The sequence below is a fragment of the Saccharothrix syringae genome (genome assembly GCF_009498035.1).
In the GTDB taxonomy this organism is placed as follows: domain Bacteria; phylum Actinomycetota; class Actinomycetes; order Mycobacteriales; family Pseudonocardiaceae; genus Actinosynnema; species Actinosynnema syringae.
In genome coordinates, this window is record NZ_CP034550.1 from 740265 (window position 1) to 853325 (window position 113061).

Sequence of the window (113061 nt, forward strand, 5' to 3'; positions counted from 1 at the left end):
GACCTGGCCTCGCAGAACACCGTGTACGACGCGGAGACCTTCCGGGAGCGCGCCCGGGACCAGTTGCTGCTGGTGGAGCTGGCGCGCAAGTACGTGGACCGGATGGAGGTCACGTTCGACTACTTCTTCGCCGAGGACAACAAGGACGCGGTGGCCAAGGCCAAGCAGGTCGCGGCGGACCCGCGGAAGATGGCCGAGTTCGTCTCGGCGGCGCCGCGCAGCGAGCAGGGGCAGTCCCTGGGCAAGCGCGGCCAGGTGGTGCGCTCGGCCGAGTCGCCGCAGTCGGTGCAGTCGCCGCTGTTCGGGGTCGCGCCGGGCACGGTCGTGGCGTTCCCGCCGGACCCGGGCAGCGCCCAGTGGATCGTCGCGTACGTGACCGACCGCAAGACCGACGTGCGCTCGTCGGGCGAGTCGTCCACCGAGCAGCTCACGCCGCAGCTGCTGGAGCAGATCGGCCTGCGCCTGGTCCACGCGCTCGCCGGCAACCCCGAGATCCGGGTCAACCCGCGCTACGGCGTGTGGGACTCCACCGCGATCTCGCTGGCGCCGTCGGAGGGCGAGCTGTCCGGCTACCAGGCCACCGCCCGCCAGACCGACTCGTGACCGTCGTCCTCGTCGGCGCCGCCCAGGTGCTGCCCGCCGCCGCGCTGCCCGCCCTGCGGAGCGCGGCGGCGGTGTACGCGGGGAAGGGCGTGGACGCCGAGCTGCTCGGGGCCCGCCCCGCCCGGGAGTGGGAGCACACCGGCGAACCGGTCGTGCTGGTGACCACCGACCTGCGCGAGCCCGTGGCCCAGGTGTTCCTCGGCCGGGGCTCGGAGGTCTTCGCCGCGCCCGGTGCGCGCCTGCTGGACGCGGTCGCCGTGATGGACCGGCTGCGCTCGCCGGGCGGCTGCCCGTGGGACGCGGAGCAGGACCACAAGTCGCTGCGGCAGTACCTGGTCGAGGAGACCTACGAGCTGCTGGAGGCCATCGAGGACGGCGACCGGGAGGCGATGCGCGAGGAGCTGGGCGACGTGCTGCTCCAGGTGCTCTTCCACGCCCGGATCGCGGCCGAGGACCCCGACGACCCGTTCACGATCGACGAGGTGGCCGCCGACCTGGTGACCAAGCTGGTCGGCCGGCACCCGCACGTGTTCGCCGGCGGCGACCCGGACGTGCGCGACGCCACCACCCAGCAGCACCGCTGGGAGGAGCTGAAGCAGGTCGAGAAGCAGCGCGAGTCCAGCCTCGACGGCGTGGCCACCGGCCAGCCCGCGATCGCCCTGGCGGCCAAGCTCGTCCAGCGCGCCACCCGCGCCGGCCTGCCCGTCGACCTCCTCCCCGAGGGCGACGACACCGGCACCACCCTCTTCGCCGTGACCGCCGTCTCCAAGCTGTCCGGCGAGGACCCCGAGACCGAACTGCGCGCCGTGGCCCGCGCCTTCGCCTCCCGCGTGCGCACCGCCGAGCGCTCCGCCCGCGCCACCGGCCTGACCACCCTCACCCCCACCGACTGGCACACCCACTGGCCCACCCCCTAACCCTCCCCCCGCGCGTGTCATGCGCTCAAGCCGGGCGTGTCATGCGCTCGGACCCGGCGTGTCATGCGCTCAGCACCCCCGAACTCCACGCTCGCGCCAGCCGGGCGAACGTGGAAATCGGGGGTCGCGAGTGTTCGACACGAGGGTTCTGAACGTTCGACTCGCGGGTGCCGAGCGCATGACACGCGAGGTCTGAGCGCATGACACGCCGGTGTTGGGGGCATGACACGCCGGGGGGTGGGGGAGGTGCGGGGTGGGGGTGGCGCCGATCATCGGGGCGCTAACGTCGAGAGGGTGACCGAACCCGCCTACCTCCGCTTCCCTCACCTGCACGGCGAACTCGTCGCGTTCGTGGCCGAGGACGACGTGTGGCTCGCCCCGATCGCCGGCGGCCGGGCCTGGCGGGTGACCGCCGACCAGGTGCCGGTGTCCTCCCCGCGCTTCGACCCGACCGGCACGCGGCTGGCCTGGACCAGCAGGCGGGACGGTGCGCCCGAGGTGCACCTGGCGCCGGTCGGGGGCGGCGCGGCCACCCGGCTCACCTACTGGGGCTCCTGGACCACCGGGGTGCGCGGCTGGACGTCGGGCGGCGAGGTCGTCGCGGTCACCTCCGCCGGCCAGGCGACCGCCAACCGGCAGTGGGCCCACGCCCTGCCCACCGACGGCGGCCCGGCGCGCCGGCTGCCGTTCGGCTGGGTCGACGACGTCTCGTTCGGCCCGGCGGGCCAGGTCGTCGTCACCTCCGTCTACGGCCGCGACCCCGCCTGGTGGAAGCGCTACCGCGGCGGCGCGGCGGGCAAGCTGTGGGTCGACGCCACCGGCGACGGCGAGTTCACCCGCATCCTGCCCGAACTCACCTCCTCGCTGACCTCGCCGCTGTGGATCGGCGACCGGATCGCCTTCCTGTCCGACCACGAGGGCGTCGGCAGCCTCTACTCCGTCACACCGACGGGTGAAGACCTGCGCCGCCACACCGAGCAGGAGTTCTACGCGCGCCTCGCCACCACCGACGGCCGGCGGGTCGTCTGGCAGCACGCGGGCGAGCTGTGGCTCCTCGACGACCTCGACGGCGCCGCGCCCCGCCGGCTGGACATCGCCCTCGGCGGCCCCCGCACCGCCCGCCGCCCCCGCCACGTCACACCGCACCCCGACGACTTCGACCCGGACCGCACCGGCCGGGCGAGCGTGGTCGAGGTGCGCGGCACCGTGCACTGGGTGACCCACCGCGACGGCCCGGTCCGGGCGCTGGCCGAGCAGCCGGGCGTGCGAGCCCGCCTGCCGCGCGTGGTCGGCGACGGCGTCGTGTGGGTCACCGACGCCGACGGCGAGGAGAGCCTGGAGTTCGCCCCGGTCGGCGGCGTCGAGCCGGGCAACGAACCGCGCCGGGTGGCCGTCGGCAGGCTCGGCCGGGTGCTGGAGCTGGCCGTCTCCCCGGACGGCCGCCGGCTCGCGGTCGCCACGCACGACGGCAGGCTGCTGCTGGTCGAGGTCGAGTCCGGCGAGGTGCGCGAGGTCCTGTCGGGGGCGAACCCGCACGTCAGCGACCTGGCCTTCGCCCCGGACTCGAACTGGCTGGCCTGGTCCCACCCCGGCCCGCGCCCGCTCCAGCACATCCGGATGACCAACACCACCGACCTGTCGGTCGTGGACGTCACGCCGCTGCGCTTCTCCGACTTCTCGCCCGCGTTCACCGAGGACGGCCGGTACCTGGCGTTCCTGTCGGTCCGCAGCTTCGACCCGGTCTACGACGCGCACGTGTTCGACCTGTCCTTCCCCACCGGCTGCCGCCCCTACCTGGTGCCGCTCGCGGCGACCACGCCGTCGCCGTTCGACCCGCTGCGCCTGGGCCGCCCGGTCGGCGACGACCCGGCCGACAAGGACAAGGAGAAGGACGACGAGAACCCGATCACCGTGGTCGACCTGGACGGGTTGGCCGACCGCGTGGTGACCGTGCCCGTCGCCGCCGCCCGCTACGCCGGCCTCACCGCGGCCAAGGGCGGCCTGCTGTGGCTGCGCTCGTCGGTGCGCGGCGTGCTGGGCGACGGCCTGGCCGACGGCGGCCACCCGCCGCGCGCCGTGCTGGAGCGGTTCGACCTGGCCAAGTCGCGCACCGACGTGCTGGTCGACGGCGTGGACGCGTTCGCGGTGACCGGCGACGGCCAGCGGATGGTCGTCCAGGACGGCGACGACCTGCGGGTCGTGCCCGCCGACCGGAAGGTCGACGCGGAGGACACCGACTCGGTGGACGTGGACCTGTCCCGGGTGCGGGTGGTGGTCGACCGGGCGGCCGAGTGGCGGCAGGCGTACGCCGAGGCCGGCCGGCTCATGCGGGACAACTTCTGGCGCACCGACATGGGCGGCGTGGACTGGGCGGGCGTGCTGGAGCGCTACCGGCCCCTGGTGGACCGGCTCGGCAGCTACGCCGACCTGGTCGACCTGCTGTGGGAGGTGCAGGGCGAGCTGGGCACGTCCCACGCCTACGTCATCCCCTCCGGCAGCCCGCGCGGGCGGACCGTCGGCCTGCTCGGCGCCGACCTGGAGCGGGACGAGCACGGCGCGTGGCGCGTGCTGCGGGTCATCCCCGGCGAGACGTCGGACCCGGCGGCGCGGTCGCCGCTGGCCGCGCCCGGGGTCGCGGTGCGCGCCGGTGACGCGGTCGTGGCCGTGGACGGGCGGCAGGTCGACCCGGTGACCGGCCCCGCGCCGCTGCTGGTGGGCACGGCGGGCAAGCCGGTGGAGCTGACCGTGCGGCCGGGCGGCGGCGGCGAGCCGCGGCGCGTCGTGGTGGTGCCGCTGGCGGACGACGAGCCGCTGCGCTACCACGCGTGGGTGGCCGACCGGCGGGCCCGCGTGCACGAGCTGTCCGGCGGGCGCGTCGGGTACCTGCACGTGCCGGACATGACCGGCGCCGGCTGGGCGCAGCTGCACCGCGACCTGCGGGTGGAGCTGGCCCGCGAGGCGGTCGTGCTGGACGTGCGCGAGAACGGCGGCGGGCACACCTCCGAGCTGGTCGTGGAGAAGCTGGGGCGCCGGATCATCGGCTGGTCGGTGGCCCGCGGGTACACCACGGCCGACAGCTACCCCGGTGACGCGCCGCGCGGGCCCGTGGTGGCCATCGCGGACGAGTTCGCCGGGTCGGACGGCGACATCGTGAACGTGGCGATCAAGGAGATGGGCATCGGGCCGGTGGTCGGCACCCGCACGTGGGGCGGGGTGATCGGCATCGACATGAGGTACTCGCTGGTCGACGGGACGCTGGTGACCCAGCCCCGGTACGCGACGTGGTTCGCCGGGCCGGGGTGGGGCGTGGAGAACCACGGCGTCGACCCGGACGTGGAGGTGGTGGTGACGCCGCAGGACCGGGTGGCCGGGCGCGACCCGCAGCTCGACACCGCGGTCCGGCTGGCCCTGGAGGCGCTGGAGGTGCGCCCGGCCGCGGTCCCGCCCGAGCTGCCGCCGCTCACCTGATCGAGATCACCTGGGCGTGTGATCTCGCGGTGGTTGCGACCGCCGGTCCTTACCCGATCATGAGTAGCACGCGAGATCGGGGTCGGGGGTTCGGTGAGTCATCGTTTGTCGCCGCGTTCGGGGCGCGGGTGCTTCTTGGCGGTGGTGGTGCTGCCGCTCGCGGCGGCAGGCGGGGTCGCGGCGCTGGTGCTGGCGTTCCGGCAGCCCGACCCGGCGGCCGACCGGGCGGGCGGCGAGGTGGTCGTGACGGCGCGGCCGACGCAGGTGAGCGCGCGGGCCGGCGTGCCGCCCGCACCGCTGACGCAGGCGGTCCTGTCCGAGGTGACGGGCGCGGTGACGGGCGCGCAGCCGGACCGCCGGGAGGTCCGCACCGGCGAGTGGCCGCCGACCCGCGGCCGGTGGCCCGGCGTGCTGCCCCGGTGGGGCGAGCCGTTCCGGCCGGACGGGTCGCCGCGCCCGGGGGGCGCCCCGCCGGTCCACGACGTGCTGCCGCCGATCGGCGAGGTGCTGCCGCCGGCGCCGGTGACCACGACGGTGGGCGGCGCGGTGCCGGACCCCACGTCGGCGGACCCCACGCAGGCGCCGACCACGCCGCCGGACCGGCCCACCTCCGCGCCGGTCGGGTCGACCGCGCCCGGCACGCCGACGACCGAGCCCGGGACGGTGCCCGGCAACCCGCCCGGCGGCCCTTCCGGCAACCCGACGGGCGGCCCTTCCGGCACCGCGCCGGGGACGACACCCGGCACCCCACCCGGGACCACGCCGGGGACGACGGCACCCACCGGTCGACCCGAGCCCGGCCGCGCGGTGCGGCCGGGCTGAGGTTCCGGGCCCGGAGTGCCGGGCCTTGGAGTGCTGGGCCTTGAGTTCCGGGTCCGAGGTCCCGGGTCCGGCGTGCCGGGTCCGAGGTTCCGGGGTCGGAGTGCCGGGCCCGGAGCCCCGGGCCGGTTCCCGCGGTCCCGATCAGCCGCCGGATCGGCCCTCGAACAGGGTGTCGCCCCAGAACCCGCCCTCGCGCACCCCCGGCGGCACGGCGAAGTGCCCCGAACCGGTGTGCTCCAGGTACTCCATCATCCTGTCCTTGGTCGACAGCGCCATCTGCATGGGCACGAACTGCCTGCCGGTGTCCCGGTTGAAGCAGACGAAGAACAGCCCCGCGTCGAGGTGCCCCAGCCCGTCGGTCCCGTCCGTGAAGTTGTACCCCCGGCGCAGGATCCGCACGCCGCCCAGGTGCTCGGCGGAGGCCAGCCGCACGTGCGCGTCCTCCTTGACCAGGTACTCGCCGCCCGCGCCCTTCACGTGCAGGTCGACCGGGTCGAACTCGGCGAGCTGCCCGAGCGGCGCCCCGGTGCCCTTGGCCCGCCCGACGACCGCCTCCTGCTCGGCCAGCGACGTGCGGTCCCAGACCTCGACGTGCATCCGGATCCGCCGCGCCACCAGGTAGGTGCCGCCGACCAGCCAGTCCGGGCCGTCGCCGGGGGCGACCCACACGTGCTCGCGCAGCGCGTCGGCGTCCTCGGCCTTGATGTTGTTCGTGCCGTCCTTGAAGCCGAACAGGTTGCGCGGCGTGCTCTGGGACGTGGAGGTGGAGGAGGTGCGGCCGAACCCGAGCTGCGACCACCGCACCCGCACCCGCCCGAACCCGATGCGCACCAGGTTGCGGATGGCGTGCACGGCCACCTGCGGGTCGTTCGCGCACGCCTGGAGGCACAGGTCGCCGCCGCACCGCCGCTCGTCGAGGTCGTCGGACGGGAACCGGGGCAGCTCGACCAGCTTCGGCGGCCTGCGGTCGGCCAGGCCGAACCGGTGGTCGAACAGCGACGGGCCGAAGCCGAGGGTGAGGGTCAGCGCGGACGCGGGCAGGTCGAGCGCCTCGCCGGTGTCCTCGGGCGGTGCCTGGGGGCTGCCGCCGACCGCGCCGCCCTCGGCGGCCTCCTGCCCGGCGGTCATCCGGCGGGCCGCCGCGGTCCACTCCCGCAGCAGGTCGACCAGCTCGGCGCGGTCGTCGGTGGTCACGTCGAGCGCGACGAAGTGCATCCGGTCCTGCGCGGGCGTGGTGATGCCCGCCTGGTGCTCGCCGTGGAACGGCACGGCCTCGGCGCCGGTCGGCCGCACCCGCTCGGACGACGCCGCCCCGCCGACCAGCGCGCCGGCCGCCGCGCCCGCGCCCGCCAGGGCCGCGCCGGCCCCGGCGAACCCGAGGAGCCTGCGCCGGGGCAGGCCGCCGGTCACCGCGACACCACCTCGGCGACGCGGCTGATCGGCTCGCCGAGCGCGTCCACGGCCGCCGACAGCGCCTGCACGTCCGACTCGCCCAGCGCGGTGTAGAGCCGGAAGCCGTCGCCGTCGCGGTAGGTCTCCAGCAGGTCGTCGAGCGCCTTGAACTTCTGGTCCACGGTCGCCGCCAGCGCCGCGTCCCGCTCCTCGATCACCGGCCGCAGCGCGGCGACGGCGGCCTGCGAGCCGTCGACGTTGGCGCGGAAGTCCCACAGGTCGGTGTGCGAGTAGCGGTCCTCCTCGCCGGTGATCTTGCCGGTGGCGACCTCGTCCAGCAGCTCCTTGGCGCCGTTGGCCAGCTGCAGCGGGGTCAGCTCGACGGCCTTGGCCTTCGCGACGACCTCCTTGACGTCGGTGAGCAGCCGGTCGGCGATCGAGGCGGTGTCGGCCTGCGGGCCGGCCTGCCAGAGGTCCTTCTCCAGGCGGTGGAAGCCGGTGAACTCCACGCCCTCCTCGATGACGTCCTCGCGGCCGTCGACCTTCGGGTCGAGGTCGCCGAAGCTCTCCGCGACGGGCTCGATGCGCTCCCAGTAGGTGCGCGCGACCGGGTAGAGCGCCTTGGCCCGCTCCACGTCACCGGCCTTGACCGCGTCGACGAACTCGGTGGTCTTGGCCAGCAGGCCGTCGGCCTGGGAGTTGACGTACCGCTGGTAGCCCTTGGTGGCCTCGGCGAGCGCGGCGTCGGCGTCGGCGGACTTCCTCGCCTCGCCGTCGACGGTGAACGCGCCGCGGATGCCGTCGCCCTTCATGCCCGGCTTGCACGCGGTCTGGAGCTCGCCCGCCTCGGTGACCTCCACGATCAGCCGCCGGGTGAGGCCGGGCCCGATGTTCTCGACCTCGCCGAGGATGCGGTCGCCGGGGGCGTAGAGGTAGAACTCGGTGACCTTGGTGCCCTTGTTGGTGACCTCGAAGGTGACGTTGCCGGTCTTCGCGCTGGTGCGGGCGACCTTGCAGGCGTCGTCGGTGGCCTCGACGGCGATCGGGCCGTCGGCACCCGCGGTGGTCTCCGGTCCGCCGCACGCGGCGAGCAGGAGCAGCGACGCGGCGGTGAGCGCACGGGCGGTCGTGGGCACGGGTGGTTCTCCGGTTTCAGCTACGCGCGCCGGCGGCGGCGCGGGTTCTCGGGCGGATCAGGAACAGCGGCAGGACGACCAGCACGTAGGCGCTCCAGGCGGCGGCCTGGAGGACCGTGGTGCGCTGGGAGTAGTTGAAGATCCCCTTGAGCAGCGCGCCGTACCAGGAGTCCTCCGGGACGGTGTCACCCAGGTCGAAGGCCAGCACGTCGAGGCCGGGCAGGATGGCCGCCTCCTGGAGGTCGTGCAGGCCGTAGGCGAGCACGCCCGCCGCCACGAACACCAGCAGCGCGCCGGTCCAGGTGAAGAACGCGCCGAGGTCGAACCGGATCGCGCCCCGGTAGAGCAGGTACGCGAGTGCGACGGCCACGCCGATGCCGACCAGGAAGCCGATCAGCGGCTGCACCGTGCTGCCCGCGGCCTGGACGCTGGAGTAGAAGAACACGGCGGTCTCCAGCCCCTCGCGCCCGACCGCGAGGAACGCCAGCACGACCACCGCCAGGGGGCCGACCTCCAGGGCCCGGTCGAGCTTGCCGCGCAGGTCGGCGGCGATGGTGCGGGCGGTGGCGCGCATCCAGAAGACCATGCCGGTCACGAACGCCACGGCCAGCAGCGACATCCCGCCGCCGAACGCCTCCTGCTGCTCGAAGGTCATGGTGGCCGCGGTGAACGAGACGACCGCGCCGAACACGACCGACAGCGCGACGGCCGCGGCCACGCCCAGCCAGACCTGCGGCAGCCGCGACCGGCGGTCGGTCCTGACCAGGAAGGCGACCAGGATGCTGACGACCAGGGCGGCTTCCAGGCCCTCGCGCAACCCGATCAGCCCGTTGCTGAGCAGCACGGCGGCTCCCCGGGAAGAAGTTAGATGAGGCTCACCGAATTTAGGCAAGGCTGGGCTCTCTCGTCCAGCACACAAACGAGGTCAAATGTGGTAATGGGGACAAGAGCCCCAAATTGCTCCGTGATCCAGCCCTCGGCGGCACGTAGCCTGGGTTCGTGGTAGTCCCGCCCCCGTCGAAGACGAAGCCCGGGCCGCGCGCCCGCGGTCGCGCCGGCGAAGTCGTCGGGCGCCTGTTCCTGGTGCTGCTCCTGCTCGCCGTCGCGGCCGGCGGCGCCTGGGCGCTGGGCCGGTTCAACCGCCCCGGCCCGCGCGAGGCCGCCGACCCGCCGTTCCCGGTGCCGTTCCTGGAGGTCGAGCCGGGTGCCGCCGCACCGGGTTCGGGCGGCCGGGTGCCCGCGGCCGGCCCGGCCACCGCGGACCCCCTGGTGGAGTGGGCGTCCTCCCTGGCGGCGGAGATCGACGTCCCGGCCCGCGCGCTGCGCGCCTACGCCACCGCCGACCTGGCCATGCGCGCCCAGCAGCCGGGGTGCCGGATCTCCTGGGCGACCCTGGCGGGCATCGGCCGCGTCGAGTCCTTCCACGGCACCATCGGCGGCCTGGAGCTCGGCGAGGACGGCCGCCCGTCCCGCCCGATCATCGGCATCCCGCTCGACGGCTCGCCGGGGGTCAAGGCGATCCCCGACTCCGACGGCGGCCGGCTGGACGAGGACACGCGGTGGGACCGGGCCGTGGGGCCGATGCAGTTCATCCCCACCACGTGGGCGCGCTACGCGGTCCGCGCCAACGGCGACGGAAACAGCCCGGACCCGCAGAACATCGACGACGCCGCCCTGGCCGCCGCCCGGTACCTGTGCTCGGGCGGGCGCGACCTGGGCACCGGCGCAGGCTGGTGGGCGGCCGTGCTGGACTACAACGCCTCGACCGAGTACGGGCAGAAGGTGTTCAGCGGGGCCGAGGCGTACGCCCGCGCGAGCACCGGGACCTGACCGCGGGCACCGGGCCGACCGCGGGCACCGGCACCGGACGCCGCCGAAGAGCCCTCAGCGGTCCCGCTCGACCGCCAACCGGGCGCTCAGCTCGCCCAACGCCTCCTGGTACTCCGGCGTCGGGTTCATCGCCGCCGCCATCCGGAACTGCGCCAGCGCCTCCGGCAACCGGCTCTGCCGCTGCAGCGTCCGCCCCAGCGCGAACCGCGCGTAGTGGTCGCTCGGGTCGAGCTCCAGCACCTTGCGGAAAGCCGCCTCGGCCCGCTTGAGCTGCGCCGACCCCAGGTACGCCCGGCCCGCGAGCAGCTGCACACCAGCCTGCTCCGGTGCCGCTTCGAGCACGACGGCCAGCTCGCGCAACGCCTCCAGCGGTCGGCGTTGCGCGAGCAGCGCCTCGGCCCGGCGGAACGCCTCGAAGGTGCCGTCTGTCATGGTCCGATCAACGCTACCCGCGCACCCGCCCGGCGTACGACAGCCGACCGGATGACGGGAAACGCGTCTCACCCGAGCAGAGCGTGGTGGAGCCGGTCCAGCACCGGCCGGATCGAGCCGGGTTCCTCCACGTGGGCGTTGTGACCCACCCCGGCCAGCACCATTCCACCCGGCTGGGCCGCCAGCAGGTCCCCGGGCGGGCACATGGGGTCGTCCTCGCCCGCCGCGAGCAGCACCGGGCAGCGGGCCGCGGCGAGCAGCCCGTCCACATCCGGGGCGCCCACCCCGAACGCCGCCGGGTCGAGCGCCGCCCGCCACCCGTCGGGCGTCTCGACCACCCCGTCCTCCAGCGGCACGCCGGCCAGCTTCGCCGCCCACCCCGAAGCTTCGGCCCGCGTCGGGAACACCCTCGGCGGCTTCGCGGCGAGCCCGGCGGCGCGGGCCAGTTCACCCTCCGTCCACCGCAGCTTCACCCCGAGCCCGGCGGCGGCGCGCACGTCCACGCCGAACCACCCGCTCGCCAGCGCCAGGGCGACCACCCCGCCGAGGGAGTGCCCGAGCACGGCGACCGGCCCGGCGGGCACCACCGACGCCACCGCGGCCGCCAGCGAGCCGAACGAGTACCGGCCCAGCGGCGCCGACCGCCCGTGCCCCGGCAGGTCCACGACCAGCCACGACCCGGGCCACGACCCGACCGCGCCGCGCCACGCCGAACCGGTCGCGCCCAGCCCGTGCAGCAGCACCAGCAGGGGGCCCTCGCCACCCCGGGAAACGTGAACCAAGGCTTAACCTCCCCTGAACGCGGCCGTCACGGCGGAGCCGCGGCCGTCCCACACCTTGCACCAACTAGGCTCGTCACCGATACAGAAGATGGTCTGACGAGGGAGCGCACGTGGCGGTCATCGAGCAGGTCGGCGCCCGCGAGATCCTGGACTCGCGAGGCAACCCCACCGTCGAGGTAGAGGTGGCGCTGGACGACGGCACGCTGGAGCGCGCCGCGGTGCCGTCGGGTGCCTCGACCGGTGAGCACGAGGCGGTGGAGCTGAGGGACGGCGACGCCAAGCGCTACCTGGGCAAGGGCGTCGAGCGGGCGGTCGCCGCCGTGCTCGACGAGATCGGCCCGGAGCTGGTCGGCATCGAGGCCGTCGAGCAGCGGGTGGTGGACCAGAAGCTGGTCGACCTCGACGGCACCCCGGACAAGTCCCGCCTGGGCGCGAACGCCATCCTGGGCGTGTCGCTGGCCGTGGCGAAGGCGGCGGCCGAGTCCAGCGGCCTGGAGCTGTTCCGCTACATCGGCGGCCCGAACGCGCACGTCCTGCCGGTGCCGATGCTGAACATCCTCAACGGCGGCGCGCACGCCGACACCGAGGTGGACATCCAGGAGTTCATGATCGCGCCGATCGGCGCGGAGAGCTTCCGCGAGGCCCTGCGCTGGGGCGCCGAGGTCTACCACTCGCTGAAGTCGGTGCTGAAGTCCAAGGGCCTGGGCACCGGCCTGGGCGACGAGGGCGGCTTCGCGCCCGCCCTGTCGAGCAACCGCGACGCGCTGGACCTGATCCTCCAGGCGATCGAGAAGGCCGGCTACGCGCCCGGCCGCGACATCGCGCTGGCCCTGGACGTGGCGGCCACCGAGTTCTTCTCCGACGGCGCCTACACCTTCGAGAAGAACAAGCGCAGCGCCGAGCAGATGACCGGCTACTACACCGAGCTGGTCAACGCCTACCCGCTGGTGTCGATCGAGGACCCGCTGTCCGAGGACGACTGGGACGGCTGGGTGCAGCTGACCGCCGAGCTGGGCGAGAAGGTCCAGATCGTCGGCGACGACCTGTTCGTGACCAACCCGGAGCGGCTGGAGGAGGGCATCTCCCGCCGCGCGGCCAACGCGCTGCTGGTGAAGGTCAACCAGATCGGCACGCTGTCGGAGACGCTGGACGCGGTGGCCCTGGCCACCTCCTACGGCTACAAGTCGATGATGTCCCACCGGTCCGGCGAGACCGAGGACACCACCATCGCCGACCTCGCGGTGGCCGTCGGCGCGGGCCAGATCAAGACCGGCGCCCCCGCCCGCGGCGAGCGCACCGCGAAGTACAACCAGCTCCTGCGCATCGAGGAGGCCCTGGGCGACGCCGCGCGCTACGCCGGCGACCTGGCCTTCCCGCGGTTCACGCCGGAGGGCTGATGACACCCCGGGACCGGGACCCCCGCCGCGGCCGCGACGCCGCGCGGGGGGCCCGGCCTGCCCGGAAGCGGGCCCGCGCGGGCGTGCCGGCCGAGGGCGGGTCGACGGCGCGGCCGCAGCAGCGGCGGCCGCAGTCCAGGGCCCGGACCAGGGCGGGCGCCGGCACGGGCGGCGCGTTCGGCATGACCGGCACGCGCCGCGCGGCGCTGCTGGCCATGGTCGTGTGCGCGCTGGCGCTGAGCATCGCGGTGCCCCTGCGGACCTACCTGGCCCAGCGCGAGGAGCTGCGCGAGGTCAACGCCTCGCAGGAGACGCTGCGCGCCGAGGTGGCGCGGTTGGAGCAGCGCAAGCGGGAGCTGGCCGACCCGGCGCACGTGGAGGCCGAGGCGCGGCGCAGGCTGCACTACGTGCGGCCCGGTGAGACGCCCTACGTGGTGCAGCTGCCCGGCGACGCGGAGCGCGAACTGGAAGAGCGGCGACCGGCGACCGAGCCGGCCGAGGACAAGGCGTGGTACGAGCAGTTGTGGGATTCGGTGGCGGCGCGATGACGCAGGTGAGCGACGAGGACCGGGCGGCGGTCGCGGCCCAGCTGGGGCGCACCCCGCGCGGCATGCGGGCGGTCGCCGCGCGGTGCCCGGGCGGGCACCCGGCGGTCGTGCGGACCAACCCCCGGCTGGAGGACGGCACGCCGTTCCCGACCCTGTACTACCTGACCTGCCCGCGGCTGACGTCGCTGGTCAGCAGGCTGGAGAGCGCCGGGGTGATGAGGGAGATGACCGACCGGCTGGCCGTGGACGAGGAGCTGGCCGGGCGCTACCTGCGGGCCCACGAGCTGTACCTGGCCGAGCGGGACGCGATCGAACCGCTCGGCACCACCGTCACCGCGGGGGGCATGCCGGGGCGGGTCAAGTGCCTGCACGTGCACGTGGCGCACTCGCTGGCCGCCGGCCGCGGCGTCAACCCGTTCGGCGACGAGGCCCTGGACCTGCTGGCCGACGAGTGGCCGGCCGGGGATTGCGCGTCAAAGGTGAAAAACTGACCGTAGGGGCAGTTCTCCGGACACAAAGCCGGCCCACGGCCGTGACACCGCCGTTCGGATCAGGCAGGCTGGGTCACGGGCCGGGTGACGATGCGATGGGGAGTTCGTGGCTGTGCCGAAGTCCAAGCGACGGGTCAAGAAGCGGGCGAGGGCCCACCCGGGGACGATGACGCCGCGGCAGTGGGGCTTCGCCTCGGCGGCGATCGGCGCCATGCTCGTGCCCACCCTCCTGCACGGCTCCCTCCCGCTGGACTGGGTCCCCCTCTCCGGCGACACCGACATCGAGGCCGTCCCGCCCGGTCCCGGCGACGTGCTCGGCACGCTCGCGCTGGAGGACAGCGGGGCGCTGGGCGCGGGCGGGCGGCTGCCCGAGACCGACGAGCTGAGCGCGTCCCTGCTGGCCGACGCGGACGACCCGGCCGGGTTCGAGGACGACCTGCCCCCGCTGGACGGCGGCTTCCTGCGCGAGGGCCAGCACGGCATCCCGGGCGTCATGCTCGACGCCTACATGCGGGCGGCCGACCGGCTGGCCGAGACCACCCCCGCCTGCAACCTGGACTGGCCCCTGCTGGCGGGCATCGGCCGCATCGAGTCCGGCCACGCCCGCGGCGGCCGGGTGAACGAGAACGGCGACACGGTCGACCCGATCCTGGGCCCGGTGCTCAACGGCGCGCCGGGCGTGGCCGCGATCCGCGACACCGACGGCGGCCGGTTCGACCGCGACACCACGTGGGACCGCGCGGTCGGGCCGATGCAGTTCATCCCGTCCACGTGGGCCGGCTACGCGGCCGACGGCAACGAGGACGGCAAGAGCGACCCGAACAACATCTACGACGCCACCATCGGCGCGGGCAACTACCTGTGCGCGGGCGGCGGCGACCTGGCCGAGCCGGAGGCGCGGGCCCGCGCGGTGTTCCGGTACAACCACTCGAACGAGTACGTGGCGACGGTGCTCTACTGGGCGGACGTGTACGCCAACGGCGTGCCGGTGCTGCCCGACCTGGTCGGCTCGGACGAGGACTTCGGGTCGGACTACGACGAGGGCGACACGCCGGTCGGCGCCTCGCCGCCGGGGTCGCCGAACCAGCCGGGCACGACCACCAACCCGCCGTCGTCCAACCCCTCCTCGTCGAACCCGACCACCTCGTCGAGGCCGCCGGGCACCACGATCACCCTGATCCCGACGAGCCCGACCAGCCCGACGACCACGCCGCCGTGCCCGACGCCGACCACCGGGACGACGCCGACGAGCACGAGCACCACGACGCCCACGACGACCCCCGAGGTCCCGCCGGGCTGCCCGACGCCCACCACGACCACCACGACCACCACGACGACGACGACCACCGCCGCGCAGAGCCCGGTCGAGACCACGGCCACCGCGCCCGGCTCCAGCCCGGCGTCCCCGGGCTCGACGTCGTCCTCCGGTTCGTCGGTCGGCTCCTCGTGGCCGACGACCAGTTCGTCGATGCGCCCGGTCTGAGGTTCCCCGGGGCGGGGTCCCGCTCCGGTCCTCCGACGTAGACTGCGCGCGAGTCCACCGGCGGAGGGGTGTTGGCATGGCGCGCGTGGCCGCGATCGACTGCGGGACGAACTCGATCCGGCTCCTGGTCGCCGACGTGACCACTTCGGACGGTGGCGGGCGCTGGTTGCGCGACGTGCACCGGGAGATGCGGGTCGTGCGGCTGGGGCAGGGCGTGGACGCGACCGGCGAGCTGCACCCGGACGCCGTCGCCCGCACCCGCGCCGCGCTCGTGGACTACACGAACGTGTTGCGCCGCAAGGGGGCCGAGCGGGTGCGGATGGTCGCCACCTCGGCCACCCGCGACGCGGCCAACAAGGACGTGTTCTTCGACATGACCCGCGAGGTGCTGGGCGTCGAGGCCGAGGTCATCAGCGGTGACGAGGAGGCGCGGCTGTCGTTCACCGGCGCGGTGTCCGACCTGGACGCCGGGGAGGGGCCGTTCCTGGTCTCCGACATCGGCGGCGGGTCCACCGAGCTGGTGCTGGGCACGTGGGACGGGGTCCGCGGCGAGGTCGAGGCGGCCCGGTCGGTCGACATCGGGTGCGTGCGGCTCACCGAGCGGTGCCTGCACACCGACCCGCCGACCGGGCGGGAGGTGGACGAGGCCGTCCGCGTGACGCGGGAAGTGCTCCAGGGCGCGTTCGACGCGGTGCCCACCGAGCGGGCGCGGACGTGGATCGGGGTCGCCGGGACGGTGACCACCCTGGTCGCGGTGGCCAAGCGGCTGCCCAGCTACCAGCCGGACGAGGTCCACCTGGCCCGGTTGACCGTGGACCAGGTTCGGGAGACCACGGCCGCGCTGCTGGCCATGGGGCACGACGAGCGGGCCGCGCTGGGGCCGATGCACCCCGGTCGGGTGGACGTCATCTGCGGTGGGGCGCTGGTCGTGCGCACGCTGGCCGAGCACCTGGCGGAGCGGGGCGTGACCGAGCTGGTCGCCAGCGAGCACGACATCCTGGACGGGATCGCGTTCTCGCTGGCCTGAGGCGCCGTCCGCGCCGTCCCGCCGGGCGGCCGCGGCCGCCCGGCGGAATGGCCCGCGGGCAGTCGTGGCCTCAGCGGTTGGAGGCCGACTGGACGAACTCCGCCAGGTCCCTGGACTGCTGCACCCGGCTCGGCTCGTGGACGTACATCATGTGCCCGGCGGGGTAGTACGCCGACTCGATGTTGGCGTGCAGCTCCTCGGGGACGCGCAGGTGCGCCACCACGTGCTCGGCCGCGAAGTACGGCGTCGCGCCGTCGTAGTAGCCGTAGGCGATGTGGACCTTCAGGTGCGGGTTGGCGCGCATCGCCGCGGACAGCTTGTCCGCCACGGACACGTGCGTGCCCTCGAACTCCTTGTACGACCACGGCCGCACGTTGCCGGTCAGCACCTCGTACGGCAGGTCGTTCTCGTAGCCCAGCTCGGCCCGCACGTAGTGGTTCAGCCCGGCCGTGTACGACCCGAGGATCGCCGTGTACGACGGGTCCTGGCTCATGTGCTCGCGCCCGTAGTCGTCGTCCGGCCCGGTGAACCGCGAGTCCAGCCGGCCGACCACCCTGCGCTGCGCGCGCAGCAGCTCGGTGAAGAACCGGACGTGCTCGACGCGCAGGTTCACCCGGTCCACGTAGTCCTCGGACAGGCCGGTCAGCGACGCCAGCCGCGCCACCGCGCTCGCGCGCTCCTCAGTGGACAGCCGGTTGCCGCGCGCCAGGGCCCACGGGTAGTCGCGCGCGGCGAACTCCTCGGCCTCGCCCAGCACCTCCTCCAGCGGCCGGTCGCCGTGCAGGCCGTGGTAGTGCGCGATCGCCGCGTACGTCGGCAGGAACAGGGCGTGCGGCACGTCGTTGTTGTCGCTGAAGTCCAGGGTGGTGAAGTCCAGCACCGAGGAGATCAGCATCAGCCCGTTGAGGTACATGCCGTAGCGGCTCTGGAGGTGCTCGGCCAGGCCCGCCGCGCGCAGGGTGCCGTACGACTCGCCGGCCAGGAACTTCGGCGACATCCAGCGGCCGTTGCGGGAGGTCCACAGCCGGACGACCTCGCCGACGGACTCCAGGTCGCCCTGGAAGCCGTGGTACTGGCCGGGCTTCTCGCCCTTCACCGCGCGCGAGTAGCCGGTCGAGACCGGGTCGATGAACACCAGGTCGCTGTGCGCGAGCAGGGTCTCGGCGTTGTCCACCAGGTCGTAGGGCGGCGGGGCGAGGTCGCCGACGTCGCCGGACACCACGCGGCGCGGGCCGAGCAGGCCCAGGTGCAGCCACACGCTGGACGAGCCGGGGCCGCCGTTGAACGCGAAGGTGACCGGCCGCCGGGAGGGGTCGGCGCCGTCCAGGGTGTACGCGGTGACGAAGACCTCCGCCTTGGGCAGGTGGCCGTCGAACTTGCCGTCGGTCAGCACCTCCTGGCGCAGCACCACCCGGCCGGTGGTGGCGGTGTAGTTCAACTTGCGCCGCTTGACGGTGATGCTGTGCTGGGTGGTGACGAGGTCGTCGGCGGGGAGGTCCTTCCCGTCGCCGGACGCGTCGTTGACGGGCTGCTCGTCGGCGGTGTCCTTGTCGGTCATGGTCGGCACTCTACGATTCGGAGCCGCGTTCCGTGGGTGGGCTTTCCGCACTGGACGAGGGCGTGACGACCTGCCGGGCCTGCCCGCGCCTGGTCGCGTGGCGGGAGGAGGTCGCGCGGGTGCGGCGGGCCGCGTTCCGGGACCAGGTCTACTGGGGGCGCCCGGTGCCGGGGTTCGGCCCGGCGGACGCGGCGCTGGCGATCGTCGGCCTGGCGCCCGCCGCGCACGGCGCGAACCGCACCGGCCGCATGTTCACCGGTGACCGCTCCGGTGACTTCCTGTACGCGGCGCTGCACGCGGTGGGGCTGGCCAACCAGCCGACGTCCACGCACGCGGGCGACGGCCTGACCCTGGTCGGCACGCGGATCACCGCGCCGGTCAAGTGCGCGCCGCCGGCCAACAAGCCGACGCCGGAGGAGCGGGACAACTGCCGGCCGTGGCTGGTGCGCGAGCTGGAGCTGCTGCGGCCGACGCTGCGGGCGGTGGTGGTGCTGGGCGCGTTCGGCTGGCAGGCGCTGCTGCCGGTGCTGGCGTCGTGCTGGCGGGTGCCGCGCCCGCGCCCGACCTTCGGCCACGGCGCCCGCACCGCGCTGGCGGCCCTGGACGGCGGCGCGCCGCTGCACCTGTTCGGCTGCTTCCACGTGAGCCAGCAGAACACCTTCACCGGGCGGCTGACCCCGCCGATGCTGGAGGAGGTGCTGGCCGCAGCGGCGGGGGCGGCGGGCATCCGGACGGCGGGACGGGCCTGAGAGTTCACCGGTTGGTGTCGACTTGCCGGTGCTGGTGCGCGCAATCGCTTGCGGGGTGGGTGAGCAGGCGGGCAGAGGGGGCTCGGGTGGCCGAGGAGGGAGGCAAGGGCAGAGGGCTGAGCAGGCGAGGGTAGGGATCAGGCGGGCGGCGGGCAGGGGCGGGTGGCCGGGCGGGCGGGGGCGGGTGATCGGGCGGGCGGGTGATCGGGCGGGCAGGGGCGGGTGGCCGGGCAGGTGGTGCGGGAAGCGGGTGAAGTTCACCGGCAGGTGTGATCACCGCACCGCACCGCACCGCACCGCACCGCACCGCACCACCCCGCCGATCCGCGAAACCGCCTGCGCCCCGACCGGCCCGGCGGGCATCCTGGGTGCATGAGACCCCGGCTCGCACTCGCCCTCGCGACGGGGTCCGCGCTCATCCTCGTCGCCCTCGCCGCGCGCGGTTCGTCGCCGGTGACCTACACCGACCGCACGGCGGCCCTCGACGACGCCCCACCTCCCACCGCGAGCTCCGTCGAACCCCTGAACACCGACGTGGAGGGCTCGACCGCGGCCGGTTCGCTGCTGGTGTTCGTGATCGTCCTCTTCGCCGCGGCGATCATCGGCGCCATCGCCCTGGCCGTCTACATCGCCACCGAGGTCCGGCGCAGGCGGCGCTCGGGCACGGGCCGCTTCAGCGAGGCGCCCGACGCGGTCGACGAGCACGCCCGGCCACCCGAGGTCCTGGTCCAACGCGCCACCGAGGCCCTGCGGGTCCTGCGCGAGCGCGCGAACGGCCCGCCGGGCGACGCCGTCATCGCCGCCTGGCTCGCCCTCGAACAGGCCGCCGAGGACAGCGGGCAGCCCAGGCAGGGCCACCAGACGCCCACCGAGTTCACCGGTGCCCTCCTCGCCCGCTACCGGGTGGACGGGGACGCCACCACCACCCTGCGCCGCACCTACCAGCGCGCCCGGTTCGGCACCGCCGAGGTCACCCCGGCCGACGCCAGGGTCGCGGCCGAGGCGCTGGAGACGATCGTGCGGGGGCTGCGATGACCGGAGGGACGACCGGCGGGACGACTGGCGACGGCCGGGGCGCGGGTTCCACCGGCGGCAGGGCCACGGCCCCCACCGGCGGCAGGGCCACGGCGGCACCCACCGGCGACCGGGCACCCGCGGGCTTCACCGTCACCCCGCTGCTCAGCGCGACCGGCAGCGCCGCGGTCACCCTCCTCGCGGCCGCCGCCACCGCGCTGGTCCTCGTCCGCGCGGGCGCGCCCTGGCACTGGGCCGTCCTCGTCGCGCTGCCCGCCGGCGGCCTCGCGCTGCTCGCCGGGCGCCTGCCGCAGCCCACCGACATCGCCTGGGCCGCCCCGCCGGTCGGCGTCACCGGCGGCTCGTCCACCCACGCCAGCGCGCTGGCCGGGCGCTTCGCCGAGGCCGCGGCCGACCGGGACCGGTTCACCCGGCGCGTCCAGCCCCGCCTGCGCCGGCTCGCCGAGGCCCGCCTGCGCCAGGTGCACGGCGTGCCCGACCTGGACGACCCGCGGGCCCGGACCGTCCTGGACCCGGACCTGTTCCGCCTGCTGACCGACCCGAGCGCGTCACTGCCCGAGCCCGCGCGGCTCGCCGAACTGCTGGAGGGACTGTGACACAGCCGAGCACCGGCACCATCGCCGCGGAGGCCAAGGCGGTGCTCGACGCCGTCGGCACGGTCGTGGTGGGCCGGGAGCGCTCCCTGCGGCTCGCCCTGGCGGCGATCCTGGCCGGCGGCCACGTGCTGCTGGAGGACGTCCCCGGCCTGGGCAAGACGCTGATGGCCCGCAGCCTGGCCCAGGCCCTGCGGCTGGGGTTCAAGCGCCTCCAGTGCACCCCCGACCTGCTGCCCGCGGACGTGACCGGCTCGTTCCTCTACGACCCGGGCACGCGCGAGTTCACCTTCCGCGAGGGCCCGCTGTTCACCGGCCTGCTGCTGGCCGACGAGATCAACCGCACGCCGCCCAAGACCCAGTCCGCGCTGCTGGAGGCCATGCAGGAGCGCCAGGTCACGGTGGAGGGCCGCACCTTCCCGCTGCCCCGCCCGTTCCACGTGCTGGCCACCGCCAACCCGGTCGAGTACGAGGGCACCTACCCGCTGCCCGAGGCGCAGCTGGACCGGTTCCTGCTGCGCCTGGACATCGGCTACCCGCCGCCCGCCGAGGAGGTCGAGGTGCTGCGCCGCCGGCTCGCCCGGCGCCGGGAGGAGGCCGAGGTGCCGCCGGTGCTCGACGCCGAGCGCCTGGCCGCGCTCCAGCGGGGCGTGGAGCAGGTCGCGGTGGACGACGACGTGCTGCGCTACTGCGTGGACCTGGCCGCCGCGACCCGCGACCACGCGGCCGTCGAGGTCGGCGCGTCACCGCGCGGCGCGCAGGCGCTGGTGCTGGTCGGGCGTGCCCTCGCGGTGCTCGACGGGCGGGACTTCGTGCTGCCCGAGGACGTCAAGGAGTGCGCGGTGCCCGCGCTGGCCCACCGGCTCACGCTGCGCCCGGAGACGTGGACCTCCGGCACCACCGGCGTGGAGGTGGTGACCGAGCTGCTGGGTCGCGTGCCGGGTCCCGCGAGCAGCCGGTCGTGAACCGCGCGCAGCGGCTCAGGGAGGCGATCACCGGCGGGCGCGGCGCGCGGTGGCACCCGACCGACGCGCTGGTGCGCGGGCTCGTGCTGGGCGTGGGCATGGTGGTGCTCGGCGGCCTGCTGCACGAGGTCGAGCTGGTGCTGATCGGCGCGCCGCTGCTGATCTCCACGCTGGTCGCCCTGGTCACCCCGGTCGGCGGGGTGCCGCGGGTGGACGTCCGCCGGCTGCCCCGCACCGGCGAGGTGGGCGCGGCGAAGTCGTCGGTCGGGATCGACCCGGGGCCGGGCGCCGAGGTGGTGGCGATCCGGCTGCCGGTGGCCGGCCCGGGGATCGGCCCGGTGCACCTGCTGCCCGCCGAGGCGGGCGAGGTGGAGGTGGTGCTGCGCCGCGACGCCTGGGGCGAGGGCGTGGACCTGCGGCCGGACCACCTGGTGGCGGGCCCGGACGCGCTGCTGGTCTACGGGCCGGTCACCGCGCCCGAGCGCGGCCGGCTGCTGCTGCCGCCGGTGGAGCCGCTGCCCGCGGGCCTGCTGCCCGCCCGCGCCGCCGGCCTGGTCGGCGCGCACCGGGCCCGGCGGCCGGGCGACTCGGTCGAGCTGCGCGACATCCGGGCGTTCCAGCCGGGCGACCGGCTGCGGCGGATCGACTGGCGGGTGTCGCTGCGCAGCGGTGACCTGCACGTCCGCGAGCACCACGCGGAGGCCGACGCGGACGTCGTGCTGGCCCTGGACACCCGGCTGGACCTGGGCGCGGAGGTCGGCGACTGGTCCACCACGGCGCGCGGCGCCGGTGCGCGGCCGGGCGGGAGCCTGGACCGGGCGGTGCGGGCGGCGGCGTCGCTGGCGGCCGGCTACCTGCGGCAGGGCGACCGGGTGAGCCTGGTGGACCTGGCCCGGCCGCGGTTGGGCCTGCGGGCCGGCGCCGGGCGGCGGCAGCTGCTGCGGGTGCGCCACCAGCTCGTGGTGTGCGCGCGGTGGGTGGGCTGGGCGTCGCGGCCCGTGCTGCGGCCCGAGCAGGTGCCGCACGGCGCGCTGGTGGTGGTGCTGTCGCCGTTCCTGGACGCGGACGTGGTGGAGCTGACCGTGCACGCGGCGCGGCGCGGCAACGCGGTGCTGGCCGTGGACGTGCTGCCCCGGCCGCTGCGGCCCGACCGGGAGACGCCGTGGGGGAGGAGCGCGTTGAAGGTGATCGAGCTGGAGCACGACGTGCGGCTGGAGGCGATGCGGCGGCACGGGGTGGCCGTGGTGGCGTGGGGCGACCCGATCTCGGGCGCGCTGCGGCGGGCGCGGTCGGCGCGGCGGGTGGTGCGGTGAACGCGGGGGCGAACCCCGGGACGAATCCCGGGGCCGACTCCGGGACCGGCTCGAACGCCAGGTCGGGTGCCACGCCGGCCCCCGGGTCGGGTCCCGCGCCGGCCCCCGGGTCGGGTCCCGCGCCAACCTCCGACCCGACCCCCGGCCCGCTCCCGACCCCCGACCCGCCCTCAACCCCCGGCCCGCTCCCGACCCCCGGCCCGCCCCCTGGGCCCGCCCCCAGGCGCGAGCTGCGCGCCGGCCTGCCCGGCTGGGTCCTGCGGGCCGCGATCACCCTGACCTGCGCCGCGGTCGCCGGGGTGCTGACCGCGGCCGGCGTCGAGGGCCCCGCCCTGGTCCTCTACCTGCTGCTGGCGGTGGTCGCGGCGGCGATCCCGGCGTCGGCGGCCGCGATCCTCCTGGTCGCCTACCCGGCGGGCGCGCTGGTGTTCGCCACCGACGGCACGTGGTGGCCCGGGGTGCTCGCGCTGGTGGTGCTGCTGCACCTGGTGCACGTGCTGTGCGCCTACGCGGCCCTCGTCCCGCTCCGGTCGCGCGTTCACCCGGAAGCACTAAGGGCACCCGCGAAGAGGTTCGTCCTCGTTCAACTCCCCGTGCTCGCCCTCGCCGGCCTCGTCACCCTGTTGCCTGCCGGCCGAACGGACGCACCGGTTGAGGTGATCGGCCTCGCGTGCGCCCTCGGGCTGGCCGCCGGCGCGGTGCTGCTGCTGCGCCGCGGCCGCTGAGGAAACCGGCCACCCGACTCAGCGGTAGCTGAACAACTGGATCGTTCCTCTCAGTGCGTTCACCGGACCGCGCTGGTCAGTGGAGGGGTGTTCGGCATCACCCGGCGACAGTGGTCACAACGGGCCTCGCCGATGCGCGTGAAAGGCACCCCCGGTGCGACCATGGGTGTATGGCTGCTGTGAAGTCGCAACCCACACGGATCGTGATTGTCGGCGGTGGGTACGTCGGCATGTACACCGCGCTGGGATTGCAGAAGAAGCTGCGTTCCGGCGAGGCGTCCGTGACGGTCATCGACCCCCAGCCGCACATGACCTACCAGCCGTTCCTCCCCGAGGCGGCGGCGGGTTCCATCGAGCCGCGCCACGTGGTGGTGCCGCTGCGCAAGGTCCTCAACCGGTGCCACGTGGTCACCGGCCGCGTCACGAAGATCGAGCACGCGCGCAAGACCGTGACCGTCGAGCTGGCCGACGGCCACGTCGGCGAGTACGAGTACGACGTGCTGGTCTCGGCGCTCGGCGCGATCTCGCGCACCCTGCCGATCCCCGGCCTGCCCGAGGTCGGCATCGGCATGAAGACCATCGGCGAGGCCATCTACCTGCGCAACCACGTGCTGTCGCGGCTCGACCAGGCCGCCAGCACCGACGACCCGGAGCTGCGCAAGCGGCTGCTGACCTTCGTGGTCATCGGCGGCGGCTTCGCGGGCATCGAGACGCTGGCGGAGCTGGAGGACATGGCCCGCTACGCGCTGCGCTACTACGAGGGCCTCAAGCCCGCCGACATGCACTGGGTCCTGGTCGAGGCGACCAACCGGATCATGCCCGAGGTGAGCGCCAAGCTCGGCGTCTACACCGTCGAGCAGCTGGAGAAGCGCGGCATCCGCTGCTACCTGGACACCCGGGTGAAGTCGATGGAGGGCGGCCACGTCGTCCTGGACGACGGCACCGAGTTCGACTCGGACACCATCATCTGGACCGCGGGCATGAAGGCCAACCCGATGCTGCGCGACACCGACCTGCCGCTGGACCCGCGCGGCCGGGTGCAGTGCACGGCGGCCATGCAGGTGGTCGGCCTGCCGGGCGTGTGGGCGGCGGGCGACTGCTCGGCCGTGCCGGACCTCTCGCGCACCGAGGAGGACCCGACGGCGACCTGCGTGCCGAACGCCCAGCACGCCATCCGCCAGTCGAAGCTGCTGAGCAAGAACATCGTGGCCAGCCTGCGCGGCAAGCAGCCCAAGGACTACTACCACAAGTACGTGGGCTCGGTGGCCGGCCTGGGCCTCTACAAGGGCGTCGCGGACGTCTACGGCATGCGGTTCCGGGGCGTGGTGGCCTGGTTCATGCACCGCAGCTACCACGTGATGTTCATGCCCACGGTCAACCGCAAGTTCCGCGTCTTCGTCGACTGGACGCAGGCGCTGTTCTCGGGCCGCGAGGTGGTCGCGCTGGGTCAGATCCACGACCCGAAGGCCGAGTTCGACCGGGCGACCAAGAGCTGAAACGTGAAAGGCTCTCGTCACGCTGCGCCGTTCGGGTGTGGCGTGACGAGGGCCGTCCGGGTCAGCGCGGCAACTTGAGCCCCCGATCGGGCTAATCGTGTCTCACCCGTCTTGACATTGCGTAACGTGAACCTAAGAATACAGCTGGTGTATCGCCTGAATGTGTGATGCGCCAGTGGGAGAGAGGTGAGCCGCGATGTCGCTTGAGGAGCTGGCCGCACAGCTTCGCCGCGGTGAGATCGAGGATCGCGCACTGGCGGAGTACTTCGCGGAGTACGCCACCGCCGAGAAGCGCTTCTGCAGCAAGAAAGACGACTGAGGATGACCGTGGCCGGGCGGGGGGACGAGCCGGTCCCCCCGCCCGACGTCGTCAGACCGGTCCAGCCCACCCCGCTGCTGCTCCAGGGCCAGGACTACCTCTTCCGGTCGCAGCCCAAGTGCCTGGACTTCCAGGAGCAGGTGCACCGCCTCGGGATGGTCGACCCGGGTGACGGCGGCCCCGTGCCCTGCGTGCTGGTCCTCGCCCGCGCCGCCGACATGGAGATGAACGAGCTCTCCATCGCGCTGGCCGAGCGCGGCATCCGGATGGCCCGCATCGACGCCGACCGCTCGGTCGACCTGCCGCTCACCGTCTACACCGACCAGCCGCTGCTGGAGCTCGACCGCTGGCTGCTGCGCCCCCTGCTGGTGTGGCGCAGGCACTTCGAGCTGGCCTCCATCCCGGTCGAGCCGGGCACCCTGGCCGGCGCCTACGCCGTGGACCAGTGGGGCTCGGTGGCCAACTGGCTGGCCAGCCGCGGCGACTGGGCGCACGTCAACCCCAGCCGCGCCACCGCGCACCTCGACCGGCTCACCCAGCTCGCCGACGCCTCCGCCTTCGGCCTGCGCGTGCCGCGCACCACCGTCACCACCCGCCCCGGCCGCACCCGGCCCGGCGGCGGGCGCTGCATCGTCAAGACCTCGGGCCGCCACCTGCTGGAACCGCGCCCCGGCAGGCAGCACGGCCTGTTCCCGCGCCCGCTGGAGACCAGCCGCGCGGGCGACGTGCCCGAGTCCGCGCCGGTCATCGTGCAGGAGTACGTGCCCGCCGAGACCGAGCTGCGGGTGTTCGTGGTCGGCGAGCGCTGCCTGGCCTTCCAGGTCGACAAGCTGGACCCGGCGCAGCTGTGGGTGGATCCTGGGGCCGTCCGGGTGACGCCCGTCGACGTGCCGGGCGGGTTGACCGACCGGCTGCTCGCGCTGGCGCGGCACTGGCGCCTGCAGGTGGCCGCGTTCGACCTGCTCGTCTCCGGCGGTGACCACGTGTTCCTGGAGGTCAACGTCAACTGCGACTGGCGGTGGTTCGAGCACCGCGCCGCGGACCACCGGGTGTCCGCGGCGGTGCACGAGTGGGTGGCGGCGCGGTTCAAGGAGCTCTTGGGTGCGGGCAAAGGTCGCTGAGCACGCGACGCTGTTCTACCAGGACGGCGTCGTGGTCTGGGACGATTACCTGCACCACCGGCAGTTCGCCATCAGCGAGACCGCGGAGCTGCTGTGCCGCAAGTTCGCCGAGTTCACCGACGTCGACGAGCTGCTGGCGCCGCTGGCCGACGCCGACCGCGCCGCGCTGCGCGCCCTGGTCGACGAGCTGGTCGAGAAGGGCGTGCTGGTCGTCGAGGGCTCGCCGCGGCACCGGGAGGAGGCCCGGCTGCTCGCGGGCTGGGGCGAGTGGGGCCTGGCGGCCCGGCACTTCCACTTCGCCAGCCGCACCCTCGGCGACGCCCCGTACCAGGACGCCGACGAGCACGACGCGGCGCTGGACGCCAAGCTCGCGGTGCGCCCGCCGCCCTCGCCGTTCCGCAGCCTCGGCGGCACCGCCGTGCTGCTGCCGCCGCCCGCCGACGAGCCGTCCTGGGGCGCGCGGGGCCTGCGGGACGTGCTGCTGGCCCGCCGCACCACCCGCGAGTTCGGCCCCGGCCCGCTGTCGCTGACCCGGGTCGCCGACCTGCTGGCCGTGCTGGGCGCGCCGTCGCCGGCCCGGTCGCGCATCGGCCGCTCCGGCACGGTGTTCAAGACCAGCCCGTCCGGCGGCGGGCGGCACCCGGTCGAGCTGTACGCGCACGTGCGCGACGTGGAGGTGCTGGCACCCGGCTGGTACCACTACGACGGGCTGGCGCACGCCCTGGAGCCGCTGGGCGTGGCCTGGGACCAGGACGAGATGGCGCGCGCGGCGGGCGACCAGGACTGGGTGGGGCGGGCACCGCTGGTGATCGCCTACACCGGCGTGCTCGAACGGACGAGTTGGCGATATGACACCGCCCGCGCGTACCGCGTTGTGCAAATGGATGTGGGCCATCTGTCCCAAACCGCATATCTGGTTGCTACGGCTATGGGTTTTGGTATCGGCTTCACCGCAGCATTGCGGGATGAGCTCCTCGAAGAAGCTCTCCGGTGTGATGCTTATCACGAAGCTGTACTCGGCATGAGCGCTGTGGGTCCATTACCCGAATGAGCGCAATAGCGGATCGCATTGAGCCGTGCGGGGGACTTCTATCGAACCTGCCCCACGAACGCTCGGTAACGGCTTAAGCTCCCCGCTGCCCCCGTAGCCCAATCGGAAGAGGCAGGCTCCTTAAAAGAGTCACAGTACGGGTTCGAATCCCGTCGGGGGCACGTCCGGCGCCGCTCGGGGTTTCACCCGTCTGCCGCGTGGGCAGGGCGGACGCACGCGGCGGGGGACCCCGGACCGGAGTCCCCCCGGCGCGTCAGGACAGCTCCCGCACCCAGGCCGTGACGACGTCGTCGAGCACGGCCAGCGGCAGCGGGCCGCCTCCCAGCAGCAGGTCGTGGAAGGCCCGGACGTCGAACCGCCCGCCCAGCGCGCCCTCGGCCGCGGCCCGGAGCCGCTGGATCTCCAGCCTGCCCACCATGTACGACAGCGCCTGCGCGGGCGCGGCGATGTACCGGTCGACCTCGTTCTCGACCTCCACCCGCGCCATCGGCGTGTGCTCCAGCAGGTAGTCCACGGCCCGCTGCCTGCTCCAGCCGTGCGCGTGCAGCCCGGTGTCGACCACGAGCCGCCCGGCGCGCATCGAGTCCAGCGCGAGCATGCCCAGCCGCGCCACGTCCGAGGAGTACAGGCCCATCTCGTCGGCCAGCCGCTCGGTGTAGAGGCCCCAGCCCTCGGTGTAGGCGTTGACCACCGCGAACCGGCGCAGCGCGGGCAGCTCGGTCAGCTGCTGGGCGAGGCAGAACTGGAAGTGGTGCCCCGGCACCGCCTCGTGGAAGGCGGTCGCCTCGGCCTGGTAGCGGAACCGCTCCTCGACGCGGTGGGTGTTGGCGAAGTACGTGCCGGGCCGCGCGCCGTCCAGCGACGGCGGCGCGTAGAACGCCATGGGCTGGCCGGGCGCGTCGGCCTCGGGCACCGGCTCGACCCGGCAGACCTGGCCGGGCAGCCGCCCGAACCACCGGGGCGCGGCACCCTCGGCGCGGGCCACGGCCTCGCGGGCGGCGCCCAGCAGCTCCTCGGCCGAGCCCCAGCGCAGTTCCGGGTCGGTGCGCATCCGCCGGAACACCTCGGCCACGTCGCCGGTGCCGAACACCCGCTCCCCGACCTCGGCGTACTCCTCGGCCAGCGCGGCGACCAGGTCCAGGCCGGTCCGGTGCAGCTCCTCGGGGGTGCGGGAGGTCGTGGTGTGGAAGCGGGTCAGCGCCGCGTACACCTCCTCGCCGCCGGGCAGCAGGCCGACCCCCACCCGGTCCTCCGGGCGGCCCGCCAGGCTCGCCAGGACGTCCCGGTAGGCGGCGACCGCGGGCCGCACGACCGAGGCCAGCAGCCGGTCGCGCCGCGCGGTGAACGCCTCGCCCCCCTGCGGCCGGGCCAGCGGGTCCTCGGCGGCGCCCAGGTAGCGGTCCAGGTGGGCCACGGCGTTGTCCACCAGGTGCCGCACGGGGGTGCGGCCCGCCGCCGCGCCCTCCAGGTGCCGCTCGGCGACGGTGCGCAGGTAGGTCGGGATCGCGGCCAGCCGGTCCAGGTACGCCTGCTCGGAGTCCGGCCCGGACGGCACGGTCATCGGCAGGACGGTCAGCGCCTCGCTCGCGGGCGCCACGTACAGGTCGGTGACGGTGTACTCGACCTGGCGGGCGTCGAGCCAGTCCACCAGCGCCCCGGCCTGCTGCACGACCACCGCCCTGGTCACCGGGTCGTCGTCGGCGGGCAGGGCGCGCGCCCGTTCGGCGATGTCGAGCGCCAGGGCCCGCTGCGATTCCTCGGCCGCGCGGGAGTGGTCGGCGAGCAGGTGGTCGTAACCGGTGACACCCACGACCGTGGCGCCGACCGGTGAGTTGCGGAAGATCAGGTCCAGCAGTTCGTCGGCCAACTCGGCGGTCGTCGCCATCCATGCCCCCGGGGGTTCGTAGTCGGACACATGGTACTTAGCCTAAGAAACGATTTATACCGCTTCCAAATAGGTCAGCACGGCCAGCACGCGCCGGTTGTCGTCCTCGGACAACGGCAGGTCCAACTTGCCGAAGATGTTCGCGATGTGTTTGCCGATCGCTTTCTCGGTGACGAACAGCCGCGCGGCGATCGCGGCGTTGGAACGGCCCTCCGCCATCAGGGCCAGCACTTCCCGCTCGCGCGGCGTCAGGGTGCCCAGGGACCGGTCGCGCGCACCGCGCGCGAGCAGCTGGGTGACCACCTCCGGGTCCATCGCGGTGCCGCCCGAGGCCACCCGCCGGACCGCGTCCACGAACCGCCGCACGTCCGACACCCGGTCCTTGAGCAGGTACCCCACGCCGCCCGCCCGGTCGGACAGCAGCTCCCGCGCGTACAGCTGCTCGACGTACTGCGACAGCACCAGCACCGGCAGGCCCGGCACGCGCCGGCGCGCCGTGATCGCGGCCCGCAGCCCCTCGTCGGTGAACGTCGGCGGCAGCCGCACGTCGACCACCGCCACGTCCGGGCGGTGGGCGACGAGGGCGTCGAGCAGCGCGGGACCGGAGTCGACCGCCTCCACGACGTCGAAGTCGTGGGCCCGCAGCAGCCGGATCAGGCCGTCCCGGAGGAGGACGAGGTCTTCACCGAGGACAACGCGCACGGCAGCTCCATGGTCACGATGGTCGGCCCGCCCACCGGGCTCGCGACGCCGAGTGTGCCGTCGAACGCGCCCAGCCTGCGCTCGACCCCGAGCAGCCCGCCGCCCTCGGTGGGCACCGCGCCGCCGCGCCCGTCGTCGCCGATCATCAGGGCCAGCCGGCCGCCCTCGTGCCGCACCCGCACCCACGCGCCGGTCGCGCCGCTGTGCTTGGCCACGTTGGTCAGCGCCTCGGCCACCGCGAAGTAGGCGGCCGACTCCACCGGCGGCTCCGGCCGACCGGCCAGCTCCAGGTCGACCGACACCGGCAGCGGGTGGGCCAGCGCCAGCGCCCGCAGCGCGCCGTCCAGGCCCCGGTCGGCCAGCACCGGCGGGTGGATGCCGCGCACCAGGCCGCGCAGCTCGGCCAGCGCCAGCGACGACGACTCGCGCGCCTCGGCCAGCAGCTCCCGGGCCGCCTCCGGGTCGCGCGCCATCAGCTCCTCGGCCATGCCCAGGCTCATCCCGAGCGAGACCAGCCTGGCCTGCGCCCCGTCGTGCAGGTCGCGCTCGATGCGCCGCAGCTCGGCGGCCCGCGCGTCGACCGCGTCGGCCCGCGAGTCGGCCAGCTCCCGGACGCGGTCGGTCAGCGCGGCGCGGGCGCCGGGCGCGAGCAGCCACCGCGCGACCCGCGCGTGCAGGTGCTCGACGCGGTCGGTGGCCCACCAGGCGAGCACCAGGTAGGCGACGCCGAGCAGCGGCGCGAGCACCACGTTCCCGGGGGTGTCGGCGTCGATCAGGCTGTACTCGACCTCCCGGGCGCCGTTCAGCCACAGCAGCGGTGCGGCGAACCCGAACGCGCCGCCCAGCCACAGCGCGAGCGGCAGCACCCCGCACAGCGTCCCGACCACGGCGTTGACCGGCAGGAACGCCAGGTCCCGCCACGTCGCCGGGTCGGTGGCGACGGTGCGCACGCGGGTCATCGGGCCGCGGTTGGCGGGCCGCCGGTAGGGCGACGGGATGCCGGTGCCCAGCACGCCCGCCGCCCAGCCGCGGTGGTGCCCGGTGTAGCGGCGGGCCAGGGCGGTGGACAGCAGCAGCAGCGGCACGCCGACCGTCACCAGGACCAGCGGGTAGGTGACCAGTTGCAGCGGCACCAGCGCCAGGCCCAGCAGGGACAGCGGCACCCTGGCCAACGCCAGCGAGGCCCGGGTCAACCGCGCGCGCACCTCGCGCACCAGGTCGTGATCGGTCATGGTCGGGGATTCTCCCGGTCCGCCCCACCGGAGTCGGTGGGCTTAACCCCCCGATCAGTCGTTCACCGCGGCCGGCATCCGCCGCAGCTGCTCCAGCAGGCCGGGGTCCTGGAGCTGCATCCACTGGATCACCTCGGTGTAGGTGGCGCACACCGTCTCCGGCCGCGCGCACACCTCGCGCATGAAGTCCTCCACGGCACCGCTGAACGCGCCGCCCGCCCAGTCGTTGAAGTGGTTGCCCACCACCACCGGCGCCCGGTTGCCGTTGAGCGCCGCCTGGTAGACCGAGCGGTAGGTGTCCAGCACGACCTGCCTGAAGTCCGCGGCCCGCGCGGGCTCCTCCTTGGCGCCGTTCAGCGCGTACCAGAGGTTGTAGTCCATCATCACGACCTGCTTGCCCAGGGCGGGCACGCGCACCTCGGGCATGGGGAACTCCCACAGCCCGTCGCGCACCGACGGCCACACCACGCCCAGGCTCACCTGGCTGGTGTCGTAGACCAGGCCGTGCTGCCGCATGGCCGGGAACGCCTGGCCCCAGTCGCCCTCCAGGCACGGGGTGCGCCCGCCGCGCACGGCCGCCGGGTCGAGCCGGAACCCCTGCTGCCGGGCCCGCTCCACGATCGCGAAGAACTGGTCCAGCTCGCGGTCCCACTGCTCGGTGGTCCACCGGCCCACGCTCGGCTCGTCGCCCTCGCAGTAGTGGCCGTTGTAGTGGGTGCCGACCTCGTGGCCGGCGGCGATGGCGTCGTTGAGGTAGCCGATCCGCAGCGCCACGTCCGCGGCCGAGCCGCCGAAGCCGATCGACGAGTAGCCGGGCCGGTGGCCCGGCCCGGTGTAGCTGCCCGCGCTGCTGTCGGGGATCAGGTACACGCCCGACAGCAGGCCGGTGACGTGCGCGCGGACCTCTCGGGCCAGCGGCATGACCCGGTCCCAGTGCGGCTTGGAGGCGGCGCCGTCGAAGGAGAAGAGCACGAACTGCGGCGGTTTCTCACCGGGGAGCACCCGGCGCATCCAGGCGGGCGGGTTCGCCGGCTGCGGCACGGTCGGCGGCGGTGCGGTGCTGCTGCCGGTGGTGGAGCGCGGCGCCATCGGCAGCGGGGCGGCCAGGTCGCCCGGGTCGCGGGTCGGCCCGGGGTCCCGGGCACCCATGACGGCCAGGACCGCCAGGGTCAGTGCCAACGCCACGCCCGTGCCCGCCCAACCCCATCGCTTCACACAACCAAGGACGACCGGGTGCGGCCGCGGGTTGCCCCCGCGCCGCCCGCCCGCCTGTGCGTTGCCCGCCCGCGCACTGCCCGCCCGCGCGCCACCGGGTCGCGCGCCACCCGCCTTCGCGCCACCGGGCGGTGATGTCCTCGAACGACGGGTCGGGTCACGCCACCGGGGTCGCGGTGACCACCTGGTTCTCCTCGTAGCCGGTGGCGCCGCCGACCCAGCGCCCGCCGCAGGTCACCAGCACCAGGCGGTGGCCGCCGCGCGGCCCGAACAGCTCCACGGCGCGGCCCGGCAGGGCGTCCTTGCGCACCGCCTCGACCGCGCTCACCCGGTAGGCGAACGACTTGCCCGCGGTGTCGACCACGGTCACGTCCTGGCCGACCCGCGCCCGCCACAGCTCGTCGAACGGGCCGGTGACGCCCTTCCAGTTCACGTGCCCGGCCAGCACCGTCGCACCCTCGGCCGCGCCGAGGTCCACGCCCCACCAGGTCGCCTCGCCGACGCCCTCGGGCACCGGCAGCACGCCGTCGGTGCCGACCTCCGCGCGGACCAGCGTGGCCAGGCCGCCCTGCGGCAGCCGGACCGTGCCGGGCTGCTGCCGAGGCGGCGGCGCGGGTTCGGCGGGCGGTGTCGCGGTGGTGGTGGGCGCGGTCGGCGAGGCGGGCGCGTTCGCCCCGGCGGGCATCCCGGCCGGGGGGCGCCCGTCCCGCGCGCTGTCGCCCAGCGGGTTCGGCACGACCGCGTCCGCCGGTGCCGGCGCCCCGGCCAGCACCACCCGCTCACCACCGGTCACGACGAGCGCGGCGGAGGCGAGCAGGGCCGCCACCGCCGCGCCGGTCAGCAGTGCCTTCACGACCGCGCGGTCGCCCTCCGCCGGGCCACCACGCCGAGCAGCGCCGCACCGACCAGGACCACGCCGCCGAAGCCGACGAGCGCGCCCGTGCGCAGCTCGGTGGTGTACGCGGCCCTGGCGACCACGCCCGAGCCCTCCGAGCCGGCCGGGATGGTGATGGGCACCACCGGTTTGTTCGGCTTGTTGGACATCGCCAGCACCAGCGTCTGCCCGGGCTCGACCCGGCCGCACGCCTTCGGCGGCGCGTTCGGGTCGAAGCTCTCCTCGTAGCCCTTGGCGGCGGCGACCTCGATCACGCAGACCTCCTGCGGCGTGCGCAGGTCCGGCACGGTGGCCAGGCCGTCGGCGCCGGTCTGGAGCACCACCGGCAGGCCCTCGGGCCCGGTCAGCGCGGTGTCGTCCTGCCGCTTGGCGGGCGACGTGCCGTCCGCCGCGGTGACCTTGAGGGTGGTGCCGGCGATGGCCTTGCCGGTCTCCGCGTCGGTCTTGCCGACCTGCACGATCCCCGGCGGCGTCTTCGCGGTGGTCGACGCGTTGGCGGTCAGCTCCTCCACGCCGCCGGTGGTGACGATGCGCTGCATGTCGTTGTTGTTCTGCGGCACGCGCACCTTCGGCCGCTGGGCCGGGCTCGCCAGCTTCACCGTGAACGACGGGTTCGGGCCGGTCGGCACGACCCGCACGCCCAGCGCCTTGCCGTCGCCCGGGGTGGTCAGCTGCTTGGTGGTCGAGCCGTCCGCGAGCGTGGCGTCGGTCAGCTCCACGGTGAACGGCGCGTTGGTGACCTGCCCGCCGCCGCTCCTGGTGACCTCCACCACCCAGGTGTCGGCGGTGCCGATGAGCTGCTGCTCCTTCGGCGCGGTCACCCTCGTGGCCCACGGGCCCCGGTTGGCCTCGGCGTCCGCCTTGAGCCGGTCCACGGCCTGCTGCGCGGCCGGGCTCTTGCGGCCGAGCGCGTCGTAGTGGAACTGCGAGTTGTAGGCGATGTGCCGGAAGTCGCTGTTCGGGTCGAGGCTCACGCCGCGGTCCGGGTCCGGGTAGGCGGTCCAGGTGTGCAGCAGGTGGGCCAGCGCGGCGGCCTCGTCGCCGGACTGGGTGTTGCCGTAGCGCAGGAGCAGGTAGGAGATGTTCGCCGCGGCCTCCTCGGACAGCGGCGCGCCGCCCTTGGACAGCAGCTCCGCCCCGTCGGTGTAGGGCTGGCCGCTGTCGGGCGCGAGCAGCGAGTACTGCACGCACCAGACCCGCTGCTTGTCGGCGCCCCACTCGTAGGAGCCGAGCCAGTCGGTGTTACCCGGTTTGCCCCGGTAGCCCTGGGCGTCGACGGCGATCCCGAGGCCCTCGATGACCTCGGCGTTCGCCACGGCGGGCATGGCGAGCGCGGCTAAACCGGCCGCCAACGCCACGCCGGCGAGTCGTTTCAACATGGTTGTCCGCAACCCCTCTGGTGGCGCGTCTGCACGAGCTGCCGCAGGCAGCCTTTCGGGTGTTGGATCACGTCGGCAAGCCTCCAGCGGGGTGGAAACCCCACTACGCTCCGCAGGCGGGTCGTGGAATGCGCGTCGACGGCCCGGGTAAAGTCACTTTTACCCGACGGGAACGAATCGACTCGTGTGGTCGTTGGACCCCGTGACGGCGTAAGAACGCCACAGGAGGACGAGGTGCGTACCAGCAGCAACCCCGCGTTCCGCAACCTGCCAACAGGGGGCGGTCACGGCAACTACGCAGGCTTCGGTCAGCCGTACCAGGCGCAGCCGTACGGCGGCTACCAGGGCGCGCCGCCGACCACCGGCGAGCGGCCCATCACCATCGACGACGTGGTCACCAAGACCGCGATCACGCTCGGCGTCACCCTGGTCACCGGCCTGATCTCCGCCTGGCTCGTGCTCACCAACGCCGTCAGCCCGATGGCGCTGGTCGTGCCCGGCATGATCGTGGGCCTGGTCGTCTCGCTGATCATCATCTTCAAGCGCACCCCGAGCGCGCCGCTGGTGCTGACCTACGCGGCGGCGGAAGGTCTCTTCCTCGGCGGCATCACCGGCGTGTTCGAGGCGTTCTTCCCGGGCATCGCCTGGCAGGCCATCCTCGGCACGTTCGGCGTGTTCGCGGCGATGCTCGTGGTCTACAAGACCGGTGCGATCCGCGTCACCCCGCGCCTGACCAAGTGGATCATCGGCGCGACCGTCGGCGTGCTCGTGCTGATGCTCGCCAACCTGGTCATGGGCCTGTTCGGCGTGAACCTGGGCCTGCGCGACGGCAGCCCGCTGGCGATCGTGTTCAGCCTGGTCGTCATCGGCATCGCGGCGTTCAGCTTCCTGCTGGACTTCGAGGCGGCCAACGAGATGATCCGCTCGGGCGTCCCGGCCAAGTGGGCCTGGTGGGCCGCGTTCGGCCTGATGACCACCCTGGTCTGGCTGTACCTGGAGATCCTGCGCCTGCTGTCCTACCTGCAGAGCAGCGACTGACCCGCGGCACGCGAACGAGAAGGGGCGCCCCGGAACCTCCGGGGCGCCCCTTTTTCCGCTTTTCCCACGCGCGTGTCCTCCACTCGGGCACCGCGTGTCCTCCGCTCGGGCACCGCGTGTCCTCCGCTCGGACACCGCGTGTCCTCCGCCGGAGGTCAGCTCAGGCGCTCGATCACCATCGCCATGCCCTGGCCGCCGCCCACGCACATGGTCTCCAGCCCGAACTGCTTGTCGTGGAACTGGAGCGAGTTGATCAGCGTCGTGGTGATCCGCGCCCCGGTCATGCCGAACGGGTGCCCCACCGCGATCGCGCCGCCGTTGACGTTGAGCCGGTCCAGGTCGATGCCCAGGTCGCGGTACGAGGGGATGACCTGCGCGGCGAACGCCTCGTTGATCTCGACCAGGTCGATGTCGCCGATCGACATCCCGGCCAGCGCCAGCGCGCGCCTGGACGCCTCGACCGGCCCGAGCCCCATGATCTCGGGGGACAGGCCGGACACGCCGGTGGACACGATGCGGGCCAGCGGCGTGATGCCCAGCTCCTCCGCCTTCGTGTCGCTCATGATCACCAGGGCCGCCGCGCCGTCGTTCAGCGGGCAGCAGTTGCCCGCGGTCACCCGGCCGTCCGGCCGGAACACCGGCTTGAGCCCGGAGACGCCCTCCAGGGTGACCCCGGCGCGCGGGCCGTCGTCGGCCGACACCACGGTGCCGTCCGGCAGCGTCACCGGCGTGATCTCCCGGGCCCAGAAGCCGTCGGCGATGGCCTTCTCGGCGAGGTTCTGCGACCGCACGCCGAACTCGTCCATCTCCTCCCGCGTCACGCCCTTGGCCAGCGCCAGGTTCTCCGCGGTCTGCCCCATGGCGACGTAGACGTCGGGCAGCGCGCCCGAGGTCCGCGGGTCGACCCACTCCGCCGCGCCCGACTGCGCCACCGCCGCCGTGCGCGCCTCGGCCTCGGCGAACAGCGGGTTGTGGGTGTCGGGCCACGAGTCCGAGGAGCCGCGCGCGAAGCTGGACACCGTCTCCACGCCGGCGCTGATGAACACGTCGCCCTCGCCGGCCTTGATGGCGTGCAGCGCCATCCGGGTCGTCTGGAGGCTCGACGCGCAGTACCGGGTCACGGTCGTGCCCGGCAGCTCGTCGTACCCGGCCAGCACGGCCACCACGCGCGCCATGTTGAAGCCCTGCTCGCCGCCGGGCAGGCCGCAGCCGAGCATGAGGTCGTCGATCTCGCGCGGGTCGAGCTGCGGCACCTTCGCCAGCGCCGCCTTGAGGACCTGCACGGTCAGGTCGTCGGCGCGCACGTCCTTGAGCGATCCCTTGCCCGCCCGGCCGATGGGCGACCGGGCGGCGGAGACGATCACGGCTTCCGGCATTACGGAACTCCTTTGTTTCGCCGCAACGTGTGACGTGCAGCCTAGTTAACGCTTGTTCAGCGCGGCCACCACTCGTGACGCAGGACGCCGCACAGCGGCGCCAGCAGGATCGAGGTCGCCGCCTCGTACCCCACCGCGCTCGGGTGGAACCGGTCGCGGCTGAAGTAGTCGGCCCGCCGGGTGAACTCGGGCGCCAGCACCTCGCCCATGGCCACCGCCGTGCCGCCCGCCCGCTCCACCTCCACCCGCTGCGCCCGCGCCAGCCGCGACGACCAGCCGCGTGCCACCGACCGCAGCGGCTCGGCGATCGGCCGCACCGTGCCCAGGTCCGGGCACGTGCCCACGACCACGCCCACCCCCGCCGCGCGCAGCCGCCGCACCTGCGCGCCCAGCAGCGCCGCCGACGCCGCGACCGACGTCCGGGTGGTCACGTCGTTCGCGCCGACGATCACCAGCGCCACGTCCGGCGGATCGGCCACCACCCGGTCCACCTGCGCGGGCAGGTCCCGCGTGGTCGACCCGGACACCGCGTGCGTCTCCAGCCGCACCGCCCGCCCGGTCTCGTCGGCCAGCCCGCGCGCCAGCAGCACCCCCGGCAGCTGGTCGGGCTCGTCCACGCCCAGGCCGGCGGCCAGTGAGTCGCCGAGCACCGCGAACCGCAGCGGCGCACCCGCCGCCGTCCCTCCTCCCGCCCCCACGCCTGTTCCCGCCCTCGCGCCCGATCCCGCACCGAGCCCCAGCCCCACGCCCGATCCCGCGCCCGCGCCTGATCCCGCGCCCGCGCCTGATCCCGCGCCCGCGCCTGATCCCGCGCCCGCGCCTGATCCCGCGCCCGCGCCTGATCCCGCGCCCGCGCCTGATCCCGCGCCCGCGCCTGATCCCGCGCCCGCGCCTGATCCCGCGCCCGCGCCTGATCCCGCGCCTGATCCCGTCCCCAGCCCCACCCCCGACTCCGGCTCGAAAACCCCGTCGGCCCGGGGTGGCGGCGCCGCCGGTACCCCGATCACCACCCGCGCCCGCCGCGACTGCTCGGTGAACAGCCCGTACGCCACACCCGTCAGACCGCCCAGCACCCCCGCCGCCGCGACCAGCCACCTCCTGTACCCCCGCATCCGCACCCACCCCTTCCTCGCCGTCCCATCGTCCACGCGGACGGGCGGGGTGCACGCGATATACCCTCAGCGGGTCATCCCAAGAAGTGGAAGGGCCGTCGTGGAGTACGTCGAGAGCGTCGTCGACCTGGTCGGCAACACGCCACTGGTGAAGTTGAACGCGGTCGCCGAAGGGCTCCGGCCTCTCGTCCTGGCCAAGGTGGAGTACCTCAACCCCGGCGGCAGCGTGAAGGACCGCATCGCGCTGCGCATGGTCGAGGCGGCCGAGCGCAGCGGCGCGCTCAAGCCCGGCGGCACCATCGTCGAACCCACGTCGGGCAACACCGGCGTCGGTCTCGCGCTCGTGGCCCAGCGGAAGGGCTACAAGTGCGTCTTCGTCTGCCCCGACAAGGTGTCGGTGGACAAGCGCAACGTGCTCAAGGCGTACGGCGCCGAGGTCGTGGTGTGCCCGACCGCCGTGCCGCCGGAGCACCCCGACTCCTACTACAACGTCTCCGACCGGCTGGTCGCCGAGATCCCCGGCGCCTGGAAGCCCAACCAGTACGCCAACCCGGAGAACCCGGCGAGCCACTACCACGGCACCGGCCCCGAGCTGTGGCGGCAGACGGAGGGCCGGATCACGCACTTCGTCGCGGGTGTCGGCACCGGCGGCACCATCTCCGGCACCGGCCGCTACCTCAAGGAGGTCTCCGGGGGCCGGGTGAAGGTGATCGGCGCCGACCCCGAGGGCTCGGTCTACTCCGGCGGCACCGGCCGGCCGTACCTGGTCGAGGGCGTGGGCGAGGACTTCTGGCCCGCCGCCTACGACCGGGACATCTGCGACGAGATCATCGCGGTCTCCGACGCGGACTCCTTCGAGCTGACCCGGCGGCTGGCCCGCGAGGAGGGCCTGCTGGTCGGCGGGTCGTGCGGGATGGCCGTCGCGGCGGCGCTGCGGGTGGCCGAGCAGGCCGGCCCCGACGACGTCGTGGTGGTGCTGCTGCCCGACGGCGGCCGCGGCTACCTGTCCAGCGTGTTCAACGACAAGTGGATGGCGCAGTACGGCTTCCTGTCGCCCGACACGGCCGGCGCGACCGTCGGCGACGTGCTGCGGCGCAAGGACGGCACCATGCCCGACCTCGTGCACGGCCACCCCAACGAGACCGTCGCCGAGGCCGTGGCGATCATGCGCGAGTACGGCGTGTCCCAGATGCCCGTGGTCAACGCCGAGCCGCCGGTGATGGCCGCCGAGGTCGCCGGCGCGGTCAACGAGCGGGACCTGCTCGACGCGCTGTTCACCGGGAAGGCCCAGCTCGCGGACCCGCTGGAGAAGCACATGTCGCCCAAGCTGCCGACCATCGGCGCGGGCGAGTCGGTCGGCTCCGCCATGCAGGCTCTGTCCTCAGCGGACGGTGCGCTGGTGCTGGACGACGGCAAGCCGGCCGGCGTGGTGACCCGGCAGGACATCCTGGGCTTCCTCGCAGGTCGTTAGCCACGACACGTTGCCAGGTTGGGGGTGGCCGGCGCCGGGCGATCCGCTAGCGTTGGCCACCGACTCATACGCCTACGGCCCGTGCCAAGGGGGTTGGAAACTCCGATGAACGCTCCACAGCCGCCAGGGAACCAGCAGTTCGGCGGTCACAACCAGGAGCAGGGGCAGTCCCAGCCCCCTAACGCCGACGCCACGCAGGTCGTGCCGGGCGGCGGCCAGCCCCCCGCTTTCCCGCCGTCGGACGCGACCCAGGTGGTCCCGTCCGGCGGGCAGCCCGCGTCGAACCCGGACGCCACGCAGGTCGTGCCGCCGGGTGCCACCGCGCAGCCGCCGCCGTACGGCCAGCAGCCGGGCTCGGGCGCGTTCCCGGCGCAGCAGCCGCCCGCCTCCGGCGGGTTCCCCACCCAGCAGCCGCCGCAGTACGGGCAGCAGCAGTACGGCCAGCAGCCGCAGCCCTACGGGCAGCCGCCGTCGAACCCGTACGGCCAGCCCCCGGCCTACGGCCAGCCGCAGTCCAACCCCTACGGCCAGCCGGCGTACGGCCAGCAGCAGGCGTACGGGCAGCAGCCGGCTTACGGCCAGCAGCAGGCGTGGGGCGCGCAGCCCGGCTACGGCCAGGCCCCGGCCGGCTACGGCGCGCCCGCGGGCGGCTACGCCGAGTGGGGCAGCCGCGCGATCGGCGGCCTGATCGACTACGTCGCGCCGGTCATCGTGATGTACGTGCTGGTCCTGATCGGCGGCCTCACCGGCGACCCGACCATGGCGCTGATCCTCAGCGGCATCGGCTACGTCGCCCTGCTCGGGTTCACCATCTACAACACGTGGTACCTGGCGGGCACGACCGGTCAGTCGATCGGCAAGAAGGTCGCCAAGGTCAAGCTCATCAAGGAGGAGACGGGGCAGCCGATCGGCTTCGGCAACGCCTTCGTCCGCAACCTGGTGCACATCGTGGACGGCCTCCCGTGCTACGCGGGCTACTTCGCGCCCCTGTGGGAGGCGAAGAAGCAGACGTGGGCCGACAAGATCATGGGCACCGTCGTGGTGAACGCCCCGGCGGGCGCGGCGCCCGGCGGCGGCTACCCGTCCTCCGGCGGCTACGGCCAGCAGCAGCCCTACGGCCAGCAGCCGCAGTCCAACCCGTACGGCCAGCCCCAGCAGAACCCGTACGGGCAGCAGCCGCCGCAGCAGTGGTGACCTGCTTTTTCACCCCAACCGCCCATCGGTCTCAACCGATGGGCGGTTGTTTTTACCGCCGCCGTACCCTGGGTGCATGACGGACAGCGGTCACCACGGTTTCGCGACCAGGGCCATCCACGCCGGGCAGGACCCCGACCCGACGACGGGCTCGGTCATCGTGCCGATCCACGCCACCTCGACCTACGCGCAGGACGGCGTGGGCGGCCTGCGCGGGGGCTTCGAGTACTCCCGCACCGGCAACCCGACGCGCACCGCGCTGGAGCAGTGCCTCGCGGCGCTGGAGGGCGGGCGGCACGGGCGGGCGTTCGCCTCCGGCATGGGCGCGACCGACACGGCCCTGCGGGCGCTGTGCCGGCCCGGTGACCACGTGGTCATCCCGAACGACGCCTACGGCGGCACGTTCCGGCTGATCGACAAGGTGCTGTCGCACTGGGGCGTGGAGCACACGCCGGTGGCGCTGTCGGACGTGGCCGCGGTGCGCGCGGCGATCCGGCCGAACACCAAGGTGGTGTGGGTCGAGTCGCCGACCAACCCGCTGCTGAACATCGCCGACATCGCGGCGCTGGCCGAGGTGGCGCGGTCGGCGGGCGCGCGGCTGGTCGTGGACAACACCTTCGCCTCGCCCTACCTGCAGAACCCGCTGGAGCTGGGCGCGGACGTGGTGCTGCACTCGACCACCAAGTACGTCGGCGGGCACTCCGACGTGGTCGGTGGCGCGCTGGTCACCTCGGACGACGAGCTGGACGCGGCGTTCGGGTTCCTCCAGAACGGGGCGGGCGCCGTGCCCGGGCCGTTCGACGCGTGGCTGACGCTGCGCGGGCTGAAGACCCTCGAAGTGCGCATGGAGAAGCACTCGGACAACGCGGAGAAGGTCGCCGAGGCCCTGCTGCGGCACCCGAGGGTCACCCGCGTGCTCTACCCGGGCCTGCCCGACCACCCCGGCCACGACGTGGCGGCCAAGCAGATGCGCCGGTTCGGCGGGATGATCTCGTTCACCGTCGAGGGCGGCGAGGAGGCGGCCCTGCGCGTCTGCTCGCGCACCCGCCTGTTCACCCTGGCCGAGTCGCTGGGCGGCGTGGAGTCCCTGATCGAGCACCCCGGCCGCATGACCCACGCCAGCACCGCCGGCTCCCTGCTCCAGGTCCCCGCCGACCTGATCCGCCTGTCCGTCGGCATCGAGTCACCCGACGACCTGATCACCGACCTCCAGTCCGCCCTCTCCTAACCCCCTTCCCGCGCGTGTCCTCCACTCGGACACCGCGTGTCCTCCACCCAGACCGCGCGAGTCGAACCTCCAGACCCGTCGTGTCGAACCTCCAGACCCCGCGAGTCGAACCTCCAGGACCCCCGAGTTCCACGTTCGCGCCCCGGCCCGGGGTGCGTGAACGTGGAACTCGGGGGTCTTGAGCGTTCGACACGACGGTCCCGAACGTTCGACTCGCGGTGCCGGAGTGGAGGACACGCGGTGCCGGAGTGGAGGACACGCCGGGGTCAGCGGGGGCCGTAGCGGGCGGCGGCGCGTTCCTTGGCCTTGGCGGCCTCCACCTCGCGGTCGCGTGGCGGGGCCTTGGTGACCAGGGCGTCCAGGAGGGTGCGGGTCGCCGCGGTGACCGCCTCGACCGCGGCGTCGAACGCCTCCTGGTTCACCGCGGCCGGGTGGGTGGAGCCGCTGACCTTGCGCACGTACTGCACGGCCGCCGCGCGCACCTCGTCATCGGTGGCGGGCGGTTCGAAGTTGTGGAGCACCCTGATGTTGCGACACATGGCCCCACTATCGCCCAACGGCGGCCCGGCGCACGCGTTTCCGCCGAAACGGCAGGTCAGGGCTTGACGTCGTACCGCGCGTTGTCCACCCGCGCCGGCTCGGCGGGCAGCTCCTGCCCGTCCACGCAACCGCCCACGAACTCCACCGCGCCGTCGCGGACCACGAACCGGCCGGTCTCCGCGCACCCCGCGTGAGCCACGGTGAAGAAGGCCGCGCCCGTCAACGCCGCGGCCGTGGCCACCGCTCCGACCAGCGGGAGCACCGCGGTGACCCGTACCGCGAGCGCCATGCCACCCTCCAGGTCAATGCCGTGTGAAGATACCCCCGCACCGAGAGTACCGGTCCCGGCACACCCGGCGGGCATCCTCAGCGTTCCGACAGGAAAGGGCCGGCCCGGGGGTGCCCGGACCGGCCCGTTGCCGACTCAACGTCAGAGGTTGCCGCGGCGTTCCTGCTCGCGCTCGATCGCCTCGAACAGGGCCTTGAAGTTGCCCTTGCCGAAGCCCAGCGACCCGTGCCGCTCGATCAGCTCGTAGAACACCGTGGGCCGGTCGCCGATCGGCTTGGTGAAGATCTGCAGCAGGTAGCCGTCCTCGTCCCGGTCGACCAGGATCCGGTGCTCCTTCAGCACCTCGATGGGCACCCGCACCTCGCCGATGCGCGCCCGCAGCTCCGGGTCGTCGTAGTAGGAGTCCGGCGTCTCCAGGAACTCCACCCCGGCCGCGCGCATCGCGGTCAGCGTGGCCACGATGTCGTTGGTGGCCAGCGCGATGTGCTGCACGCCCGCGCCCTCGTAGAACTCCAGGTACTCGTCGATCTGCGACTTCTTCTTCGCGATCGCCGGCTCGTTGAGCGGGAACTTCACCCGGTGGTTGCCGTTGGAGACCACCTTGCTCATCAACGCCGAGTAGTCGGTGGCGATGTCGTCGCCGACGAACTCCGCCATGTTCACGAAGCCCATGACGCGGTTGTACCAGCTGACCCAGTAGTCCATCCTGCCGAGCTCGACGTTGCCCACGCAGTGGTCGACGGCCTGGAACAGCCGCTTGGGCGCACCCTCCGGGCGCACCACCGTGCTCTCCTTGACCACGTAACCGGGCAGGTAGGGGCCGGTGTAGCGGGACCGGTCGACCAGGGTGTGGCGGGTCTCGCCGTAGGTGGCGATCGCGGCGAGCCGCACCGTGCCGTGCTCGTCGCTGACGTCGTGCGGCTCCTCCAGCACGGTGGCGCCCTGGGCGCGCGCGTGCTCGACGCACCGGTCGACGTCGGCGACCTCCAGGGCCAGGTCGACCACGCCGTCGCCGTGCCGGCGGTGGTGGTCGAGCAGCGGGCTGTCCGGGGACACCCCGCCGTTGATCACGAACCGCGCCGAACCGGACTTGAGCACGAAGGACTTGTGGTCCCGCTGCCCGGTCTCCGGACCGGCGTACGCGACGAGCTGCATCCCGAAGGCGACCTGGTAGAACCAGGCGGTCTGGGTCGCGTTGCCGACCACGAAGACCACGGCGTCCATGGCGCGGACGGGGAACGGGTCCCGCGTCCCGTCGTAGTCGACCAGGCCCACGAGTTGGCGGAGCTGGTCGTAGCTCACGTCGTCAAGCTGCTGCGTCATGTCCCCAGGATGTGCGGGCCTGGGCAGGGTGAGCAATAGTCTGTTGTTTTGCTGGTCAGGTTGTACAGTGAAACATGCCTTCAGACCCACAAGCTGAACACTCTGACCAGGCCGTTGACGCCTTGGACGCCCGGTTGCTGCTGCTGCTCACCGACGAGCCCCGGCTGGGGGTGCTGGAGTGCTCCCGGCGGTTGGGGGTGGCGCGGGGCACGGTGCAGGCCCGGCTGGACCGGCTGGTGGCGCGGGGCGTGCTGACCGGGTTCCCGCCGGCGCTGGACCTGGCCGCGATGGGGTACGGGCTGACGGCGTTCGCCGTGCTGGAGATCGCGCAGGGGCGGCGGCAGGTGGTGTGCGACGGGCTGGCCGCCATCAACGAGGTGTGCGAGGTGCACGCCACCACCGGCCAGGGTGACCTGTTCGTGCGGGTGGTGGCGCGGTCGAACGCCGACCTCCAGCGGGTGGTCGACTCGATCGTGGACGTGCCGGGCGTGCAGCGGCTGTCGACGGCGATCGCCCTGTCCACGCCGGTGCCGCCACGCGTGCGGCCGCTGCTCGAACGCGTCCTCCAGCCGGGTGCCGAACGTGGAACTCGGGGGTCTTGAGCGTTCGACACGACGGGGCTGGAGGTTCGACTCGCGGGTGCTGAGCGCATGACACGCGCGGAGGGAGTGGGGCGGGCATGGAGAGGGGCGGCCACCTCCGCGTGGTGGCCGCCCCTCTTCGAGCACGTGGTCAGCCGGAGTAGGGCACGGCCTTGATCAGCGTCACCTTCATCGTGCTGCCGTTGGGCAGCTCGTACTCCCGCGTCTCGCCTTCCTTCGCGCCGAGCAGCGCCTTGCCCAGCGGGGACGAGGGGGAGTAGACCTCCAGGGCGCCGTGCGCGCCCTCTTCGCGCGTCGCGAGCAGGAACTCCTCGGTCTCGTCGTCCCCTTCGTAACGCACGGTGAGCACCATGCCGGGCGCCGCGACTCCGTTCACCGTAGGCGCTTCGCCCACCTTGGCGACCCGCAGCAGCTCCTGGAGCTGCCGGATGCGGGCCTCCTGCTTGCCCTGCTCCTCGCGGGCCGCGTGGTACCCGCCGTTCTCGCGGAGGTCGCCCTCCTCACGACGGGCGTTGATCTCCGCGGCGATGACCGGGCGGTTCTCGATCATCTCGTCCAGCTCAGCCTTGAGCCGGTCGTAGGCCTCCTGGGTCAGCCAGGTCACCTCAGTGTCGCTCACGGTCACCAACTCCTCGTCTTGCTCCAGGCCCACGGGTGGGCTGGCAGTTCCCGGGCGCGCCGGCCCGGAACGGAAAAACACGGCCCGCGCCGGGGCCGTGCTGAAAGGCCAGAGTAACACGACCACAACGTTCAGCTACGCCGTTTTGTTCCGGAACGGGCGGGTAAACCCGCAGATCACCCGCTTGGCCGCTACCTCGTGGACAGGTACTGCGGAACCTGATAAGAGCACCCGAAGACCTCTCCGGTCACGGGCGGTTTCGAAGTCTTCAACACCGTCGTCTCCCGCACGGTGTCGGCGCCGGCGGGCACCAGGACCTCGCGCCGGCCCGCCTCGTCGCCGTCACCGGAGCGTGCCCGGACGATGCACACGACGGGTCGCTCCGGGGTCTGCCGGACCACCTCGAAGGTGATCTCCACGGTGGCGTCGTCCACCACCTGGAACGCCGTCTGCTTCGCCTCCACGGGCTGCGTGCCGAGGTTCCGGTAACCGATCCAGGCGACCAGGGCGCCGACGAGGACCGCGATCACGGCGAGTGACCAGCGGGCCCACCCGGGCGCGGGGCGGCGGGTCTTGCCGTACCGACCTTCCGGCAGTGCCACTTGCCAACGCCTTCCTGCCCGTGGGGAACAATGGCCGCGCACGACCGCGTTGAGTGTCGCAGGGGGGCGATCGGCCCCGGTCGGCAGGTCCAAGAGGAGGAGCACCACCGTCATGGTTGAGAAGCTGCGCCTGATGGCGGTGCACGCGCACCCCGACGACGAGTCGAGCAAGGGCGCGGCCACGATGGCCCGCTACGTCGCCGAGGGCCACGAGGTCATGGTCGTCACCTGCACGGGGGGCGAGGCGGGGAGCATCCTGAACCCGGCCATGGACCGCCCCGAGGTGCTGGCGAACATGGCGGAGATCCGCCGCGAGGAAATGGCTCGCGCCGCGAAGATCCTGGGTGTGCGGCACCGCTGGCTGGGGTTCGTCGACTCCGGCCTGCCCGAGGGCGACCCGCTGCCCCCGCTGCCGGAGGGCTGCTTCGCCCTGGTGCCCCTGGAGGAGTCCACCCCGCCGCTGGTCCAGGCGATCCGGGAGTTCCGCCCGCACGTGATCGTCACCTACGACGAGAACGGCGGCTACCCGCACCCCGACCACATCCGCTGCCACGAGGTCTCGGTCGCCGCCTTCGACGCGGCCGGCGACCCCGAGCGCTACCCGGAGCTGGGCGAGCCGTGGCAGCCGCTCAAGCTCTACTACTCCCACGGCTTCTCCCGCGCGAAGCTGATGGCGTTCCACGAGGCCCTGCTCGGCGCCGGCCTGGAGTCGCCGTACGCGGAGTGGCTGGCCGGCTGGGGCGAGGACCGCCCGGACGTGATGGAGCGCGTCACGACCCGCGTCGAGTGCGCCGAGTGGTTCCCGGTCCGCGACGAGGCCCTCAAGGCCCACGCCACCCAGATCGACCCGGAGAGCCGCTGGTTCGCCGTGCCGCTGGAGATGCAGCGCGAGGTCTGGCCGACCGAGGAGTACGAGCTGGCCAGGTCACTGGTCGACAGCACCCTGCCGGAGGACGACCTGTTCGCGGGCGTCCGGGAGAAGGTGACCGCGTGACACCCCTCGCCCCGATCCCCCTGGAGCGGACCACGGCGCTGGTGGTGGCCCGGCAGCCGTCGACCGACAAGGACCCGGGCGGGCAGCAGGAGGACTTCGGCAAGTCCTCGCCGCTGGGCCTGCTGCTGCTCGTGGTGTTCTTCATCGCGGTGTTCTTCCTGGTCAAGTCGATGACCAAGCACCTCAAGCGGGTGCCGGCGTCGTTCGACACCGAGGAGACGGCCGAGGGGGACGGCAAGGCCGCCAAGAAGGAGTGAGCGGGTTCCCCGGTCCACAGTGGACCGGGAGGTCGCCGCGGCCGGTGCGCACTACCGTGGGTGCATGACGAACCGGCTCGCGTCCTCGACCAGCCCGTACCTCCTCCAGCACGCCGACAACCCGGTCGACTGGTGGGAGTGGTCGCCCGCCGCCTTCGCGGAGGCGCGGGCGCGCGACGTGCCGGTGCTGCTGAGCGTCGGCTACGCCGCCTGCCACTGGTGCCACGTGATGGCGCACGAGTCGTTCGAGGACGAGGCCACCGCGGCCTACATGAACGAGCACTTCGTCAACGTCAAGGTCGACCGCGAGGAGCGGCCGGACGTGGACGCGGTCTACATGGCCGTCACCCAGGCCATGAGCGGCCGCGGCGGGTGGCCCATGACGTGCTTCCTGACCCCCGGCGGCGAGCCGTTCTACGCGGGCACCTACTACCCGCCCCGGCCCGCGCACGGCATGCCGTCGTTCCGGCAGGTGCTGGAGGCCATCGCCCGGGCCTGGCGCGAGCAGGGCGTCGAGGTGCGCCGGTCGGCCGCGGACGTCGTCGGGCAGCTCGCGTTCAAGCCGCTGCCGCAGTCCACTGTGGACGAGGAAGTGCTGGCGGGCGCCGTGGTCTCGCTGCTCGGGCACTTCGACCGGGCCAACGCCGGGTTCGGCGGCGCGCCGAAGTTCCCGCCGTCGATGGTGCTGGAGTTCCTGCTGCGCCACCACGAGCGCACCGGGTCCGTGGAGGCGTTGTCGATGGCGCGCGCCACGGGCGCCGCGATGGCGGCGGGCGGGCTGTACGACCAGCTCGCCGGCGGGTTCGCGCGCTACAGCGTCGACGCCGCGTGGGTGGTGCCGCACTTCGAGAAGATGCTCTACGACAACGCGCTGCTGCTGCGCTTCTACGCCCACCTGGCCCGGCGCACCGCCGACGCGGGCTTCGCGCGGGTGGCCCGGGAGACGGCCGGGTTCCTGATCCGCGACCTCGGCACGCCCGAGGGCGGGTTCGCCGCCTCCCTGGACGCCGACACGGAGGGCGTCGAAGGCGCCACGTACGTGTGGACGCCCGCCCAGCTGGTCGAGGTGCTGGGCCCGGCCGACGGCGCGCGCGCCGCCGCGCTGTACGGGGTGACCGACGAGGGCACGTTCGAGCACGGCACCTCGACCCTGCGCCTGCTCGGGGAGCCGGACCCGGACCTCGCCGCCCGGCTGCTGCGCGCCCGCGACGAGCGGCCGCAGCCCGGCCGGGACGACAAGGTCGTCACCGCGTGGAACGGCCTGGCGATCGCCGCGCTGGCCGAGGCGGGCGCGCTGCTCGGCGAACCGGCCTGGGTCGGGGCGGCGGCCCGGGCCGCCGAGCTGGTCCTGCGGGTGCACCTGGTCGACGGCCGGCTGCGGCGCACGTCCCGCCACGGGGCCGCGGGCACGGCGGCGGGCGTGCTGGAGGACTACGGCTGCTTCGCCGACGGGCTGCTGGCGCTGCACCAGGCGACCGGCGAGCGGCGCTGGCTGACGGCGGCGTGCGGGCTGCTGGACACGGCGCTGGCGCGGTTCGCGGGGGCGGAACCGGGCGTCTACCACGACACGGCCGACGACGCGGAGGCGCTGGTGCAGCGGCCGTCGGACCCGTCGGACAACGCGAGCCCGTCCGGTGCCTCGTCGCTGGCCTCGGCGCTGCTCACGGCCTCGGTGCTGGTCGAGCCGGAGGGGTTGGACGGGGCGGCGGGTGCCGGTGGGGCGGCGGGTGCGGGTGAGGGTGAGCCGGCGGCTCCGAGCGGCCCGGCGACCTACCGGGAGGCCGCCGAGGCCGCCGTCGCGCGGGTCGGCCTGCTGCTCGCGCGGGAACCCCGGTTCGCCGGCCACTGGCTGTCCGTGGCCGAGGCGCTGGCGCTGGGCCCGGTGCAGGTGGCGGTGGTCGGCGACTCGCCCGAGCTGGTCGCCACCGCCCGCGCGGGCGTGCACGGCGGCGGCGTGGTGGTGGCCGGCGCACCGGGTTCCGCGCCGCTGCTGGAGGACCGCCCCCTGGTGGCCGGCGGCCCGGCGGCCTACGTGTGCCGGGGCTTCGTGTGCGACCGGCCGGTGACCGGGGTGACCGAGCTGGCGGAGGCCCTGACCGTCCACCGGTAGCGAACCGGGCTCGACAACGCGCGTTACCGGCGTAGCGTCCGCATCGACGTAATCGTGTAATCAAGGTGGTGTGAGATGCGACGTGCGTGGGCACACCGGGCGCAGGCGGACCAGCCCCCGGCGGACGACGCGGCGGCCTGGTTCGCGGGCCGGCTGCCGGACGGGTGGTTCACCGAGAACCCCGTGGTGACGGTGGACCGCGAGGAGATCGTGGTCGTGGGCACGCTGCCCCCGCTGGAGGGCGAGTTCGCCGACGACGCCGAGCGCGCGGCGGCCGAGGCGGGCCGGATCAGCCGGTTCCGGGAGCAGACCAGGGACGAGCGGATCGGCATCGCCCGCCAGGCCGAGCACCGCTACCAGCGCAAGGTCGCCTGGGGCGCCCGGCTCGGCGGCACCGAGGAGCTGTTCACCACGCTGTCGGTGCCGGTGATGACGCGGCTGCGGCAGCCCGAGCGCAAGGTGCTCGACACCCTGGTCGCGGCGGGCGTGGCGCGGTCGCGGTCGGAGGCGCTGGCGTGGGCGGTGCGGCTGGTCGGCGAGCACGCCGACGCGTGGCTGACCGAGCTGCGCGAGGCGATGACCAAGGTCGACGACCTGCGGCGGCAGGGCCCCGACCTCGGGTAGCGTCGGGACCGGGGTGATCACCTTGGTCGAGGTGGAGTCGTACGACCTGACCTGGCGGCTGGACCCGGCGGCGGAGGGCGTGCGCAACCGCACCACGCTGCGGTTCCGGGGCGAACCCGGGCCGGTGGAGGTGTGCGGCGACCTGCTCGCCCCGCCGCGCCGGGAGCCCGGCGCGCTGCGGGTGGAGGCGCTGCTGCCGTACACCGGTCTGGGCTTCCGCCGCGTGACCGACCCCGCCGACGGCCAGGTCTACCTCTGTACGACGACCCACCCGCACGGCGCGCCGCAGGTCGTGCCCCACTTCGCGGGCCGGCCGCAGCGCGCGCCCGCGACGGTGGCGGCGGTCGTGCCCGCCTCGTGGAAGTGCCTGGCCAACGGGCTGCCCGTGGTCGCGGAGGGCGAGGTCCGCACCTTCGCGCCCACGGCCCCGGTCTCGCCCGCCTGGCTGTCGGTGGCGGCCGGGCCGTTCGTCGAGGTCGCCGGGGCGGTGCACGTGCCGCGCTCGGCGGCCGGCACCCCGGTGGCCGACCGGGTGGCCGACCTGGTGGCCCGCGCGATCGCGTTCTTCTCCGACCTGCTGGTGTCCCACCCGTACCCGAAGTGCGAGCTGGTGTTCGTGCCCGGCCTGCGGTCCCTGGCGCTGTCGACGCAGGGTCTGGTCCTGGTCGACCTCGGCGCGCTGGAGCGCTTCGCCGACCCGCGCCACGCGGTGACCGCGATCGGCCACGAGGTCGCGCACGCGTGGTCCGGCAACCTGGTCGACGGCGACCCCTGGCTGGTCGAGGGCCTGGCCGTGTACCTGAGCAGGCTGTTCGCCGAGACCGAGTTCCCCGGCGGGGTCTGGGACGACCCGCCGCCACCCGACCGCCCCTACCGGCCGCACCTGGACCGGGTGCTCGCCGTCGAGGCCAGGATCGGCCGGGACGCCCTGCTGCGCGGCCTGCGGGCGGTGTTCACCGACTTCGCCCACGGCCACGCCGCGGCGGCCGAGTTCGAGGCCCGCTGGGCGGCCTAGACCTCGCCGGTGGTCACCTGGTGGACGTCCACCAGGAACTCGGTGCGCCCGCCGACCGCCTCGATGCCCCACGGCAGCCGGGTCGAGACGGTCAGCACCTCCGTGCCGTCGTCCAACCGCCCCCGGCCGACGACCTCGCAGGCCACCTGCACGTCGACGGGGTAGGCGGTGTTGCCGCGCAGGCGCCCCTCGTCGTCGAACACCAGCGGCTTGTCGAACAGGCTCCACACCACGCCGTGGGCGTCGGTGAGCTGCACCTCGACCCACCCGGGGAACGGCTCGTCGCTGACCCACCGCACGGCCCGGCCCGTGACGAAGGTCGCGTGCGCGGGCGCGGTCACGCGTAGATCGCGAACCAGATGGCGATGTAGTGGCACAGCGCCGCCAGCACGGTCGCCGCGTGGAAGAACTCGTGGTAGCCGAAGACCTGCGGCCACGGGTTGGGCCACCTCGTCGCGTAGAACACGGCGCCCGCGGTGTAGAGCAGGCCGCCCACCAGCAGCAGGACCAGGGCGCCCACGCCCACGTGGTGCAGCAGGTCCGGCAGCACGAACACCGCGACCCAGCCCAGGGCGATGTAGATCGGCACGCCGAGCCACCGGGGCGCGTGCGGCCAGGCCAGCTTGAGCGTCACGCCGCACAGCGCGCCGACCCACACCACGGTGAGCACCACGTTGCCGGTGGACGGCGCCATCGCCAGCAGGGCGAACGGCGTGTAGGTGCCCGCGATGAACACGAAGATCATCGAGTGGTCCAGGCGCTTCATCCAGGTCCGCGCCCGCGCGCTCGTCCAGTTCACCCGGTGGTAGAGGGCGCTCACCCCGAACAGGCCGAGCACCGTCACCCCGTAGACGGACGTGGCGAGCGCGGCCTTGGCGGACGCGGTGGTCGCGGCCAGGACGACGAGCGTCACGCCGGTCACCACGGACACGGCGAACGACCAGAGGTGGAGCCAGCCGCGCATACGCGGCCGCAGTGCGGGAGCCGGGGGCTGCGGGAGCGTCGACGTGGTCACCCGCCCGAGGTTACGGGACCGTAAGTACGCCGGCACCACGCCACGGCGTGACCGCCCCCACGCGGCGTACGCTCTACCGGCGTGGGTCTCCGCGAACGGGTCAAGAACGTCCTCCTCAAGGGTTACGAGTACCGCCTCACCCGGTGGCTCGACGGCAGGCAACGGCCGCGGCACGTCGGCGTGGTGCTCGACGGCAACCGCCGCTGGGCCAAGGAGGCGGGCTTCACGGACGTGGCGCACGGCCACCGCGCCGGCGCCCGCAAGATCCTGGAGCTGCTGAGCTGGTGCCGCGAGGCCGAGGTCGAGGTGGTCACGCTGTGGATGCTGTCCACGGACAACCTCGACCGACCGGCGGACGAGCTGGTGCCGCTGCTCGACATCATCGCCGACATCGTCGACGAGCTGGCCGAACCCGGCAACCCGTGGCGCATCCGGCACGTCGGCGCGCTCGACCTGCTGCCCACCGAGACCGCCGCCCGCCTGTCCGCCGCGTCGCTGCGCACCCGTTCCCGCACCGGCCTGGAGGTCAACGTCGCGGTGGGCTACGGCGGCCGGCAGGAGATCGCCGACGCGGTCCGCAAGCTGCTGCTGGAGCACGCCGAGTCCGGCGGCACGATCGAGGAGCTGGCCGAGGTCCTGGACGTCGACCACATCGCCGAGCACCTCTACACCTCCGGCCAGCCCGACCCCGACCTGCTCATCCGCACCTCGGGCGAGCAGCGGCTGTCCGGGTTCATGCTGTGGCAGTCGGCCCACTCGGAGTTCTGGTTCTGCGAGGCGTACTGGCCGGAGTTCCGCCGCACCGACTTCCTGCGCGCCCTGCGCGACTACGCGCTGCGCCACCGCCGCTTCGGTTCCTGACGGTCCGGCGGGGGATTCGCGGAAACGCCGGAGGGCGGCACCCCCGGGGGAGTGCCGCCCTCCGCGACTTCAACGCGGGTCGATCGACCGAGGACTCAGTCGTCGCCGTTCTCGTCGTTGTCGTCGTTGTCGGTGTTGATGCAGTAGCTCTCGTCGTTCTGCGCCAGGATCGGGACGGCGATGACGTTGACCTCGATCTCGCAGACGTTGAGGTTGCTCAGCAGGTCGGAGTCACCCGCGAAGTTCACCAGGCCGAACTGGTCGGCGATCTCGCCCTCCTCGCCCTCCTCGTAGTAGGAGTTGAGCTCGCCGATCGCGGTGTTGCTGCCCCAGTCACCGTCGTGACCCGGGGACGCGAAGGCCGGGGAGCCCAGCATCACGAGGCCGGCAGCGGCCATGGCGACGACGCCTGCCTTCTTCAACATGTGGAACACACTCCTCTGGTGGGATTTGTGGTGACCCCCGTAATCCCTGACGAGCATTCGGGGAATCAGGCGGCTCAGGCTGTGATGCCCTCGCAGCGATAATTTACCCGGTGCGGGCGGCGGTGCCAGTCCACTGACACCATCGTGTGAACTATTTTTCGCCTCGTTTGTTGGCTATGTCCCGCGGGGTACGGATCGCCTTCCGCGCGTTTGGTCCGAACGTATTGCCCGAACGGCCCAATCCTGGTCGTGCTACCCCTGGACGGGTGATTGCCGAAATATCCACCACGCTCCGTGGCGGGATGGCCTGGTGGAACGACGAATCGTGGGTGCGCCGCGAGGTTTAATTGACCGACGGGTGTGATCCGGGTGTGGGCGGCAATTGCGGTGGGTGCGGAATGCGCCCGACGCGCCCGGGAAAGCACCGGTATTGCGCGGTCACCGGCGGTCGACGCCGCGCGTCACCCGGGTGAGGCGCGGCGTCGACCGCCGGTGACCGCGGAAACGCCGCGCGGGCACGAAAAAGCGGTGGTCCGCGTCGCCGCGAACCACCGCTGACCGGCCGGGACCGGGGATGGCGTCAGTCGCCCTGGCTGTAGCCGCCGCCGTAGCCGCCGCCCGAGTGGCCGTTGCCGTCGTTGTCGTCGTTGTCCGTGTTGATGCAGACGCTCTCGTCGTTCTGCGACGCGACCGGGATGCCGATGACGTTGACCTCGATCTCGCAGAGGTTGATGTTGCTCAGCACGTCGGAGTCGTCGGCGAAGTTGATGAGGCCGTACTGGTCGGCCACGTCACCGTCCTCGTGCTCCAGGTAGTAGCTCTCCACGTGACCGGCCGAGTAGTAGTTGCCGTGGCTGTTCCAAGGCTCGAAGCCGTGCTCCTCGGGTTCGCCGGCGAGCGCGAACGCGGGCGAACCGAGCATCATGAGCCCGGCCACGACCGCGGCGACGGTACTTGCCTTCTTCAGCACTTCTGCTCTCCTGTTCGTGGGGTTCCCCGTCGGGTCCAGTGCCGTTCGAAAGCCTGGAGGCGGGTTCGTTGCGGGAAAACTACCGAACCCGGAGCCCCGATCGGATGGCGATAACACCATTGTGTGATGTGCGGATTGAACCTTGTCGCCCGTTCGAGGGTCTTCTCCGAACTCGATTGGCGGCCGTCCGCGGCGCTGTGGTAAATCGATCGTCCTTCTCGTATCGTCCCCGGCCGTGGACGGTGCGGAGATCGTGCGGGAGTACCTGCTGCTGGGCCTGCGGCTCGGCCGGCTGGTGCCGGGGCTGGTGGACTCCTTCACCGGCGACCGCGCGCTGCGCCGCCGGGTCGACGACGAGCCCCGGCCCCACCCGGCGGCCCTGGCCGACCGGGCCGGCGCGCTGCGCCGCGAGCTGGCCGGGGTCGACGACCCGGTCCGCCGCCGCTTCCTCGACGCCCAGCTGGTCGCGGTCGGGACCGTGGCGCGCAAGCTCGCCGGGGTGCGCGTCGGCTTCGTGGACGAGGTGCGGGACTGCTTCCAGGTCGACATCGCCCCCGGTCACCCCGACGCCTACCGCCGGGCCCACGCGGCCCTGGACGAGCTGCTGCCCGGCCCCGGCCCGCTGGCCGGGCGGCTGGCCGACCACCGGGCGCTGGAGGAGGTGCCGCCGCGCCGGCTGGGCGCGGCCGTGCACGCCCTGTCCGGCGCGCTGCGCGACCGCGTCCGGCGGCGGTACGGGCTGCCCGAGGCCGAGGTGGTCGAGTACGAGGTGGTCACCGGCAAGCCGTGGAGCGGGTTCAACCACTACCTGGGCGGCTTCCGCTCGCGGGTGTCGGTCAACGCCGACCTCGGCCACCGCACCTCGAACCTGCCGCACCTGGTCGCCCACGAGTCCTACCCCGGCCACCACACCGAGCGCTGCCGCAAGGAGGTCGGCCTGGTCGGCGGGCGCGGGCACGCCGAGCAGTCGCTGTTCCTGATCAACACCCCGCAGTGCCTGCTGTCGGAGGGCATGGCCGAGCTGGCCCTGCACGCCGCGGTGGGCCCGGGCTGGGGCCGCTGGACCGAGGAGGTCGTGGCCGACCTGGGCCTGCGGGTGGACGGCGAGCTGTCCGAGCGCGTCGAGGCCGCGCTGGCCGGGCTGCTCACCGTGCGCCAGGACGCCGCGCTGATGCTGCACGACCGCCGCGCCCACCCCGACGACGTGGTGGCCTTCCTGCGCCGCTGGCTGCTGGTGCCCGAGTCGCGGGCCCGGCACATGCTGCGCTTCCTCGGCGACCCGCTGTGGCGGACCTACACCACCACCTACGTGGAGGGCGTGCGGCTGGTCCGCGCGTGGCTGGACCTGGCGTCGCCGGGCGGGCGCGGTGACCGCTACCTGGAGCTGCTCGACGAACCGCTGGTCCCGAACGCCCTCCGCGAGGAGGTCGAGGCGGGCGCGCCCCGGCCGTCCGGACACTCCGGGTGACCACCGTCACCGGATCGGGCGCAATGCCCCTGAGCTGCGTGGACGATGCCGCGTTGCGCCGAGGTGACGACCGGTGGTGCGCCACGAGCACGCCCGCGGCGCTTCTTTCGCCGATTTTGCGCCGAGGTGACCATTTGGCGAATCACCTGTGTGGCTGCCTGCATAAGAGGGACCTGCGGAGGTAACTTCCGGTTGGCGGGACGCGTCCACTGCGGACCGCGCAGGGAGGCCCTGATCGTGGCTGTCACGAGCGCGAGGGGGCCGGCACCCGGCCTTCGTGGCCGGTACGCCTGAAGGTGTGAGGCGGACCGGTCGATCGGGGTTGGTGCCTGGCCCAGCGAGGAGCGGACGCGGGTGCCGCGTTCGTGAGGAGTTGCCGTGAACGCACGACGACCCGCGAGCCGTTCCTCAGGCTCATCGCGCAGCACGTCCCGGCGCCGCGGTGCGCCGACCACCCACACCTACGTGGTGGACACCTCCGTGCTGCTCTCCGACCCCCTGGCCATCACGCGGTTCGCCGAGCACGAGGTCGTGCTGCCGCTCGTGGTGATCAGCGAGCTGGAGGGCAAGCGGCACCACCCCGAACTGGGCTGGTTCGCCCGGGAGGCGCTGCGCCTGCTCGACGACCTCCGGCTCCAGCACGGCAGGCTGGACTCCCCGGTGCCGATCGGCGACGTGGGCGGCACCCTGCGCGTCGAGCTGAACCACACCGACCCGGAGGTGCTGCCCGCGGGCTTCCGCACGGACTCCAACGACGCCCGCATCCTCGCCTGCGCGCTCAACCTCGCGGCCGAGGGCTACGTCGTCACGCTGGTCACCAAGGACATGCCGCTGCGCGTCAAGGCGGGTGCCGTCGGCCTCGCCGCCGAGGAGTACCGCGCGCAGGACGTCACGCTGTCGGGCTACTCCGGCATGTCCGACGTGGACGTGGACCAGTCGCTGGTCGACGCGCTGTACCGGGAGGGCTCGGTCGACCCGGTGGCGCACGACCTCGCGCACCTGGCCGAGCTGCCGTGCCACAGCGGTCTGCGGCTGCTCGCCGGCACGTCGAGCGCGCTGGGCCGGGTCACGCCGGACAAGCGCGTCCGGCTGGTGCGCGGCGACCGCGAGGCGTTCGGCCTGCACGGCCGCTCCGCCGAGCAGCGCGTGGCCCTCGACCTGCTGCTGGACACCGAGGTCGGCATCGTCTCGCTGGGCGGACGGGCCGGCACGGGCAAGTCGGCGCTCGCGCTGTGCGCGGGCCTGGAGGCGGTCATGGAGCGCCGCCAGCACCGCAAGGTCGTGGTCTTCCGCCCGCTGTACGCGGTGGGCGGGCAGGAGCTGGGCTACCTGCCCGGTTCCGAGACCGAGAAGATGCAGCCGTGGGCGCAGGCGGTGTTCGACACCCTCGGCGCGCTGGTCAGCCAGGACGTGGTCGAGGAGGTCATGGACCGCGGCATGCTGGAGGTGCTGCCGCTGACCCACATCCGCGGCCGGTCGCTGCACGACTCGTTCGTGATCGTCGACGAGGCGCAGTCGCTGGAGCGCAACGTGCTGCTGACCGTGCTGTCGCGGTTGGGCGCGAACTCGCGGGTGGTGCTCACCCACGACGTGGCGCAGCGCGACAACCTGCGGGTCGGGCGGCACGACGGCGTGGTGGCGGTGATCGAGAAGCTGAAGGGCCACCCGCTGTTCGCGCACGTGACGCTGACCAGGTCGGAGCGCTCGCCGATCGCCGCGCTGGTCACCGAGATGCTGGAGGACTACACCGCCTGACGACGCGCCGACGGGGGCCTCCGCGCGGCGGGGGCCCCTGCGGCGGCACGCCGTCGAGCCGCTCGGACGGCGGCGCCGGGGCGGCGCGGCGCGCAGGACGAGCCGCGCCGGCCTGCCGGGCCCACCGCGCTGCGCCGCGCTCGCCGAGCCTCAGCCGGCCGAGCCCGGCCATCACCGCCCGGCAGGTCACCCCGCGCGGTTCACCACCCCGCGGTTCACCACCCGGCGGGCAGCGGGCGGCCCTCGGCGAACCCGGCGGCGCTCTGCACGCCCAGGGTGGCCTTGGCGTGGAACTCCTCCAGCGTCTGCGCCCCCGCGTACGTGCAGGCCGACCGGACACCGGCGGTGATCGAGTCGAGCAGGTCCTCCACGCCGGGGCGCAGCGGGTCCAGCCGCATCCGGGAGGTCGAGATGCCCTCCTCGAACAGGCCCTTCTTCGCCCGGTCGAACGCGTTGTCGGTGCGGGTGCGCGCGCTCACGGCCCGCTTGGAGGCCATGCCGAACGACTCCTTGTACAGCCGCCCCTGCTCGTCGCGCTGGAGGTCGCCGGGCGACTCGTAGGTGCCCGCGAACCAGGAGCCGACCATGGCGCTGGCGGCGCCCGCGGCCAGGGCGAGGGCCACGTCGCGCGGGTGGCGCACGCCGCCGTCGGCCCAGACGTGCCTGCCCAGCCGGCGGGCCTCGGCGGCGCACTCGGCGACCGCGGAGAACTGCGGTCGGCCCACGCCGGTCATCATGCGGGTGGTGCACATGGCGCCGGGGCCCACGCCGACCTTGACGATGTCCGCGCCCGCCTCGACCAGGTCGCGCACGCCCTCGGCGGTGACCACGTTGCCCGCGACCACGGGCACGGTCGGCCGGGCCTCGCGGACGGCCTTGAGCGCGGCGATCATCTTCTCCTGGTGGCCGTGGGCGGTGTCCACCACCAGCACGTCCACCCCGGCCGCCAGCAGCGCCTCGGCCTTGGCCGTGACGTCGCCGTTCACCCCGATCGCGGCGGCGACGCGGAGCCTGCCCGCGCCGTCCAGCGCCGGGGCGTAGACCTCGGCGCGCAGCGCGCCCAGGGAGGTCATCACGCCGCGCAGCGCACCCCGCTCGTCCACGCCCAGCGCGATCCGCTGGGTGCCGCCGGTCAGCGCGCCGAACACCTCGCGCGGCGCGGTGTCCATCGGCAGGGCGGTGATCCGCTCGTCGGCCACGTCGCCCAGGCGGGTGAACCGGTCGACCCCGGCGCACGCCGCCTCGTCCACCACGCCGGTGGGCCGCCCCTCGGGGTCGACCACGACGATCGCGCCGTGCGCCCGCTTGTGCAGCAGGTTCAGCGCGTCGGCGACCGAGTCGCCCGGGCGCAGGGTCAGCGGGGTGTCCCAGACCGGGTGGCGGTCCTTGACCCAGCCGACGATCCCGGCCACCGCCTCGGGCGCCACGTCCTGGGGCAGCACCACCAGCCCGCCGCGGCGGGCCACGGTCTCGGCCATCCGCCGTCCCGCCACCGCGGTCATGTTCGCGACCACGATCGGGATCGTCGCCCCCGTGCCGTCGGGGGTCGACAGGTCGACGCCGAACCGCGAGTCCACGGCCGATCGGCCGGGCACGAGGAACACGTCGTCGTAGGTGAGGTCGTAGCTGGGTCGATGCCCTTCGATGAATCGCACGAGAGCTTGACGATACCCGTCGCGGGGGCGGTCCGCCCTGGATCCGCGCACAGGACCGGGCGGGTGCTACGGGGCCTCGGTGGTGCTTTCCGCCGAACCGGGCCCCGGCAGCAGGGCCCGCACGGCGTCGACGGTGTCGGCCTCGGCCGGGTCCTTGTCCGGCCGGTAGCGGACCACGCGGGCGAACCGCAGCGCCACGCCGCCGGGGTAGCGGGGGCTGACCTGCACGCCGTCCAGCTCGATCTCGATCACCAGCTCGGGGCGCACCCGCACCACCCAGTCGTCCCGGTCGGTGGCGCGGGCGAGCAGTTCGCGGGTTTGCCAGGCCAGCAGCTCGTCGGTCAGGCCCTTGAACGTCTTGCCGACCATGACCGGCGGGCCGCCGTCGGGGTCGCGGGCGCCCAGGTGCAGGTTGGACAGCAGCCCCTTGCGGCGGCCGCTGCCCCACTCGACGCCGATCACCACCAGGTCGAGGGTGTGCACGGGCTTGACCTTCTGCCACGCCCGGCCGCGGCGGCCGGCCGCGTAGACCGAGTCGAGCGACTTGACCACGACGCCCTCGTGGCCGGCGGCCAGCGCCTCGTCCAGGACGCGGGCCGCCTCTTCGGGGCCGGGCTCGACCGCGCCGGGGACGAGGTGGTCGCCGGCGACCCGCCTGAGCGCGTCCAGGCGCTCGCGCAGCGGCCGGTCCAGCAGGTCCTCGCCGTCGAGGTGGAGGCAGTCGAAGAAGAACGGGCTGAGCAGCAGCTCGCGCACGTCCTGCGCGCCGAAGCGGCTCATCGTCTCCTGGAACGGGCGCGGCTTGCCGTCGTCGGTCAGCGCCAGGGTCTCGCCGTCGAGGACCACCGAGGTGCACGGCAGGCCGCGGACCAGGTCGACCAGCTCGGGGACGGTCGTGGTGACCTCCCGCAGGGTGCGGGTGAACACCCGGACCCCGTCGCCGTCGCGGTGGACCTGGATGCGGGCGCCGTCGAGCTTGTGCTCGACCGCGGTCGCGCCCAGCTCCGCCAGGGCCCCGGGCAGGGACTCGGCGGGCGAGGCGAGCATCGGCCGCACCGGGCGGCCGACCTCCAGGCGGAACGCGGCCAGCGCCGCCTCGCCGGTCAGCGCGGCGGTGGCGGTGGCGGGCAGGCTGCCGGAGAGCATGAACGCCCGCCGCACCACCTCGCCCGGCACGTCGGCGGCCCTGGCCACCGCGTCCAGCATCACGCCCTCCAGCGCGCCCTGGCGCAGCTCGCCGGTGAGCAGCCGCTTGAGGAAGTCCTGCTCGGCGGCGGTGGCCCGGGCGAACAGGTCGGTCAGCGCGGCGACCCGCCGACCCGCCGCGCCCTTGCCGGAGATGGCCGCGAACGCGCCCAGCGCGCCGTCCACATCGGACACGGTGAGCGAAGGTCCGGGCGCGGGTTCGACGTCCAGGTCGAGCACGGTGCGCCAGCCCGCGCCGATGCGTCCCTGGCTGGGCACGCCGACCAGGAACGACACCACGGCGGGCGTGGTCATCCGGCGCAGCAGGCCGGCCAGCGCCTCGACCTTGGCCAGGCGCGACCGCGTGGCACCCACGGCGGCGGACGTCTCGACGACTTCGCTGAACAGCACGCACCCATCGTGCACCGGACCACCGACAACGGCTGATCAGCGCACGGCGCCGGGCTCGAACAGCTCCGGGGCCAGGGTCAGGACGCGGTAACCGGTCCGGATCAAACCGGTGTCCCGGAGCTGGAAGAGGCACCTCTGCACCGTCACCCAGCTGACCCCGATGAGGCCGGCCAGGTCCGGCAACGTGAGGCCGCGGAGCACCAGGCCGCCGTCGGGTTGCGCCTCGCCATAGGCGGTCCCGAGTTCCACGAGGACGCGGGCGAGGCGGTGCAGCGGCGGAGAGGCGTGCATCGCGTGCCGGCGGTTCGCCGTGTCCACGCGGTGGGCCATGATCCGCAGCAGTTCCGCGGTGAACCGGGGGTTCTCACGCACGAGGGCGTCGAACGCCCCGGCGGCCAGCCTGGTGACCGTCGTCTCGGACAGCGTCGTGACGGACGCGGTGGCGGGGCCGCCGGTGAGGGCGCTCACCTCGCCGAGCAGTTCGCCCGGACCGCGCACCCCCAGCACCACGTCCTGCCCGTCGGTCGAGGCGGCCGAGACCTTGACCAGCCCGCTGACCACGAGCATCACGCCGCCGTCGTGCTCGCCCTCCCGGTATAGGAGGGAACCGCGCGGGTAGTGCGCCCGGCGCCCCTCGCGGTGCAGGAGTTCGACGGCCTCGGCGCTCGGCTTGTCCGGCCGCGGGCCGGTGTCCGGGGGCGGCGGGGACGCGGCCAGGCGGGACTCCACCTCGCTGCGCCGGCGCAGCCACTCGGCCTCGTCCCCGCCCCACGCCCTGGCCAGCGCCGCCACCACCTCGCGCCGGGGCAGCCTGCTCCCGCTCAGGGCGGCGTACAGGGTGGAGCGGGAGATGCCCTCGTGCCTGCTGATCTCGTCGACGCTCGGCGCCGCGGCGCCGCGGTCGTCCCGCAACGCCCTCAGGTCCCGCGCGAACGCACCGAGTTCGCCCCCCTCGGGGGCGACCGGGTTCGACCGCCGGGTCATCCTGGACCTCGCTTGTCTCGCTTAGTACCATCAAATGACAGGAAGTCGTCCGGAACAACCCCTCCGAGCAGTCGGGAAGAAACCCATGAGCTGCTGTTCCGCGCACCGGACGCTACTCGTCCTGGTCGCCGTCCTGCTGGGCGTGATCGCGGCCCTGGTGGCCGGCGTCCTCGTCGCGGGCGGCGGCGCCGCCCTGTCCTCGGCGTTCCTCAGCGGGGGAGCCGCGTTCGTGGCCGTGGTCCCCCTGGCGCTGCTGCTGGAGCGCGAGCTGGGGCTGTTCGCGAACGAGGGCGCCGGGCCGGCCCGCTAGCGACCGCCGTTGGCCATGCGCAGCACGTCCAGGGCCTCGTCGAGCTGGGCCTCGGTGAGCTTCCCCGGCACGTGCCCGCGCTCCAGCACCACCTCGCGGATGGTCTTGCGCTCCTTGAGCGACTGCTTGGCGATCGACGCGGCCTCCTCGTAGCCGAGGTGGCGGTTGAGCGGGGTGACGATCGAGGGCGACGACTCGGCGTACTCGCGCATCCGCTCCACCTGCGGCTCGGCGCCCACCAGGACCTTGTCGGCCAGCAGGCGGGCCACCGCGGCCAGCAGGCGGCACGACTCCAGCACGTTGCGCGCGATCACCGGCAGCATCACGTTGAGCTGGAAGTTGCCCTGCGAGCCCGCGAACGCGATCGCCGCGTCGTTGCCGATCACCTGGGCGACCACCATCATCGTCGCCTCGGGGATCACCGGGTTGACCTTGCCGGGCATGATCGACGAGCCCGGCTGGAGGTCCGGCAGCGCCAGCTCGCCCAGGCCGGTCCGGGGGCCGGAACCCAGCCACCGCAGGTCGTTGGCGATCTTGAACAGGCCCACGGCCGTGGCGCGGAGCTGGCCGGAGACCTCGACCACGCCGTCCTGGGTGGCCTGGGCCTCGAAGTGGTCGCGCGCCTCGGTCAGCGGCAGGCCGGTGGCCGCGGCCAGCTCCGCCGACACCGCCGCGCCGAAGCCCGCGGGCGCGTTGAGGCCGCTGCCCACGGCCGTGCCGCCGATCGGCAGCTCCGCCAGCCGGGGCAGCGAGGAGTTCAGCCGCTCGACGCCGTTGCGCACCTGGGTGGCCCACGCGCCCACCTCCTGGCCCAGGGTGACCGGCACGGCGTCCATCAGGTGCGTGCGCCCGGACTTGACCAGCGACGTCCAGTCCGCCGCCCGCGCCTCCAGCACGGCCGCCAGGTGCTCCAGGGCCGGGACCACGTCGCGCGCCACGGCCTCGGTCGCCGCGATCCGCAGCGTCGTGGGGAACGTGTCGTTGGACGACTGCGAGGCGTTGACGTGGTCGTTGGGGTGCACGTCCCGGCCCAGCGCCCGGCCGGCCAGGGTCGCGATCACCTCGTTGGCGTTCATGTTGGACGAGGTGCCCGACCCGGTCTGGAACACGTCCACCGGGAAGTGGTCGTCGTGCTCGCCCGCGGCCACGGCGTCGGCCGCGGCCGCGATGGCGCCGGCCACTTCGGGTTCCAGTACCCCCAGCCGCTCGTTCACCCGGGCCGCCGCGGCCTTGAGCAGGCCCAGGGCCCTGATCTGCGCGCGCTCCAGGCCCCGCCCGGAGATCGGGAAGTTCTCCACCGCGCGCTGCGTCTGCGCACGCCACAGCGCGTCGACCGGCACGTGGACCTCGCCCATGGTGTCGTGCTCGACGCGGTACTCCTGTTCGCCCATGACACCGAGTTTGGACCGCCTTGCCTTACTGGGCACGGTGGCGCGGAACACCTATGGTCGGTCCATGGACCTTGAGGTCGACCTGCTCATCGTCGGCGCGGGCCCCACGGGGTTGTTCGCGGCCTACTACGCGGGGTTCCGGGACCTGTCGGTCGCGCTGGTCGACGCGCTGCCCGAGGCGGGCGGCCAGATCACCGCGATGTACCCGGAGAAGATGATCTTCGACGTGGCCGGGTTCCCGGCGGTGCGCGGGCGCGACCTGGTGACCGCGCTCGTCCAGCAGGCCGACCAGTGGAAGCCGACCTACCTGCTCGGCCGCCAGGCCCGCACGCTGTCCACTGTGGACGACGGGGTGCGCGTCGGGCTGGCCGACGGCGGGACGGTCAAGGCGGGCGCCGTGCTGATCACCGCGGGCATGGGCGAGTTCCGGCCGCGGCCGCTGCCCGCGGGCGACGGCTGGCTGGGCCGGGGCGTGGTGCACTTCGTGCCGCAGCTCGCCGCGCACACCGGCCAGGACGTGGTGGTCGTCGGCGGCGGCGACTCGGCGTTCGACTGGGCGCTGGCGCTGGCCCCGATCGCGGCGAGCGTGACCGTGGTGCACCGCCGGGCCACCTTCCGCGCCCACCCGCCGACCGTGCGGCAGGTGCGCGACCTCGGCGTGCCGATCATCACCGACGCCGAGGTGCTGGAACTGCGCGGCGACACCGGGCTCGCCGAGGTGGAGCTGGCCGTCAAGGGCGGCGACCGCAAGGTGCTGCCCGCGCAGACCGTGGTGGCGGCGCTGGGCTTCACCGCCGACCTGGGCCCCATCGAGTCGTGGGGCCTGGAGCTGGACCACCGGGCCGTCGTGGTCGACACCACCATGCGCACCGCGCGCGACCGCGTCTACGCCGCCGGCGACGTCGCCCAGTACCCCGGCAAGGTGAAGCTGATCGCCACCGGCTTCGGCGAGGCCGCCACCGCGGTCAACAACATCGCCGTCGCGCTCAACCCGGGTGCGCACCTGTTCCCCGGGCACTCCAGCAACGCGGGCTGAGGACGTGACGGAGGTCCCCCGCCACGGTGCGGGGACCTCCTGTCCGGCGGGGGTCAGGCCACCACCTGCACCTGCTCGCCCGGGAACAGGTTGTCGTAGAACGTCAACGACTCCTGCGGACCCAGGCGGACGCAGCCGTGCGACGGCCGCGAGGTGTCGCCCTGGTGGAACGCGATGCCGTCGGTGGTGAAGTACACCGAGTTCGGCATCGGTCCGTTGTAGGGCACGCTCCACTCGTCCTTCACCTTGCGCAGCACCGGGAAAGTGCCGACCGGGGTCTCGTACCCCGGCATGCCGTGGGACACCGCGACGGGCCCGTAGCTGGCGCTCCCGTTGTAGATCAGCCACGCCTGGTTGGTGGACAGCCGCACGCACGCGCCGTTGGCGATGGAGCACGGCGTGCCGGTCGAAGCGTCGGCGGGTGCCGCGAGGCCGAAGCTGGTCAAGGCCGCCGCGGCGGCGACCGCCGCCGTACCGAGCGTCTTCCTCGTCTTCATCTCGAATCACCCCTCACCGGATGGCTACCCCCGGGTAGGTGTGACCCAAACCGCACGACCTCAGGCAGTCACCTGAACCTGCGCGCCGACCTGGAGCGTGTCGAAGTACTTCGAGGCCGCCTCACGTGACAGGTGGACGCACCCGTGCGACGGGTCGGTGAGGCTGCCCTCGTGGAACGCGATGCCGTTGCCCACGAAGTAGGTGGAGAACGGCATGGCCGCGTCGTAGGGGATGCTCCAGTCGTCGCGCACCTTCCACAGCACCGAGAACGTGCCCACCGGCGTCTCGTGGCCGGGGCGGCCGGAGGTGATCGGCACCGGGCCGTAGCTCACCCGGCCGCCGCTGATCAGCCAGGACTCCTTGGTGGACAGCCGAACGCACGCGCCGTCGGTGATGTCGCACGGGGTGCTTGACGCGTTCACCCGCGGCGCCGGTGCGGGCTGGGGCACCGGCGTGGTGGCGACCGGGACCGGCTCGGCCGGGGGTACCCGCGGGTCGGGCGCGGGAGCCGGGGCGGGGGTGGGGGCGGTGGTCGACGTGGAGGTGGAAGTCGACGCGGGGGCGGTGGTCGGCCCGGGCGTCTGCGCGGCCGTCCGCGCCGGGCCGCCGCAGGCCGTGGCGAGCAGCGGGGCCACCACCGCGAGCACGATCGCCGCCATCGTCTTCTTGCGCATCGGAAACCCCCCGGGTTGTGCTGGTTACACCCCTGGTGACGCCCGCCGCGCGCCCGGTGTTGCAGCGCGTTCGGTAACGAATGGGGAAGGGCCGCCCCACCCGGAGGTGGGACGGCCCTCGAACGCCGGTGCGGTACGGCTCAGACCGTGCCCGCGTACTGGCTGATCCACGAGCGGAACGCCGGCACGTCCATGTAGATCGACGGGGCGGTGGCGCAGGTGGAGCTGTTGTTGCCCGCGCGGCTGGTGGCGCCGATCAGCTGCCACACGCCGTTCACGGACTTGATCTGCGGGCCGCCCGAGTCGCCGTAGCAGGCACCCGCCCGGCCGCCGGGGTTGTTGGTGCAGATCTCGTACGAGCCGTAGATGCCCAGGCAGCTGCCGTCCGAGACGATCGAGGTGTCCAGCTCCTGCAGGGTGACCGGCGCGCCGCAGCCGCCCGCCGGGGCGCAGGTCTGGCCCCAGCCGATGATGCGGGTGGCGGTGCCGACCGCGCCCGAGGTGGAGGCCACCGCGATCGGGGTCTGGCTGACCGAGGTGGACAGGCGCAGCAGCGCGATGTCGTAGCTGGGGTGGGTGACGATCTGGGCACCCGACGCCACCGTGCCGCCGCTGGTGCGGTTGGTGGTGCCGATGCGGGCCCGGACCGAGGACGCCGAGCGGCCCTGCACGCAGTGCTTGGCCGTGACGACCCAGTTGGCCTTGATCAGCGAACCACCGCAGAAGTGGCTACCCGAGGTGCTCTGCAGGGACACCATGAACGAGTAGGTCTGCGTGGCGTTGCCGCCGCCCACGATGAACGGGGTGACCTCGCCGTCCGCCGCCGGGGCCGCCGCCGCCCCGGCCGCGCCCGCGAGCGCCGCGCCGATCGCCACCGCGAAGGCGGTGAACAGGGTACGAACCTTCATCGCTTCCTCTCCGCGCCCGGCGCAGGGTTGCCGGGCACGAATCGGAAACTAGGGATGAACGCCGCGTGATCAACACAGCCGATCGGCCGGTAACGCGCGTTGACCATTAACTGTCGTTCACATCCGTGTGCCGCTAGGGCAGCGGGGGCAGCGCGTCCTCGCCCGCGGGCGGGATGTCGAAGTCCACCGACGCGTACTCGCGGAGCTTGGTGAGCCGGTGGAAGCCGTCGATCATGCGCACCGTGCCGGACTTGGAGCGCATCACGATCGACTGGGTGGTGCAGCCGCCCGCCCGGTAGTGCACGCCGCGCACCAGGTCGCCGTCGGTGACGCCGGTCGCGCAGAAGAACACGTTGTCGCCGCGCACCAGGTCGTCGGTGGTCAGCACGCGGTCGAGGTCGTGGCCCGCGTCCAGCGCCTTGCGCCGCTCGGCGTCGTCCTTGGGCCACAGCCTGCCCTGGATCGCGCCGCCCATGCACTTGAGCGCCGCCGCCGCGATGATGCCCTCCGGCGTGCCGCCGATGCCCACCAGCAGGTCGATGCCCGTGTTGGGGCGGGCCGCGGAGATCGCGCCCGCCACGTCGCCGTCGGAGATGAAGTGGATGCGGGCGCCCGCCGCGCGCACGTCCCGCACGATCCCCTCGTGCCGCGGCCGGTCCAGCACGCACACGGTCACGTCGGAGACGTCGCTGTGCTTGGCCTTGGCCACCCGCCGGATGTTCTCCGCGATCGGCGCGGTGATGTCGATGACGTCCGCCGCCTCCGGCCCGGTGGCCAGCTTCTCCATGTAGAACACGGCGGACGGGTCGAACATCGCGCCCCGCTCGGCCACCGCGAGCACCGCCAGCGCGTTGGGCATGCCCTTGGCCATCAGCGTGGTGCCGTCGATCGGGTCCACGGCCACGTCGCAGTCGGGGCCGTTGCCGTCGCCGACCTCCTCGCCGTTGAACAGCATGGGCGCCTCGTCCTTCTCGCCCTCGCCGATCACCACCACGCCGCGCATCGACACGGTGCCGATGAGCTTGCGCATGGCGTCCACGGCCGCGCCGTCGCCGCCGTTCTTGTCGCCCCGGCCGACCCAGCGCCCGGCGGCCATCGCCGCGGCCTCGGTGACCCGGACGAGCTCCAGCGCGAGGTTCCGGTCGGGTGCTTCGCGACGACGCTCGGACGGGCTGCTGCTCATGGGGCGCTCCCTCGCGCGGAGCCGGCCTGGTGGCCGGTCGGGACTGGACTACCGGTCGGTAGGCCAATCCTCGCACGCGGTCACCCCTCGGCCACGTCCTCCTCGGTCACACTGAGTGCTTGATCGATCCGCTCGCGGGCGCCCGCGAGCAGCCGCTCGCAGGTCTTCGCCAGCGCCTCGCCGCGCTCCCAGAGCCGCAGCGACTCCTCCAGCGACAGGCCGCCCGCCTCCAGCCGGCGCACGACCTCCACCAGGTCGTCCCTGGCCTGCTCGTAGCCCAGCTCCTCGACCGCAGGGTCGCTCACGTGACCGTCTTCCCCAATCGATTCCGTACGTGCACCACGACCGTGGCCACCGCCTGGTCGTAGCCGATGAACGCCTCGGCGAACTCCGCGCCGTCACCCTCCCGCACCGCGTCGTCGATGCGGTCCTCGGCGTCGGCGACGCGCCTGCGGTGCACCGAGCCGTGGCCCAGCCACCAGCGCATCCCGGCGTAGCCGCAGGTCGCCTCGGACAGGTCGTGCAGCCGGTCGACCAGCGCCTGCCTGCCCGACGTGCAGCCCGCCACCAGCGACAGCCAGCAGTCGGCGGCGGCCCGGTCGGCTAACTCGGCCCGGTCGCGCACGGTGCGCGATTCGTCGTCGTCCGCACCGCCCGCGGCGGACATCGTCAAGGGCAGGAACGTGGGTTCACGCGCCGGGTTCGGCACCACCGCCTCCTTCCTCCGCCCGATCGCCGCCCCGGTCGCCGTGCCCGCCGGCGGTGGCCCGGTCGTCGTCCCCGTCGGTGGTGACGACCGCGTGCACCGCCCCGTCGGTCACGCGCACCCGCAGCCGGGTGCCCGGGGGCGCCTGCGAGGTCGACCGGAGCACCCCGGCCACCCCCTCGGGTGTGACGAGCTGCACCACGGCGTACCCCCGGGCCAGCGTGGCGGCAGGCCCGAGGGTCGTCAAGCGCGCCCGGGTGGCATCGAGCCCCGCGGTCTCCGCGTCGAGCCGGTGGCGCACCGCGCGCCGCGCCCGTTCCCGCAGCTGGTCCACGTCCTGGGCGCGCCGGTCCAGCGGCCCGTGCGGGTCGGCCAGCGCCGGCCGGGTGCGCAGCGAGGCCAGCAGCTTGTGCTCCCGGTCGACCCAGGCGTGCAGGGCCCGGCGGCCCCGGTCGCGCATCTGGCGCAGGCGCTGGGCCTCCTCGGCCACGTCCGGCACCACCCGCTTGCCCGCGTCGGTGGGCGTCGAGCAGCGCACGTCGGCCACGTGGTCGACCAGCGGGGTGTCCGGCTCGTGCCCGATGGCCGACAGCACCGGCGTGCGGCAGGCCGCCACCGCCCGGCACAGCGCCTCGTCGGAGAACGGCAGCAGGTCCTCCACGCTGCCGCCGCCGCGCGCCAGCACGATCACGTCGACCTCGGGGTCGCGGTCCAGTGTCGACAGTGCGGTGAGGATCTGCGGCACCGCCGAAGCGCCCTGCACGGCCACGTTGACCACCCGGAACCGCGCGCCCGGCCACCGGGCGTGCGCGTTGGTCAGCACGTCCCGCTCGGCCGCCGAGGCGCGACCGGTGACCAGGCCGACCTTGTTGGGCAGGAACGGCGGCCTGCGCTTGCGCCGCGGGTCGAACAGGCCCTCGGCGGCCAGCAGCTTGCGCAACCGCTCGATCCGGGCCAGCAGCTCGCCGATGCCGACCTGCCGGATCTCGTCCACGCGCAGGCTGAGCGTGCCGCGGTTGGGGTAGAAGTGCGGCTTGCCGTGCACCACCACCCGGCTGCCCTCGGTGAGCTGCAGCTCGCGCACCATGCCCACGGCCGCGGTGAGCTGCATCGACATGTCCGCCGAGGGGTCGCGCAGGGTGAGGAACGCGGTCGCCGTGCCGGGGCGGGCGCTCAGCTGGGTGACCTGGCCCTCCACCCACACGTCACCCAGGCGGTTGATCCAGTCGAAGATCTTGCGGGCGACCGTGCGCACCGGCCACGGGTTCTCCGGACTGGACCGCTCCTCAGCCACCGGACCTCAGGTTCGCGATGCGGCGGGTGAGCATCCCGGTGAACTCGGGCCGGGCGGCGTGCGTGCGCTCGTGGGCGAGCAGCTGCTCCAGGTCGTCGACCGACAGCGCCCGCAGCCGGGCGCGCAGCTGCGACAGCGACAGCCCGTCGTAGTCGGGCAGCACCGCGGGCGGCTCGGCGGCCAGCGCCCGCTCCTCCTCGGCCCACGGGTCCCCGGCGGGCGCGTCGGCGTCGGCGCCGGTCTCGTCGAAGTCCTCGTCGAACGTCGCCCATTCGGGTTCCTGCTCGGCCGGTCGCAGCACGGCCAGCACGTCGTCGCCCTTGATTGCGAGCTCGGTCACCCGCTGCTGCACCCGCATGGACAGCTGCAGCGCCTCGCTGACCACGGTCACCGGGAGCCCCACGAGCTGCTGCGGTAGCTTGCGGGCCTGCTCGACGGCGGTGACCGCCAGTCCCGCGGCGAGGCGGACCGGCAGCGGCAGTGGCTTCATGGCTACAGCCTGCCGCAGTCGGCCGCCGGATGCCTACACCTGGCACGCCGTACCCTGGGGGCCATGGACAAGCGAGTGCTCCTGGCCAAGCCGCGAGGCTACTGCGCCGGCGTGGACCGTGCCGTGGTGACCGTGGAGAAGGCGCTGGAGCAGTACGGCGCCCCGGTCTACGTGCGCAAGGAGATCGTCCACAACAAGCACGTCGTCGAGACGCTGTCGGCCCGGGGCGCGATCTTCGTCGACGAGACCGACCAGGTGCCCGAGGGCGCGCTGGTGGTGTTCTCCGCGCACGGCGTGTCGCCCGCCGTGCACCGGGAGGCGGCCGACCGGAACCTGCGCACCATCGACGCCACGTGCCCGCTGGTGACCAAGGTCCACAACGAGGCCCGGCGCTTCGCCCGCGAGGACTACGACATCCTGCTCATCGGCCACGAGGGGCACGAGGAGGTCGAGGGCACCCAGGGCGAGGCGCCCGAGCACATCCAGCTCGTGGACACCGCCGAGGACGTGGACAAGGTCGCGGTGCGCGATCCGTCCAAGGTGGTCTGGCTGTCCCAGACGACGCTGTCGGTCGACGAGACCATGGTGCGCGTGCGGCAGCTCAAGGAGCGGTTCCCGGACCTGCAGGAACCGCCGTCGGACGACATCTGCTACGCCACGTCCAACCGGCAGACCGCGGTGAAGACCATGGCGCCCGAGTGCGACCTGGTGCTGGTCGTGGGCTCGAAGAACTCGTCCAACTCGGTGCGGCTGGTCGAGGTGGCGCTCCAGGCGGGCGCCCGCGCGGCGCACCTGGTCGACTACGCCCGCGAGGTCGACGAGGCGTGGCTGGAGGGCGTGACCACGGTCGGCGTCACCTCGGGCGCGTCGGTGCCGGACATCCTGGTGATGGACCTGCTGGCGCACCTGGCCGAGCGCGGGTACGGGCAGGTCGAGGAGATCACCACGGCGAACGAGAAGATCGCCTTCGCCCTGCCGCGCGAGCTGCGCAAGGACATGGTGCGCTAGGGTCCGGTGCGCCGGGGCCTGGTGCGCGTGGGCTCCGGGTGCGCCGGGGCTTGGTGCGCCGGGCCGTGCGTGCTGGGGCTGTGCGTGCTGGGGCCGTGCGCGCCGGGCTGTGCGTGCTGCGGCTCGGTGCGCAGGGGTTCCGCTGCCGGGGCCCGCCGCTAGGGCGCGACCAGGATGCCGTCGAGCAGGACGGCGCCCACCGCGGCGGCCACCTCCTCGGGCGGGTGCTCGCACCGGCTGAACGCCCGCACGAGCACGTTGTTGGTCAGCATGGTCGCCAGCTCGTCGGGCGGCAGCACGGCCACGAACACCCCGGCGTCCTGCCCCGCCGCCAGGGCCGGCGCGATGAGCGCGGGGAAGTCCAGGGCGGCGCGCACCCGGGCCGCCGCCTCGTCGCGCTCCCGGGCCAGGTCCTGGATCGCGAGCGACACGAGGGCGTCGAACCACGTCCGGTGCCTGGCGACCGCGCGGGCGAGCCGCCGCAGGTGCCGCCGGACGACGTCCTCGGGCCCGCGGCGCAGCAGCGCGTCGTGCGACACCTGCCGCTTGAGGTCGTCGTGGACGGGCCGCAGGCCGTGTTCGAGGATGTCGGCCTTGGTGGGGAAGAACCGGGTGAGCTTGGCCGTGTCGACGCCCGCCGCCGCGGCGATGTGGTGCAGCTGCGTGGTGTAGTAGCCGCGTTGCGCGAACTCGCCCTCCGCGGCCTCCAGGATGGCCGTCCACGGGTCGTCCGGGTCGTCGCGGTCCTCCTCGGCCCGGTACTTGCGGATCACCTCCCGCGACAGCGGCTCCATCACGTCGTCGATGTGCTCGTGCCGCTGCTCCACGTCGACGACCGCGCCGACCAGGGCGGTCACCGCGTCGCCGAACAGCTCGTCCGGCACCGCCTTCGGGTCGAGCAGCCAGCGCAGCGTCATGCCCTCCACCAGCGAGGTCAGCACCACCGCGATGCTCTCGGCGGTGAAGGGCCTGCGGAACTCCCCGCCCCAGCCGGCCAGCGTGCTGGAGTACGCCCTGGCGGCCTTCCGGGTGATGTCGTCGTAGACGAGCCGGACCGACCGCACGGCCACCGGGTGGTCGCGGGCCAGGGTCGCGACCAGCATCCTGGTGAGCGTGGCCGGGTGGTCGCGGACGGCCTCGAAGTCCCACCTGGCCAGTTCGCGCAGGGCGCGCCGGGGGTCGCCCTGGTTCTCGCCGAAGACCTGCAAGATCCTGTCGGCCAGCACGTCCTGGGTGATGCGCGGTCCGTCGGAGACGAGCGACCCCAGTAAATCGTCGATGTACTTCCGGTGACCGCCCAGCACGCCGTTCCTGACCTTGGTCGGCCAGTTGTTGTTGAACGTGGTCTCGGAGATGCCGGCCCGCTCGACCACGGCGGACACGGTGAGGCCCTTGAGCAGGACGTGCCGCCCGGCCGTCAGCAGGATCTCCCGGCCCGCCCGGAGCAGCTTGGCGCGGGACGGCGGTGGGTTCCGCACGGTGGCCTCCCGTCCGTCGTGGGTGTCCCAAGTTACCGAGATCGTCGTCACCCGGGGTTGGGTTCGCACCCAACCCCGGGTTCCTTGATCCGCCAACGCGCGGGGCGCTGCACTTCAGGGGAACCGCAGCGGCAGAGGAGGAGTTGCGCCATGTCCGGAGGGCTCCAGCACTTGGCGGCCGAGGCCGAGATGTCACCCCTGATGCGCACCTGGGGCGGGCTCGTCCTGTCCCGGGAGGGCAGGCGCCTGCGGGCGGCGCTGCGGCGCCGGGCCGTGGACGAGATCGTCGAACAGGTGGACCTCGTCGTCGCGGCCGGGTTGGCGGTGGACGCGATGGACGCGGTCAAGGCGGTGGACGACCACCGCCGGGCGGTCGCGGGCGGCGACGAACGGCTCAACGCGCTGCTGGTGCGGATCGAGCTGAACCACGTCGAGCGCGTCGACCGCATCCAGCGCGGTCGCGGGTTGTAGGGGGCGGCGGTGCGCGGTTCGGCGGGGATCTTCGGCGTTGTCGTGGTCGAGGTGGTGGTGAACGCGGTGACGCCGTTCGTGGTGAGCCGGTGGGGTGCGGCGATCGCCCTGCTGGCCGGGGCGGGGTGGTGGCTGCGCCGCCGGCCGGGGGTGCGGGCCAGGCGTGAACTGCGCCGGGCGGTGCGCCGGGACCTGCTTCGGCGGGCGGCTGTCGCCGAGGCAACGCGGGAGGCGTTGGCGGAGGTGGGGCGGGTCGCGGGGGAGCGGGAGGCGGGGCGGGAGCGGTGATCCGGCGGGCGTGCGGCCACGGCTTCCAGGAACGCCCTCCCGCAGCAACTGCCTGCGCCGACGGCGAAAGCGGTTGGCACGTCCCCGCCCCGCCGCGTTACCTGGTCGGGTGAGCAGCGTGTTGATCGGGGTGGAGAACGTCGCCACCCCCCAGTGGGCCCGTCGCCGGGCGGGCATGTCGGTGAGCCTCGGCAAGGCGCTGCGCAGCCTGCCCGCGGCCGTGGCGGCGGTGTTCCGCCTCGCGTGGGCGACCTCGCCCCGCCTCACCCTCACCGCCGCCGCGGTGCACGTGGTGTCCGGGTGCGTCACCGCGTTCGGCCTGCTGGCCACGGCGGACGTGTTCGCCGCCCTCCTGCGGGACGGCCCGACGCCCGACCGGCTGGTCCGCGCGCTGCCCGCGCTGGCCGTGGTGGTCGGCTCGTTCGTCGTCCGGGCCCTGCTGGACACGGCGGTGGCCGCGGTGGAGAGCTCGCTGCGGCCCCGCGTCACCCGCGCGGCGAACGACGAGGTCACCGCCGTGCTCGCGCGGGCGCGGCTGCTCGCGTTCGAGGACGCCGACTTCCGCGAGCTGGCCCGCCAGGGCGGGCGGCGCGGGGTGCGGTCGATGGAGTCCAGCCTCCGCTACCTCGCCGACCTGCTCTCCGGCGGCATCTCGCTGGTGGCGTCGGTGGTCACCGTCGGGCTGCTCAACCCGTGGCTCGTGCCCGCGCTGCTGCTGGCGGCCCTGGCCAACGCGTGGGCCGCGGCCAAGGCGTCGAAGCTGCGCTACGAGCACTTCCTCGACTCGGTCACCCGCGACACCCGCAAGAGCGTGGTGGAGGAGGTCGCCACCGACCGCGACTTCGCGCTGGAGCGCACCGCGCTGACCCTCCAGGAGCGGCTGCTGGCCGAGTACCGCCGGATCGCCGACAGCCTGGTCGGCGACGAGATCCGGATGGCCCACCGGACGAACCTGGTCCGGCTGACCGGGCGGGCGCTCGCGGGCGTCGGCACGGGCGCGGCGTACCTGGTGCTCGGCCTGCTGCTGCGGACCGGCGCGATGGAGCTGGCGCTGGCGGGCACGGCGGTGCTGGCCATGCGCACCGGGTTCTCGTCGCTGGGCAACACCACGCGCGCGGTCAACGCCTTGTACGAGGACTCCTTCTACATCGACTTCTACCGCAAGCTGCTGGTCGAGGGCGCCGCGCGGGCCACGCGCCGGTCCGCGGTGCGCCCGCCCGCCGACCCGGCCGCGATCCGGCTGGAGGGGGTGTCGTTCACCTACCCCGGCGGCAAGCAGCCCGCGCTGCGCGACGTGGACCTGACCGTGGCGCGCGGCGAGGTGGTGGCGCTGGTGGGCGAGAACGGCTCGGGCAAGACCACCCTGGGCAAGGTGCTCACCGGCCTGTACCCGGCCACGTCGGGCACGGTCCGCTGGGACGACGTGGACCTGGCGGTCGCCGACGAGCACGCGGTGCACTCGTCGGTCGCGGTGATCGCGCAGGACCCGGCGCAGTGGCCGATGACCGCCCGGCACAACGTCCTGGTCGGCCGCCTGGAGCGGGACGACGAGCGGGCCTACCTGGACGCGGTCGGCAAGTCCGGCGCCGACGAGGTCATCGCCTCGCTGCCCGGCGGGCCGGACACCGTGCTGTCCCGGCGGTTCAACGACGGCCAGGACCTGTCCGGCGGCCAGTGGCAGCGCATGGGCATCGCCCGCGGCACCTACCGCGACGCCGCCGTGCTGGTGGCCGACGAGCCGACGGCCGCCCTGGACGCGCGGGCCGAGGCACGGGTGTTCGAGGGGCTGCGCGAGGCGACCGCGCGCCGCACCACGATCCTGGTCACGCACCGGCTGGCCAACATCCGCAACGCCGACCGGATCGTCGTGCTGGACCGCGGCCGCATCGTCGAGCAGGGCACGCACGAGGAGCTGATGGCGCTGCGCGGCCACTACCACGAGCTGTTCGAGCTGCAGGCCGCCGCGTACCGGGGAGGGCTGCTGGCCCCGTCGAACGAGTAGCGACACTCCGCCGCCGCTTCCTTGACGGCGTACTCCCCGGTTGACCAGGATGGCCCATTGGTGAAATCCCGCCGGGAAGGCTCGGGGCATGTTCGAGTGGCTCGCCGAGAACTGGCAACTGCTCCTGGTCGCGGAAACCGCGCTGCTGGTGCTGGTGCTCCTCCGACCCGCACCGAACTGGCGCCTGCTCCTGCGCGTGGGCCGCGGCCGCGACGTGCGGCGCGCGGCGGGCAAGCCGGGCCGGTTCTGGTGCACCGAGCCGACCAGGCAGCCGGCGGGCGCGGTGGCGCGGGTGCGCCTCGACGGGCCGGCCGCCAGCGTGCGCCTGGTCGACGGCCCGAACTACGCCCGGATGATGCGCGGCAGGCGCTACGCCTACGTCGGCGGGTGGGCCACCGGGTCGCCGTTCGAGCTGACCGTGCCGTGGGCGGGGCGGTGGCGCGTCGTCGGCGACCTCGGCAGCGCCTCCGGCGTGCTGGACATGCGCGTCCGGTGGATCGCCGAGGAGCTGCCGCCGATCTCGGTGCAGCCGGTGAACACCGAGCCGCACCTGGGCGCGGTCCGGGACCGCGGCGCGGCGGACGGCGTGCGCGACGTGTTCGTGCTGCACGTCGCCGAGGACCGGGACGAGGTCGCCCGACCGCTCGCCGAGGCGCTGCGGGCGCGGGGCGCCACGGTGTGGCTGGACGAGTTCGAGCTGGCCATCGGGGACTCGCTGGCCAAGCGGCTGGAGCGCGGCCTGGCGTGCAGCCGGTTCGGCGTGGTGGTCCTGTCGCCGGGGTTCTTCGAGCCGACCGCCACCGGGACGCCGCGGGTCGAGGGCGACCAGGTGGTGCTGCCGGTGCTGCACCGGATCACCCGGGTGGAGGCCCTGGAGGGGCTGCCCTGGCTGGCCGACCTCGTGGTGCGCGGCACCAGCGACCGCACCGTCGACGAGATCGCCGAGGAGATCGCGCTGGTCGTGCTGCCCGACGAGGCCGCCACCGAGGAGGAGGACGACCCGGAGGTGGTGCCCGGCCGGGTCGTGCCGCTGCGCGTCGGGCGGCGCTGACCCGCGTCAGGACGCCAGGAAGTCCAGGCCGAACCCGACCAGGAACGCCCAGAACGCGAACCACTCCACCGCGTGGCCGGGCCTGGCCTTCACCAGCAGGATCGCCAGCCCGCGCATGGCCGCCGCCACCGGCGCCGTCCACAGCCGCACGACGCGCCGGAACACCGCGACGTCCCGCCGGGAGCGTGGCGGGTCCTCCGTGCCGACCACCACCAGCCCGAGGGCGAACGCGCCGGCGCAGACGATCAGCATGAGCAGCGCCGTGCCCGGGGCGGATGCCATCCTCAGCGCGTAGAGCCCTCCTGCGAGCATCAGCAGGATCACCACGCCGGCCTGCGACGCGCGGAACAGGATCGGCGCGTTCAACACGGTCGTGCTCAGCGCGGTGACGCGGTTCCACTCGGCGGGGCCGAGCCGTTCGCGCAGGAACCGGTCCACCGCTGCCCGGGCGAAGGCGATCTGCTCCGGGCACGCCTCCGGGTGGTGCGGTTCGGCGCAGCCGTGGGCGGACTCCACCGCCGTCAGCGCCGCCGTGTGCCACGCGTCGACCTCGGCCTGGTCGACCGGCGCGGTGCCGACGTGCGGCGGACCGCCGGTCCACACCTCCTCCCGGGACCAGCTCCCGCCTTCCGGGATCGCGTAGTGGCGGGTGCGCACCAGGCTGGTCCCCATGGCCTGGCGCAGCGCGGTCAGCGGGTACACCGCGACGGCCTGCTCCACCGCGGTCAGCGCGCGTTCCCGACGTGCCTCCCACGCCGCGCTCCACTCGCTGAACCGCTCGGGGCCGATGATCTTGAGCACGACGGTGACACCGCCGGTGAACTGGCAGGACTTGCCGAGCCGACCCCAGTAGCGCAGCTTCCAGCCCAGCACCGTCGAGTCGCCGGTCAGCCTGCCGCCCCACCAGTCGCCCACCAGGTGCCACAGGTCCCCGGAGCGCACCAGGACCAGCGCGAGCACCGCGACGCCGAGCACCTTCGGGAGCACCCGGCGGCGGCCTAACCGGGGCCGCTCCCCGGCGGCCGTCACGCCGTCAGTTCCAGCTTCGAGCCCGCGCGCGCCTTGCGCACCCGCAACCGGGTCGGGATGCGCTGCCGCAGCTCGTCCACGTGGGACACCAGCCCGACCACCCGGCCGCCCGCGCGCAGCTCGTCCAGCGTGGTCATCACCAGTTCCAGCGTCTCCGCGTCCAGCGTGCCGAAGCCCTCGTCGATGAACAGCGTGTCCAGCACCGCGCCCGCCGCCACCACGTCGGACAGCCCCAGCGCCAGCGCCAGCGACGCCAGGAACGACTCGCCGCCCGACAGCGTCTTGGCCGGCCGCTGCAACCCCGAGTAGTCGTCGAGCACGTCCAGCCCCAGGCCGCCCCTGGTGCCGCGCGGACCGGCCTCGACCGAGTGCACGAACCGGTAGCGCCCCTGGCTCATGCGCTCCAGGCGCGCGCTCGCGGCCACCGCGACCTCCTCCAGCCGCGCGGCCAGCACGTAGGTGCGCAGGGTCATGCTGCGGTTGTTCTGCCCCCGGCCGTTGATCACGTCGGTCAGCGCGTCCAGCTCGTCGAACGCGGCCTGCACCGGCTCCGCCCGCGCCCACGCCGCGCGCAGCTGCCCGCCCAGGTCGGCGGCCCGCGCCGCGCGCCTGCCGGCCTCGTCGCGGGCGCCGGACGCGCGGGTGGCGACCTCGGTGGCCTCGCGGAACCGCGCCTCGGCGCCCGCCACGTCGACCTCGGTGCCCGGGTCGACGTCGGCCAGCTCGACCAGGGTGCCCTCGGCCGCCGCGCGGGTCTGCTCGGCGTCGCGGACGCGCGCCTCCAGCGCGGTGACCACGTGGTCGGGGCGGGCGGCGGCCAGGGCCTCGGCCACGTCGGCGAACCCGGCGCCCGCCGCCAGCCGCGACACCTCGACCCGCTGCTCGGCCAGGCGCTCCTCGTGCTCGGCCACGGCGACGCGGCGCGCGTGCAGGTCGGTCAGCGCGTCGGCGAGGTCGGACAGGTGCGCCCGGCGCGCCACCACGTCCGGGAAGTCGCCGCGCGCCCGCTCCAGCCGCGCCTCGCGCTCGGCGACCGCGGCGACCAGCTCGTCCCGCTGCGCGCCCGCCCGCTCCAGGTCCCGCTCCAGCCGGACGCGCCGGTCCTGCGCGTCCGCGACCTGCCGCTCCAGCTCGGCCAGCGCCGCCTGCCGCTGCTCCAGCCGACCGGCCAGCGCCGACACCGCGCGGTGCTCGCGCTCCAGCTCGTCGGGGGAGTTCTCGCCGAGCTGCTCGCGCAGGTGGGCCAGTCGCGCGCCCAGCTCCTGGGCGGCGCGCTCGGCGCGTGACCGCCGGTCGGCGGCCCGCTGCTCCCCGGCGGCCGCGGCCTCCTCGTCCGCCGCGGTGACCGTGCCCGGCGCGGGTCGCGCGGGCGCCGGGTGCTCGGCCGACCCGCACACCGGGCACGCCTCGCCGTCGCGCAGCTCGCCCGCCAGCTCGACGGCCATGCCCTCCAGCCGCTCCTGCCGCACCCGCAGCAGCGCGTCCCGGGCCCGCTGGTGCCCGTCCACGGCGTCGCGCCGCGCCTCGTCGGCGGCGGCGAAGTCCGCCTCGACCCGCGGCAGCTCCGCGGCCGCCGCGGCCAGGCCCGCGACCCGGGTCAGCCGCGCCGCGGCCAGCGTCGCCTCCTCGACCGCCGACCGGTGGGCCGCCAGCCGGGCGGGCACCTCGTCGAGCTGCGTGACCAGGGCCGCCAGGTCGCGGGTCGCGGTGGTGATCGACTGCTCCAGGTGCGCGACGCGCCGCCGGTCGTCGTCCTGCTTGAGCGCCTCGGCGGCCAGGCCGGTCAGCGCGCCCGACTCCTCGCGCAGCCGCTCGGCGTCGCCGCGCAGGTCCGTGCCGTCGTAGCCGAGCGCGGCCACCGCGTCCGCCGCCGCCCGCTCCCGCGCGCCCGCGGTCCCCAGCGCGGCCTCCAGGCGCTCCGCGGCCGCCTGCGCGGGCACCACCACGGCGGCCTGCCGGGCCGCGTCCCGCTCGGCGGCCCACGCCCGCAGGTCGGGCTCCACCTCGGCGTACCGGTCCAGCGCCCGGCGCGCCTCGCGCACCCGCCGCACCCGCTCGTCGCGCGCCCGGGCGTCCTGCCACGCCCGCTCGGCCTCGTCGCGGCGCGCCAGCACCTCGCCGGCCCGCCGCCCGGCCTCGCGCGCGTCCTCGTCCAGCCGCTTGAGCAGCGAGCTGAGCCACTCGTGGTCGGCGACCGCCGGCGGTTCCTCGGCGGCGGCCTCGGCGACCCGCTGGACCAGGTCGCGGGTCTCCAGGCCCAGCCGCTCGACCTCCTGGCGCCGTTCCCGGCGGTGCTCGCGGAACCACTTCTCCACGTCCAGGAACCGCTCGGTGCCGAACAGCTTCTCCAGCAGCTTCTCCCGCTCGGCGGTCTCGGCGCGCAGGAACCGCGCGAACTCGCCCTGCGGCAGCAGCACGACCTGGAAGAACTGGTCGGCGGTCATGCCCAGCAGGGCGTCGACCTCGCGCGCCACGTCGTCGATGCGGGTGTGGCCCTCGCCCTCCCAGCCGGCCAGCCAGGTCAGCGACGCCTGCGCCTGCTGGCGGGTGACGCCGCCGCCGCGCCTCTTGGGCCGGTCGTACTCCGGGCTGCGCCGGACCAGGAACCGCCTGCCCCGCACGGTCAGCTCCAGCTCGACGAACGTCGGCGTGTCCGGCGAGGCGTAGTCGCAGCGCAGCCGCTTCACGTCGCCACGCGCGCCCGGCACCTTCCCGAACAGCGCGAACGCCACCGCGTCGAGCAGCGTCGTCTTGCCCGCGCCGGTGTCGCCGTGCAGCAGGAACAGCCCGTCCGCGCCGAGCAGGTCGAAGTCGACCTCCTCGCGCTCGGCGTACGGGCCGAACCCGCTCACCGCCAGCCGGTGCAGCTTCACGAATCCCCCTCCCGGGCCGCCGCGGCGAACGCCTCGCGCAGCAGCGCCAGTTCCCGGTCGCCCGGCCGGTCGCCGCGCACGTCCTCGACGAAGCAGCAGGCGACCTCCTCGTCGGAGCGGCCGCGCACCCGCTCGGCGAACCGCAGCTCACCGGTCCGCCCGCCCGCCGGCCGCCACTCCACGTGCACCGCGTGCGGGAACCGCGCCTGGAGCCTGCGCAGCGCGTCGAGCGGCCGCACCCGGTCGGTCAGCGTGACCGACAGGAAGTGGTCGGCCACCGCCTCGTGCGCGGGCTCCAGCAGCAGCTCCTCCAGCTCGCCGCCCAGCGTCGACAGCGCCCGCGGCACGGGCAGCGACCGCCGCTCCACGCCGGCCAGGCCGCCCGCGTCCAGCTCGACCAGCCACACCTGCTTGTGGTGCCTGGCCTCGGAGAACGAGTACGCCACCGGGCTGCCCGAGTAGCGCAGGTGGTCGGCCAGCGTCTGCTGCCCGTGCAGGTGGCCCAGCGCCGCGTAGTCGACGCCGGCGAACACCGAGCCCGACACGTCCTGCACGCCGCCGACCGCGATGGTGCGCTCGGACTCGCACGGCTCGCCGCCGGTCACGAACGCGTGCGCCAGCACCACCGACCGGGTCCCGGGCCGGCCCGCCAGGTCCTCGCGGACCCGCCGCATCGCCTCGGTGAGCACGCCGGCGTGGCCCCGGGCGTCCGGCACGCCCAGCGCGTGGCGCGCGGTCTCCGGCTCCAGGAACGGGATGCCGTACACCGCGACCGGCCCGTGCGCGTCGGCGAACAGCACCGGGTCGTGCAGCTCCGCCGCGCGCGTGCGCAGGTGCAGCCCGCCCGCCTCGGTGAACGCGCCGAGGAAGCCCAGCCGCGCCGCCGAGTCGTGGTTGCCGGGCGTGACCACGATCCGCGCGCCCGCCTCGCGGACCCGCCGCAGCACCCGCGAGCACACCGCGACCGCCTCGGCGTTGGGCACGGCCCGGTCGAACAGGTCGCCCGCGACCACGACCACGTCCACCCGCTCGTCGGCGACCAGGTCGGCCAGCCCGCCCAGCACCGACTCCTGCTCGCGCAGCAGGTCGCGGCCGTGGAAGGTGCGGCCCACGTGCCAGTCGGAGGTGTGCAGGAGCCTCATGCGGGCACACGCTAGGGGTGATCGCCGGCCGAGCCCGACAGGGGGTCCGGCGTGTCGCCGGACCGGGTGACCCCGTCGGTGTGCGGGATGATCGGGGCGTGACGGCGGTCCTCAGCACGGCGGCGGTGGTCGTGGCGCTCCTCCTCGCGGGTGCGCTGCTGTTCCTGTACCGGCTCTACCAGGACAGCGTGCGGCGCACCGACGCGGCGCTGGCGGCGGTGGCGGCCGAGCGCGAGCGCGGGGACGCGCAGTGGGCGGCGCTCCAGCGCTACGAGGTGGCGTTCTCCTCGGTCAGCGGGCGCGGCGAGCTGGGCGAGCAGGTGCTGGTGGAGACCGCGCGGGTGCTCGGGCTGCGCCAGGGCATCCACTTCGAGCTGCAGGTGGACGTCGCGGGCGGCGGCTCGGTGCGGCCGGACATGGTGCTCAACGTCGGCGGCGGCAGGCAGGTGCCCGTGGACGCGAAGATGAGCATGGCGACGTGGGCCGAGGCGGTCGAGACCGACGACGCGACCGAGCGCGCCGACGCGCTGCGCGTGCACGTGCGCAACATCCGGGCGCGTGCCGCCGAGCTGGCCGGCAAGGGCTACCAGCGGTGGGCCGACGCGATCTACGGGACGATCATGTTCGTGCCCAACGACGCCGCGGTGGTCGCGGCCCTGGACACCGACCCGGAGCTGCTGCGGTGGCTGCTGGACCGGCGGGTGTTCCTGTGCGGGCCGACCGGCTTCGCGGTGATCGCCTCGGCGGCGATGTTCGCGGTGACCGACCGGGCGCTGGCCGACGACGTGGAGCAGGTGCGGGCCGCGGCGGGGCGCGCGCACCGGGCCGCCGACGGCGCGATCGACGCGGTGAACCTGTCCAGCACGCACCTCCAGCGGTTCCTGTCGGCGCGGCGGCGCGAGCTGGACGCCCTGGAGGGCTTCCGCGCGGCCGTGGAACCGCTGAGCAACGCGTCGTCGGGGGTCACGCCGTTGCCGCTGGTGCGGAGGGCTGACGAGAGCCTCGGTGCACCCTTGGACGCGCGCGAGGCGTAATAGAGTGTGCCGGACCTTAAGCCGAACGAGGAGTGTGCTGCGTGACCGCTGCTACGCGTGACGACTCGCGCAGCGAGCCGGAGGACGACTTCGACGAGGGCGTGCGCTGGAACGACCGCGCCATGTTCGGCAGCTTCCGGGGGCTGCCCTGGTGGGCCGCGGTGATCATCACCTTCGCGGTGGCCGTGGTCGGCGCGTACGTCGACCTGTCCGGCAGCGAGGCGACCGTGAAGCTGGTGTTCGGCATCACGTTCTTCGTCGGCTGCGTCGGCGCGGTGGTGTTCGTGGAGCGCCGGTCGATGTTCGGCCCGATCGTCCAGCCGCCGCTCGTGCTGGCCATCGTGGTGCCGCTGATGGTGGTGTTCACGCAGGGCGTGCCGACCGGCGGGCTGGCCTCGATCGGCCTGAACCTGGGCCGGCCGCTGATCGACGGGTTCCCGGCGATGGCGCTCACCACGGTGTGCACGGTGCTCATCGGGATCATCCGGGTGATGATCCAGAAGGACCCGAACCGGCCGACGCCGGAAGAGGTCCGGGAGGCCAAGCGCAAGCCGGAGAAGCCCGCGCGGGCGGGCCGGGCGGAGAAGGCGGAGCGCGCGGAGAAGGCGGTCCCCGCCGAGGACCGCCCCAAGCGGCCCCGACCGGACGCCCCGGCCGAGCGCCGCCGCCCCGCCCCGGCCGACGAGGACCGGCCCAAGCGGCCCCGGCCCCGCGACGGCGCGGCGGGTGACCGGCCGCGGCGGCCCGCGCCCCGCGAGGGACGTCCCGGGCAGCGCAAGCCGCGCCCGCCGCGCGACGAGGACTGAGCCGGGCCGGGTGCGGCCGACCGGGGGCCGTGTTCGGCTGATCCGGGGTTTGCCGGACCGACCGCGGGGTTTGCCGCGGTGATCTGGGGTTTGCCGGGCTGACCCGGGGTTTGCCGGACTGACCCGGGGTTTGCCGGACCGACCCGGGGTTTGCCGGACCGACCCGGGGCTTGCCGCGGTGACCTGGGCGTTGCCGGGTCGACCGGGGTTCCGCCGGGGCCGACCGGGGGCTCGCCGGCTGCCCCGGGACCTGGTCGGGCCGGTGCCTGTTCGGCCGATCCGGAGCCTGCTCCCGGCCGCTGGTCCACCGCCCCGGGCTCTGCCAGGCTGGCCCGGACCCGCCCCTCCGGCCGAAGGGCATGGACGAGATGACCCCGGAACCGGGCACCCCGGACGACCGACCACCCCGGTTACCCGGCCGCGGACCGGCGCGCTGGTGGATCGCGACGGCGCTCGGCGTGGTCGCCGCCGTGGTGGGCGTGGTCCTCGCGACCGACGCGGCGCGCGACGCACCGCCCCCGGACGCCCGGGTCCCCGACACCGGGACCCGGGACGCCTTCGGCACCGGCGTCGCGACCCCCGAAGCGCGCCCCGTCGCCGACCTGGTGCTCCGGGACGGCGACACCACCCGGGCCACCGGCCGCGTGGTCGCCAAGGACGGCGGGCCGTTCTTCTGCGCGCCCATCGCGGTCGACGTGGACATCCCCGGCCGGGGCCCCACCTGCCCCCTGGGCGTCCGGGTCACCGGCGTCGGACCGATGGCCGACGCCGTCCAGTTGGAGGGCGTGTGGCGGTCCGGCGTGCTCCACGTCACCGGCCAGTCCCCCTCGGCGCCGCCGTCGGTGTCCCGGCCCGACCTCGACCACGTGCCCTGCGCGCCGCCGCCCGGCGGTTGGCAGCCCGGCGGCGCCACCGACTCCCTCGAACTCGGCCACTACGTGAACGAGCACCCGGACCGGTTCCGCATGCCCCGCGCGGCCTACCCCGAGGGCGTGCCGACGGCCACCGCCGCGATGGGCGACGCGGTCGTGGTCCTGGTGGTGGAGGTCGTCTCGGGCGACCCGACCGAGGCGGGGCGCGAGCTGCGCGCCCGCCACACCGGCAACCTGTGCGTGGTGGACGCGCGGGGCCGGATGAGCATGGCCGACCAGACCCGGCTCCAGCAGCAGGTCGACGAGGTGCTGCGCCCGCTGATGGACGACCAGGCCAACGGCATCTTCGCCGCCGGCGGCGGCGGGGACCGGGTCCACGTGGACCTGGTCATGGTCACGCCCGAGCTGGCCGAGCGGTTCGCGCCGCTCGGCGACGGGGTCGAGCTGCGCCCGTGGCTGGCCCCGGTGCGCTGACCGCCGGCGGTCAGCGGGCCTCGTGGGCCAGCAGCCGCCGCTTGACCTCCACGCCCCAGCGGAACGCGCCGGTCGCGCCGCCCGTGCGGACGACCCGGTGGCAGGGCACGAACAGGGTGGCCGCGTTCTTCGCGCACGCGCTCGCCGCCGCCCGGACCGCCGCCGGGCGGCCGGCCAGCCCGGCGTACTCGGCGTAGCTGACGGTCCGGCCCGCCGGCACCGCGCGCAGCGCCGTCCACGCCTGCTCGGTGAACTCGCCCGCGCGCTGCCGCACCGGCACGCCGTCGATCGCGGCGAGGTCGCCGCGGTGGTAGGCGCGCACGGCCCGGGTCACCTCGCCCAGGTCGCGGCGGGTGGTCAGCGCGGTCGGCCGCAGCGACGGCGAGACCTGCGGCAGCAGGTCGTCCGGGTCCGCGGTCCAGCCGCTGGCCAGGACGGCCCCGTCCGGGGCGACGACGGCGGTGAAGGGTCCGATGTGCGTGTCGATCGTGGACACGTGCGCGGTGGTCACGCTGCTCTCCCGAGGTGCGCGGTGGTCATGAGGTGCATGGCGGCGTAGGAGCGCCACGGCCGCCACGCGGGGTTGTCGACCAGGGGGGTGTCCGGGGCGCCCAGCACGCGCATGACGACGTACGAGGCGACGTCCGGCCCGATGCCCGGGAACGCGGCCAGCTCGGCGCGCAGCTCGTCGGCGTCCCGGCCGACGTCCACCCGCAGGGTGCCGTCGGCCAGGGCCCGCGCCACCGGCGAGTCGACCGCGGCCGGGCTCGGGTACAGGTGGGTCAGCTCGCCGTCCGGGTGCTCCAGCGGCTCGCCGGGCCCGGTGTGGCCCAGGGCCCGCAGCAGGGTCTCGGCGCCGTCCACGCTGCCCGGCAGCCGGACGCCCGGCCGGGACAGCACGCGCGGGCGCAGCTCGGGGTCGGCGGCCAGGAACCCGTCCACGGCCACCGGGTCGGCGTCGAGGTCCAGCAGGCGCCGCACCCGGCTCACCGCGCTGCCCAGGTCGCGCAGGTCGGCCAGGCGCAGCGAGCACAGCACGTGGCCGTCGGCGGGGGTGAGCCGGGCGGTGGCCTGGCCGTGCGGCAGGCGCAGCGAGCGGGCGTAGCCGGTGTCGGTGACGTGCTCGACGCCGGGGATCGCGCCGGCCCGGAAGTGGGCCAGCAGGCCCGCCGCGTCGAACGGCGGCCGGTAGGGCAGGCGCAGGGTGATGCGCCCCGCCGGGCCGGTGACCGGGCGGGCCGCGCGCATCGCCGACGGCGTGCTGGCGAACACGGCCCGGATCGTGTCGTTGAACTGCCGCACGCTGGCGAACCCGGCGGCGAACGCGACGTCGGAGAACGACAGGTCCGTGGTCTCGATCAGCAGGCGGGCGGAGTGGGCGCGGTGGGCCCGCGCCAGCGCCAGGGGACCGGCGCCCAGCTCGGCGGTCAGCACGCGCGTCAGGTGCCGCTCGGAGTAGCCCAGGCGGGCGGCCAGGCCGGGGACGCCCTCGCGCTCGACCAGGCCGTCGGAGATCAGGCGCATGGCGCGCGCGGCCAGGTCGGCGCGCAGGTTCCACTCCGGCGACCCCGGCACGGCGTCCGGCAGGCAGCGCCGGCACGCCCGGTAGCCGGCGGCCTGCGCGGCGGCGGCCGTGGGGTAGAACTCGGCGTTGCGGCGCTTCGGCGTCACCGCGGGGCACGACGGGCGGCAGTAGATGCGGGTGGTGCGCACCGCGAGGATGAAGCAGCCGTCGAAGCGGGCGTCGCGGGCGGCGACGGCCCGGTAGGCGCGTTCGTCGTCGAGGAGCATGGCGCCCACTCTGCCAGTGCGTTCGGGTGGGGTCTCGCGGGAATCGGACACGGGGGTGGTGCGCGTAGACTCATCCCCCGTGAGTTTGACCCTCGGTATCGTCGGCCTGCCCAACGTCGGCAAGTCCACCCTGTTCAACGCCCTCACGCGCAACGACGTGCTGGCGGCGAACTACCCGTTCGCGACCATCGAGCCGAACGTCGGCGTGGTGCCGCTGCCCGACGCGCGCCTCGGCAGGCTGGCCGGGATCTTCTCCTCCGAGCGCGAGGTGCCGGCGACCGTGTCGTTCGTCGACATCGCGGGCATCGTGAAGGGCGCGTCCGAGGGCGCGGGCCTGGGCAACAAGTTCCTCGCCAACATCCGCGAGGCCAACGCGATCTGCCAGGTCATCCGCGTGTTCGCCGACGACGACGTGGTGCACGTCGACGGTCGCGTCGACCCGGCCGCCGACATCGAGACGATCAACACCGAGCTGATCCTGGCCGACCTCCAGACCCTGGAGAAGGCCATCCCGCGGCTGGAGAAGGAGGCGCGGACGGCCAAGGACCGGCGGCCCGCGCTGGAGGCGGCGCAGAAGGCGCGCGAGGTGCTGGACTCCGGCCGCACCCTGTTCGCCGCGCAGTCCGAAGTGGACGGCCCGCTGCTGCGCGAGCTGAGCCTGCTCACCACCAAGCCGTTCCTGTACGTGTTCAACGCCGACGAGTCGGTGCTGACCGACGAGGCGAGGCTCAAGGAGCTGCGCGAGCTGGTGGCGCCCGCGGACGCGGTGTTCCTCGACGCCAAGGTCGAGGCGGAGCTGCTGGAGCTGGACGAGGAGTCCGCCCGGGAGCTGCTGGAGTCCATCGGCCAGCACGAGCCGGGGCTGCACGCCCTCGCGCGGGCCGGGTTCCACACCCTGGGGCTGCAGACCTACCTGACCGCGGGGCCGAAGGAGTCGCGGGCCTGGACGATCCCCAAGGGCGCGACCGCGCCGCAGGCGGCGGGCGTGATCCACACGGACTTCGAGCGCGGGTTCATCAAGGCCGAGGTCGTGTCGTTCGACGACCTGGTGGAGGCGGGTTCGATGGCCGCGGCGCGGGCGGCGGGCAAGGTCCGCATGGAGGGCAAGGACTACGTCATGGCCGACGGCGACGTGGTGGAGTTCAGGTTCAACGTCTGACCTCAAACCAGGCCGGGCAAGTCGATCTTGATCTCGAACGGCACCTGCAGGTGCAGGGTGCCGCGGACGACGTCGACCGGGCGGTACGCCCCGGTCGACTCGTCCAGTTCGCAGACGTGCACGACCGGTTCGCCGTCCTCCTCCTCGACGCGCCAGTGGTGCCGGATGCCGGCTTCGGCGTACTTGCGCGGCTTGACCGTGCGATCGCGGTACGCGGACTCCGGTGACACGACCTCGATGACCAGCAGGACGTCGTCCGGGGCGTGCCAGGTGCGGTCCTTGTCGAGGGGGACGGCCGTGACCACGATGTCCGGCTCGGGGCGGTTGTGCGCGTCGAGCCGGATCGTGATCTCCTGCTCGACCACGACGCCTTCCGGTGCCTGCTCCTCCAACGCGCAGGTGAGCCTGTGAACGGCGCGGCTGTACCCCGACCGCCGTGGAACCAGCATGAAAACGAGTCCTCCGTGGATGAGTTCGGTGTGCCGGGGTGCTTCGTGGAGGTGGTCCAGGTCCTCGGCGAGCCAGCCTTCTTCGCGCGGCGGATGCATCCACCCGGGCAAAGTGGTCATCAGTCCTCCTCTGCTCCTCGGTACGCTAATCCAGTCCCGAGCCGTGGCGGAATTGCGTGATCCGGTGAATATGCCGCGCTCGTGTACCGGCGGTACCGCTAACATCCGCACCATGGCGGAAAAGGACGAGGTGGTGCGCGACGCCACCGCCGACGGCACCGGGCGCGCGGAGCGGCTGAAGGCGCTCTCGCGGGACGGTCGCGAGCGCTACGCGGCGCTGCTGGACCGCCTGTCCCGATGAGTACCGTCGACTACCTCACCCCGGACGACCTGCTGACCCTGGCCGCCGACCTGGGCGTGCCGCAGGTCCGCGACCCGGGCCTGCTCGACGCCGCCGCGCACCGGCCGCGGTCGTCGCTGATGGGCGAGGACGCCTACCCCGACCTGCGCGAGAAGGCCGCGGTGCTGATGCAGTCGGTGCTGCGCAACCACCCGCTGGTCGACGGCAACAAGCGGCTGGGGTGGATGTCGGCCTTCGTCTTCCTCGGCCTGAACGGCCTGGACCTGGACGCGCCGGAGGACGACGCCTACGACCTGGTGATCGAGCTGGCCACGAGCGCGGTCGACCATTCGCACGCGGCGGCGCGATTGGCCGAGTGGACGCGCGGGAAATAGCGCACGGTGCATAATGCGCCGCCCGATCGTGTTAGTGCGCGTGAGCCGTGGGGCTCGTTAGCGTGGCGCCATGGCGGTGGAGTGGACCCGGCGCAAGGCCCGGCTCGGCGAATTCATGAAGCAATTGCGAGACCGCGTCGAGCCGAGGCTGACCTCCGCCGAGGTCGGCGCGCTGACCAGGTCCAACCGGACCACGATCAACCGGCTGGAGAACGGCCTCACCCTGCCCAACTACCACTTCGTGGTCGCCCTGCTCGGCCTCTACCGCGCCTCGGACGAGGAGCGCGAGCGCGCCACCCGCCTCTACGAGGCCGCCCGGGGCACCGGTCACCGCATCCGGCACGTGGAGGGCCGGCCGGCGAAGTACGTCGCGTTCCGCAAGGAGGAGGGCATCGCGGTCCGGGAGCGGAGCCTCGACCGGGTCGCCGTCCCCGGCCCGCTCCAGACCGGCGGGTACGCCGCGGCGGTGGTGGACGGCGCGGCGGAGTTCGCGCCGGGGCACCCGGCGGACTGGCGGGAGCAGGCGGTCGCCGAGCGGCGGGACCGCCGGGAGCTGCTGGCCGGGGACCGGCCGCTGCACCTGCACGCGCTGGTCGACGAGGCCGTGCTGCGGCGCGTGGTCGGCGGGCCGGCGGTCATGCGCGAGCAGTTGGACCACCTGCTGCGGGAGGGCCGCACCCGCGACAACGTCACCATCCAGGTCGTGCCGTTCGCGGCGGGCGCCTACGGCGGCATGTCCGGTTCGGCGGTGATCCTGGACGCCGACGACGAGCCGGGCGCCGTGCCGACGGTCTACCTGGAGCACGCGGCGGGCGGCGAGATCCTGGACGCGGCCGCGCAGGTCGACGTGTTCGTGCGCGCATTCGAGCGGCTGAGCCGCGAGGTGGCGCTGTCGCCGGAGCGCTCGGCGGAGCTGATCGTGGCGGCGTGCGAGGCGTTGCGTTGACGGTGACCCGGGTCACCGCCTGAGGCGTTCGACCGGGAGGGGCGAAGACCTCGGGGCGGAACACCCACCGCCCCGCCCCGAGGTACTGTCTGCGTGCCATCAGCGCACCTGGTTGCGGCTGTGGCGGGCCATGGCGAAGACGCCACCCGCGGTCGCCAGCATGCCCAGGGCGGCGACGGTGAACACGACGATGTCGGCGGTCATGCGATATCCCCTTGCGTTGATCTCCCACTCGTCTTGACGCCGGGGTACCCGGTTTCGTGGCCCGGCAGTCGTGCAGTTCACACGATCGTGGAGGTAGGAGTGGGTCTCCGTGCACTTGAGGGGCGTGTGTCGGCCGTCGCACCGTGGGTGTTCGGACTGTCCCTGCTCGGTCACCTGGCCATGGTCGCCTTCCAGACCAAGATGACCATGGTGGACCTCATGGTCTACCGGAACGCCTCGCCGGAGCTGTTCACCGGCGAGCTCTACCAGTGGCGGCTCAAGGAGTTCTCCGACCAGTTCGCCCTGCCGTTCACCTACCCGCCGTTCTCCGCGCTGGTGTTCGTGCCGCTGTCGTGGGTGCCGTGGGCGGTGGCGCGGTGGGTGTGGCAGCTGGTCAGCCTGGCGTGCCTGTGGTTCATCACCAGGAAGTCGTTGGACCTGGTCGGCAGCCGCGACCCGCGGCGCGCCCTGCTGTGGACCGGCCTGTTCATCTGGGTCGAGCCCGTCCGCACCACCCTCAACTACGGGCAGGTCAACCTCGTCCTGGCCGCCCTGCTGCTGGGCACGGTGGTCAGCGCGCGGGCGTGGCGGCAGGGCGCCGGTGTCGGCATCGCGGCCGGGCTGAAGCTGACCCCGGCGATCTCCGGGCTGTACTTCCTGGTCACCAGGCAGTACCGGGCCGCCGCGTGGTCGGTGGTGGCCTTCGCAGCCACGGTGGGCGTCGGCTACGCGGTCTCGCCCGGCCAGTCGACGCAGTTCTGGTTCCACCTGCTCGGCGACGCCGAGCGCGTCGGGCCCGTGGGCTCGGCGATCAACCAGTCGCTGCGCGGCGCGCTGAGCCGCACCCTGGGGTACGACGTGCAGACGGGGCCGGTGTTCCTGGTCGCGGTCGCCGCGGCCGCGGTGCTGGCCGGGTTCGCGCTGCGCGCCGCGGTGCGGGCGGGCGACACCCTCGCCATGGTCGTCACCGTGCAGTTCCTGGGCCTGCTGGTGTCGCCGATCTCGTGGAGCCACCACTGGGTCTGGGCGGTGCCCGCGCTGATGTGGCTGCTGTACGGGGTGCGGCACCGGCTGGCCGCGATCGCCGCCGCGGCGTGGCTGGCGGCGATCGGCAGCTACCTCATCTCGTTCCTGCTCAACGCCCAGCCGTCGATCTGGGTCGTCTCGCGCCCGTGGTACTACTCGGCGCTGGGCTGGGTCTACCCGGCGGTGGGCGTGCTCACCCTGGTCACCGTGGCGGTGGTGCTGCGCCCGCGCTCGGGCTCGCGCTCACCCGAGCGAGTCGAGGATCCGGTCGATCTCCTGCGCCAGTGACACGTCCAGCGCGGTGATGCCGCCCGCGAAGTGCGTCGAGCACCGGAAGGTGAGCGTGCGCCAGCGGATGTCGACGTCGGGGTGGTGGTCGTCGCGCTCGGCGACCTCGGCCACCCGGTTCACCACCTCGATCGCCTGCGGGAAGCTCGCCAGCTCCGCGGTGCGCACCAGCGCGGCGTCCTGGGCGCGCCACGCCGGCAAGGAGGTCAGCTCGGCGTCCACCTGGTCGTCGGTCAGCAGCTCGGCCTTGGGCATGTCCCCGATCCTGCCGGGTAAGCTGCCCGTTCGCCACGGGAGTCCGGTGCTGCGCCGGGCTGAGAGGAAGGCACGCCGGCCTTCGACCGTCCACACCTGATCCGGGTAATGCCGGTGTAGGGAGAGATGATGCTTCGTCGCCTGCTGTCCACCGCGACCGCGTTCGCGCTGCTCACCGCCTGCTCGGTGACCACCAACACCGGCTCGTCGCCGCAGGAGCGGGTGGTCACCCTGGTGACCCACGACTCCTTCGCGGTGCCGCAGGGGGTGCTGGACGCGTTCAAGGCCGACACCGGCATCACCATCCGGCAGCTCGCCAACGGCGACGCCGGCGAGATGACCAACAAGCTGGTCCTGACCAAGGACAACCCGATCGGCGACGTCGCCTACGGCGTGGACTCCACGTTCGCCTCCCGCGCGCTCAAGGAGGACGTGTTCGCCGAGTACGCGAGCCCCGAGGCGGGCAACGGCGCCCAGCGCTACCGGCTCGACCCGCCGAACCGGCTGCACGCGGTGGACCTCGGCGACGTGTGCCTCAACGTCGACGTGGCCGCGCTCAAGGACGTCGGCGAGCCCCGGCAGTTGGCGGACCTGACCGACCCGAAGTACAAGGACATGCTGGTCGTGCAGGACCCGGCCACGTCCTCGCCGGGCCTGGCGTTCCTGCTGGGCACCGTCTCCACCTTCGGGCCGGAGGACTGGCGGGACTACTGGGCCCGGCTCAAGGCCAACGGCGTCAAGGTCGTCAGCGGCTGGGAGGAGGCGTACACCCAGGACTTCTCCGGCTCCAGCGGCAAGGGGCCGCGGCCGATCGTGGTGTCCTACGCGTCCTCGCCGTCCGCGGAGATCGGCGAGGACGGCGCGCCGCGCACCAGGGCCCTGCTGGACACCTGCTACCGCCAGGTCGAGTACGCGGGCGTGCTGAACAACGCGAAGAACCCCGGGGACGCGCGGAAGGTCGTGGACTTCCTGCTGTCCGAGCCGTTCCAGGCCGAGGTGCCGGGCAGCATGTACGTCTACCCGTCGCGGGAGGGCGTGGCGCTGCCCGAGGCGTGGGCCAAGGCCGCGCCGCTGCCGACCGCCTCGCGGTCGCTGCCCGCCGAGGAGGTCGACGCGAACCGCGAGCGGTGGGTGTCCGAGTGGCGCGCGTTGGTCCTGGGCTGACCGGGCCGGAGCCGACCGGGCCGGAGCCGACCGGGCCGGAGCCGACCGGGCCGGAGCCGACCGGGCCGGAGCCGACCGGGCCGGAGCCGACCGGGCCGGAGCCGACCGGGTCCGACCGCACCGGGACGGGCCGGACCGCGTCTCGTCGAACCGAGGCGGGCCCGACCGGGCCCGTTCGCCCCGGCGCGGGTCTCGGCTGGGCGGCGGCGGCCGTGCTGCCCCTGGCGTTCCTGGGCGTGTTCTTCGCCTGGCCGGTGGTCGCGATCGTCGGCCTGGGCCTCGACGAGGGCGGCGTGCTGCCGGTCCTGACCGACCCGCGCACCCGGGACCTGGTCGGCTTCACCGTCGCCCAGGCGGCCGCGGCGACGGCGTTGGCGCTGCTCACGGGCATGCCGGTGGCGTTCCTGCTGGCGCGGTGCCGGGTGCGCGGCACCGGGGTGGTGCGGGCGGCGGTGATGGTGCCGTTCGTGCTGCCGACCGTGGTGGTGGGGTTGGCGTTCCGGGCGCTGTGGCCGGACGGCGGGGTGCTGCCGATCGTGCTGGCCAACGCGTTCTTCAACGTCGCCGTGGTGGCCCGCACGGTCGGCGGCCTGTGGGCGCGGGTCGACCGGCGCGCGGAGGACGCGGCGCGTGCCCTGGGCGCGTCCCGGCTGCGCGCCTTCGCGGCCGTGACGCTGCCCGCGCTGGCCCCGGCGGTCGGGTCGGCCGCGTCGGTGGTGTTCCTGTTCTGCGCCACCAGCTTCGGCGTGGTGCTGGTGCTCGGCGGTGCCCGCCACCGCACCCTGGAGACCGAGATCTACCTGCGCACGGTGGAGCTGTTCGACCTGTCCGGCGCGGCCGCGCTGTCGCTGCTCCAGTTCACCGCGGTGGTCGCGGTGCTGGTGGTGGGCGGGGTGGCGCGGCGCAGGCGGGAGGGCGCGCTGTCGCTGCGGGTGGAGCCGCCGCGGCGGCCGACCGGCGGCGAGTGGGCGGTGGTGGCCGCCGCGTGGCTGGTGGTGGCCGCGCTGCTCGCGCCGGTGGTCGGCCTGGTCGTGCGGTCGCTGTCCGGGCCGGACGGGTGGAGCCTGGCCGGGTACGCGGCGCTGGCGGGCACCGGTGAGCGCGGCACGCTCGCGGTCACCGGCCTGGACGCGGCGCTGAACTCGCTGCGCGCGGCCACCGACGCCACGCTGGTGGCGCTGCTGGTGGGCGTGGTGTCGGCGGTGGTGCTGGTGGGCCTGCGCCGGCGCGGCTCGTGGTTCGCCGAGGTCCTGGACACGGCGCTGATGCTGCCGCTGGGCGTGTCCGCGGTGACCGTCGGCTTCGGCTACCTGGTGACCATGGACGCGCTGCCGGGCGACTTCCGCACCTCGCCGCTGCTGGTGCCGCTGGCCCAGGCCCTGGTGGTGACGCCGCTGGTGGTGCGGGTCGTGCTGCCGGTGCTGCGCGCGGTGGACGAGCGGCTGCGGCAGGCCGCGGCGGCGCTGGGCGCGAGCCCGTGGCGGGTGTGGCGGGAGGTGGACCTGCCGCTGGCGTCGCGGGCGCTGGTCGCGGCGGCCGGGTTCGGGTTCGTGGTGGCGCTGGGCGAGTTCGGCGCGACGAGCTTCCTGGCCCGGCCGGACGCGCCGACGCTGCCGGTGGTGATCGCCCGGCTGATGTCGCGGCCCGGCGGGCTGAACAGCCAGATGGCGTACGCGGCGTGCGCGCTGCTGATGGTGGTGACCACGGCGGCCGTGCTGGGGATCGAGCGGTTGCGGGTGCCGAGCGGCGGGGAGTTCTAGGTGGCGTTGCGGGTCGGTGCGGTGAGCGTGCGGTACGGCGCGGTGACCGCGGTGTCGGACGTGGACCTGGAGGTCGCCGACGGCGAGGTGGTGGCGCTGCTGGGGCCGTCGGGCTGCGGGAAGTCGACGCTGCTGCGGGCGGTGGCGGGCCTGGAGCGGCCGAGCGCGGGGCACGTCGCGTGGGACGGGGCGGACCTGGCGCGCACGCCCGTGCACCGGCGCGGGTTCGGGCTGGTGTTCCAGGACGGGCAGCTGTTCCCGCACCGGGACGTGGCGGGCAACGTGGCGTTCGGGCTGCGGATGCTCGGGGTGGGGCGGGCCGAGCGGGAGAAGAGGGTCGCCGAGCTGCTGGAGCTGGTGGGGCTGGCGGGTCGCGGGTCGCGGCGCGTCACCGAGCTGTCCGGCGGTGAGCAGCAGCGCGTGGCCCTGGCGCGCGCCCTGGCACCGCGGCCGAAGCTGCTGCTGCTGGACGAGCCGCTGTCCGCGCTGGACCGGGCGCTGCGCGAGCAGTTGGCCGTGGACCTGGCGCGGCTGCTGCGGGAGACCGGGGCGACGGCGCTGGTGGTGACGCACGACCACGACGAGGCGTTCACCCTGGCCGACCGGGTCGCGGTGATGCGGGAGGGCCGGGTCGTGCAGGTGGGGGTGCCCGCGCGGGTGTGGCGGCACCCGGTGGACGTGCCGACGGCCCGGTTCCTGGGGTGCGGCCGGGTGCTGTCCGCGGCGGCGGCGCGGGAGCTGGTGGGGGTGGACGCGCGGGTCGGGCTGCGGGCGACCGCGCTGCGGGTGGACCCGGAGGGGGCGGTCGGGGCGACCGTGCTGGAGCGGGTGCACCGCCGCGACCACGTCCGGCTGGTGGTGGACGTGGCGGGGGAGGACTTCGAGGCGGTCGCCCCGGTCGCCGCGCCGCCGTCGCCGGGCGACCGGGTGCGGCTGGCCGTGGACCACGACGGGGTCGCGGTCATCGGGCCGGGGGACCGAACCGGGCCGGGGACTTGACCGGGAGGCGGGGCGGCCCGTGCGGGGGACCGCTCCGCCGCCGGGCCTCAGCGCTCCAGCGCGTACTCCACGTCGCCGTGCTCCCAGCCCTCGATCGGGTCCGGCCAGTCCTCGTGGAACGTGCGCACGTACCGCAGCCCGACCTTCTCCAGCACGCGCCGGGAGGCCGTGTTGACCGCCATCGCGGTCGCCACGACCCTCGTCAGCCCCGCCGCGAACCCGGCCGCGACCAGCGCGGACGCCCCCTCGGTGGCGTAGCCGCGACCCCAGTGGTCCGGGTGCAGCCGGTAGCCCAGCTCCGCCACGCCGTCCCCGGCCGGGCTCAGCTCGAACCAGCCGACGAACGCGCCCGCGGCCTTCTCGTGCGCGGCCCACCACCCGGTGCCGCCCACCACCTTCGGCAGCACCTCGCGCTCGACGCGTTCGCGCGGCACGGGCCTGCCGTCCTCGATGTACCGCATCACCCGCGGTTCGCCGAGCAACCACACCAGCAGGTCCACATCGGACCAGGTGAACGGGCGCAGCGTCAGCCGGTCGGTCTCCAGGGGCACACCGCTAATTGTCCTTGGTCGCCAAGCGAATTGCGGCCAGCGACAACCCGATGAGGACGTAGCAGCCCGCCAGGGCGGTGCTGCGCCACAGCTGCTCGGTCGGCAGCGGGTCGCGCATCACGTCGACCAGGCCGTTCCACGCCGAGGTGATCAGGTACGGCTGGAGCCAGTCCAGCGCGCTGAACATGCCCAGCACCGAGAACACGATCACGCCGGCCATGGTCGCGGCCATCACCACCAGCGGGTGCTCGGTGCACGCCGAGATGGCCAGCGCGACCGCCGCGATGCCCCACACCTGCACGGTCACCAGCAGCACGGCCAGCGCGATCCGGCCGAGCGCCGCGCCGGCGGGCAGGGTGCTGCCCGACAGCGTCAGCATCCCGTCCCCGCCGAACAGCACCAGCCCGACGACGGTGCCGACGACGGCGAGCAGGGTGACCGCGAGCAGCGTCGCGGTGGCCACGCCGAACGCCTTGACCGCCAGCAGCCGCACCCGCCCCACCGGCGCGATCAGCAGCCCGCGCAGCGTGCCGTGCTGCGCCTCGCCGGCCAGCCCGTCGGCCGCCCAGACCGCGCCGACCAGCGGCAGCAGCAGCGGCAGCGCCAGGAACAGCGTGAACACCGGCAGCACCAGGCCGTTGCCGTCGACGATCGCGGCCAGGCCCGGTCCGGCGGGGCCGCCGTCGCCGGTGGCGACCCACAGGCCGATGCCGGCCAGCACCGGCACCAGGCACAGCAGGGCCAGGCCGATCACGGTCCGCGGGCGGCGCAGGATCCACCGCAGCTCCGAGCGGAGCTGGCGGCCCAGCGGGGCGCGCGTGGCGACCAGGGCGCTCATCGTGCCCCCTCCTCGATCGTGTCCACGGCGGACAGGTTGTGGTCGCCCTCCTCGGCCTCGGTGAGCCGGGCGAACAGGTCCTCCAGGCCGGTGCGGTGCCGGCGCGCCTCGTGCACCGCGACCCCCGCGCGCACCAGCGCCTCCAGCACCGCGGGCGCGGTCGTGCCGATCAGCTCGACCCGCACGCCCTCCTCGGTGGGGCGCGCCGAGATGCGGCCCGCGCGCAGCGCGTTCAGCGCCTGCTCCACGTCCGGGGTGGTGACCAGCAGGGAGCTGCTGTCGGCCTGGAGCAGCTCGGCCAGCCCGCCCTGCGCCACCACGGTGCCGCGGTGCAGCACCGCCACGTGCGTGCAGGTGGCCTCGATCTCGCTGAGCAGGTGCGACGACACCACCACGGTGCTGCCCGCGGCGTGCAGGTCGGCGATCACGCCGCGCACCTCGCGGGTGCCGGCCGGGTCCAGGCCGTTGGTGGGCTCGTCGAGCACGATCAGCCGTCGCGGCACCAGCAGCGCCGCCGCCAGGCCCAGCCGCTGCTTCATGCCCAGCGAGTACCCGCGGTAGCGGCGGTGCGCGGCGGCGCCGAGCCCGACCCGCTCCAGCGCGTCCTCCACAGCCTGCCGGGCCGAGCCTGTGGCGAGCAGCGGCTCGAACGCCGCCACCCGCCGCAGGTTCTCCCGGCCCGACAGGAACGGGTGAAATCCCGGACCCTCGACCAGCGCGCCGACGTGCGGCAGCGCGGCCGCGACGCCGTCGGGCAGGGCTTGGCCCAGCAGCTCGACCTCCCCCTCGGTCGGCCGCACCAGCCCGAGCAGCATCCGGATCGTGGTGGTCTTGCCCGACCCGTTGGGGCCGAGCATCCCCAGCACCGCCCCCACCGGCACGTCGAGGTCCACCCGGTCCACCGCCACCGTCCGCCCGTACACCTTGCGCAGTCCCCGCGTCCGGGCCGCGAGGACGGGGGCGGGGCCGGCGTCGGCCGACCCCACCCGCGCGCTGGTCGAGGTGGTCACCTGACCTGACCGATCGCGTCCACCAGCACCTGCTCGGGCACCGCGCCCGCGGCCACCCGGCCGTCGTCGGCGACCAGGACGGCGCCGACCCGGGCGGTGATCAGCGTGCCCGAGCCCCACGGGCCGCTGACCGGCTTGCCGAGCTGCCGCAGCAGGCCCTGGACGTCGACGTCCTCCGGCCGGCCGGGCGCGTCCTCCCAGTGCCGGTCCCGGCCCTGCTCGCCCCGCCCGACCATGCTCGTCAGCGCCTCGGCGGGCACGCGCGCGACCAGCACGGCGTCCCAGCCCTCGCCGACGACCTGCGGCCCGGCCTCGGCCAGCGCCCGCTCGGCGGCAGCCTTGTCCTCGGGCGAGACCTCGTGCGGGCCGTCCTCGGTCACCTTCGCCCCGGCGGGCGGGGTGAACGCGAACAGCGCCGCGTCCTGCGGGCCGACGTCCAGGTCGGAGAACCCGACCCGCACGGCGGGCGCGTCCGTGCCGTTGGTCAGCACGGACAGCCGCAGCGGCGCGCGCAGCTCGGCGTCGACCGCGACGCGCACCTCGCGCAGCACGGTCTTCTCCGTCGGCTTCGGCGTCAGCACCAGCTCGTACGCGGCCCGGCCCGCGACGCGCGCGGTGCCGTCGACGGTGACGTCGCTGAACTCCTTGACGCGGGACACCACGTCGCGGGCCAGCGTCACCGGGTCGGCGGGCACGCCCTGCTCGGCGGCCTCCTCCCGGGCGGTGCCGTGCGGGAGCTTGGTCACCGACTGCGCGGCGGAGTCCCACAGCCACGCGGTCTGCCCGTCGTCGACGAAGGTCTTCTCCGAGCTGCCCGCGGGCAGCTGCACCCGCACCTTGCCCGCGCCGTCGGTCCACACGCGCAGCGAGCTGGCGCCGTCCGACAGCTGCGGCACCCCCGCGAGCGCCGGGATGCCCAGGTCGTTGTCCACCTCGACGCTGCCGCCCAGCGCGGCGGGCGTGGCCGTGACCACCGACTCGACCAGGGCCTCGGCCGTCACGTCGGGCAGCACCGGCGCGGGCCCGGCGCCCGCGGGCATCGCGAGCAGCCCGAGCCCGGTGGCCCCGGCGACCACGCCGGCCGCCGCCGCGGCGACGGTCACCCTCCTGCGGTTCATGTCCCCTCCTCCCGAGGCGTCGGGCGGCTCCTTGCGACCCGACGTCACCGACGATCCCGCGCCCGCGCTGAGACGGTGCTGAGAGACTGAGAGAGCACTGAGATCGTGCCGCGATCGTCCCACCGAACGGGCATGCTGTGTGGCGTGAGACCGCGGGTGCTGGTGGTGGACGACGAGGTGGGCGTGCGACGGGCGCTGGAGCGCGGCCTGTCCGCCGAGGGCATGGAGGTGGTCACCGCCGCCGACGGGCCCAACGCCCTGCGGGTGGCGCTGACCGGCGCGTTCGACGTGGTGCTGCTCGACATCATGCTGCCGGGCCTGTCCGGCTACCGGGTGCTCCAGCGGATGCGCGCCGAGGGCGTGCGCACGCCCGTGCTGATGGTGTCGGCCAAGGACGGCGAGGTCGACCAGGCCGACGGGCTCGACCTGGGCGCCGACGGCTACCTGGTCAAGCCGTTCTCGTTCGTGGTGCTGGTCGCGCAGGTGCGGGCGCTGCTGCGGCGCAACAACGCCGACCTGGCGCGACGGCGCCTCAAGCTCGGCGAACTGGTGGTCGACCGGGCCGCGCGCGAGGTGAGCTGGGCGGGCGAGCCGGTGGCGCTGTCGCCGCGCGAGTACGCGGTGCTCGACGTGCTGGCCGGCCGCGCCGGGTCCGTGGTGACCAAGGACGAGCTGCTGCGCACCGTGTGGGGCGACGAGCAGGCCGCGACCCGCAACGCGGTCGAGGTCTACGTCGGCTACCTGCGGCGCAAGCTGGAGGCCATGGGCGCGGGCGAGGTGGTCCGGACCGTGCGCGGCCACGGCTACCTGGCGTCCACGCCCGACCTGGACGCGGCGCTCGGCTCGGCGGCCAGCAGGCGCAGGTGAGCCCGCGCCGCTGGTGGCTGCGCCGCACGCTGCGGTTCCGCATCACCGTCGTGGCCACCGGCGTGGCCCTGATGTGCCTGCTCGCGTTCACCCTGCTGGCGCCGAGGCTCATCGGGATGGTGCAGATCAGCGCGGTCGACGCGGAGCTGGCCCGGTCCGGCGCGGTGCGCGTGCTCGACACCGCGGGCACCCCCGTGGACGGCGGACCGCCCACCGACCTGACCCCCGCCGAGGTCCGCACCCTCAAGGCCGGCCGGCCGGTGCTGCGCGTCGAGGGCGCGAGCGCGCACCGGTGGATCGGCTGGGTGGAGTTCACCCCCGACGGCACCCCGCGCCTGCACGTCGCCGGCGACACCCTGCTCGGCTACCGCGAGGCCAACCGCCTCGGCACCCGCTGGCTGCTGGTGGCCGCGGTGCTGGTGGCCGGGCTGGTGGGCATCGCCACGTGGCTGTCGGTCCGCTCGTCGCTGCGCCCGGTGGAGCGCATGCGCGTGGCCGCCGGGCAGCTCCCGCGCGGCCAGCGCCTGCCCGTGCCCGCCGCGCGCGACGAGCTGCAAGCGCTTGCGGTCGAGCTGAACGCCCTGCTGGCCCGGCGCGACGAGGCCACCGAGCGGCTGCGGCGGTTCACCGGCGACGCCGCCCACGAGCTGCGGTCCCCGGTGACGTCGGTGCGGGCCCAGGCCGAGGTGGCCGTGGCCCACCCCGACCCCGACTTCTCCATCGAGGTGCTGGAGTCCGTCGTCGAGGAGTCCGAGCGGCTGTCCGCGCTGGTCGACGCCCTGCTCATGCTGGCCCGCGCCGACACCGGCGAGCTGCCGCGCGCCGAACCGGTCGACCTGGCGCTCCAGGCGCAGGCCGCCGTCGACCGCCTGGCCGCGCAGGACGTGGTGGTGCAGGTCGCCGCGCCGATGAGCGCCTGCATGGTCTCCGCCGCCCGCACCGAGGTCGAGCTGGTGGTGGACAACCTGCTGCGCAACGCCGCCCGCCACGCCCGCGCGTTCATCCGGGTCTCGGTGCTGCCCGCCGCCCGCGAGGTCCGCCTGGTCGTCGACGACGACGGCCCCGGCATCCCCGAGGAGCACCGGGAGAAGGTGTTCGACCGGTTCTACCGCGTCGAGTCGGACCGCGGCCGCGCCACCGGCGGCTTCGGCCTGGGCCTGGCCCTGGTCGCCCACCTGGTGCGCCGGCGGCGGGGGACCGTGCGGGCGGGCGAGTCACCGGAGGGCGGCGCCCGCCTGGAGGTGCGCTGGCCCGCCTACCGGTGACGTGCTGCCCGGTGACGCGCTGCCGGTGGCGTCCGCGCCGGCGGGGCCGGCCGGGCCCTACGGGAGCGCTGCCATCCGGCCCTGCTTCCGGGCCCTGCTTCCGGGCGCTGCTTTCGAACCCTGCCGGTGGGGTCTTGCCCGGTGGGGTCTTGCCCGGTTGGGGTCCTGTCCGGTGGTCCCGCCCTCATCCCTTCGAACTCCCGCCCTCGCCCCTTCGGAGTAGTGTCGGCACCACCCCGGCCGGCAGGATTCCGCCCGTGCCCGAGCTGAGGAACACCACCCTGGTCGACGCCCCGCTGAGCACGGTCGCCGCCGCCCTGCTGGACGGCCTGCTGCTGGCCCGCGCCGTCCGGGGCCTGGGCGTGCGCATCTCGGGCGAGCCGGTCCTGTACCGGGGCGCCTCCCTGACCGGCTCCGTGGGCCCGGTCAACGGCGTGCTGGTCGTGACCCGAGCGGACACCACCGGCGTGTCGGCCGAGCTGGTCGGCGGCCCCCTGCCGCGACTGACCCTGACCACCGACCTCCTGCACACCGGCGGCGGCACCATGGTGGTCGACTCGGTCGAGTGGACCAGCCCGGGCGGCCCGGTGGGCCGCCTGGCCGACGTCGTGGTGGGCCGGGGCCTGGCCCTGAAGGTGATGCAGGCCCGCGCCCACGCCGTGTCCCAACGCTCCGTGGAACTCCTCAACGCGCGCGTAGTGGTAGGCGCCGCCATCATCCGCAACGGCCTCCTGCTGGCCCAGCAGCGCTCCTACCCCCCGGACACCGCCGGCCGCTGGGAACTCCCCGGCGGCCGCGTCGAACCGGGCGAGACCGACCACGACGCGGTCATCCGCGAGTGCCGCGAGGAACTGGGCGTCACCGTCGTCCCCGACACCCGCCTGGCCCCCGACGTCCCCCTGCGCCCCGACCTCCTCCTCCGCGCCTACACCGCCCACCTGCCCGAAGGCACCCCCACCCCCACCGACCACCAGGCCGTCCGCTGGATCGGCCCCACCGAACTGGACACCCTCGACTGGCTCCCCGCCGACCGGGTCCTCCTCCCCGCCCTGCACCCCCTCCTAACCCCAACCCCCACCTAACCCCGCGCGTGTCATGCCTCCAGCCCCCGCGTGTCATGCCCTCAACCCCGGCGTGTCATGCGCCCAGCACCCGCGTGTCATGCATTCAGCTCCCCCCTCCAGAGGGCGCGAGCGCATGACTCACGAGGTCTGAGCGCATGACACGCGCGGCTTGAGCGCATGACACGCGGGGTCTGAGTGCATGACACGCCGGGGGTGGGGGTCAGCCGAGGCCGGAGACCCGCAGGGCGGCGTCGAGGCGGTGGCGGCAGCGGTCGCGGGTGCGCTCGGCGCCGTGGGCGCGGACGCGGTCCAGCTCGGCCGGGTCGTCCAGGAGTTCCCGGGTCCGCTCCCGGATCGGGCGCAGCTCCTCGACCACGGCCTCCGCGACGACCTCCTTCAGGTCGTCGTACGTGGCGTGGGCACCGGCCAGCTCCTGCGGCTCCTTGCCCGTGCACGCGCTCAGGATCTCCAGCAGGTTCGCCACGCCCGGCTGCTCCTCGGGCGCGTAGCGCACCTCCGCCCGGTCGTCGGTCACCGCCCGCCGGATCTTGCGCCGCACCAGGTCGGGCGGGTCGAGCACGAACACCGTGCCCGCCGCGTCCTTCGCCGTCTTGTCCATCTTGCGCGTCGGGTCGGCCAGGTCGCGCACCCGCGCCCCGGTCGGCGGCACCACCGCGCGCGGCACCGCGAACACCTCGCCGTACGTGCCGTTGAACCGCCGCGCCAGCGCCCGGGCCAGCTCCACGTGCTGCTTCTGGTCGTCACCCACCGGCACCTCGTGCGCGCCCTGCAGCAGGATGTCGGACGCCATCAGCACCGGGTAGGTCAGCAGGCTCAGCCGCACCGACGACCGCCCCACCGACTTCTCCTTGAACTGCACCATCCGCGCCGCCTCGCCGTACGTGCAGGTGCACTCCAGCACCCAGGTCAGCGCACCCAGCTCCCGCACCAGGTCCGACTGCACCGACACCGACCTGGGGTCCACGCCGGAGGCGATCACCACGGCCAGCTGCTCCCGGGTCAGCGCCCGCAGCCGGGACGGGTTGTGCGACGTCGTCATCGCGTGCAGGTCGCTGATGAAGTAGATGTCCTCCTCGCCGCCGTCGACGGCCCACTGCCGGACGGCGCCGAGGTAGTTGCCCAGCTGGACCTGGCCGGACGGGGTGATCGCGGAGAGCCTGACCATGGGGTGAATCCCTTCGGGGGTGGGCCCGCCGAAGGGTCCCCCGAACAACGCGAAGGCCGCCTCGACGGGCGGCCTGCGTTGGTTTCGGAACGCGCAGTCTCAGGGCCGCCGGGAAGACGGCCACCAGGACGTGTGGACAACGCGCACGGCCCCGATGCTAGCGGCTCCCGCCGGGACCGCGAAGGCCCCACATGGACTTCGCGACGTGGCATACGGCCCTCACGCCGCCTTCTTCCCGTCCTTCTTCTTGGCCTTGAGCAGGGCGAACACCGGGCAGCGCCGGCAGCGGGGGTCCGACCGGCAGCACTTCTTCTTCACCTTGCCCTTGCCCACGCGACGCGCTCCGCTCATCCAGGTGTCCCCAGACTAGGTGAGGCTGACCTCACCTGCCGTCCCCCGTGTGGTAATGACGACCCGCCCGCTAGACTGGTTGAGGCTGCGCGCGTCCTTTCGTCCCAGCGCCCGGCCTCCCTCGAATCAGCTCTAGGAGTTCCGCGTGCCCACGGCCACCGCGTCGATCAAGGAAACGCTGGTCCGCAACGACCTGCGCAACGTCGCGATCGTCGCGCACGTTGACCACGGCAAGACCACCCTGGTCGACGCCATGCTCCGGCAGTCCGGCGCCTTCTCCGAACGCGCCGAGCTCGTCGACCGGGTGATGGACTCCGGCGAGCTGGAGCGCGAGAAGGGGATCACGATCCTCGCCAAGAACACCGCGGTCCGCCGCCACACGCCCGACGGCGTGGTCACCATCAACGTGGTGGACACCCCGGGCCACGCCGACTTCGGCGGCGAGGTCGAGCGCGGCCTGTCCATGGTCGACGGCGTCGTGCTGCTGGTCGACGCCTCCGAGGGCCCGCTGCCGCAGACCCGGTTCGTGCTGCGCAAGACCCTGGCCGCCGGCCTGCCCGTGATCCTCGTGGTCAACAAGGTCGACCGGCCCGACGCCCGGATCTCCGAGGTCGTCGAAGAGGCCCACGACCTGCTGCTGGACCTCGCCACCGAGGTCGGCGCCGACGACTCCGTGCTGGACCTGCCGGTCGTCTACGCCTCGGCGCGCGCCGGCCGCGCGTCGCTGAACCAGCCCGAGGACGGCGGCCTCCCCGACGCGGAGAACCTGGACTCGCTGTTCGAGGTGCTGCTCAACCACATCCCCGCGCCCACCGGCGACGCCGACGCGCCGCTGCGGGCGCTGGTGACCAACCTCGACGCGTCCACGTTCCTCGGCCGCATCGCGCTGTGCCGCGTCGCCGCCGGCCGCATCCGCAAGGGCGAGACCGTGGCCTGGTGCCGCGAGGACGGCTCGGTGCAGAAGGTCAAGATCACCGAGCTGCTGATCACCGAGGCGCTGGAGCGCGTGCCCGCCGAGGAGGCGCGCGCCGGCGACCTGGTCGCCATCGCGGGCATCCCCGACATCACCATCGGCGACACGCTGGCCGACGTCGACAACCCCGAGCCGCTGCCGCGGATCACCGTCGACGAGCCCGCCATCTCGATGACCATCGGCGTCAACACCTCGCCGCTGGCCGGCCGCGGCGGCGGCACCAAGCTCACCGCCCGCCTGCTCAAGGGCCGCCTCGACGCCGAGCTGGTCGGCAACGTGTCGGTGCGCGTGCTGCCCACCGAGCGGCCCGACACCTGGGAGGTCCAGGGCCGCGGCGAGCTGGCGCTGGCCATCCTGGTCGAGCAGATGCGCCGCGAGGGCTTCGAGCTGACCGTCGGCAAGCCGCAGGTGGTGACCAAGACCGTCGACGGCAAGCTGCACGAGCCGTTCGAGCGGCTGACCATCGACGCGCCGGAGGAGCACCTGGGCGCCATCACCCAGCTGCTGGCCAACCGCAAGGGCCGGATGGAGAACATGTCCGGCCACGGCAGCGGCCGCATCAAGCTCGACTACGTCGTGCCCTCGCGCGGCCTCATCGGGTTCCGCACCGAGTTCCTGACCGAGACCCGCGGCACCGGCATCGCCAACGCGGTCGCCGAGGGCTACGGCCCGTGGGCGGGCGAGATTCGCACCAGGCACAACGGCTCCCTGGTCGCCGACCGCACCGGCTCGGTGACGGCGTACGCGATGATGCAGCTGGCCGACCGCGGCACGTTCTTCGTCGAGCCGGGCGCCGACACGTACGAGGGCATGGTCGTCGGTGAGAACCCGCGGGCGGAGGACCTGGACGTCAACGTCTGCCGCGAGAAGAAGCTGACCAACATGCGCACCTCGACGGCCGACGTGATGGAGACCCTGGCGCGGCCGCGCAAGCTGTCGCTGGAGGAGGCGCTGGAGTTCTGCGCGGCCGACGAGTGCGTCGAGGTCGCGCCGGAGGTCGTGCGGGTGCGGAAGGTGATCCTGGACGCCAACCAGCGCGGCCGCGAGCGGAACCGCGCCAAGCTGCGCGGCTGACCCCGCGCTGCGGGGCTTGCTCCTTATATATAGGGTGCGCTGACAGGCGCCCCAGGGCTCCTGGCCCTGGGGCGCCTGTCCGTTTCTGGCGGTTTGGGGCGTTTCGGCTACACGATCGGGTGGTCCAGGCCCGGATATGTACGAAAACCGGGGGTCCGGCACTCGGTTGAAATATGAGGAAACCGACCAACCCGAGCCCCCTGGCCACCACCCGCCCCACCCCGCCACCCAAGCCGACCCGATCGGCCCGACCAGGCCGGTCGCCCCCGGCCCGCCTCCCCGCCCAGCGCGGCCCCCGCCCGCACGTGCGCGTGTACCCGGAGCAACCGCTCGCTCGCGCTGCGTGTGCGGGTGTGTGAGGAGGCAGCTTGCGGCCAGGGCTCCTGCTGCCAGGACCTCCGTGGCTGGAAGTTCTGTGGCGGGGACCTCCGTGGCCTGGACCCTGCGGCCGGGACCCCTGCGGCGGGAAGCTCTGTGGCCGTGACCCCTGCGGCCAGGCCCCCTGTGGCTGGGACCTCCGCGGCCCGACCCCCTGCGGCCCGACCCCTGCGGCATGAAGTCGGAGCCCGGAACCCCCGTGGTTCGGGCCCCGCCCACAAGGCCGGCAGGGCCTCGGCGGCCGTCGGTGCGGGGCGTCTGGCACGCTCGTCACCATGGGCAAGCGATCGGTTGTGGCGGTGTTGGCCGCGGTTTTGCTGGTGGCGGCTTGCACGGCCACCCCACCCCCGCCCCTGGTGCCGTCCACGCCAGGCATGACCGTCGTGCCCAAGGAGAAGCAGAACGAGCTGGTGGTCGGCGTCGACGACGTCAAGGGCGGCTACAACCCCCACACCCTCGCCGCCCAGTCGACGATCACCACGGCCCTCGCCTCGCTGCTCCTGCCCTCCACCTTCCGCACCGACCAGGACGGCAGCCCCCGGCTCGACCTCGACCTGATGGTGAACGCCGAGGTCACCGACGCCGAGCCGTACACCGTGACCTACACGCTGCGGCGCGACGCGAGCTGGTCGGACTCCGCCCCCATCGCGGCCGAGGACTTCGTCTACCTCTGGCAGCGCATGCGCGAGGAGCCCGGCGTCATCAACCCCGCCGGCTACCGCCTGATCGACGACATCGCCAGCCGCGAGGGGGGGAAGGTCGTCGAGGTGGTGTTCAGCCGCCCCTACCCGGGGTGGCGCAGCCTGTTCCACGACCTGCTGCCCGCCCACCTGCTCAAGGACGCCCCCGGCGGCTGGGGCGCCGCGCTGGCCGACAGCTTCCCGGCGACCGGGGGGCCGTTCGCCGTCCGGACGCTCGACCAGCCCCGCGGCGAGATCGTCCTGGAGCGCAACGACCGCTACTGGGAGCAGCCGCCCGCGCTCGACCGGCTCGTCCTGCGCCGGGCGAGCCAGCACGACACCGTCGAGGCCCTGGACACCGGTGACGACCAGGTCGCGCTGATCCGGGCCGACGCCATCGCGGTCAGGGACGTCGCGGAGCTGGGGCGCGAGGTCGCCGTGACGACCGTGCCCCGGCCGGAGGTCGTCACCGTGCTCTTCCGGCCCGCGTCCCCCCGGCTGGGTGATGTCCGGCTTCGGACCGCGCTGATGGACATCCTCAACCGCGACCAGCTGATCGACCTCGGCACCCGCAGCGGCCCCAGCGCGGGGCTCCGCGCCGACGCCCACGTCATCCCACCGTCGAAGAACGGTTACAAAGCGACCATGCCGGCCCGCGCCGGCAACGCCACGCAACTGCTCGCTGAATCGGGTTACACCCAGGTGGAGGGGCGGTGGGTGCGGGACGGCAAGCCGCTGGAGTTGACCGTCGCGGCACCGGCCGGGGTGGAGCCGTACGCGGCCGTCGCGAACGAGGTCCAGCGTCAACTGTCATTGTCCGGAATCGCGGTCCGGGTCCTGACAACGCAGCCCAATGACTTGTTCGGCGAAGATCTGGCCGGTGCGGACAACCCTGACAACGTCGTCGACATTGCCGTGGTGCCCCAGTTGGACACCGGTGATTCGGCGGCGGTTCTGGCTTCCGCATTCGGCTGCAGGACGTCACCGGAGGCGGGTGGTACACCCATTCCGGGGAATCTGTCGGGTTTCTGCGACCAGGCCGTCCAGCCGGTGATCGAGCAGGCGCTGACGGGTGAGGTGCTGTTGTCCGACGCCCTCGCCGCGGTCGAGCCGGTGCTCTGGCAGCAGGCCGTCTCGATGCCGTTGTTCCAGGTAGCCGACCTGCTGGTGGTGTTGCCGGAGGCCCGGGGGGTCACCGCGGGCGCCCCGTTCGCGGGTCCGCTGAGCGGCGCGCCGACGTGGCGGCGGGAAGGTCGTTGACCGTTGACCGGTACGAAACACTGGCTTCAAGATGCGTTCGTGAGGCAGTATTGACAGTATTCCCGGCGACCGGTTAACGAAGGTTCCCGCCTGTAACGACGGAGTCGCTTGCTGCGACCGACGTGTCACCCTTTGGTCACGATCAGTGGAAGGGGTAGTGACCGTCCGGCGCACCGCTTCTTATCGTGCTGCAACGGTGTGTCGGTTCGGGGCGCGTTTGGCACATCACGGTTATGGGTGGAAGTCGGCCTCCGGTCGCTCCAACCCGGTGCTAGGAGGGCACGTGTCGATGAGGAGATCAAAAGCTGTCTCGGCGCTCGCGCTGTTGACGAGCGCCACCCTCGCGCTGAGCGCGTGTGGTGGAGGCGGCTCGGACAGCGGCGGCACGGGTGGGCAGCAGGACGCCAACCCGGGTGAGATCGGCGGCCAGGACGAGGTGTTCAAGCGTCCCAAGGTGGACGACATCGGCGAGATCGCGGTCGCCGTGGAAGAGGGCTTCCACAACTACAACAACAACATCGGCGCGACGAACAACTTCTCCAGCACCATCGCGCTGTCCAACGTGCAGCCCTCGCCGTACATCACCGACCTGGTCGACGGCAAGGTGATCATCAAGGTGGACGGCGACCTGATGGAGTCCATCAAGGTCACCTCCAACGACCCGCAGGTCATCGAGTGGAAGGTCAACAAGGAGGCGGTCTGGTCCGACGGCCAGCCCATCGACTGCGACGACTTCCACCTGAAGTGGCTGGCGGCCACGAGCAAGGCCACCGTCAAGGGTGAGGACGGCGAGGAAGCCTCGATCTTCGACTCGACCCCGACCGGGTACGAGAACATCGAGAAGCTCGAGTGCTCGGACAACGACAAGACGATCACCACGACGTTCTTCAAGGACAAGCCGTTCGCGGACTACCGCGCGCTGTTCTCGCAGCCGGGCAGCGACAGCCTGCTGCCGGCGCACGTCCTGGAGCAGAAGACCGGCGTGGCGGACATCACCAAGGTCCTGCCCTCGCAGAACGACGACACGGTCAAGAAGGTCGCCGAGTTCTACACCACGGGCTGGCTGGGCTTCGACCCGTCCGTCGCCCTGTCCGGCGGCCCGTACACGATCGTCTCCTCGGACCTGAAGGACCAGACCGTCCTGGAGCGCAACCCCAAGTGGTGGGGCAACCCGGGTGGTCCGGCCAAGGTCATCCTGAAGACCAACACCGACGCCCAGTCGGCGGCCCAGCAGCTGCAGAACAAGGAAGTCGCGGTCATCGCCCCGCAGGCCGACCCGGCGGTCGCCCAGCAGCTCCGCGGTGACAGCGCCTACGACGTCTACGCGGCCGGTGGCCAGACCTTCGAGCACGTCGACTTCAACATGTCGCGCCCGCTGTTCGCGCAGAACAAGGACCTGCGCCTGGCGATCGCGCAGTGCTTCGACCGGCAGCAGCTGGTCGAGAAGCTGGTGGCGGACGTCGACCCGAACGCCAAGCCGCTGGGCAGCCTGGTGTTCATGCCGAACGAGGTCGGCTACGAGGACCACTACGGCGACGTCGGCAACGGCGACGTGGCGGCGGCCAAGAAGACCCTCGAGGACGGCGGCTGGAAGCTGGGCGCCGACGGCATCTACACCAAGGGCGAGTTCCGCGCGTCCTTCGCGCTGGGCCACAAGATCGTGCAGCGCCGCGCCGACACCGTGCGCATCCTGCAGGACAAGTGCAAGCAGGCCGGCATCGAGATCGTCGACGACCAGGCGGCGGACTTCAACGACAAGCGCCTCCCGGCCTCGGAGTTCGACGCGGCCCTGTTCGCGTGGGTCGGCCAGCCGCTGAAGGCCGGCGCGTACGGCAACTACGCGCAGAAGGCCAAGGGCGGTTCGGGCAACTACAACCTCTACGACTCGGCCGCGGTGACCGAGAAGTGGGCGGCCGCGAACGGTGAGCTGGACTACCAGAAGCGCATCACGCAGATGAACGAGGTCGACAAGCAGATGCGCGACGACCTGCACAGCGTGCCGCTGTTCCAGCTGTCCGACTTCGCCGCGTCGAGCGCGGACATCGGCCCGATCTCCTACATCGGCGTCGGTGGCGGTGTGACCTGGAACGTGTACGCCTGGCAGAAGAAGTAACAAAGACCAGGTAAAGCACGAACCGGGTAAGCACGATCATTTCCGCCGGGGGGCCGGTGCCACAAGCACCGGCCCCCCGGACGGTGTCCGCGTCCGGTAGGCTCTCACGCTCGCACGCGGGGGTGCCTAGGGAGACTAGAGACTCGTCATGTTCCGTTACACAATCCGGCGGTTGTTGATCTCGATTCCGCTGTTGATCGTCGCGTCATTCCTCTGCTTCGGTCTCACCAACGCCATGGGCGACCCCCTGGGCGAGTGGAAGCTCCAGAAGCCCCGGACACCCGCGGAGATCGCCGCGGCCTACGAGCGGACGGGCTACAACAAGCCGTTCATGGAGCGCTACGTCGCCTGGGCGGGCGACTTCGTGACCGGTGACTGGGGCGAGACCGTCGTCCCCGGCAACGCGGGCAGGCCCGTCAAGGACGAGCTGGTCAAGGCGTTCGGCGTCACGTTCCGGCTGGTCCTGGGCGCCGAGCTGATCGCGCTCGCGCTGGGCATCGCGGTCGGTGTCATCGGCGCGGTGAGACAGTATTCGATATTCGACTACACGGCGACCGGAATATCGTTCGCGATGTTCTCGATGCCGTTGTTCTGCGTGGCGCTCGTGCTCAAGGCCGGTGGCATCGAGCTGAACAACTGGTTGGAGTCCATCGGCGCCGACCGGTGGATCATCACCGCCGGCCCGCCGGGCGACGGCTTCTCCGGCGGATTGGGCCAGCAGATCTTCCAGTACAGCGGCGCGTACATCCTGCCGACGATCTCGCTCGTGGTCATCCAGTTCGCGCTCTACAGCCGTTTCCAGCGGGCTTCGATGCTGGAGACGTTGAACGCCGACTACGTGCGCACGGCGCAGGCGAAGGGCGTCTCCGAGGGGCGTGCCATCTTCCGGCACGCGTTCCGCAACGCCCTCATCCCGATCATCACGGTGTCCTCGTTGAACATCGGCGCCAGCTTCAGCGGCGCGGTGATCACCGAGACGGTCTTCGGCTGGTCCGGCATGGGCAAGTTCATCGTCGAGGCGATCGAGAAGATCGAGCCCTACCAGGTGCTCGGCTTCATGATGCTGACCGCCGTCTTCATCATCTTGTTCAACCTGATCGCGGACATCCTGTACGCGGTCCTCGACCCGAGGATTCGCCTTGACTAACATGGGCGCCCCCGTGGCGGAGGTCCCGGCGTCGTCCTCGGCCGAGAGCAGCCAGTTCGACACCACCGCGGCCCGCAAGCAGTGGCAGGTCATCCTGCGGCGGTTCACCAGGCACAAGGCGGCCGTGATCGGCCTGGTCCTGTTCGTGGTCCTGGTGCTGTTCGCCTTCTTCGGCGGTCTGTTCTGGAAGCACTCCTACACCGACCTGGGCTTCCGCCGGTACCTGCCGCCGAGCGCCGAGCACCCGTTCGGCACCGACCGGCTGGGCGGCGACATGGTCGCCCTGATCATCCGGGGCACCCAGTTCTCGCTGCAGATCGCGGTGGTCGTGGCGGTCGTGTCCACGATCATCGGCGTGGTGCTGGGCGCGCTGGCCGGCTACCTGAGGGGCTGGGCCGACACGCTGATCAGCCGCTTCATCGACCTGCTGCTGGTGATCCCCAGCCTGGTCATCGCGGCGGTGCTGGTGCGCAACAGCTTCGTGGTGTCGGTCGCCGGCGGCGGCAACTCGAACTGGATCATCGTGGCCCTCTACCTGGGCCTGATCGGCTGGCTGTCGATCGCGCGCGTGATCCGCGGCATGGTGCTGTCGCTGCGCGAGAAGGAGTTCGTGGAGGCGGCCCGCGCGCTGGGCGCGTCCACGACCCGGATCGTGTTCCGGCACATCCTGCCCAACACCATCGACGTGATCATCGTCAACGCCACGCTGGCGATCGCGCAGGCGGTGCTGCTGGAGGCGGCCCTGTCGTTCATCGGTCTGGGCGTGCAGAGCCCGGACACCTCGCTGGGCCTGATGATCAGCCTGAACAAGAACGAGCTCACGCTGCACCCGTGGCTGTTCTTCACGCCGTTCGTGTTCATCGTGCTGATCTCGCTCGCGGTGAACTTCATCGGCGACGGTCTCCGGGACGCCTTCGACCCGCGGCAGAAGAGGGTGAAGGCATGAGTGGGTTGGACGTGATGGGCGCACCCGAGTCCGCGGCCTGGGACGACCGGGCCGGCGGTGAGAAGCTGCTGCGGATCGAGAACCTGTCGGTCGACTTCCCGACCGACGACGGCACCGTGCACGCGGTGCGGGACGTGACGTTCACGCTCGGCGCCGGCGAGGTGCTGGGCATCGTGGGCGAGTCCGGCTCCGGCAAGTCGGTGTCGTCGATGGCGGTCATGGGCCTGCTGCCCAAGACCGCGAGGGTCGGCGGCTCGATCAGGTTCAAGGACCGCGAGCTGGTCGGCCTGAGCTACAAGCAGATGCAGCCGATCCGCGGCAACGGCATCTCGATGATCTTCCAGGACCCGATGACGTCGCTGAACCCGGTGTACACGGTGGGCTGGCAGCTCGCCGAGGCGCACCGGGCGCACCACGACGTGTCGAAGAAGGCGGCGCTGGCCAAGGCCGTCGAGGTGCTGGAGCTGGTGGGCATCCCGCAGCCGGACCGGCGCGCGGAGCAGTACCCGCACGAGTTCTCCGGCGGCATGCGGCAGCGCGTGATGATCGCGATGGCGATCATCAACGACCCGGACGTGATCATCGCCGACGAGCCGACCACGGCGCTGGACGTGACCGTGCAGGCGCAGATCCTGGACACGCTGCTGCGCATCCGGGACGAGACGCGCGCCGGCATCATGATCATCACCCACGACCTGGGCGTGGTGGCGGGCATGGTGGACCGCGTGCAGGTGATGTACGGCGGCACGGTCGTCGAGCAGG

109 protein-coding genes and 1 tRNA gene (2 of these 110 running past the window's edge) are annotated in these 113061 nt (G+C 73.8%); 61 read left to right on the forward strand and 49 right to left on the reverse strand.

The annotated features are described in order from the left end of the window. The 4 genes from EKG83_RS03515 to EKG83_RS48855 all read left to right on the forward strand — a co-directional run. Positions 1-603: the 3' portion of a SurA N-terminal domain-containing protein gene (locus EKG83_RS03515; protein WP_051765316.1), read on the forward strand. It extends 333 nt beyond the left edge of the window; the window shows 603 of its 936 coding nt (coding positions 334-936); its start codon lies beyond the left edge, outside the window; the stop codon is at positions 601-603. Then, on the forward strand, positions 600-1520 hold the full coding sequence (locus EKG83_RS03520) for a MazG family protein (protein ID WP_033429959.1): 921 nt from the start codon (positions 600-602) through the stop codon (positions 1518-1520). The genes EKG83_RS03515 and EKG83_RS03520 overlap by 4 nt, the downstream gene beginning before the upstream one ends. 294 nt (positions 1521-1814) lie before the next feature. Beyond that, entirely contained in the window at positions 1815-4988 is a 3174-nt protein-coding gene (locus EKG83_RS03525; protein WP_033429960.1) for a S41 family peptidase, read from the forward strand. 135 nt (positions 4989-5123) lie between these two features. After that, positions 5124-5810 carry a hypothetical protein gene (locus EKG83_RS48855; RefSeq protein WP_033429961.1) on the forward strand — a complete coding sequence of 229 codons (687 nt, stop codon included), beginning with the start codon at positions 5124-5126 and terminating at the stop codon, positions 5808-5810. Between the two features lie 141 nt (positions 5811-5951). Here the strand turns inward: EKG83_RS48855 and efeB are convergent, their stop codons facing one another. The 3 genes from efeB to efeU are packed head-to-tail and all read right to left on the reverse strand — an operon-like array spanning position 5952 to position 9182. Then, positions 5952-7220 carry an iron uptake transporter deferrochelatase/peroxidase subunit gene (efeB, locus tag EKG83_RS03535; RefSeq protein ID WP_033429962.1) on the reverse strand — a complete coding sequence of 423 codons (1269 nt, stop codon included), beginning with the start codon at positions 7218-7220 and terminating at the stop codon, positions 5952-5954. Continuing rightward, a complete protein-coding gene (gene efeO, locus EKG83_RS03540; RefSeq protein WP_033429963.1) occupies positions 7217-8338 on the reverse strand; it encodes an iron uptake system protein EfeO in 1122 nt (373 codons plus the stop codon). Before efeO ends, efeB begins: the two co-directional genes overlap by 4 nt. 16 nt (positions 8339-8354) lie before the next feature. Further along, a complete protein-coding gene (gene efeU / locus EKG83_RS03545; RefSeq protein WP_033429964.1) occupies positions 8355-9182 on the reverse strand; it encodes an iron uptake transporter permease EfeU in 828 nt (275 codons plus the stop codon). Between the two features lie 155 nt (positions 9183-9337). Between efeU and EKG83_RS03550 the strand changes: the two genes are divergently transcribed. Continuing rightward, complete coding sequence (locus EKG83_RS03550) at positions 9338-10168, forward strand: lytic murein transglycosylase (protein ID WP_033429965.1); 831 nt, start codon at positions 9338-9340, stop codon at positions 10166-10168. A gap of 54 nt (positions 10169-10222) precedes the next feature. Here EKG83_RS03550 and EKG83_RS03555 read toward each other — a convergent pair whose 3' ends face one another. Next, positions 10223-10600, reverse strand: coding sequence for a tetratricopeptide repeat protein (locus EKG83_RS03555; RefSeq protein ID WP_033429966.1), 378 nt, complete (start codon positions 10598-10600; stop codon positions 10223-10225). Between the two features lie 68 nt (positions 10601-10668). After that, positions 10669-11382 carry an alpha/beta fold hydrolase gene (locus EKG83_RS03560; protein ID WP_033429967.1) on the reverse strand — a complete coding sequence of 238 codons (714 nt, stop codon included), beginning with the start codon at positions 11380-11382 and terminating at the stop codon, positions 10669-10671. A 110-nt stretch (positions 11383-11492) separates the two neighbouring features. Here EKG83_RS03560 and eno point away from each other — a divergent pair, with 110 nt between their 5' ends. The 5 genes from eno (at position 11493) to EKG83_RS03585 (ending at position 16328) form a co-directional block, all read left to right on the forward strand. Beyond that, complete coding sequence (gene eno, locus EKG83_RS03565) at positions 11493-12779, forward strand: phosphopyruvate hydratase (RefSeq protein WP_033429968.1); 1287 nt, start codon at positions 11493-11495, stop codon at positions 12777-12779. Further along, positions 12779-13327, forward strand: coding sequence for an FtsB family cell division protein (locus tag EKG83_RS03570; RefSeq protein WP_033429969.1), 549 nt, complete (start codon positions 12779-12781; stop codon positions 13325-13327). The genes eno and EKG83_RS03570 overlap by 1 nt, the downstream gene beginning before the upstream one ends. Continuing rightward, positions 13324-13818 carry a DUF501 domain-containing protein gene (locus EKG83_RS03575; RefSeq protein WP_033430007.1) on the forward strand — a complete coding sequence of 165 codons (495 nt, stop codon included), beginning with the start codon at positions 13324-13326 and terminating at the stop codon, positions 13816-13818. The genes EKG83_RS03570 and EKG83_RS03575 overlap by 4 nt, the downstream gene beginning before the upstream one ends. A gap of 106 nt (positions 13819-13924) precedes the next feature. Further along, positions 13925-15301, forward strand: coding sequence for a lytic transglycosylase domain-containing protein (locus EKG83_RS03580; protein ID WP_228122488.1), 1377 nt, complete (start codon positions 13925-13927; stop codon positions 15299-15301). A gap of 76 nt (positions 15302-15377) precedes the next feature. Next, positions 15378-16328 (forward strand): Ppx/GppA phosphatase family protein, encoded by a 951-nt coding sequence (locus tag EKG83_RS03585; protein WP_033429970.1) that lies wholly within the window; start codon positions 15378-15380, stop codon positions 16326-16328. Between the two features lie 70 nt (positions 16329-16398). Here EKG83_RS03585 and EKG83_RS03590 read toward each other — a convergent pair whose 3' ends face one another. Next, complete coding sequence (locus EKG83_RS03590) at positions 16399-17886, reverse strand: S10 family peptidase (RefSeq protein WP_033430009.1); 1488 nt, start codon at positions 17884-17886, stop codon at positions 16399-16401. 32 nt (positions 17887-17918) lie between these two features. Between EKG83_RS03590 and EKG83_RS03595 the strand changes: the two genes are divergently transcribed. From EKG83_RS03595 to EKG83_RS03640, 11 genes are all read left to right on the forward strand, one after another. After that, positions 17919-18635, forward strand: coding sequence for a uracil-DNA glycosylase (locus EKG83_RS03595; RefSeq protein ID WP_033429971.1), 717 nt, complete (start codon positions 17919-17921; stop codon positions 18633-18635). Positions 18636-19007: 372 nt separating this feature from the next. Continuing rightward, complete coding sequence (locus tag EKG83_RS03600; RefSeq protein WP_033430508.1) at positions 19008-19670, forward strand: DUF4129 domain-containing protein; 663 nt, start codon at positions 19008-19010, stop codon at positions 19668-19670. After that, positions 19667-20266 (forward strand): hypothetical protein, encoded by a 600-nt coding sequence (locus EKG83_RS03605; protein WP_228122489.1) that lies wholly within the window; start codon positions 19667-19669, stop codon positions 20264-20266. The genes EKG83_RS03600 and EKG83_RS03605 overlap by 4 nt, the downstream gene beginning before the upstream one ends. Beyond that, positions 20263-21228 carry an AAA family ATPase gene (locus tag EKG83_RS03610; protein ID WP_033430507.1) on the forward strand — a complete coding sequence of 322 codons (966 nt, stop codon included), beginning with the start codon at positions 20263-20265 and terminating at the stop codon, positions 21226-21228. The genes EKG83_RS03605 and EKG83_RS03610 overlap by 4 nt, the downstream gene beginning before the upstream one ends. Then, positions 21225-22541 carry a DUF58 domain-containing protein gene (locus EKG83_RS03615; RefSeq protein WP_033430506.1) on the forward strand — a complete coding sequence of 439 codons (1317 nt, stop codon included), beginning with the start codon at positions 21225-21227 and terminating at the stop codon, positions 22539-22541. The genes EKG83_RS03610 and EKG83_RS03615 overlap by 4 nt, the downstream gene beginning before the upstream one ends. A 299-nt stretch (positions 22542-22840) precedes the next feature. Beyond that, a complete protein-coding gene (locus EKG83_RS03620) occupies positions 22841-23266 on the forward strand; it encodes a hypothetical protein (protein ID WP_153277858.1) in 426 nt (141 codons plus the stop codon). Between the two features lie 170 nt (positions 23267-23436). Next, positions 23437-24762, forward strand: coding sequence for an NAD(P)/FAD-dependent oxidoreductase (locus EKG83_RS03625; protein ID WP_033430504.1), 1326 nt, complete (start codon positions 23437-23439; stop codon positions 24760-24762). 196 nt (positions 24763-24958) lie between these two features. Next, positions 24959-25081, forward strand: a complete 123-nt coding sequence (locus EKG83_RS48860; RefSeq protein WP_265590313.1) for a hypothetical protein — start codon at positions 24959-24961, stop codon at positions 25079-25081. A gap of 2 nt (positions 25082-25083) precedes the next feature. Further along, a complete protein-coding gene (locus tag EKG83_RS03630; protein ID WP_033430503.1) occupies positions 25084-26202 on the forward strand; it encodes an ATP-grasp domain-containing protein in 1119 nt (372 codons plus the stop codon). After that, complete coding sequence (locus EKG83_RS03635) at positions 26183-27253, forward strand: SagB family peptide dehydrogenase (protein WP_033430502.1); 1071 nt, start codon at positions 26183-26185, stop codon at positions 27251-27253. Before EKG83_RS03630 ends, EKG83_RS03635 begins: the two co-directional genes overlap by 20 nt. Before the next feature lie 87 nt (positions 27254-27340). Next, positions 27341-27414: transfer RNA gene (locus EKG83_RS03640), tRNA-Leu, on the forward strand. 92 nt (positions 27415-27506) lie between these two features. On the opposite strand, the gene EKG83_RS03645 is transcribed toward EKG83_RS03640, so the two are convergent. From EKG83_RS03645 to EKG83_RS03670, 6 genes are all read right to left on the reverse strand, one after another. Beyond that, complete coding sequence (locus EKG83_RS03645; RefSeq protein WP_033430501.1) at positions 27507-29138, reverse strand: DUF885 domain-containing protein; 1632 nt, start codon at positions 29136-29138, stop codon at positions 27507-27509. Positions 29139-29192: 54 nt separating this feature from the next. Next, on the reverse strand, positions 29193-29840 hold the full coding sequence (locus EKG83_RS03650) for a LuxR C-terminal-related transcriptional regulator (RefSeq protein ID WP_033430500.1): 648 nt from the start codon (positions 29838-29840) through the stop codon (positions 29193-29195). Then, a complete protein-coding gene (locus EKG83_RS03655; protein ID WP_153277859.1) occupies positions 29792-31072 on the reverse strand; it encodes a sensor histidine kinase in 1281 nt (426 codons plus the stop codon). Before EKG83_RS03655 ends, EKG83_RS03650 begins: the two co-directional genes overlap by 49 nt. 54 nt (positions 31073-31126) lie before the next feature. Continuing rightward, on the reverse strand, positions 31127-32287 hold the full coding sequence (locus tag EKG83_RS03660; protein WP_033430499.1) for a polysaccharide deacetylase family protein: 1161 nt from the start codon (positions 32285-32287) through the stop codon (positions 31127-31129). Between the two features lie 157 nt (positions 32288-32444). Then, a complete protein-coding gene (locus EKG83_RS03665; protein WP_033430498.1) occupies positions 32445-33140 on the reverse strand; it encodes a class F sortase in 696 nt (231 codons plus the stop codon). Then, entirely contained in the window at positions 33137-34507 is a 1371-nt protein-coding gene (locus tag EKG83_RS03670) for an MSCRAMM family protein (RefSeq protein WP_228122490.1), read from the reverse strand. Before EKG83_RS03670 ends, EKG83_RS03665 begins: the two co-directional genes overlap by 4 nt. A gap of 288 nt (positions 34508-34795) precedes the next feature. Between EKG83_RS03670 and EKG83_RS03675 the strand changes: the two genes are divergently transcribed. Next, positions 34796-35599 carry a Bax inhibitor-1/YccA family protein gene (locus tag EKG83_RS03675; protein ID WP_033430496.1) on the forward strand — a complete coding sequence of 268 codons (804 nt, stop codon included), beginning with the start codon at positions 34796-34798 and terminating at the stop codon, positions 35597-35599. Positions 35600-35754: 155 nt separating this feature from the next. Here the strand turns inward: EKG83_RS03675 and EKG83_RS03680 are convergent, their stop codons facing one another. Together EKG83_RS03680 and EKG83_RS03685 are read right to left on the reverse strand one after the other, a co-directional pair. Beyond that, complete coding sequence (locus EKG83_RS03680) at positions 35755-36975, reverse strand: acetyl-CoA C-acetyltransferase (RefSeq protein ID WP_033430495.1); 1221 nt, start codon at positions 36973-36975, stop codon at positions 35755-35757. 56 nt (positions 36976-37031) lie between these two features. Further along, positions 37032-38087 carry an SGNH/GDSL hydrolase family protein gene (locus tag EKG83_RS03685; RefSeq protein ID WP_228122491.1) on the reverse strand — a complete coding sequence of 352 codons (1056 nt, stop codon included), beginning with the start codon at positions 38085-38087 and terminating at the stop codon, positions 37032-37034. A 100-nt stretch (positions 38088-38187) separates the two neighbouring features. Between EKG83_RS03685 and EKG83_RS03695 the strand changes: the two genes are divergently transcribed. The 3 genes from EKG83_RS03695 to EKG83_RS03705 all read left to right on the forward strand — a co-directional run bounded on the left by EKG83_RS03695 (position 38188) and on the right by EKG83_RS03705 (position 41980). After that, positions 38188-39558 (forward strand): cystathionine beta-synthase, encoded by a 1371-nt coding sequence (locus tag EKG83_RS03695; RefSeq protein WP_033430494.1) that lies wholly within the window; start codon positions 38188-38190, stop codon positions 39556-39558. Positions 39559-39663: 105 nt separating this feature from the next. Then, positions 39664-40752: an RDD family protein gene (locus EKG83_RS03700; protein ID WP_084716314.1), complete on the forward strand. Its 1089-nt coding sequence runs from the start codon at positions 39664-39666 to the stop codon at positions 40750-40752. A gap of 76 nt (positions 40753-40828) precedes the next feature. Continuing rightward, entirely contained in the window at positions 40829-41980 is a 1152-nt protein-coding gene (locus tag EKG83_RS03705) for a cystathionine gamma-synthase (RefSeq protein ID WP_033430493.1), read from the forward strand. A 266-nt stretch (positions 41981-42246) separates the two neighbouring features. On the opposite strand, the gene EKG83_RS03710 is transcribed toward EKG83_RS03705, so the two are convergent. From EKG83_RS03710 to hppD, 3 genes are all read right to left on the reverse strand, one after another. Continuing rightward, positions 42247-42519: a DUF2277 domain-containing protein gene (locus EKG83_RS03710; RefSeq protein ID WP_033430492.1), complete on the reverse strand. Its 273-nt coding sequence runs from the start codon at positions 42517-42519 to the stop codon at positions 42247-42249. A 56-nt stretch (positions 42520-42575) separates the two neighbouring features. Next, positions 42576-42809 carry a hypothetical protein gene (locus EKG83_RS03715; protein ID WP_033430491.1) on the reverse strand — a complete coding sequence of 78 codons (234 nt, stop codon included), beginning with the start codon at positions 42807-42809 and terminating at the stop codon, positions 42576-42578. A 141-nt stretch (positions 42810-42950) separates the two neighbouring features. Next, positions 42951-44132 (reverse strand): 4-hydroxyphenylpyruvate dioxygenase, encoded by a 1182-nt coding sequence (gene hppD / locus EKG83_RS03720; protein ID WP_033430490.1) that lies wholly within the window; start codon positions 44130-44132, stop codon positions 42951-42953. 74 nt (positions 44133-44206) lie between these two features. On the opposite strand from hppD, the gene EKG83_RS03725 reads away from it, so the two are divergent. Further along, complete coding sequence (locus tag EKG83_RS03725) at positions 44207-44734, forward strand: Lrp/AsnC family transcriptional regulator (protein ID WP_051765501.1); 528 nt, start codon at positions 44207-44209, stop codon at positions 44732-44734. Positions 44735-44864: 130 nt separating this feature from the next. Here the strand turns inward: EKG83_RS03725 and greA are convergent, their stop codons facing one another. Both greA and EKG83_RS03735 read right to left on the reverse strand, forming a co-directional pair. Beyond that, a complete protein-coding gene (gene greA / locus EKG83_RS03730) occupies positions 44865-45359 on the reverse strand; it encodes a transcription elongation factor GreA (RefSeq protein WP_033430551.1) in 495 nt (164 codons plus the stop codon). Positions 45360-45544: 185 nt separating this feature from the next. Then, on the reverse strand, positions 45545-46069 hold the full coding sequence (locus EKG83_RS03735) for a DUF4307 domain-containing protein (protein ID WP_084716323.1): 525 nt from the start codon (positions 46067-46069) through the stop codon (positions 45545-45547). On the opposite strand from EKG83_RS03735, the gene mca reads away from it, so the two are divergent. From mca to EKG83_RS03760, 5 genes are all read left to right on the forward strand, one after another. Then, the gene (mca, locus tag EKG83_RS03740; protein ID WP_033430487.1) at positions 46068-46949 is read left to right on the forward strand and encodes a mycothiol conjugate amidase Mca; all 882 of its coding nucleotides are present in this window, start codon (positions 46068-46070) and stop codon (positions 46947-46949) included. The two genes, EKG83_RS03735 and mca, sit on opposite strands and share 2 nt — an antisense overlap. A gap of 14 nt (positions 46950-46963) precedes the next feature. After that, positions 46964-47206, forward strand: a complete 243-nt coding sequence (locus EKG83_RS03745) for a hypothetical protein (RefSeq protein WP_153278856.1) — start codon at positions 46964-46966, stop codon at positions 47204-47206. 64 nt (positions 47207-47270) lie between these two features. Beyond that, the gene (locus EKG83_RS03750; RefSeq protein WP_033430549.1) at positions 47271-49316 is read left to right on the forward strand and encodes a thioredoxin domain-containing protein; all 2046 of its coding nucleotides are present in this window, start codon (positions 47271-47273) and stop codon (positions 49314-49316) included. Between the two features lie 75 nt (positions 49317-49391). Next, on the forward strand, positions 49392-49940 hold the full coding sequence (locus EKG83_RS03755) for a hypothetical protein (RefSeq protein WP_033430486.1): 549 nt from the start codon (positions 49392-49394) through the stop codon (positions 49938-49940). 13 nt (positions 49941-49953) lie between these two features. Further along, the gene (locus tag EKG83_RS03760; protein WP_033430485.1) at positions 49954-50955 is read left to right on the forward strand and encodes a M1 family aminopeptidase; all 1002 of its coding nucleotides are present in this window, start codon (positions 49954-49956) and stop codon (positions 50953-50955) included. On the opposite strand, the gene EKG83_RS03765 is transcribed toward EKG83_RS03760, so the two are convergent. Together EKG83_RS03765 and trhA are read right to left on the reverse strand one after the other, a co-directional pair. Next, complete coding sequence (locus EKG83_RS03765) at positions 50952-51296, reverse strand: hypothetical protein (RefSeq protein WP_051765498.1); 345 nt, start codon at positions 51294-51296, stop codon at positions 50952-50954. The two genes, EKG83_RS03760 and EKG83_RS03765, sit on opposite strands and share 4 nt — an antisense overlap. Further along, on the reverse strand, positions 51293-51919 hold the full coding sequence (gene trhA / locus EKG83_RS03770; RefSeq protein ID WP_051765496.1) for a PAQR family membrane homeostasis protein TrhA: 627 nt from the start codon (positions 51917-51919) through the stop codon (positions 51293-51295). The genes EKG83_RS03765 and trhA overlap by 4 nt, the downstream gene beginning before the upstream one ends. 132 nt (positions 51920-52051) lie before the next feature. Between trhA and EKG83_RS03775 the strand changes: the two genes are divergently transcribed. Further along, on the forward strand, positions 52052-52831 hold the full coding sequence (locus EKG83_RS03775; RefSeq protein ID WP_033430484.1) for an isoprenyl transferase: 780 nt from the start codon (positions 52052-52054) through the stop codon (positions 52829-52831). A 95-nt stretch (positions 52832-52926) separates the two neighbouring features. Here EKG83_RS03775 and EKG83_RS03780 read toward each other — a convergent pair whose 3' ends face one another. After that, entirely contained in the window at positions 52927-53256 is a 330-nt protein-coding gene (locus tag EKG83_RS03780; protein ID WP_033430483.1) for a hypothetical protein, read from the reverse strand. 580 nt (positions 53257-53836) lie between these two features. After that, positions 53837-54226 (reverse strand): hypothetical protein, encoded by a 390-nt coding sequence (locus tag EKG83_RS03785; protein WP_033430482.1) that lies wholly within the window; start codon positions 54224-54226, stop codon positions 53837-53839. A gap of 235 nt (positions 54227-54461) precedes the next feature. Here EKG83_RS03785 and EKG83_RS03790 point away from each other — a divergent pair, with 235 nt between their 5' ends. Then, positions 54462-55694 carry a hypothetical protein gene (locus EKG83_RS03790; RefSeq protein WP_033430481.1) on the forward strand — a complete coding sequence of 411 codons (1233 nt, stop codon included), beginning with the start codon at positions 54462-54464 and terminating at the stop codon, positions 55692-55694. Positions 55695-56159: 465 nt separating this feature from the next. After that, the gene (locus tag EKG83_RS03795; protein ID WP_033430480.1) at positions 56160-57449 is read left to right on the forward strand and encodes a PhoH family protein; all 1290 of its coding nucleotides are present in this window, start codon (positions 56160-56162) and stop codon (positions 57447-57449) included. A gap of 215 nt (positions 57450-57664) precedes the next feature. Here the strand turns inward: EKG83_RS03795 and EKG83_RS03800 are convergent, their stop codons facing one another. From EKG83_RS03800 to EKG83_RS03810, 3 genes are all read right to left on the reverse strand, one after another. Then, positions 57665-59104, reverse strand: coding sequence for a GuaB1 family IMP dehydrogenase-related protein (locus tag EKG83_RS03800; protein ID WP_033430479.1), 1440 nt, complete (start codon positions 59102-59104; stop codon positions 57665-57667). Positions 59105-59170: 66 nt separating this feature from the next. After that, positions 59171-60700 (reverse strand): ATP-dependent DNA ligase, encoded by a 1530-nt coding sequence (locus EKG83_RS03805; RefSeq protein WP_033430478.1) that lies wholly within the window; start codon positions 60698-60700, stop codon positions 59171-59173. Positions 60701-60736: 36 nt separating this feature from the next. Continuing rightward, positions 60737-61684, reverse strand: coding sequence for a cyclic nucleotide-binding domain-containing protein (locus EKG83_RS03810; RefSeq protein ID WP_033430477.1), 948 nt, complete (start codon positions 61682-61684; stop codon positions 60737-60739). Between the two features lie 85 nt (positions 61685-61769). On the opposite strand from EKG83_RS03810, the gene EKG83_RS03815 reads away from it, so the two are divergent. Next, the gene (locus EKG83_RS03815; RefSeq protein WP_033430476.1) at positions 61770-61994 is read left to right on the forward strand and encodes a hypothetical protein; all 225 of its coding nucleotides are present in this window, start codon (positions 61770-61772) and stop codon (positions 61992-61994) included. On the opposite strand, the gene EKG83_RS03820 is transcribed toward EKG83_RS03815, so the two are convergent. Then, positions 61991-63385: a class II fumarate hydratase gene (locus EKG83_RS03820; protein ID WP_033430475.1), complete on the reverse strand. Its 1395-nt coding sequence runs from the start codon at positions 63383-63385 to the stop codon at positions 61991-61993. The two genes, EKG83_RS03815 and EKG83_RS03820, sit on opposite strands and share 4 nt — an antisense overlap. A 64-nt stretch (positions 63386-63449) precedes the next feature. Between EKG83_RS03820 and EKG83_RS03825 the strand changes: the two genes are divergently transcribed. Then, complete coding sequence (locus tag EKG83_RS03825; RefSeq protein WP_033430474.1) at positions 63450-64421, forward strand: NAD(P)/FAD-dependent oxidoreductase; 972 nt, start codon at positions 63450-63452, stop codon at positions 64419-64421. Between the two features lie 53 nt (positions 64422-64474). On the opposite strand, the gene EKG83_RS03830 is transcribed toward EKG83_RS03825, so the two are convergent. The 8 genes from EKG83_RS03830 to EKG83_RS03865 form a co-directional block, all read right to left on the reverse strand. Then, on the reverse strand, positions 64475-64918 hold the full coding sequence (locus EKG83_RS03830; protein ID WP_033430473.1) for a L,D-transpeptidase: 444 nt from the start codon (positions 64916-64918) through the stop codon (positions 64475-64477). Between the two features lie 60 nt (positions 64919-64978). After that, complete coding sequence (locus tag EKG83_RS47420; RefSeq protein WP_033430472.1) at positions 64979-65593, reverse strand: L,D-transpeptidase; 615 nt, start codon at positions 65591-65593, stop codon at positions 64979-64981. A gap of 140 nt (positions 65594-65733) precedes the next feature. Then, positions 65734-66501: a S1 family peptidase gene (locus EKG83_RS03840; protein ID WP_033430471.1), complete on the reverse strand. Its 768-nt coding sequence runs from the start codon at positions 66499-66501 to the stop codon at positions 65734-65736. A 133-nt stretch (positions 66502-66634) separates the two neighbouring features. After that, entirely contained in the window at positions 66635-67684 is a 1050-nt protein-coding gene (gene glpX / locus EKG83_RS03845) for a class II fructose-bisphosphatase (protein WP_033430470.1), read from the reverse strand. An 80-nt stretch (positions 67685-67764) separates the two neighbouring features. Beyond that, positions 67765-67989 carry an exodeoxyribonuclease VII small subunit gene (locus EKG83_RS03850; RefSeq protein WP_033430469.1) on the reverse strand — a complete coding sequence of 75 codons (225 nt, stop codon included), beginning with the start codon at positions 67987-67989 and terminating at the stop codon, positions 67765-67767. After that, positions 67986-68351 (reverse strand): sugar ABC transporter substrate-binding protein, encoded by a 366-nt coding sequence (locus EKG83_RS03855; protein WP_084716322.1) that lies wholly within the window; start codon positions 68349-68351, stop codon positions 67986-67988. The genes EKG83_RS03850 and EKG83_RS03855 overlap by 4 nt, the downstream gene beginning before the upstream one ends. Before the next feature lie 22 nt (positions 68352-68373). Further along, on the reverse strand, positions 68374-69684 hold the full coding sequence (gene xseA, locus EKG83_RS03860; protein WP_084716313.1) for an exodeoxyribonuclease VII large subunit: 1311 nt from the start codon (positions 69682-69684) through the stop codon (positions 68374-68376). Continuing rightward, positions 69677-70174 carry a lipid droplet-associated protein gene (locus tag EKG83_RS03865; RefSeq protein ID WP_033430468.1) on the reverse strand — a complete coding sequence of 166 codons (498 nt, stop codon included), beginning with the start codon at positions 70172-70174 and terminating at the stop codon, positions 69677-69679. The genes xseA and EKG83_RS03865 overlap by 8 nt, the downstream gene beginning before the upstream one ends. 63 nt (positions 70175-70237) lie before the next feature. On the opposite strand from EKG83_RS03865, the gene EKG83_RS03870 reads away from it, so the two are divergent. Then, on the forward strand, positions 70238-71182 hold the full coding sequence (locus EKG83_RS03870; protein WP_051765494.1) for a 4-hydroxy-3-methylbut-2-enyl diphosphate reductase: 945 nt from the start codon (positions 70238-70240) through the stop codon (positions 71180-71182). 158 nt (positions 71183-71340) lie between these two features. On the opposite strand, the gene EKG83_RS03875 is transcribed toward EKG83_RS03870, so the two are convergent. Then, positions 71341-72660 (reverse strand): TetR/AcrR family transcriptional regulator, encoded by a 1320-nt coding sequence (locus EKG83_RS03875; protein ID WP_033430466.1) that lies wholly within the window; start codon positions 72658-72660, stop codon positions 71341-71343. Positions 72661-72810: 150 nt separating this feature from the next. Here EKG83_RS03875 and EKG83_RS03880 point away from each other — a divergent pair, with 150 nt between their 5' ends. The 4 genes from EKG83_RS03880 to EKG83_RS03895 all read left to right on the forward strand — a co-directional run bounded on the left by EKG83_RS03880 (position 72811) and on the right by EKG83_RS03895 (position 76472). Further along, a complete protein-coding gene (locus EKG83_RS03880) occupies positions 72811-73131 on the forward strand; it encodes a hypothetical protein (RefSeq protein WP_153277861.1) in 321 nt (106 codons plus the stop codon). Between the two features lie 9 nt (positions 73132-73140). Further along, complete coding sequence (locus EKG83_RS03885) at positions 73141-73419, forward strand: hypothetical protein (RefSeq protein ID WP_033430464.1); 279 nt, start codon at positions 73141-73143, stop codon at positions 73417-73419. Positions 73420-73528: 109 nt separating this feature from the next. Next, the gene (locus EKG83_RS03890; RefSeq protein WP_033430463.1) at positions 73529-75421 is read left to right on the forward strand and encodes an ABC transporter ATP-binding protein; all 1893 of its coding nucleotides are present in this window, start codon (positions 73529-73531) and stop codon (positions 75419-75421) included. 88 nt (positions 75422-75509) lie between these two features. Continuing rightward, positions 75510-76472 (forward strand): DUF1883 domain-containing protein, encoded by a 963-nt coding sequence (locus EKG83_RS03895; protein WP_051765492.1) that lies wholly within the window; start codon positions 75510-75512, stop codon positions 76470-76472. A 6-nt stretch (positions 76473-76478) separates the two neighbouring features. Here EKG83_RS03895 and EKG83_RS03900 read toward each other — a convergent pair whose 3' ends face one another. The 3 genes from EKG83_RS03900 to EKG83_RS03910 are packed head-to-tail and all read right to left on the reverse strand — an operon-like array spanning position 76479 to position 81516. Further along, a complete protein-coding gene (locus tag EKG83_RS03900) occupies positions 76479-77459 on the reverse strand; it encodes a hypothetical protein (protein ID WP_033430462.1) in 981 nt (326 codons plus the stop codon). A 38-nt stretch (positions 77460-77497) separates the two neighbouring features. Next, positions 77498-80374, reverse strand: a complete 2877-nt coding sequence (locus tag EKG83_RS03905) for an AAA family ATPase (protein ID WP_033430461.1) — start codon at positions 80372-80374, stop codon at positions 77498-77500. After that, on the reverse strand, positions 80371-81516 hold the full coding sequence (locus tag EKG83_RS03910; protein ID WP_033430460.1) for a metallophosphoesterase family protein: 1146 nt from the start codon (positions 81514-81516) through the stop codon (positions 80371-80373). The genes EKG83_RS03905 and EKG83_RS03910 overlap by 4 nt, the downstream gene beginning before the upstream one ends. Positions 81517-81614: 98 nt before the next feature. Between EKG83_RS03910 and EKG83_RS03915 the strand changes: the two genes are divergently transcribed. The 3 genes from EKG83_RS03915 to EKG83_RS03925 all read left to right on the forward strand — a co-directional run bounded on the left by EKG83_RS03915 (position 81615) and on the right by EKG83_RS03925 (position 84702). Beyond that, complete coding sequence (locus EKG83_RS03915) at positions 81615-82550, forward strand: DNA recombination protein RmuC (RefSeq protein WP_153277862.1); 936 nt, start codon at positions 81615-81617, stop codon at positions 82548-82550. 41 nt (positions 82551-82591) lie between these two features. Next, positions 82592-83356 carry a DUF6542 domain-containing protein gene (locus EKG83_RS03920; RefSeq protein ID WP_033430458.1) on the forward strand — a complete coding sequence of 255 codons (765 nt, stop codon included), beginning with the start codon at positions 82592-82594 and terminating at the stop codon, positions 83354-83356. Between the two features lie 368 nt (positions 83357-83724). Next, positions 83725-84702, forward strand: coding sequence for a hypothetical protein (locus EKG83_RS03925; RefSeq protein WP_157591510.1), 978 nt, complete (start codon positions 83725-83727; stop codon positions 84700-84702). Positions 84703-84712: 10 nt separating this feature from the next. On the opposite strand, the gene EKG83_RS03930 is transcribed toward EKG83_RS03925, so the two are convergent. Further along, positions 84713-85213: a methylated-DNA--[protein]-cysteine S-methyltransferase gene (locus EKG83_RS03930; protein ID WP_033430456.1), complete on the reverse strand. Its 501-nt coding sequence runs from the start codon at positions 85211-85213 to the stop codon at positions 84713-84715. After that, positions 85210-86493, reverse strand: coding sequence for a DNA-3-methyladenine glycosylase 2 family protein (locus EKG83_RS03935; RefSeq protein ID WP_051765513.1), 1284 nt, complete (start codon positions 86491-86493; stop codon positions 85210-85212). The genes EKG83_RS03930 and EKG83_RS03935 overlap by 4 nt, the downstream gene beginning before the upstream one ends. Before the next feature lie 79 nt (positions 86494-86572). Here EKG83_RS03935 and ychF point away from each other — a divergent pair, with 79 nt between their 5' ends. Further along, positions 86573-87652 carry a redox-regulated ATPase YchF gene (ychF, locus tag EKG83_RS03940; RefSeq protein WP_033430455.1) on the forward strand — a complete coding sequence of 360 codons (1080 nt, stop codon included), beginning with the start codon at positions 86573-86575 and terminating at the stop codon, positions 87650-87652. Between the two features lie 2 nt (positions 87653-87654). Here the strand turns inward: ychF and EKG83_RS03945 are convergent, their stop codons facing one another. Then, the gene (locus EKG83_RS03945; RefSeq protein ID WP_322746630.1) at positions 87655-88335 is read right to left on the reverse strand and encodes a Uma2 family endonuclease; all 681 of its coding nucleotides are present in this window, start codon (positions 88333-88335) and stop codon (positions 87655-87657) included. On the opposite strand from EKG83_RS03945, the gene EKG83_RS48865 reads away from it, so the two are divergent. The 4 genes from EKG83_RS48865 (at position 88334) to EKG83_RS03960 (ending at position 91300) form a co-directional block, all read left to right on the forward strand. Then, positions 88334-88462 (forward strand): hypothetical protein, encoded by a 129-nt coding sequence (locus EKG83_RS48865; protein ID WP_265590314.1) that lies wholly within the window; start codon positions 88334-88336, stop codon positions 88460-88462. The two genes, EKG83_RS03945 and EKG83_RS48865, sit on opposite strands and share 2 nt — an antisense overlap. After that, positions 88459-88836, forward strand: coding sequence for a type II toxin-antitoxin system death-on-curing family toxin (locus tag EKG83_RS03950; RefSeq protein WP_033430453.1), 378 nt, complete (start codon positions 88459-88461; stop codon positions 88834-88836). The genes EKG83_RS48865 and EKG83_RS03950 overlap by 4 nt, the downstream gene beginning before the upstream one ends. A 70-nt stretch (positions 88837-88906) precedes the next feature. Further along, positions 88907-89782, forward strand: coding sequence for a helix-turn-helix domain-containing protein (locus EKG83_RS03955; RefSeq protein ID WP_033430452.1), 876 nt, complete (start codon positions 88907-88909; stop codon positions 89780-89782). Positions 89783-90085: 303 nt separating this feature from the next. After that, complete coding sequence (locus EKG83_RS03960) at positions 90086-91300, forward strand: mannosyltransferase (protein ID WP_033430451.1); 1215 nt, start codon at positions 90086-90088, stop codon at positions 91298-91300. Here the strand turns inward: EKG83_RS03960 and EKG83_RS03965 are convergent. Continuing rightward, positions 91256-91555 (reverse strand): 4a-hydroxytetrahydrobiopterin dehydratase, encoded by a 300-nt coding sequence (locus tag EKG83_RS03965; protein ID WP_033430450.1) that lies wholly within the window; start codon positions 91553-91555, stop codon positions 91256-91258. The two genes, EKG83_RS03960 and EKG83_RS03965, sit on opposite strands and share 45 nt — an antisense overlap. A 129-nt stretch (positions 91556-91684) precedes the next feature. Between EKG83_RS03965 and EKG83_RS03970 the strand changes: the two genes are divergently transcribed. The 3 genes from EKG83_RS03970 (at position 91685) to EKG83_RS03980 (ending at position 95478) form a co-directional block, all read left to right on the forward strand. Continuing rightward, positions 91685-92719, forward strand: a complete 1035-nt coding sequence (locus EKG83_RS03970; RefSeq protein ID WP_153278857.1) for a thiamine ABC transporter substrate-binding protein — start codon at positions 91685-91687, stop codon at positions 92717-92719. A 212-nt stretch (positions 92720-92931) separates the two neighbouring features. Further along, positions 92932-94479, forward strand: coding sequence for an ABC transporter permease (locus tag EKG83_RS03975; protein WP_033430448.1), 1548 nt, complete (start codon positions 92932-92934; stop codon positions 94477-94479). Continuing rightward, positions 94480-95478 carry an ABC transporter ATP-binding protein gene (locus tag EKG83_RS03980; RefSeq protein WP_033430447.1) on the forward strand — a complete coding sequence of 333 codons (999 nt, stop codon included), beginning with the start codon at positions 94480-94482 and terminating at the stop codon, positions 95476-95478. A gap of 47 nt (positions 95479-95525) precedes the next feature. Here the strand turns inward: EKG83_RS03980 and EKG83_RS03985 are convergent, their stop codons facing one another. The 4 genes from EKG83_RS03985 to EKG83_RS04000 are packed head-to-tail and all read right to left on the reverse strand — an operon-like array spanning position 95526 to position 98995. Continuing rightward, positions 95526-96029, reverse strand: coding sequence for a GNAT family N-acetyltransferase (locus tag EKG83_RS03985; RefSeq protein WP_033430446.1), 504 nt, complete (start codon positions 96027-96029; stop codon positions 95526-95528). Positions 96030-96033: 4 nt separating this feature from the next. Continuing rightward, positions 96034-96867 (reverse strand): ABC transporter permease, encoded by an 834-nt coding sequence (locus EKG83_RS03990; RefSeq protein ID WP_033430445.1) that lies wholly within the window; start codon positions 96865-96867, stop codon positions 96034-96036. Continuing rightward, positions 96864-97877, reverse strand: a complete 1014-nt coding sequence (locus tag EKG83_RS03995) for an ABC transporter ATP-binding protein (RefSeq protein WP_033430444.1) — start codon at positions 97875-97877, stop codon at positions 96864-96866. The genes EKG83_RS03990 and EKG83_RS03995 overlap by 4 nt, the downstream gene beginning before the upstream one ends. Beyond that, positions 97874-98995, reverse strand: coding sequence for a LolA family protein (locus EKG83_RS04000; protein ID WP_033430443.1), 1122 nt, complete (start codon positions 98993-98995; stop codon positions 97874-97876). The genes EKG83_RS03995 and EKG83_RS04000 overlap by 4 nt, the downstream gene beginning before the upstream one ends. Before the next feature lie 132 nt (positions 98996-99127). On the opposite strand from EKG83_RS04000, the gene EKG83_RS04005 reads away from it, so the two are divergent. From EKG83_RS04005 to EKG83_RS47425, 3 genes are all read left to right on the forward strand, one after another. Beyond that, positions 99128-99862: a response regulator transcription factor gene (locus EKG83_RS04005; protein ID WP_033430442.1), complete on the forward strand. Its 735-nt coding sequence runs from the start codon at positions 99128-99130 to the stop codon at positions 99860-99862. Beyond that, on the forward strand, positions 99859-101127 hold the full coding sequence (locus EKG83_RS04010; protein WP_033430441.1) for a sensor histidine kinase: 1269 nt from the start codon (positions 99859-99861) through the stop codon (positions 101125-101127). The genes EKG83_RS04005 and EKG83_RS04010 overlap by 4 nt, the downstream gene beginning before the upstream one ends. A gap of 257 nt (positions 101128-101384) precedes the next feature. Next, complete coding sequence (locus tag EKG83_RS47425) at positions 101385-102209, forward strand: (deoxy)nucleoside triphosphate pyrophosphohydrolase (protein ID WP_228122494.1); 825 nt, start codon at positions 101385-101387, stop codon at positions 102207-102209. A 202-nt stretch (positions 102210-102411) separates the two neighbouring features. Here EKG83_RS47425 and trpS read toward each other — a convergent pair whose 3' ends face one another. Continuing rightward, entirely contained in the window at positions 102412-103377 is a 966-nt protein-coding gene (gene trpS / locus EKG83_RS04020) for a tryptophan--tRNA ligase (protein WP_033430440.1), read from the reverse strand. Between the two features lie 219 nt (positions 103378-103596). Then, positions 103597-103728, reverse strand: a complete 132-nt coding sequence (locus EKG83_RS48870) for a hypothetical protein (RefSeq protein ID WP_265590315.1) — start codon at positions 103726-103728, stop codon at positions 103597-103599. Between the two features lie 145 nt (positions 103729-103873). On the opposite strand from EKG83_RS48870, the gene typA reads away from it, so the two are divergent. The 6 genes from typA to EKG83_RS04050 all read left to right on the forward strand — a co-directional run. Continuing rightward, positions 103874-105775 (forward strand): translational GTPase TypA, encoded by a 1902-nt coding sequence (gene typA / locus EKG83_RS04025; RefSeq protein WP_033430439.1) that lies wholly within the window; start codon positions 103874-103876, stop codon positions 105773-105775. A gap of 653 nt (positions 105776-106428) precedes the next feature. After that, complete coding sequence (locus tag EKG83_RS04030; RefSeq protein ID WP_033430438.1) at positions 106429-108093, forward strand: ABC transporter family substrate-binding protein; 1665 nt, start codon at positions 106429-106431, stop codon at positions 108091-108093. Positions 108094-108382: 289 nt separating this feature from the next. Beyond that, the gene (locus EKG83_RS04035; RefSeq protein WP_033430437.1) at positions 108383-110206 is read left to right on the forward strand and encodes an ABC transporter family substrate-binding protein; all 1824 of its coding nucleotides are present in this window, start codon (positions 108383-108385) and stop codon (positions 110204-110206) included. A 148-nt stretch (positions 110207-110354) separates the two neighbouring features. After that, the gene (locus EKG83_RS04040) at positions 110355-111353 is read left to right on the forward strand and encodes an ABC transporter permease (RefSeq protein WP_033430436.1); all 999 of its coding nucleotides are present in this window, start codon (positions 110355-110357) and stop codon (positions 111351-111353) included. Between the two features lies 1 nt (position 111354). Next, the gene (locus tag EKG83_RS04045) at positions 111355-112299 is read left to right on the forward strand and encodes an ABC transporter permease (protein WP_033430435.1); all 945 of its coding nucleotides are present in this window, start codon (positions 111355-111357) and stop codon (positions 112297-112299) included. Next, on the forward strand, positions 112296-113061 hold the 5' portion of the coding sequence (locus EKG83_RS04050; protein WP_033430434.1) for an ABC transporter ATP-binding protein. It continues 419 nt past the right edge of the window; only the first 766 of its 1185 coding nucleotides appear in the window; the start codon lies at positions 112296-112298; its stop codon lies beyond the right edge, outside the window. The genes EKG83_RS04045 and EKG83_RS04050 overlap by 4 nt, the downstream gene beginning before the upstream one ends.

Coding starts and splice junctions, on each gene's coding strand:
- EKG83_RS03555 (WP_033429966.1), bottom strand. CDS start 10,600: ATGACAGACGGCACCTTCGAGGCGTTCCGCCGGGCCGAGGCGCTGCTC.
- EKG83_RS03570 (WP_033429969.1), top strand. CDS start 12,779: ATGACACCCCGGGACCGGGACCCCCGCCGCGGCCGCGACGCCGCGCGG.
- EKG83_RS03575 (WP_033430007.1), top strand. CDS start 13,324: ATGACGCAGGTGAGCGACGAGGACCGGGCGGCGGTCGCGGCCCAGCTG.
- EKG83_RS03585 (WP_033429970.1), top strand. CDS start 15,378: ATGGCGCGCGTGGCCGCGATCGACTGCGGGACGAACTCGATCCGGCTC.
- EKG83_RS03590 (WP_033430009.1), bottom strand. CDS start 17,886: ATGACCGACAAGGACACCGCCGACGAGCAGCCCGTCAACGACGCGTCC.
- EKG83_RS03600 (WP_033430508.1), top strand. CDS start 19,008: ATGAGACCCCGGCTCGCACTCGCCCTCGCGACGGGGTCCGCGCTCATC.
- EKG83_RS03605 (WP_228122489.1), top strand. CDS start 19,667: ATGACCGGAGGGACGACCGGCGGGACGACTGGCGACGGCCGGGGCGCG.
- EKG83_RS03625 (WP_033430504.1), top strand. CDS start 23,437: ATGGCTGCTGTGAAGTCGCAACCCACACGGATCGTGATTGTCGGCGGT.
- EKG83_RS48860 (WP_265590313.1), top strand. CDS start 24,959: ATGTCGCTTGAGGAGCTGGCCGCACAGCTTCGCCGCGGTGAGATCGAG.
- EKG83_RS03630 (WP_033430503.1), top strand. CDS start 25,084: ATGACCGTGGCCGGGCGGGGGGACGAGCCGGTCCCCCCGCCCGACGTC.
- EKG83_RS03645 (WP_033430501.1), bottom strand. CDS start 29,138: ATGGCGACGACCGCCGAGTTGGCCGACGAACTGCTGGACCTGATCTTC.
- EKG83_RS03655 (WP_153277859.1), bottom strand. CDS start 31,072: ATGACCGATCACGACCTGGTGCGCGAGGTGCGCGCGCGGTTGACCCGG.
- EKG83_RS03670 (WP_228122490.1), bottom strand. CDS start 34,507: ATGCCCGCCGTGGCGAACGCCGAGGTCATCGAGGGCCTCGGGATCGCC.
- EKG83_RS03680 (WP_033430495.1), bottom strand. CDS start 36,975: ATGCCGGAAGCCGTGATCGTCTCCGCCGCCCGGTCGCCCATCGGCCGG.
- EKG83_RS03685 (WP_228122491.1), bottom strand. CDS start 38,087: ATGCGGGGGTACAGGAGGTGGCTGGTCGCGGCGGCGGGGGTGCTGGGC.
- EKG83_RS03700 (WP_084716314.1), top strand. CDS start 39,664: ATGAACGCTCCACAGCCGCCAGGGAACCAGCAGTTCGGCGGTCACAAC.
- EKG83_RS03705 (WP_033430493.1), top strand. CDS start 40,829: ATGACGGACAGCGGTCACCACGGTTTCGCGACCAGGGCCATCCACGCC.
- EKG83_RS03710 (WP_033430492.1), bottom strand. CDS start 42,519: ATGTGTCGCAACATCAGGGTGCTCCACAACTTCGAACCGCCCGCCACC.
- EKG83_RS03715 (WP_033430491.1), bottom strand. CDS start 42,809: ATGGCGCTCGCGGTACGGGTCACCGCGGTGCTCCCGCTGGTCGGAGCG.
- hppD (WP_033430490.1), bottom strand. CDS start 44,132: ATGACGCAGCAGCTTGACGACGTGAGCTACGACCAGCTCCGCCAACTC.
- EKG83_RS03725 (WP_051765501.1), top strand. CDS start 44,207: ATGCCTTCAGACCCACAAGCTGAACACTCTGACCAGGCCGTTGACGCC.
- mca (WP_033430487.1), top strand. CDS start 46,068: ATGGTTGAGAAGCTGCGCCTGATGGCGGTGCACGCGCACCCCGACGAC.
- EKG83_RS03735 (WP_084716323.1), bottom strand. CDS start 46,069: ATGACGGTGGTGCTCCTCCTCTTGGACCTGCCGACCGGGGCCGATCGC.
- EKG83_RS03750 (WP_033430549.1), top strand. CDS start 47,271: ATGACGAACCGGCTCGCGTCCTCGACCAGCCCGTACCTCCTCCAGCAC.
- EKG83_RS03755 (WP_033430486.1), top strand. CDS start 49,392: ATGCGACGTGCGTGGGCACACCGGGCGCAGGCGGACCAGCCCCCGGCG.
- trhA (WP_051765496.1), bottom strand. CDS start 51,919: ATGCGCGGCTGGCTCCACCTCTGGTCGTTCGCCGTGTCCGTGGTGACC.
- EKG83_RS03780 (WP_033430483.1), bottom strand. CDS start 53,256: ATGTTGAAGAAGGCAGGCGTCGTCGCCATGGCCGCTGCCGGCCTCGTG.
- EKG83_RS03810 (WP_033430477.1), bottom strand. CDS start 61,684: ATGACCCGGCGGTCGAACCCGGTCGCCCCCGAGGGGGGCGAACTCGGT.
- EKG83_RS03815 (WP_033430476.1), top strand. CDS start 61,770: ATGAGCTGCTGTTCCGCGCACCGGACGCTACTCGTCCTGGTCGCCGTC.
- EKG83_RS03820 (WP_033430475.1), bottom strand. CDS start 63,385: ATGGGCGAACAGGAGTACCGCGTCGAGCACGACACCATGGGCGAGGTC.
- EKG83_RS03825 (WP_033430474.1), top strand. CDS start 63,450: ATGGACCTTGAGGTCGACCTGCTCATCGTCGGCGCGGGCCCCACGGGG.
- EKG83_RS03830 (WP_033430473.1), bottom strand. CDS start 64,918: ATGAAGACGAGGAAGACGCTCGGTACGGCGGCGGTCGCCGCCGCGGCG.
- EKG83_RS47420 (WP_033430472.1), bottom strand. CDS start 65,593: ATGCGCAAGAAGACGATGGCGGCGATCGTGCTCGCGGTGGTGGCCCCG.
- EKG83_RS03840 (WP_033430471.1), bottom strand. CDS start 66,501: ATGAAGGTTCGTACCCTGTTCACCGCCTTCGCGGTGGCGATCGGCGCG.
- glpX (WP_033430470.1), bottom strand. CDS start 67,684: ATGAGCAGCAGCCCGTCCGAGCGTCGTCGCGAAGCACCCGACCGGAAC.
- EKG83_RS03855 (WP_084716322.1), bottom strand. CDS start 68,351: ATGTCCGCCGCGGGCGGTGCGGACGACGACGAATCGCGCACCGTGCGC.
- EKG83_RS03865 (WP_033430468.1), bottom strand. CDS start 70,174: ATGAAGCCACTGCCGCTGCCGGTCCGCCTCGCCGCGGGACTGGCGGTC.
- EKG83_RS03870 (WP_051765494.1), top strand. CDS start 70,238: ATGGACAAGCGAGTGCTCCTGGCCAAGCCGCGAGGCTACTGCGCCGGC.
- EKG83_RS03880 (WP_153277861.1), top strand. CDS start 72,811: ATGTCCGGAGGGCTCCAGCACTTGGCGGCCGAGGCCGAGATGTCACCC.
- EKG83_RS03895 (WP_051765492.1), top strand. CDS start 75,510: ATGTTCGAGTGGCTCGCCGAGAACTGGCAACTGCTCCTGGTCGCGGAA.
- EKG83_RS03910 (WP_033430460.1), bottom strand. CDS start 81,516: ATGAGGCTCCTGCACACCTCCGACTGGCACGTGGGCCGCACCTTCCAC.
- EKG83_RS03925 (WP_157591510.1), top strand. CDS start 83,725: ATGACCCCGGAACCGGGCACCCCGGACGACCGACCACCCCGGTTACCC.
- EKG83_RS03935 (WP_051765513.1), bottom strand. CDS start 86,493: ATGCTCCTCGACGACGAACGCGCCTACCGGGCCGTCGCCGCCCGCGAC.
- EKG83_RS48865 (WP_265590314.1), top strand. CDS start 88,334: ATGGCGGAAAAGGACGAGGTGGTGCGCGACGCCACCGCCGACGGCACC.
- EKG83_RS03945 (WP_322746630.1), bottom strand. CDS start 88,335: ATGGTGCGGATGTTAGCGGTACCGCCGGTACACGAGCGCGGCATATTC.
- EKG83_RS03950 (WP_033430453.1), top strand. CDS start 88,459: ATGAGTACCGTCGACTACCTCACCCCGGACGACCTGCTGACCCTGGCC.
- EKG83_RS03955 (WP_033430452.1), top strand. CDS start 88,907: ATGGCGGTGGAGTGGACCCGGCGCAAGGCCCGGCTCGGCGAATTCATG.
- EKG83_RS03965 (WP_033430450.1), bottom strand. CDS start 91,555: ATGCCCAAGGCCGAGCTGCTGACCGACGACCAGGTGGACGCCGAGCTG.
- EKG83_RS03970 (WP_153278857.1), top strand. CDS start 91,685: ATGCTTCGTCGCCTGCTGTCCACCGCGACCGCGTTCGCGCTGCTCACC.
- EKG83_RS03990 (WP_033430445.1), bottom strand. CDS start 96,867: ATGAGCGCCCTGGTCGCCACGCGCGCCCCGCTGGGCCGCCAGCTCCGC.
- EKG83_RS04000 (WP_033430443.1), bottom strand. CDS start 98,995: ATGAACCGCAGGAGGGTGACCGTCGCCGCGGCGGCGGCCGGCGTGGTC.
- EKG83_RS04005 (WP_033430442.1), top strand. CDS start 99,128: ATGCTGTGTGGCGTGAGACCGCGGGTGCTGGTGGTGGACGACGAGGTG.
- trpS (WP_033430440.1), bottom strand. CDS start 103,377: ATGGTCAGGCTCTCCGCGATCACCCCGTCCGGCCAGGTCCAGCTGGGC.
- EKG83_RS48870 (WP_265590315.1), bottom strand. CDS start 103,728: ATGAGCGGAGCGCGTCGCGTGGGCAAGGGCAAGGTGAAGAAGAAGTGC.
- EKG83_RS04030 (WP_033430438.1), top strand. CDS start 106,429: ATGGGCAAGCGATCGGTTGTGGCGGTGTTGGCCGCGGTTTTGCTGGTG.
- EKG83_RS04035 (WP_033430437.1), top strand. CDS start 108,383: ATGAGGAGATCAAAAGCTGTCTCGGCGCTCGCGCTGTTGACGAGCGCC.
- EKG83_RS04040 (WP_033430436.1), top strand. CDS start 110,355: ATGTTCCGTTACACAATCCGGCGGTTGTTGATCTCGATTCCGCTGTTG.
- EKG83_RS04045 (WP_033430435.1), top strand. CDS start 111,355: ATGGGCGCCCCCGTGGCGGAGGTCCCGGCGTCGTCCTCGGCCGAGAGC.